At 46.1% G+C, this 115,343-nt stretch carries 89 protein-coding genes and 1 pseudogene (1 of these 90 running past the window's edge); 54 read left to right on the plus strand and 36 right to left on the minus strand.

Going from position 1 to position 115,343, the window contains the following annotated elements:
- Window positions 1-3,497 (minus strand): annotated as a pseudogene (locus tag ACT6R0_RS12725) (hypothetical protein); the annotation flags it as partial.
- A gap of 284 nt (window positions 3,498-3,781) precedes the next feature.
- Between ACT6R0_RS12725 and folE the strand changes: the two are divergent.
- The 4 genes from folE to lgt all read left to right on the plus strand — a co-directional run bounded on the left by folE (window position 3,782) and on the right by lgt (window position 7,240).
- Entirely contained in the window at window positions 3,782-4,453 is a 672-nt protein-coding gene (gene folE / locus ACT6R0_RS12730) for a GTP cyclohydrolase I FolE (RefSeq protein ID WP_444654513.1), read from the plus strand.
- A 43-nt stretch (window positions 4,454-4,496) separates the two neighbouring features.
- Window positions 4,497-5,978: a cysteine--tRNA ligase gene (gene cysS / locus ACT6R0_RS12735; RefSeq protein ID WP_444654512.1), complete on the plus strand. Its 1,482-nt coding sequence runs from the start codon at window positions 4,497-4,499 to the stop codon at window positions 5,976-5,978.
- Window positions 5,979-5,980: 2 nt separating this feature from the next.
- Window positions 5,981-6,232: a membrane protein insertion efficiency factor YidD gene (gene yidD, locus ACT6R0_RS12740; RefSeq protein WP_444654511.1), complete on the plus strand. Its 252-nt coding sequence runs from the start codon at window positions 5,981-5,983 to the stop codon at window positions 6,230-6,232.
- Window positions 6,233-6,295: 63 nt separating this feature from the next.
- Window positions 6,296-7,240: a prolipoprotein diacylglyceryl transferase gene (gene lgt, locus ACT6R0_RS12745; protein ID WP_444654510.1), complete on the plus strand. Its 945-nt coding sequence runs from the start codon at window positions 6,296-6,298 to the stop codon at window positions 7,238-7,240.
- 238 nt (window positions 7,241-7,478) lie between these two features.
- Here the strand turns inward: lgt and ACT6R0_RS12750 are convergent, their stop codons facing one another.
- From ACT6R0_RS12750 to secDF, 4 genes are all read right to left on the minus strand, one after another.
- Entirely contained in the window at window positions 7,479-8,381 is a 903-nt protein-coding gene (locus ACT6R0_RS12750; protein ID WP_444654508.1) for an energy transducer TonB, read from the minus strand.
- Window positions 8,382-8,384: 3 nt separating this feature from the next.
- On the minus strand, window positions 8,385-8,792 hold the full coding sequence (locus ACT6R0_RS12755; protein WP_444654507.1) for an ExbD/TolR family protein: 408 nt from the start codon (window positions 8,790-8,792) through the stop codon (window positions 8,385-8,387).
- Window positions 8,789-9,493, minus strand: coding sequence for a MotA/TolQ/ExbB proton channel family protein (locus tag ACT6R0_RS12760; protein WP_444654506.1), 705 nt, complete (start codon window positions 9,491-9,493; stop codon window positions 8,789-8,791). Before ACT6R0_RS12760 ends, ACT6R0_RS12755 begins: the two co-directional genes overlap by 4 nt.
- 142 nt (window positions 9,494-9,635) lie before the next feature.
- Window positions 9,636-12,605 (minus strand): protein translocase subunit SecDF, encoded by a 2,970-nt coding sequence (secDF, locus tag ACT6R0_RS12765; RefSeq protein ID WP_444654505.1) that lies wholly within the window; start codon window positions 12,603-12,605, stop codon window positions 9,636-9,638.
- A gap of 174 nt (window positions 12,606-12,779) precedes the next feature.
- On the opposite strand from secDF, the gene ACT6R0_RS12770 reads away from it, so the two are divergent.
- Window positions 12,780-13,157 (plus strand): hypothetical protein, encoded by a 378-nt coding sequence (locus ACT6R0_RS12770; protein WP_444654504.1) that lies wholly within the window; start codon window positions 12,780-12,782, stop codon window positions 13,155-13,157.
- A gap of 66 nt (window positions 13,158-13,223) precedes the next feature.
- On the opposite strand, the gene mdh is transcribed toward ACT6R0_RS12770, so the two are convergent.
- Genes mdh through gyrB form a run of 3 tightly spaced genes read right to left on the minus strand, consistent with a single transcriptional unit; the run spans window position 13,224 to window position 17,129 of the window.
- The gene (gene mdh, locus ACT6R0_RS12775) at window positions 13,224-14,159 is read right to left on the minus strand and encodes a malate dehydrogenase (RefSeq protein ID WP_444654503.1); all 936 of its coding nucleotides are present in this window, start codon (window positions 14,157-14,159) and stop codon (window positions 13,224-13,226) included.
- Window positions 14,156-15,208, minus strand: a complete 1,053-nt coding sequence (locus ACT6R0_RS12780; protein WP_444654502.1) for a DUF6588 family protein — start codon at window positions 15,206-15,208, stop codon at window positions 14,156-14,158. Before ACT6R0_RS12780 ends, mdh begins: the two co-directional genes overlap by 4 nt.
- Window positions 15,189-17,129, minus strand: a complete 1,941-nt coding sequence (gene gyrB, locus ACT6R0_RS12785; RefSeq protein ID WP_444654501.1) for a DNA topoisomerase (ATP-hydrolyzing) subunit B — start codon at window positions 17,127-17,129, stop codon at window positions 15,189-15,191. The genes ACT6R0_RS12780 and gyrB overlap by 20 nt, the downstream gene beginning before the upstream one ends.
- A 195-nt stretch (window positions 17,130-17,324) precedes the next feature.
- Here gyrB and ACT6R0_RS12790 point away from each other — a divergent pair, with 195 nt between their 5' ends.
- Window positions 17,325-17,690, plus strand: a complete 366-nt coding sequence (locus ACT6R0_RS12790) for a hypothetical protein (protein WP_444654500.1) — start codon at window positions 17,325-17,327, stop codon at window positions 17,688-17,690.
- Window positions 17,691-17,693: 3 nt separating this feature from the next.
- On the plus strand, window positions 17,694-18,767 hold the full coding sequence (locus tag ACT6R0_RS12795) for an ankyrin repeat domain-containing protein (protein ID WP_444654499.1): 1,074 nt from the start codon (window positions 17,694-17,696) through the stop codon (window positions 18,765-18,767).
- Window positions 18,768-18,782: 15 nt separating this feature from the next.
- On the opposite strand, the gene ACT6R0_RS12800 is transcribed toward ACT6R0_RS12795, so the two are convergent.
- The 5 genes from ACT6R0_RS12800 to ACT6R0_RS12820 form a co-directional block, all read right to left on the minus strand.
- The gene (locus tag ACT6R0_RS12800; protein ID WP_444654498.1) at window positions 18,783-20,300 is read right to left on the minus strand and encodes a tetratricopeptide repeat protein; all 1,518 of its coding nucleotides are present in this window, start codon (window positions 20,298-20,300) and stop codon (window positions 18,783-18,785) included.
- Window positions 20,301-20,411: 111 nt separating this feature from the next.
- Entirely contained in the window at window positions 20,412-22,028 is a 1,617-nt protein-coding gene (gene asnB, locus ACT6R0_RS12805; protein ID WP_444654496.1) for an asparagine synthase B, read from the minus strand.
- A gap of 665 nt (window positions 22,029-22,693) precedes the next feature.
- Window positions 22,694-23,146 (minus strand): hypothetical protein, encoded by a 453-nt coding sequence (locus ACT6R0_RS12810; RefSeq protein WP_444654494.1) that lies wholly within the window; start codon window positions 23,144-23,146, stop codon window positions 22,694-22,696.
- 81 nt (window positions 23,147-23,227) lie between these two features.
- Window positions 23,228-24,961 carry a TonB-dependent receptor gene (locus ACT6R0_RS12815; RefSeq protein WP_444654493.1) on the minus strand — a complete coding sequence of 578 codons (1,734 nt, stop codon included), beginning with the start codon at window positions 24,959-24,961 and terminating at the stop codon, window positions 23,228-23,230.
- A gap of 8 nt (window positions 24,962-24,969) precedes the next feature.
- Window positions 24,970-27,984 carry a tetratricopeptide repeat protein gene (locus tag ACT6R0_RS12820; protein ID WP_444654491.1) on the minus strand — a complete coding sequence of 1,005 codons (3,015 nt, stop codon included), beginning with the start codon at window positions 27,982-27,984 and terminating at the stop codon, window positions 24,970-24,972.
- A 267-nt stretch (window positions 27,985-28,251) separates the two neighbouring features.
- Here ACT6R0_RS12820 and ACT6R0_RS12825 point away from each other — a divergent pair, with 267 nt between their 5' ends.
- On the plus strand, window positions 28,252-28,935 hold the full coding sequence (locus tag ACT6R0_RS12825; RefSeq protein ID WP_444654490.1) for a cell division ATP-binding protein FtsE: 684 nt from the start codon (window positions 28,252-28,254) through the stop codon (window positions 28,933-28,935).
- An 84-nt stretch (window positions 28,936-29,019) separates the two neighbouring features.
- Here the strand turns inward: ACT6R0_RS12825 and ACT6R0_RS12830 are convergent, their stop codons facing one another.
- On the minus strand, window positions 29,020-29,838 hold the full coding sequence (locus ACT6R0_RS12830) for a 2OG-Fe(II) oxygenase (protein ID WP_444654489.1): 819 nt from the start codon (window positions 29,836-29,838) through the stop codon (window positions 29,020-29,022).
- A gap of 88 nt (window positions 29,839-29,926) precedes the next feature.
- Between ACT6R0_RS12830 and ACT6R0_RS12835 the strand changes: the two genes are divergently transcribed.
- Window positions 29,927-30,805, plus strand: a complete 879-nt coding sequence (locus ACT6R0_RS12835) for a glycosyltransferase family 2 protein (protein WP_444654488.1) — start codon at window positions 29,927-29,929, stop codon at window positions 30,803-30,805.
- 6 nt (window positions 30,806-30,811) lie between these two features.
- Window positions 30,812-31,735, plus strand: coding sequence for a glycosyltransferase family 2 protein (locus tag ACT6R0_RS12840; RefSeq protein WP_444654487.1), 924 nt, complete (start codon window positions 30,812-30,814; stop codon window positions 31,733-31,735).
- Here the strand turns inward: ACT6R0_RS12840 and ACT6R0_RS12845 are convergent.
- Window positions 31,725-32,126 (minus strand): sugar 3,4-ketoisomerase, encoded by a 402-nt coding sequence (locus ACT6R0_RS12845; protein WP_444654486.1) that lies wholly within the window; start codon window positions 32,124-32,126, stop codon window positions 31,725-31,727. The two genes, ACT6R0_RS12840 and ACT6R0_RS12845, sit on opposite strands and share 11 nt — an antisense overlap.
- Window positions 32,107-33,231: a glycosyltransferase gene (locus tag ACT6R0_RS12850; protein WP_444654484.1), complete on the minus strand. Its 1,125-nt coding sequence runs from the start codon at window positions 33,229-33,231 to the stop codon at window positions 32,107-32,109. The genes ACT6R0_RS12845 and ACT6R0_RS12850 overlap by 20 nt, the downstream gene beginning before the upstream one ends.
- 40 nt (window positions 33,232-33,271) lie before the next feature.
- On the opposite strand from ACT6R0_RS12850, the gene ACT6R0_RS12855 reads away from it, so the two are divergent.
- Window positions 33,272-34,414, plus strand: coding sequence for a glycosyltransferase family protein (locus tag ACT6R0_RS12855; protein ID WP_444654483.1), 1,143 nt, complete (start codon window positions 33,272-33,274; stop codon window positions 34,412-34,414).
- Here ACT6R0_RS12855 and ACT6R0_RS12860 read toward each other — a convergent pair.
- Genes ACT6R0_RS12860 through ACT6R0_RS12885 form a run of 6 tightly spaced genes read right to left on the minus strand, consistent with a single transcriptional unit; the run spans window position 34,406 to window position 41,132 of the window.
- Complete coding sequence (locus ACT6R0_RS12860) at window positions 34,406-35,677, minus strand: O-antigen translocase (protein WP_444654481.1); 1,272 nt, start codon at window positions 35,675-35,677, stop codon at window positions 34,406-34,408. The two genes, ACT6R0_RS12855 and ACT6R0_RS12860, sit on opposite strands and share 9 nt — an antisense overlap.
- Before the next feature lie 12 nt (window positions 35,678-35,689).
- Window positions 35,690-36,631, minus strand: coding sequence for a GNAT family N-acetyltransferase (locus tag ACT6R0_RS12865; RefSeq protein WP_444654480.1), 942 nt, complete (start codon window positions 36,629-36,631; stop codon window positions 35,690-35,692).
- 2 nt (window positions 36,632-36,633) lie between these two features.
- Window positions 36,634-38,091, minus strand: coding sequence for a sulfatase-like hydrolase/transferase (locus tag ACT6R0_RS12870; RefSeq protein ID WP_444654479.1), 1,458 nt, complete (start codon window positions 38,089-38,091; stop codon window positions 36,634-36,636).
- Window positions 38,092-38,094: 3 nt separating this feature from the next.
- Entirely contained in the window at window positions 38,095-39,567 is a 1,473-nt protein-coding gene (locus tag ACT6R0_RS12875; protein WP_444654478.1) for a sulfatase-like hydrolase/transferase, read from the minus strand.
- Between the two features lies 1 nt (window position 39,568).
- Complete coding sequence (locus ACT6R0_RS12880) at window positions 39,569-40,951, minus strand: class I SAM-dependent methyltransferase (RefSeq protein ID WP_444654476.1); 1,383 nt, start codon at window positions 40,949-40,951, stop codon at window positions 39,569-39,571.
- On the minus strand, window positions 40,932-41,132 hold the full coding sequence (locus ACT6R0_RS12885; RefSeq protein ID WP_444654474.1) for a hypothetical protein: 201 nt from the start codon (window positions 41,130-41,132) through the stop codon (window positions 40,932-40,934). The genes ACT6R0_RS12880 and ACT6R0_RS12885 overlap by 20 nt, the downstream gene beginning before the upstream one ends.
- Window positions 41,133-41,291: 159 nt before the next feature.
- Here ACT6R0_RS12885 and ACT6R0_RS12890 point away from each other — a divergent pair, with 159 nt between their 5' ends.
- The 5 genes from ACT6R0_RS12890 to ACT6R0_RS12910 all read left to right on the plus strand — a co-directional run bounded on the left by ACT6R0_RS12890 (window position 41,292) and on the right by ACT6R0_RS12910 (window position 47,727).
- A complete protein-coding gene (locus tag ACT6R0_RS12890) occupies window positions 41,292-44,963 on the plus strand; it encodes a CARDB domain-containing protein (protein ID WP_444654473.1) in 3,672 nt (1,223 codons plus the stop codon).
- 74 nt (window positions 44,964-45,037) lie between these two features.
- Entirely contained in the window at window positions 45,038-45,391 is a 354-nt protein-coding gene (locus ACT6R0_RS12895) for a hypothetical protein (RefSeq protein WP_444654471.1), read from the plus strand.
- A 9-nt stretch (window positions 45,392-45,400) separates the two neighbouring features.
- Window positions 45,401-45,910: a hypothetical protein gene (locus ACT6R0_RS12900; RefSeq protein ID WP_444654470.1), complete on the plus strand. Its 510-nt coding sequence runs from the start codon at window positions 45,401-45,403 to the stop codon at window positions 45,908-45,910.
- Between the two features lie 30 nt (window positions 45,911-45,940).
- Window positions 45,941-46,771 (plus strand): helix-turn-helix domain-containing protein, encoded by an 831-nt coding sequence (locus tag ACT6R0_RS12905; protein WP_444654469.1) that lies wholly within the window; start codon window positions 45,941-45,943, stop codon window positions 46,769-46,771.
- 83 nt (window positions 46,772-46,854) lie between these two features.
- Window positions 46,855-47,727 carry a T9SS type A sorting domain-containing protein gene (locus ACT6R0_RS12910; RefSeq protein ID WP_444654468.1) on the plus strand — a complete coding sequence of 291 codons (873 nt, stop codon included), beginning with the start codon at window positions 46,855-46,857 and terminating at the stop codon, window positions 47,725-47,727.
- 63 nt (window positions 47,728-47,790) lie between these two features.
- On the opposite strand, the gene ACT6R0_RS12915 is transcribed toward ACT6R0_RS12910, so the two are convergent.
- Window positions 47,791-49,944, minus strand: coding sequence for a TonB-dependent receptor (locus tag ACT6R0_RS12915; protein WP_444654466.1), 2,154 nt, complete (start codon window positions 49,942-49,944; stop codon window positions 47,791-47,793).
- A 167-nt stretch (window positions 49,945-50,111) separates the two neighbouring features.
- Here ACT6R0_RS12915 and ACT6R0_RS12920 point away from each other — a divergent pair, with 167 nt between their 5' ends.
- The 15 genes from ACT6R0_RS12920 (at window position 50,112) to ACT6R0_RS12990 (ending at window position 73,409) form a co-directional block, all read left to right on the plus strand.
- Entirely contained in the window at window positions 50,112-51,329 is a 1,218-nt protein-coding gene (locus tag ACT6R0_RS12920) for a hypothetical protein (RefSeq protein WP_444654465.1), read from the plus strand.
- A gap of 77 nt (window positions 51,330-51,406) precedes the next feature.
- Window positions 51,407-52,678: a chloride channel protein gene (locus ACT6R0_RS12925; protein WP_444654464.1), complete on the plus strand. Its 1,272-nt coding sequence runs from the start codon at window positions 51,407-51,409 to the stop codon at window positions 52,676-52,678.
- A 1-nt stretch (window position 52,679) separates the two neighbouring features.
- Window positions 52,680-53,273, plus strand: coding sequence for an HPP family protein (locus tag ACT6R0_RS12930; RefSeq protein WP_444654463.1), 594 nt, complete (start codon window positions 52,680-52,682; stop codon window positions 53,271-53,273).
- Between the two features lie 57 nt (window positions 53,274-53,330).
- A complete protein-coding gene (locus tag ACT6R0_RS12935; RefSeq protein WP_444654461.1) occupies window positions 53,331-53,705 on the plus strand; it encodes a VOC family protein in 375 nt (124 codons plus the stop codon).
- On the plus strand, window positions 53,705-54,106 hold the full coding sequence (gene gloA2 / locus ACT6R0_RS12940; protein WP_444654520.1) for an SMU1112c/YaeR family gloxylase I-like metalloprotein: 402 nt from the start codon (window positions 53,705-53,707) through the stop codon (window positions 54,104-54,106). Before ACT6R0_RS12935 ends, gloA2 begins: the two co-directional genes overlap by 1 nt.
- A 135-nt stretch (window positions 54,107-54,241) precedes the next feature.
- Complete coding sequence (locus ACT6R0_RS12945) at window positions 54,242-54,787, plus strand: IS1096 element passenger TnpR family protein (RefSeq protein ID WP_444654459.1); 546 nt, start codon at window positions 54,242-54,244, stop codon at window positions 54,785-54,787.
- Window positions 54,788-54,911: 124 nt separating this feature from the next.
- Window positions 54,912-55,970 (plus strand): nucleoid-associated protein, encoded by a 1,059-nt coding sequence (locus ACT6R0_RS12950; RefSeq protein WP_444654457.1) that lies wholly within the window; start codon window positions 54,912-54,914, stop codon window positions 55,968-55,970.
- Between the two features lie 235 nt (window positions 55,971-56,205).
- The gene (locus tag ACT6R0_RS12955) at window positions 56,206-58,065 is read left to right on the plus strand and encodes a hypothetical protein (protein WP_444654455.1); all 1,860 of its coding nucleotides are present in this window, start codon (window positions 56,206-56,208) and stop codon (window positions 58,063-58,065) included.
- A gap of 165 nt (window positions 58,066-58,230) precedes the next feature.
- On the plus strand, window positions 58,231-59,136 hold the full coding sequence (locus ACT6R0_RS12960) for an ABC transporter ATP-binding protein (RefSeq protein ID WP_444654453.1): 906 nt from the start codon (window positions 58,231-58,233) through the stop codon (window positions 59,134-59,136).
- Between the two features lie 7 nt (window positions 59,137-59,143).
- Entirely contained in the window at window positions 59,144-59,980 is an 837-nt protein-coding gene (locus tag ACT6R0_RS12965; protein WP_444654451.1) for an ABC transporter permease, read from the plus strand.
- Between the two features lie 19 nt (window positions 59,981-59,999).
- Window positions 60,000-62,303, plus strand: coding sequence for a choice-of-anchor L domain-containing protein (locus ACT6R0_RS12970; protein WP_444654449.1), 2,304 nt, complete (start codon window positions 60,000-60,002; stop codon window positions 62,301-62,303).
- A 32-nt stretch (window positions 62,304-62,335) separates the two neighbouring features.
- On the plus strand, window positions 62,336-64,657 hold the full coding sequence (locus ACT6R0_RS12975) for a choice-of-anchor L domain-containing protein (RefSeq protein ID WP_444667402.1): 2,322 nt from the start codon (window positions 62,336-62,338) through the stop codon (window positions 64,655-64,657).
- Window positions 64,658-64,946: 289 nt separating this feature from the next.
- Entirely contained in the window at window positions 64,947-66,551 is a 1,605-nt protein-coding gene (locus tag ACT6R0_RS12980; RefSeq protein WP_444654445.1) for a T9SS type B sorting domain-containing protein, read from the plus strand.
- A 39-nt stretch (window positions 66,552-66,590) separates the two neighbouring features.
- The gene (locus tag ACT6R0_RS12985) at window positions 66,591-70,016 is read left to right on the plus strand and encodes a T9SS type B sorting domain-containing protein (RefSeq protein WP_444654444.1); all 3,426 of its coding nucleotides are present in this window, start codon (window positions 66,591-66,593) and stop codon (window positions 70,014-70,016) included.
- A 33-nt stretch (window positions 70,017-70,049) separates the two neighbouring features.
- Window positions 70,050-73,409, plus strand: coding sequence for a T9SS type B sorting domain-containing protein (locus tag ACT6R0_RS12990; protein WP_444654442.1), 3,360 nt, complete (start codon window positions 70,050-70,052; stop codon window positions 73,407-73,409).
- A 116-nt stretch (window positions 73,410-73,525) separates the two neighbouring features.
- Here the strand turns inward: ACT6R0_RS12990 and ACT6R0_RS12995 are convergent, their stop codons facing one another.
- On the minus strand, window positions 73,526-74,266 hold the full coding sequence (locus ACT6R0_RS12995; protein WP_444654441.1) for an RDD family protein: 741 nt from the start codon (window positions 74,264-74,266) through the stop codon (window positions 73,526-73,528).
- A 20-nt stretch (window positions 74,267-74,286) separates the two neighbouring features.
- Between ACT6R0_RS12995 and ACT6R0_RS13000 the strand changes: the two genes are divergently transcribed.
- The 18 genes from ACT6R0_RS13000 to ACT6R0_RS13085 all read left to right on the plus strand — a co-directional run bounded on the left by ACT6R0_RS13000 (window position 74,287) and on the right by ACT6R0_RS13085 (window position 95,046).
- Window positions 74,287-75,282 (plus strand): stage II sporulation protein M, encoded by a 996-nt coding sequence (locus ACT6R0_RS13000; protein WP_444654440.1) that lies wholly within the window; start codon window positions 74,287-74,289, stop codon window positions 75,280-75,282.
- 10 nt (window positions 75,283-75,292) lie between these two features.
- Entirely contained in the window at window positions 75,293-76,036 is a 744-nt protein-coding gene (locus ACT6R0_RS13005; RefSeq protein ID WP_444654438.1) for a DUF4129 domain-containing protein, read from the plus strand.
- Between the two features lie 2 nt (window positions 76,037-76,038).
- A complete protein-coding gene (locus tag ACT6R0_RS13010) occupies window positions 76,039-77,214 on the plus strand; it encodes a DUF4350 domain-containing protein (protein WP_444654437.1) in 1,176 nt (391 codons plus the stop codon).
- Window positions 77,211-78,272, plus strand: coding sequence for an AAA family ATPase (locus ACT6R0_RS13015; RefSeq protein ID WP_444654435.1), 1,062 nt, complete (start codon window positions 77,211-77,213; stop codon window positions 78,270-78,272). Before ACT6R0_RS13010 ends, ACT6R0_RS13015 begins: the two co-directional genes overlap by 4 nt.
- Window positions 78,272-79,603: a DUF58 domain-containing protein gene (locus tag ACT6R0_RS13020; RefSeq protein ID WP_444654433.1), complete on the plus strand. Its 1,332-nt coding sequence runs from the start codon at window positions 78,272-78,274 to the stop codon at window positions 79,601-79,603. Before ACT6R0_RS13015 ends, ACT6R0_RS13020 begins: the two co-directional genes overlap by 1 nt.
- Before the next feature lie 11 nt (window positions 79,604-79,614).
- Window positions 79,615-80,526, plus strand: coding sequence for a hypothetical protein (locus ACT6R0_RS13025; RefSeq protein ID WP_444654432.1), 912 nt, complete (start codon window positions 79,615-79,617; stop codon window positions 80,524-80,526).
- Between the two features lie 28 nt (window positions 80,527-80,554).
- A complete protein-coding gene (locus ACT6R0_RS13030) occupies window positions 80,555-81,343 on the plus strand; it encodes a TrmH family RNA methyltransferase (RefSeq protein ID WP_444654430.1) in 789 nt (262 codons plus the stop codon).
- Between the two features lie 46 nt (window positions 81,344-81,389).
- A complete protein-coding gene (locus tag ACT6R0_RS13035) occupies window positions 81,390-81,914 on the plus strand; it encodes a hypothetical protein (protein ID WP_444654429.1) in 525 nt (174 codons plus the stop codon).
- The gene (locus tag ACT6R0_RS13040) at window positions 81,914-82,465 is read left to right on the plus strand and encodes a cupin domain-containing protein (RefSeq protein ID WP_444654427.1); all 552 of its coding nucleotides are present in this window, start codon (window positions 81,914-81,916) and stop codon (window positions 82,463-82,465) included. The genes ACT6R0_RS13035 and ACT6R0_RS13040 overlap by 1 nt, the downstream gene beginning before the upstream one ends.
- Before the next feature lie 220 nt (window positions 82,466-82,685).
- The gene (locus tag ACT6R0_RS13045) at window positions 82,686-84,908 is read left to right on the plus strand and encodes a RelA/SpoT family protein (RefSeq protein WP_444654426.1); all 2,223 of its coding nucleotides are present in this window, start codon (window positions 82,686-82,688) and stop codon (window positions 84,906-84,908) included.
- 2 nt (window positions 84,909-84,910) lie between these two features.
- On the plus strand, window positions 84,911-85,291 hold the full coding sequence (locus ACT6R0_RS13050) for a hypothetical protein (protein ID WP_444654424.1): 381 nt from the start codon (window positions 84,911-84,913) through the stop codon (window positions 85,289-85,291).
- 68 nt (window positions 85,292-85,359) lie between these two features.
- The gene (locus tag ACT6R0_RS13055; protein WP_444654423.1) at window positions 85,360-85,851 is read left to right on the plus strand and encodes a Fur family transcriptional regulator; all 492 of its coding nucleotides are present in this window, start codon (window positions 85,360-85,362) and stop codon (window positions 85,849-85,851) included.
- A gap of 62 nt (window positions 85,852-85,913) precedes the next feature.
- Entirely contained in the window at window positions 85,914-87,185 is a 1,272-nt protein-coding gene (locus ACT6R0_RS13060) for an adenylosuccinate synthase (RefSeq protein ID WP_444654422.1), read from the plus strand.
- Between the two features lie 143 nt (window positions 87,186-87,328).
- Entirely contained in the window at window positions 87,329-89,065 is a 1,737-nt protein-coding gene (locus tag ACT6R0_RS13065; protein WP_444654421.1) for an OstA-like protein, read from the plus strand.
- 24 nt (window positions 89,066-89,089) lie between these two features.
- A complete protein-coding gene (locus ACT6R0_RS13070; RefSeq protein WP_444654419.1) occupies window positions 89,090-90,277 on the plus strand; it encodes an aspartate aminotransferase family protein in 1,188 nt (395 codons plus the stop codon).
- Between the two features lie 107 nt (window positions 90,278-90,384).
- Window positions 90,385-91,785 (plus strand): tetratricopeptide repeat protein, encoded by a 1,401-nt coding sequence (locus ACT6R0_RS13075; RefSeq protein ID WP_444654418.1) that lies wholly within the window; start codon window positions 90,385-90,387, stop codon window positions 91,783-91,785.
- 199 nt (window positions 91,786-91,984) lie between these two features.
- The gene (locus ACT6R0_RS13080) at window positions 91,985-92,731 is read left to right on the plus strand and encodes a shikimate dehydrogenase family protein (protein WP_444654519.1); all 747 of its coding nucleotides are present in this window, start codon (window positions 91,985-91,987) and stop codon (window positions 92,729-92,731) included.
- A gap of 143 nt (window positions 92,732-92,874) precedes the next feature.
- Window positions 92,875-95,046 (plus strand): DUF349 domain-containing protein, encoded by a 2,172-nt coding sequence (locus ACT6R0_RS13085; RefSeq protein WP_444654417.1) that lies wholly within the window; start codon window positions 92,875-92,877, stop codon window positions 95,044-95,046.
- A 211-nt stretch (window positions 95,047-95,257) separates the two neighbouring features.
- Here the strand turns inward: ACT6R0_RS13085 and ACT6R0_RS13090 are convergent, their stop codons facing one another.
- The 5 genes from ACT6R0_RS13090 to def form a co-directional block, all read right to left on the minus strand.
- Window positions 95,258-98,521 carry an Ig-like domain-containing protein gene (locus ACT6R0_RS13090; protein WP_444654416.1) on the minus strand — a complete coding sequence of 1,088 codons (3,264 nt, stop codon included), beginning with the start codon at window positions 98,519-98,521 and terminating at the stop codon, window positions 95,258-95,260.
- A 252-nt stretch (window positions 98,522-98,773) separates the two neighbouring features.
- The gene (locus ACT6R0_RS13095; RefSeq protein ID WP_444654414.1) at window positions 98,774-99,889 is read right to left on the minus strand and encodes a hypothetical protein; all 1,116 of its coding nucleotides are present in this window, start codon (window positions 99,887-99,889) and stop codon (window positions 98,774-98,776) included.
- 7 nt (window positions 99,890-99,896) lie between these two features.
- A complete protein-coding gene (mazG, locus tag ACT6R0_RS13100) occupies window positions 99,897-100,670 on the minus strand; it encodes a nucleoside triphosphate pyrophosphohydrolase (RefSeq protein WP_444654412.1) in 774 nt (257 codons plus the stop codon).
- Between the two features lie 133 nt (window positions 100,671-100,803).
- Window positions 100,804-101,250 (minus strand): DUF5606 family protein, encoded by a 447-nt coding sequence (locus ACT6R0_RS13105; protein WP_444654411.1) that lies wholly within the window; start codon window positions 101,248-101,250, stop codon window positions 100,804-100,806.
- Between the two features lie 55 nt (window positions 101,251-101,305).
- Complete coding sequence (def, locus tag ACT6R0_RS13110; protein WP_444654409.1) at window positions 101,306-101,893, minus strand: peptide deformylase; 588 nt, start codon at window positions 101,891-101,893, stop codon at window positions 101,306-101,308.
- 269 nt (window positions 101,894-102,162) lie between these two features.
- Between def and ACT6R0_RS13115 the strand changes: the two genes are divergently transcribed.
- Window positions 102,163-104,379: an FUSC family membrane protein gene (locus ACT6R0_RS13115; RefSeq protein ID WP_444654408.1), complete on the plus strand. Its 2,217-nt coding sequence runs from the start codon at window positions 102,163-102,165 to the stop codon at window positions 104,377-104,379.
- 88 nt (window positions 104,380-104,467) lie between these two features.
- Here the strand turns inward: ACT6R0_RS13115 and ACT6R0_RS13120 are convergent, their stop codons facing one another.
- The 3 genes from ACT6R0_RS13120 to ACT6R0_RS13130 all read right to left on the minus strand — a co-directional run bounded on the left by ACT6R0_RS13120 (window position 104,468) and on the right by ACT6R0_RS13130 (window position 107,328).
- Entirely contained in the window at window positions 104,468-105,964 is a 1,497-nt protein-coding gene (locus tag ACT6R0_RS13120; RefSeq protein ID WP_444654407.1) for a malate:quinone oxidoreductase, read from the minus strand.
- A 107-nt stretch (window positions 105,965-106,071) separates the two neighbouring features.
- Window positions 106,072-106,491, minus strand: a complete 420-nt coding sequence (ruvX, locus tag ACT6R0_RS13125; protein WP_444654518.1) for a Holliday junction resolvase RuvX — start codon at window positions 106,489-106,491, stop codon at window positions 106,072-106,074.
- Between the two features lie 90 nt (window positions 106,492-106,581).
- Complete coding sequence (locus ACT6R0_RS13130) at window positions 106,582-107,328, minus strand: class I SAM-dependent methyltransferase (RefSeq protein WP_444654405.1); 747 nt, start codon at window positions 107,326-107,328, stop codon at window positions 106,582-106,584.
- Window positions 107,329-107,465: 137 nt separating this feature from the next.
- On the opposite strand from ACT6R0_RS13130, the gene ACT6R0_RS13135 reads away from it, so the two are divergent.
- Window positions 107,466-108,281 (plus strand): 2,3,4,5-tetrahydropyridine-2,6-dicarboxylate N-succinyltransferase, encoded by an 816-nt coding sequence (locus tag ACT6R0_RS13135; RefSeq protein ID WP_444654404.1) that lies wholly within the window; start codon window positions 107,466-107,468, stop codon window positions 108,279-108,281.
- Between the two features lie 9 nt (window positions 108,282-108,290).
- The gene (locus ACT6R0_RS13140; protein ID WP_444654402.1) at window positions 108,291-110,126 is read left to right on the plus strand and encodes a glycosyltransferase family 9 protein; all 1,836 of its coding nucleotides are present in this window, start codon (window positions 108,291-108,293) and stop codon (window positions 110,124-110,126) included.
- 122 nt (window positions 110,127-110,248) lie between these two features.
- Here ACT6R0_RS13140 and ACT6R0_RS13145 read toward each other — a convergent pair whose 3' ends face one another.
- Together ACT6R0_RS13145 and ACT6R0_RS13150 are read right to left on the minus strand one after the other, a co-directional pair.
- Window positions 110,249-111,079 (minus strand): glycosyltransferase family 2 protein, encoded by an 831-nt coding sequence (locus ACT6R0_RS13145; protein WP_444654400.1) that lies wholly within the window; start codon window positions 111,077-111,079, stop codon window positions 110,249-110,251.
- 72 nt (window positions 111,080-111,151) lie between these two features.
- The gene (locus tag ACT6R0_RS13150; RefSeq protein WP_444654399.1) at window positions 111,152-111,925 is read right to left on the minus strand and encodes a lipopolysaccharide kinase InaA family protein; all 774 of its coding nucleotides are present in this window, start codon (window positions 111,923-111,925) and stop codon (window positions 111,152-111,154) included.
- A 237-nt stretch (window positions 111,926-112,162) separates the two neighbouring features.
- Between ACT6R0_RS13150 and ACT6R0_RS13155 the strand changes: the two genes are divergently transcribed.
- Window positions 112,163-113,065, plus strand: a complete 903-nt coding sequence (locus ACT6R0_RS13155) for a glycosyltransferase (RefSeq protein WP_444654398.1) — start codon at window positions 112,163-112,165, stop codon at window positions 113,063-113,065.
- A gap of 41 nt (window positions 113,066-113,106) precedes the next feature.
- Here ACT6R0_RS13155 and ACT6R0_RS13160 read toward each other — a convergent pair whose 3' ends face one another.
- Together ACT6R0_RS13160 and ACT6R0_RS13165 are read right to left on the minus strand one after the other, a co-directional pair.
- Window positions 113,107-113,985: an ATP-grasp fold amidoligase family protein gene (locus ACT6R0_RS13160; RefSeq protein WP_444654397.1), complete on the minus strand. Its 879-nt coding sequence runs from the start codon at window positions 113,983-113,985 to the stop codon at window positions 113,107-113,109.
- Between the two features lie 2 nt (window positions 113,986-113,987).
- Window positions 113,988-115,097 (minus strand): glycosyltransferase family 4 protein, encoded by a 1,110-nt coding sequence (locus tag ACT6R0_RS13165; RefSeq protein ID WP_444654396.1) that lies wholly within the window; start codon window positions 115,095-115,097, stop codon window positions 113,988-113,990.
- Window positions 115,098-115,224: 127 nt separating this feature from the next.
- Between ACT6R0_RS13165 and ACT6R0_RS13170 the strand changes: the two genes are divergently transcribed.
- Window positions 115,225-115,343 carry the 5' end (the start) of a DegT/DnrJ/EryC1/StrS family aminotransferase gene (locus ACT6R0_RS13170; protein ID WP_444654395.1) on the plus strand. 985 nt of this gene lie beyond the right edge of the window, so only the first 119 of its 1,104 coding nucleotides appear in the window; its start codon is at window positions 115,225-115,227; its stop codon lies off the right edge, out of view.

The raw sequence follows: 115,343 nt of genomic DNA on the forward strand, positions 1-115,343 counted from the left end.
TCACCGGGATCATTGTAGTCGCAAAGCGTGTACGGAACAGGGGCATTGGCGACCGGAAGCGGGTTAACGATGAGCTCCAACGGCATTACATCGTAACATCCTGTAGCGTTATTGGTCACCCTGGCATATACAAATCCGCTTGGGCTGTTGTAGCTGGCAGGGGTAGTTATGCGGCCTACGTTAGTTCCTGTGGCAGCATCATCAGCAGTCAGGTAGAACGCTATACTGAACGCTGCAGGGTCCATGGTCCCAAGTATCTCTTCTTCTTTGGTAGTAAGATCAAAGTTAGCGGTACCATCCGTATCGCTGCTTCCGTTATCACAAAGCACATAAGGCTCAGGCTCTATGGCTACAGGTACAGGACGAACGATCAACTGCAGTTCAACGATGTCAAAACAGTCCGTCTGGTCAGACTCTACCCTTATATAGAGAGTCTGTACACCATTGGTAGTATAAGCCTGAACGTTCGTATACGCGGATGTGTTCTGTATCGTATTATTCGTCGCATTGTAAAATGCGTCGTTGTACGTTTCAAAAGGTAGGGCGGTAACAGTATTGCCAAGTGAAGCCTCTATCGCTGCAAGGGCAGGATCAAGGTCGAATGTGGTAACATTGTCATTATTGAAGTCACACTCTTCTATCGGGGCAAGGTCAGGGGCTATCGGTGCAGGAAGCACTTCGAGATCGGCAGTAGTAATAACAACACACTCGGTGTTCACATTCTCCACCCTGGCATAGATCGTAGTATTAGGAGAGAGGTATGGCGTAGGAAGATAGTTATTATCTGTCGGGTTTTGTGCCGCATCAAGCGTTGCGAAATAAGCCACAGTATAACCTGAAGCACCATTGGTAACAACAGTATCTATCTGGTCAAGGTCAAAAAGCCCCTGCCCCGGCTCTTCCTCACATGCGTAGAAAGGTTCCATGTCAGTATTCACCACAGGAAGCGGGTTTACTACCAGTTCAAAAGAAGTTACACTATAACAGCCCAGAGTGCTTTCCAGCCTTACCCACACCGTAGCGGTACCGCTTTGGTGGTTGGCTTCATCTGTAAACGCATCCTCATCATCATTGGCATTATCCTGAGTAGCATAATATTTTACGGTGATATCAGGATCGGTAGTTGCTTCGGAGGTCCTCGTAGTCAGGTCAAAGTACTCCACTCCATCGGGGGAATTATTGTCATCACAAACAACATAGTCGCTTATCGTGCCAAAGGCAGGCTTAGGCTGAACCGTCAGCTGCAATGGCTCTATAGAATAACAATCGGTCGTGCTTGTTGCATTGATAGCCCTGATGTATACCACTGCTGTTGCTGACTGATATGTTTCAGGAGTTTCAATTGGATCGAGGTTAAATTGTGCGTTCGTTTCAGTGGTATGGTAAGAAACCAGAACACCGTTCGCACCATTTACCACCTCTGTACCTGCAGGCGTAATGTCAAATACTGCTATGCCATCAAAGTCATCATCGCACTCTTTTATTTCAGTAGCAGGCACAAGCTCAGGCCTGTTGTCAATTTTTACCTGGAATTGGTATTGATCGCTACAAAGCACAGTATCGCCAGAACCTGTTTCGGCATAGATGTACAGCATTGTAGTCTCGGTTATCTCAGTACCCGGAGCAAGTATAGTACCTGTACCGTCGGGACCTGTGTAATACTGGCCTTCTGTCAACGGATCAAGGAAATAGCTTTCACAAGCCTCAACCCATGTTGGCTCATCCACTTCAGGAAGCTCGTTTATCGTTACCGTGAACGTCTCCTGATCTGTACAGTTATTTGGCGTTGTACCCGACTCTGCGTATACATATACGGTCTGAGAGTCAGTAAGTAACTGGCCTGCGCTCATTGGGGTACCTGTACCATTAGGGCCTGTAAAATAATTACCCACTGTAAGTTGCGGAAGAGTATAACCCTCATCGCTACATGCAAAAGCATTTGCAGGAGCAACCACAACAGGGGTTGGCGTAATTTCAAATGTCATGGACGAAACCGCGTGACAATCTTCGTTATTCACATTGGTTACACGTATATATACTATCTGCCCATCTGCTGCAGGGAAAGCTGTAGGATTATTTACAAGCTGGGTATTGCCTGTAGCACCACCAAGTGTGTTATGGTATGATACCACAAAATTATTCGGGTCCAGTCCCATCAGCGCGTCACCATCAAAGTTGGTAAGATCGAACACTTCTGTACCATCATTATTAAGGTCACACACCTGCGGTGTAGGGGGAGTGCCGGCAACAGGCTGTTCACTTGCTTCGATAACAAATGATGTAGTAGCTTTACATCCTGTAAAATAATCCTCAACCCTTACAAATATTGTCTGAGGATCACCATTGGTAGTGATTTGTTCAGGTTGCGGATCAAACCCTTCATCGGCATCGAGCTGTGTATTATGAAAAGTCACGGTATACTGGTCCGGATCCAGTCCATTCAGTATAACCTCATTATTCTGTGTCAGATCGAATGTATATGGCGGCGGGCCATCGGTACAAAGGATGATATCATCCGGGTCACCAAGCTCCATAGGATCAGACACCATAACCGTTACAGGAGACTCCTTAATAACAGTAGTACCATCACACCTTAAATAAGTAGCCCTTGCAATGTAAGTCGTAGTTTCCATTGGACATACCTGCGTTGTAGTCGAGTTTGAATATATCGAACCATCAGTATTAACCCACTGGAACGTTACGATCGATGGCCCGCTTGGAGTAAAGCGCCATGCCTCATTAGTGGCAGACCATGCTCCTGTATTTCGTCCCGGAGGCGTAACCGCCTGCGTACCGGCCGAGTTTTGTATACCTATAAGACCCGCACCACTCTGCCATGACGTACAAGGCACCCTACGCTGCACATATACCTCGATAACGTTAGTAGTTTCATATAGTACGATCTGCGATGTCTGCGCACCTACGGTAGCATTGCTTGTACAGTTATACTGGGCAACTTGTGAAAAGTTAACTACAAGTGTCCTGCACGGGTACTCACCCAGCAACTGGTAGTTAATATTTGGATTTGCAAAGGCATTATCTACAGACGGATCAATATCCTGATAAACGCCATAAATAGCATTTTTAATAGGAAAACCTGTATTTGGGATCGTTGCGGTATAAGCCCATGGACAAGTACCTCCCAAACCGGTATCAAAAGAGATAACACCGTTCGAACCGATATTTACCTGGCTATAGTTAGCCCCGTAAAAACAAAAGTTGAAAGGAAGCGTAATGTTGCCCGACCAAACGTCATCGGTATTCACAGAAACCTGTGTACCGCCCACAAAAGGATAAGGGGGTGCATAAGCAACAGAGCCGACCGAATAGGAATTGGTCGCACCTGTGTTAAAATAGGTAGCACTAATGTTACCACAATCTCCGGGCTCACAAAGAGGAGCGATACCACTGGCTTGTACTTGCGGACAACCCGGCGCTTGGGCGAATGTGTTAATACCGAAAATGCTGAGTAGGAGTAGGATTAGGTATTTATTCATCATAGTAATTTTGAAATGCGAAATTTACATAAATTTGATTCAAAAAAAACACAAAAAGGGTTATTTTTTTATATACAACATCTGTGTTTTCATTTACCCTAAGTAAAAATTGAAAAAAGTTCATTTTTAACAAAACCAACATTATATGTGATTTTTTATCGAACCCGTATGCGCTTCCTTGTAAAGGAGATCGATTGAAAAACCATTGTTCGTACCTTTCATTCGATCAACTTTTATAATTATCTTTGCCTGCTGAATTTACACCGTATTAATATAAATATATAATGATCCATAACGACGACAGCAAAGACGAATTAGGAGACAACCATATTGCGTCTAGCGCGCAAACACCTCTCAGGGCCGACGCTTTTGACATTAACGATGACGAAAAAATAGCTTCCATTAAAAAAGATGTGGAAAGCATACTGCTTACCCTGGGCCTTGACCTTACTGACGACAGCCTTAAAGGCACACCCAACCGTGTAGCCAAGATGTTCGTAAAGGAAATTTTTGGCGGACTGAACCCTGCTAAAAAACCAAGTTCTTCTACTTTTGAAAATCATTACAAATACGGCGAAATGCTGGTAGAGAAAAACATTACCGTATACTCTACCTGCGAGCACCACCTGCTCCCCATAGTTGGCAGGGCCCACGTAGCCTACATTTCGAACGGCACCGTAGTGGGACTATCTAAAATGAACCGCATTGTCGATTACTTCGCCAAAAGGCCACAGGTACAGGAAAGGCTTACCATGCAGATCGTACAGGAGCTTAAGAAAGTCCTTGGCACCGAGGATGTAGCGTGCGTGATCGATGCAAAGCACCTGTGCGTAAACTCAAGAGGCATCCGCGACATAGAGAGCAGCACCGTGACCTCCGAATTCGGAGGGAGGTTCAAGGAAGACAATGTCAGGAGGGAATTCCTTGATTACATTAAGCTCGACACCCAATTTTAACGACTATATATACACCTATATATACTACCCAATTTTTCAGGATATGCAGCTATACCAAAACCAGTCATTAAAGATCTACAATACCCTTAGTGGTGACAAGGAAGTTTTCACCCCCCTTCACGAAGGGAACGTGGGAATGTATGTGTGCGGGCCAACCGTATACAGCAATGTGCACCTTGGCAATTGCAGGACCTTTATATCGTTCGACCTGGTTTTCCGCTACCTGAAGCACCTTGGATACAAAGTCCGTTATGTGCGCAACATTACCGACGTAGGCCACATGGAAGACGATGGCGACGAGGGCGAGGACAAGATCGCAAAAAAGGCAAGGTTGGAAAAGCTGGAACCAATGGAGATCGTACAGCAATACTCTGTAGATTTCCACCAGATCATGGAGCTTTTCAACGCATTGCCACCAAGCATCGAACCGACCGCTACGGGACACATTATCGAGCAGATAGAAACTATCCGACAGATATTCGATAACGGATATGCCTACGAGTCAAGCGGATCGGTATACTTTGATGTGGTAAAATATAACGAAAGCCATGATTACGGCATACTAAGCGGCAGGAACCTTGACGACATGCTGTCCAACTCGCGCGAGCTGGCGGGACAGGAACAGAAAAGGAACCCGGCCGACTTTGCCCTTTGGAAAAAAGCCGGACCCGAGCACATCATGCGCTGGCCTTCGCCGTGGGGCGATGGTTTCCCAGGATGGCATTTGGAGTGTACCTCGATGAGCACAAAATACTTGGGCGATAAATTCGACATACACGGGGGCGGCATGGACCTGAAGTTCCCGCACCACGAGTGCGAGATCGCGCAAAACGAAGCCTGCAAAGGCAGCACGCCGGTAAACTACTGGCTGCATGCCAACATGCTTACCCTCAACGGTAAGAAAATGGCTAAATCTACAGGAAATAACATCCTGCCAAGAGAACTATTCTCGGGCAATAATAATAAGCTTGAAAAAGCATTCACTCCATCGGTAGTACGTTTCTTCATGATGCAGGCACATTACAGGAGTATCCTAGATTTTTCGAATGATGCTATCGTGGCCGCCGAGAAAGGCTACAACCGCCTTATGGAAGCTTTGGATACGCTTCAGGGCATTGCGCCATCGACCAATTCGTCTTTGGACATTGGGGCCTGGAAACAGCTGTGCTATGACGCAATGAACGACGACTTTAACAGCCCGATACTTATATCGTACCTGTTCGAGGCCGTGCGCTATATCAACTTATTGAAGGAGGGCAAAGAAACCCTTACCAGTGCCGACATTGACGATCTGTCCAAGACCCTGCACGCTTTTATATATGATGTGCTTGGACTAAAAAGCGAGACAGATGCCGACAGCAGTAACGATAAGCTGGAAGGTGTTGTGAACATGCTCATAGGGATGCGCAATGAAGCAAGGGCCAACAAGGACTTTGGGCTTTCCGATCAAATAAGGAACCGTCTTGGCGACCTTGGCATCGAACTGAAGGACTCTAAAGAAGGCACTACCTTTTCAATAAACTGATCGTGACAGCCCGGCAGGTCATTACGTTACCATTTGTACTACTGATACGGTTGTACCAGGCAGCCATATCCCCATTACTGCCATCGGCATGCCGCTATACCCCTACCTGCTCACAATATACCATAGAGGCGCTGCAAAAGCGGGGCCTTATCATAGGCAGCTGGCTTGCCGTAAAGCGTATTGTAAGCTGTAACCCCTGGGGAGGTCGCGGCTATGACCCGGTACCGGAAAAAGGATGCAGCCACAAACATTAGCATGGTTTTCCTTGCAAATGACCTTCAAATATTTAATTTTACATCAATCAATAAAAATTGCAAATGGTACAAAGTTTAAGCATTGTATGGAACTCTCCTGAAGGGTTCCACCTTGGACCGATAATGCTGCGTTATTACAGCCTTGGGTTCGTGATCGCTTTCGGCCTCGGGTGGCTCATCATGAAAAAGATATTCGAGCGTGAAGGCGAATCGATGGAAAAGCTCGATAAGCTGTTCATCACCACACTTGTCGCTACGCTTCTTGGCGCACGGCTGGGGCAGGTTTTCTTTTACGACTGGCCCTATTTCCGCGAACATCCTGAAGAGATACTACTCCCTTTCAAATTCAGGCCGGAGTTTGAGTTTACCGGCTTTGCAGGACTCGCCAGTCACGGTGCCGCAATAGCTATAATCCTTGCCATGATATATTACAGCCGTAAGGTTATCCACAGGCCATTGCTTTGGGTACTCGACAGGGTCGTGATACCGGTAACCAGCGGCGGTATTTTTGTACGCTTAGGCAACTTCTTCAACAGCGAGATATTGGGTGATGTAACCTCTCCCGACTCACCTACTGCCGTAAAATTCATCCGCGGTGAAGAATGGTTGAATAAGTCGCATGTAATGGAACGCACCGGCATTAAGGATTATGATAAAGCGTATGAAGCCATTGAGCAAAACCCTCAGTTCGCAGATACACTCGCAAAAATACCCTACAGGCACCCTGCACAATTGTATGAAGCATTCCTTTACATCTTTGTATTCCTTATCATCTTCTATATGTATTGGAAGACAGATGCCCGCAAAAAACATGGCCTTATCTTTGGTGTATTCCTTGTATTGTTGTGGAGCGTACGCTTTGTAGTAGAATTTGTCAAGGAAAGCCAAGGCGGATTCGAAAAGCAAATAGCTTCCACACTCTCCACAGGCCAATGGCTAAGCATACCTTTTATCCTTGTTGGTTTCTGGCTGATATTCACAGCCAGGAACAGGCAGGAAACTTTATAAGACACTAACTAACCGCCCCAACAAGGGCGGTTTTTTTATTCTTTTTAGATAGATATTACCAAATCTTAGTTTTTTGGGCGTGCCGCTCCACTGCGTTTCGCGTCGGGCCATCCGCTATATCCTCCGGTAAAGCTAAGGGGATGCCGCTTCTGTCCCTCACGCGAAGGTAGCGAGACAATTTTCGTTACCATAAAATGCAACAAACAAAAATTCCGGTCGAAACCGGAATCTATATTTATTAATCTGTTAGCTTAAAGTTATACTTTATCGTGCCTCTTTGCCTGGCCGCACCTGTTGGCGATGCCTCCCATGTTGTCTGCATGGCTGCTGTTTTTGCCTGGTCCAAGAGGCATTTTGCTGAGTTGGTCGTTCCCCTGATACCCGGCGTGGCCGATATTACTTTTCCGTTACCGTCAACAAATATCTCCACAGCAACGATTCCTTCTTCATTACAGGTATATCGCGGCTTCGGCTTAGACAAAGGCTTTCTTCCGCCAAGGTCATAATCCCCTACCCCGGTCCCGCGTCCGGCGCCGCTTCCGCCGCCACTACCGCTTCCGGAACCCGGCCCGGTACCTGTACCGTCACCAGAACCCTGTCCACCGCCACGGCCGCCTCCACTACCACCGTCACCCGTGTAGGCCCCGGAGCTGACATCCCCGTTCCTGCTACCCTGATTGCCCGAACGCCCGGTATTCCCATCTCCGGTGTTATTACTGTTCAGCAATGCGTCAAGTGCCGAATTGGTAGGTTGCTTGGGCTTTACAGGTTCTTTAGTTTCTATCTTGGCATTTTGCATCCGTGGGTCTTTTTTCTCCACAGGTTTGGTATTGGCTACCGCTTCCGAATCGTCGGAATCACTGCCTACGACCTCTTCTGCCGGCGCGCTCGTTACAGGCTGTGCTTTTACCTTGCTGGCCGCCTCAAGCAGCTCGCTCCGGAAGTTGGCCCCCACCCCATCATCGCTGTTGCCAAAGTTCAGGGTAACGCCGCCCCCGCCGCCGCCGCCGTCGAGCATGACCGTAAGCGGGTCGGGATACGTTACCGTATAGGTAAAGAAAACAAGCGGCAGGAACAGGCTCAGGAATATGATGCCTGTGATGAGTGCCGACTGCTTTTCTTCTTTCGTTATCTTTTCCATAGTCTACTGTTTAGATACAGCGATCACAAATTTAAGCTTCAGGCGTTCTCCCACCTGCAGCAGGTCTACCATGTCCTGCGCCAGGCAATTGTAAGGGAAACGCACGATCACCGTATTGTCGCCTGTCTTCTGTACCTGCTCGGCAAGCTTGCTTTCCAGCTCTTCGTAAGTTACCGGCACTTTATCAATGAAATATTGCTTTGTCTCGTCTTCCATGACCAATACCGAAACGCTTGTATGCGCCTTATCGGTCGTCGCCGTGGTGCGTGCCTTGGGCAGCATCAGCTTGATAACGTTAGGGTTTGCAAGTGTAGAAATGATCAGGAAGAACAACAGCAAAAAGAACATGATATCGCTAAGCGCCGACGCCGCGATCTCTGCATGGAAGCGTTTATTTCTCCTTATCCTCATTTTCCTGTCGTGATTAGGTTAACGAACTGTATTACCTGCCTTTGTACACGAAGGGCAAAACCATCGATCACCATATTGAAATAGTGATAGCCTGAGTATGCCACAACACCCACGATAAGCCCCAAACCGGAACTGATCATCTTTTCGTAAAGGCCTTCAGAGATACTGCCTATCGAAATGTCAGCTGTTTCAGAGATCTGATAGAATATCTTGATAACTCCCGCAATCGTACCAATGAACCCAAGGATAGGAGCGATACCGGCCGCAAGGCCAAGCCATCCGAGCTTCCTTTCCATCAACCCGAGCTCTACATTGGTCGTCTTTTCCATCATGCCTTCTATCTCGCTTACCGGCCTGCCAAGCATACCGATACCACTCTCAATTATGTTGCCTTCCGCAGTACCTGCCCTTGCAGCGGTCATTTGGGCGGCCTCGACCTTACCTGAACTCACCTGGTGACGCACATCGCTCATAAGCGATTCACTGTGCTTCATTACTTTTTTATAGTACATTGCCCTTTCTATAATAACATACAGGGTAAAAAAGAACAACAGCAAAATAGGTATTACCATAACCCCGCCTTTCATGACGAGCGATAAATAGTTTACGGATATTTCCTGTGATTCGACAATTGGGGCGGCAGCCTCCTGGGCAGCAGCGGGGATGGTGTCCTGTAGTGCTAAGAAAATGAAATTTGTCATACCTCGTTCGGGGTTTCTTTAAAATCGCTTTGTTTTACTTATAATTGATAACGAATATAGGGCTTTTTGAGTATGCAAAAAAACAAATAAAAAAAAACCTGCCTATGGGTATAGGCAGGTTTAGCATATATTTTAAGATGTCTTATTTTACTTTCTCTGCTACGACCACTTCGTCGTTGTGCTCATGCTCGATCCTGTCTTTGTCTTTAGCGGAAACGCTGTCAACAAGTACCGGTGTCGCGATGAACAATGATGAGTATGTACCAACGATGATACCCACAAGCATCGCGAAGATGAACCCACGGATAGAGTCACCACCAAAGATGAACATGATCAATAGTACCAATATCATTGTTAATGAGGTGTTGATAGTCCTTGACATGGTCGTGTTAACCGAAGCGTTCACGATGTCGGCAAACTTACCTTTGGTCTTACCTGCAAGGAATTCCCTCACCCTGTCGAATACGATAACCGTATCGTTCATCGAATAACCAATAACTGTAAGGATAGCCGCGATGAAGTGCTGGTCCATTTCCATGTGGAAAGGCATGAACTTGTAGCATAGCGAGTAGATACCCAACACGAAGATAACGTCGTGCGCCACAGCAGCGATAGCACCAAGTGAATACTGCCACTTCCTGAAGCTCACCATCAGGTAGATGAACACGATGGCCATTGATCCCAATACAGCCCAAATAGAGTTGGCTTTAATATCGTCCGCTACTACAGCACTTACTTTTGAAGCCTGCATGATACCATACTGCTTACCTGTATAGCTCGAAGCGAACTTTTCATAATCCAGGTTCGTGTAATGCTTCTTAAGGCCTGCATAAAGTTTTTGGTTAACTTCCGTATCAGCCTCTACTGTGTTCTCAGCTACTTTATATTTTGTAGTGATCCTTAGCTGCGACGCATTACCAAATACTTTCGCGTCTACATACTCACCTTCAAATTGCTTTTCAAGCTCTTCTTTGATCTCGTCAACATTTACAGGCTTTTCAAATTTCACCTGGAACGTACGTCCACCAACAAAGTCAATACCCTGGTCAAGGCCATTTACATAGAATGAAATACAGCTTACTACAACTACAAGAGAAGAGAAGATGTAAGTGAATTTCTTAGCTCCAAGGAAATTATAATGGAAATTAGTGAACCAGTTCTTAGACATTCCTGTTACAAAGTTCACAACGTTCCCTTTCTTAATATCGTTGTCAAGGAATAGCCTTGCAATGAATATCGATGTGAATAGCGATGTGAATATACCAATAAGTAGTGTAGTAGCAAAACCTTTAACCGGTCCTGTACCGAAGATCAAAAGCACCAGACCTGTAAGGATGTGTGTTACGTTAGCATCGGTGATCGATGACATTGCACCCCTCCAGCTATAAGATATCTTAACAGCTTCGTCAAGCGTCCTGCCGGCCCTTAATTCTTCCTTGGCACGTTCATAAATAATGATGTTAGCATCTACCGCAGTACCCATCGTAAGAACGATACCGGCGATACCAGGAAGCGTAAGCACTGCACCAAAGCTGGCAAGTACACCAAAAAGGAACAACAAGTTCACGATGAGGGCAACGTTAGCATACCAACCTGCCTTACCATAATATACAACCATCCAAAGTGATACAAGCAATAAACCTACAATAGACGACATGATACCGTTATCGATAGCTTCCTGGCCCAATGATGGGCCTACGATCTCAGATTGTACGATATCTGCCTTTGCAGGAAGTTTACCGGCCCTAAGGATGTTCGCTAAGTCTTTCGATTCTGTTACGTCAAACGACCCTGTGATCTGTGAGTTACCTCCGGAGATCGGCCCTGTAGTTACACCCGGTGCGGAATATACAACGTTATCAAGAACAATGGCAATAAAGCCTTGTTGAGTATAAGCCTTGCCTGTCATTTCTTCCCACTTCATAGCACCCCTTGGGCTCATCTGCATTTCCACTGATGGGCGGTTCTGCTGGTCAAATGCCGCATTAGCACCTGTAATTACGTTACCGCCAAGAGGCGCAACATTGCCTTTATTACCTTTAAGGGCATAAAGCTCAAGGATGCCTTTTGCACCGGCAGCTTCTTTACCCCATGCGAAACGGGCAAAACGCTGATCGCCTGTAAGCAATGAACGGATATCGTTCCTTTTCAGGTAAGCGTTGATTGAAGCAGTATCTTTTGTAGATGCATAACCAAGGACAGGGCCGCCGTTCTGGTTAGGCATAAGTTTATCAAATAGTGGGTTGTTGCCTTTTTTGGCAGCATTTAGCGAATCTTTGCCACCCAATAGCTTCTCAATAGAATCGTTTTGTGTAGTTTTCGTTTCAGTAGTTTCAACCTTTTTTTCCGTAGCCATCAATGCCTGGTTCGCCCCCATAAGGAAGCCCTGCATTTCGCCTACTTTATAAGCTTCCCAAAATTCAAGCTGCGCTGTACTTGAAACAAGTTTCTTTACACGGTCAATATCCTTTGCGCCCGGAAGCTCAAGCATGATACGTCCTGATTCACCTATTTTCTGGATGTTTGGCTGAACTACGCCAAATTTATCGATACGCTCGGTAAGTACGCCAAATGCGCTATCAATAGCTTCGGCCACTTTTTTCCTCAATACAGCTTTGACCTGAGCATCGGTCATGTTCGTGTTTACCGCCTGATCCATGACCCTGTTGGTAAACAGTTCCGGAGAAGCAAGCTTTACAGAACCGTTTGAAACTTTATCAAAAGCAATAAAAAATGCATCAAGGTAATCCTGGTTGCCTTCCCTGTTTTTGGTAGCCTCATCAAGAGCCTTATTCAAAACCGGGTTGGTAGAATTGTTCGCAAGGCCCTGGATGATCTCCTTTACAGATATTTCCAGCATTACGTTGATACCACCCTCAAGGTCAAGCCCCTTGTTTATCTGCTTGTCACTTACTTCTTTGTAAGTGTAGCCAAGATAAACTACGGAGTCCTTCATTCGTTCGAGGTAAGCCACTTCTTTATCAGTATCGCCTTTGGCAAAAGCCTTGGCATCATCCTGGATGCCGTGCGATACATACGTAAAGGTGAGCTGGTAAATACACACTAACGCAAATACGATTGCGAAAAATTTAATAAGTCCCTTATTCTGCATTATTACTTAAATTAAAATATTCCAATTTTTAAAAACGAGCAAATATATAATTTACGGTTTGATAAACCAACTTATTTCCTAACATTATCATAAAAAACGAAATCCGCAGTAAATCCACTATTTTAAGGGTTTGCACTAAAAATTATTTTGTAGATTTGGTAAAACAGCTACGTCATGAACAGACTTTTTATCCTTTCCGCAATTGTTTTAGCCACCTTTCAGCTACAGGCACAGGAAGCCAATTTGCCATCCAGCCTATCCATAGCCGCGAAAGAGGGCATGCAGAAGATAGAGGAGCAAAAACTGCACGACATTGCCTTTTATGCCAAACAAAATACCCCGCAACAGGATGCTTCGGCAGCTTCCCAAAGTAGTAGCGGTAATTTTTACCAGGTGTACATAAGGGATGAGGATAACCGCAATTACAATAATTACCATGACAATAATACCGACCCGATAATCACTTCCATGCCGTCGCCCGGACCTAACCTCGACTACTATTTTGTAGACCCGTGCAGCAATGGTAATTATGACAGGGTCGTGAAGCAGTGATCTTTACGCTAAACTAACAAAAAAGCCGCTCATAGCGGCTTTTAAGTTTATGTATAATAAAGGTTGTTATGCCAGTACTGACTTCAGGTCACCGTTCATAGCCCTTACCGCATCGGCGCTCTTGGCGAACAATGCTTTTTCGTTATCGTCCAGTTTGATGTCGATGATCTCTTCAAGGCCATTCTTGCCGATGATACAAGGCACACCCATGCAGATATCCTCTTGTCCGTACTCGCCTTCAAGGAATACCGAGCACGCGATCATTTTCTTCTGGTCTTTAAGGATACTGTCCACAAGATACGCTACCGATGCTCCCGGCGCGTACCATGCCGATGTACCCAACAGTCCTGTAAGCGTTGCACCACCCACCATTGTGTCGGCAGCAACTTTATCAAGCACCTCCTGAGAAAGGAAATTCGACACAGGGCTACCGTTATACGAAGCAAGCCTTGTAAGCGGTATCATAGTCGTATCGCCATGCCCGCCTATGACCATGCCCTGAACGTCGTTAGACGGCCTGTCAAGCGCTTTTGAAAGGTAATATTTAAAACGTGAGCTATCCAGCGCGCCGCCCATACCAATGATGCGGTTCTTAGGCAGGCCGGTAGCTTTCAGGGTTAGGTATGTCATTGTATCCATTGGGTTTGACACCACTACGATGATGGTATCAGGCGAATGCTTCAACACGTTCTCAGCAACCGATTTAACGATGCCCGCATTGATACCGATAAGCTCTTCACGGGTCATGCCCGGCTTCCTCGGAATGCCCGATGTAATAACAACTACATCGCTGCCTGCTGTTTTAGAATAATCATTGGTCACGCCGCTCACTTTGGTATTAAAACCTGTAGTGGTAGCGCACTGCATGATATCCATAGCCTTGCCTTCAGCAAAACCTTCTTTAATGTCAAGCAAAACCACTTCGCTGGCAATTCCCCTGTAGGAGATAACATCGGCACACGTAGCGCCCACATTACCGGCGCCAACTATTGTTACTTTCATAATTCTTGTGTTTGTTGTTTGTTGTTAAAAGTATATTGTAAAGATATGTTAGTATTTACAAATTTACCAAAAGCAAGTATAGTTTGTACGTTAAAATTACCAATAGTATAACGCAAAGACGCTTCTCCTATATAATTCACCTTGGTTTTATAGATCTCTTCAAGCCTCTTGTTAAGTATTTTCTGGAAAGGGAGCAGATCTTCTATAGTACCCTTGGGACCGCTCACATTATATTTAATGTCGCTGGTATTAACAATGAATCCGCCCATTGCCTCCCATCTTCCAAACTCTTTCGAGCCATTCATCTGAAATTGCCAGGTATCTACATGGCCGGTAATTTCATCAATGCCAAGTGTTCCGTAATCGGTTTTTACGTCAAGGAAATTGAACGAGACTTCCTCGTTCGAATACCCTGCCATGACCGACAGATGGATATTATTCTCCTTAAGCCCTTTAAAATAACGGCTGAACGTATGCTTAAGCCCCACCCCATATACCTGGTAGTTGCTCTTTTTAAGTTTTACACGCGTTGAATATTTGGCGATCAACTCGGTATCATACCAAAGCCCTATACTTCCCTGCAAATAGGGATATGCCACCGTTTGCATATCGATGCCTTCCGGTGTCTCCAGCCTTACCGGGCTGTCCCCAAGCGTTCCAACGAGGTATACCTGCTGGTCACTGCCCAACGAGGTCGGCACAGTAGCCTCAGTACCTTCCTCTAATTGGAAAAAGGAAAAATCACTATTCTGTATCTTAAAGGTCCTGTCGCGCTGCGGCGTAAAGAATACATTGGCATGCAGGCCAAAAGTCACCTCAAACAATCCCTTGGCTTTAGGACTGTTCACCCATCCGGATGATGACTGGTATACAGCCGCATCTGTAGCCGGGGTTACGTACTTGTCAGAAAAAAATAAGGCATCGTCTAACAGATGCCCTATTTGTGTTAATGCAATTTCGGTATCCGTCTGCGCAACTGCCCTGCCCGAAAACAGGAGAGCGATAGCAGACATACCTATGAAAAGCGGCTTACGCGTCGATCTTGGCATAAGCAGCGTTCTTTTCAATGAATTCCCTTCTTGGCGGAACCTCGTCACCCATAAGCATCGAGAATATCCTGTCGGCTTCGGCAAGGCTGTCAATGTTTACCTGGCGCAGTGTGCGGTGGTCCGGATCAAGTGTGGTTTCCCAAAGCTGCTCAGCGTTCATCTCACCAAGGCCTTTATAACGCTGCACTGTAGATCCGCCTCCCATCTTCTCACTTGCTACATCACGCTGTATATCTGTCCATGCATATTCCTTTTTGTTGCCTTTTTTCACCATGTAAAGCGGTGGCGTGGCAATATACACGTGGCCATTCTCGATAAGCTCTTTCATGAATCGGAAGAAGAACGTAAGGATAAGTGTCGCAATGTGCGAACCATCAACGTCGGCATCACACATGATCACTACTTTGTGATAACGCAGCTTTTCCAGGTTAAGCGCCTTGCTGTCCTCAGCTGTACCAATGGTCACCCCAAGCGCGGTGAATATGTTACGTATCTCTTCGTTCTCAAACACTTTGTGGTGCATGGCTTTTTCCACGTTAAGGATCTTACCCCTTAGCGGCAATATCGCCTGGAAGGCCCTGTCGCGCCCCTGCTTGGCCGTACCACCTGCAGAGTCACCCTCTACAAGGAATATCTCACATTTTACAGGATCCTGCTCAGAGCAATCAGAAAGCTTACCCGGAAGTCCGCCACCACCCATTACGGTTTTGCGCTGCACCATTTCGCGGGCTTTTTTGGCCGCGTGGCGCGCCTGTGCCGCAAGGATAACCTTTTGCACTATGGTACGGGCATCGTTAGGGTTCTCTTCAAGGTAATTTTCAAGCATTTCGCTTACTGCCTGGCTCACAGGCGCCACTACCTCGCGGTTACCCAGCTTGGTCTTGGTCTGCCCTTCAAATTGCGGCTCCTGTACTTTCACCGATATGATCGCGGTAAGCCCCTCGCGGAAGTCGTCACCAGAGATCTCGAACTTCAGCTTTTCAAGAAGGCCGGAGTTGTCAGCATATTTTTTAAGCGTATTGGTCAACCCGCGGCGGAAGCCAGAAAGGTGCGTACCTCCCTCGTGGGTGTTGATATTGTTTACGTACGAAAAAATATTTTCTGTATAACTCGTATTATAGATAAGCGCCACCTCGACCGGTACTTCGCCTTTGTCGCTCTCCATACTTATTACATGCGAAACGATCGGTTCACGGTTAGCGTCAAGGAAGCGGATATATTCTTTAAGCCCTTCATCTGAATGGAAAACTTCAGAAACGAACTCACCTTTATCGTTCTTTTCCCTTTTGTCGGTAAGCGTTATGGTTATCCCTTTATTAAGAAAAGACAACTCGCGCATACGTGCGGCAAGAGTATCGTAAGAAAATTCGATAGTCTGTGTAAAAATAGATGGGTCAGGATAAAAAGTCTGGGTAGTACCTCTTTTTCCTGTTTCTCCTATTTGCTTAACAGGATAGAGCGACTTACCCTTTTCATATTCCTGCTCGTATATTTTACCTTCCCTGAAAACGGTAGAACGCATATGGTTAGACAGCGCATTTACTACCGACACACCCACACCATGCAGTCCACCTGAAACTTTATAAGAATCTTTATCAAACTTACCGCCGGCGCCGATCTTGGTCATTACCACTTCAAGTGCGGAAACACCCTCTTTTTTATGTATGTCTACGGGAATACCGCGGCCGTTATCTTCAACGGTTATTGAGCCATCTTCATTGATCGCGACACCAATGGTATCACAATGCCCGCCCATCGCCTCATCTATCGAGTTATCTACAACTTCATAAACAAGGTGGTGCAAACCACGTACACCTACATCCCCTATGTACATTGAAGGGCGCATCCTTACGTGCTCCATCCCCTCAAGGGCCTGAATACTATCTGCCGAATAATTGTTTTTCTTTATTTCTTCACTCATAAGATTTGGCTCTTAAACAGATTTTAGGTTTAACGAACAAATATAAGTAAACAGCAGGGATTATGCCACAAAACGGGTAGTTTTGGGAACTAAGTTATTAACAATTTATTAAAACTTCCCTACCCATAACAATACCGTAAAACTTAAGCCATCTAATTAAAAATTAAGTATTATTGCATATAAAACCTTACGATCATGATGGGAAGCATTATCGCCTACATTCCGGAACTCCCGGAATACAGAGCAGACCTTTTTGAAAGGATAATGGACAACGAAGAATTTGAAAAGATCGAGCTGGACTACCTGACAAGCCTCGATTTCGCGATCATCAATACCATTGCCGGCACTAAATGGGAAAGCAAACACAATCCCGTGGTATATGATGAAGAGGGCGGGCTGGTGATGGTGCATCTCACAAAAGAAGGCCTTGAGTCAGTTATTGCATTCGAGGGCGAACTTGATAATGTGGATAAGGAAACCCAGCAGGCAGATATTGCACTGATAAAGGCATTCGCCGAAAAGCACGAATCAGACAATTTATACGAGGTGGTAACATTTTAAGATATGGCTAAAAAAAGAAAAACATTACCAAAAGACTTTGCCGAGATCCTGAAGAGAGGAGATATAGAGGAGATCATCGCGGTATTTGACAAATGCGAGCTGGATGCCTACGGTGGTTATGGCAAGCAGACAGCATTGGGCTTTACCGAGTGCCCACCTGAGTTTGACAGATGGCTGGTTGAGCACGGTGCCGACATTGAAATGACTAATGAGTATGGCAAGACCCCGCTACAGCTGCGCGCATACTTTAGGATCGCAAACATAGTAAGCCTGCTTGAACTTGGCGCGAAAGTAAATGCCAATAATAAAAATGGCACTGCCCTGCATTGTGCGGCACAGGGCAATGCCGCGGAAAATGTAAAGATCCTGTTAAGCTATGGCGCGGATGTCGATGCTTTGGCACCCTATCCTTTTATTTATAGTGGTGGGGCTGATTCGACTCCACTGGAGTACAACCTGTTCTTTTGCAGCAATATTGACATAATAAACACACTTGAAACTGCCAAAATTTTACTGGATGCCGGTGCCGTGAAAACTGAAAGGATGAAAGGACTGGTCACCAAAATAGGGACACAGTTCGAACACGCCCGCCCCGGCTTCAATAAAGATTCCGTGCAGCAATACAGCGATGCGCTAGATGAGTTCTATACACTGTTTGATGTGACACCGGTACCAAGGCGTGTATTGCACGATGGCAAATCGAAAATAACGATCAAAGCCGATACCTGGCAAAAGCAATTTAATGAGTTATGGGAATTACTTATCCCGTCAATGGGGGCAGCACAGACCCTACAGGGTGAAGTGATCCGCATTGCCGGGCGTATTTCGGACGAGCTGGGACGAAACGGCGGCATCAACTGGGACGACGACTATAAAATAATGGCTGATACTTTTTTAGAGTTCGTACAGCATAGAGAACCCTTAACACCTGAAGAAATTAATGAAGCTTCCTTGGTCATCAAAGAAGTGAAGCGTAAAAATGATAATAATACTGACCGGTTAGCCGAACTTGCTGTAAAATGGGTGCTCAATAATCCTATGCCGGTAACCACACCCGAAGTGAAGTACGACCGGTAACAGATAATCATACCATCAGTTCTTAACAACATATTTTTCCAGCATCGCTTCACAATCACATTCATACCCGTCAAGATATGATCTGTGCTCGTTGTATACCGCATAGGCGCCATCCGGTGAGCCGTTCAGCAACTGTGTAGCGGCCACCATGGTCAGCGCCTTGCATACTTCATCCTGGTCGCTTATCTGAGCCATGGCACGTTGCAAATATTTTTCTGCCGAAATCGTATAATTGCGCTTGAAGCTTATGTACGCCAGCATGCTGTTGGCCGCGAAGCTGTCCTCGGCCTCCAGCGCCAGCAGTGCATGGCTTTCTGCCTCTGCCAGTTTGCCCTGCTCTATAAATAATCCGGCAATACCCAAATGGGCATCTTTGCGAATACCGGTATTCACACTCTTGAGGGCAGCCTCCTTTGACAGCATAGTTATGGCTTTACCATGATCCTTTGTCATGTAGTAAATACCGGCCATGTTGTCGTATATCTCGGCGGTATTGAACCGGAAGCCCTCCTTATCTTTAGGGAAAGCCAGCAGTGCTTTTTCAAAATAACTTATAGCTTCAGGGAATTTCTTTTGCGCGTAGCTAAGGATCCCCAGGCTGAAGTATACTCCATAAGCGTTAACGTTCTTTTCCTTCAGTGACCTTTTAAAGAACTCTTCCTTTGCCGCCATGTAGGCCATATCATCTTTCGTTGGCGTAAATACCCCGCCGGGTTCCAGCCCTTGCGAATATTTAAAAATGCCGTTGAATATTCCCAGCATTTGTTTGGCACGGACAAGCTTCAGGTCTTTCGTATCAAGGTATTTATCAAAAGCATCAAAGTCGATCATCTTCGCAATGTCCTGCTGCAGGAACTTGTCCGATGCGGCTTCTTCCATACCGGCGAATGCAGCCGACACGCCATACATCTCAATTACGCCAAGCATGAGATAGCTGAAGTCCTTCATCTTGTTGTCCTTGTCATTAAGCGCATCTATGACCACGGATCTGGCCTTAACATAATCACCCTTACCCGCAAGCAGCAACGGGTACAATACTAACGAAAGTGAATCTGACTTATTGATGGCAACCGCCCGTTCCATGTCGGCTACACCTTCCTGGCCCAGGTTCATTTTTATAACAGCCCTGAACGAGTAAAAACTTGCCGAATCTTTAGCCTTTGGCAGCAGCTTATGGCTTTCGAGCGCCTTTGTAAAATAATCCCGCGCATTGGTAGCGTCGCCCTTATTTTGATAATAACCGGCAATGTTATTATAAATAACAGCGTTGTCAGGATGCTGCCTCAAAAGCTTTTGCTGCTCCTCAAGATAGCCGGGCTGGTAGCTCTTATCAACAGGAATGTCCTTATACGCCTGAAGGTGGTTGCTGGATACGTTAAAGCTGATATTCGGCAGGAAATAAAAGAGCGAGTCGGCACTTTTAATGATCTCCTTTTGCTGTGCTTCGCCAAGATCGCCTTTGAACTTATAGGCTGTCTGGGCAAATGCATTGGATGCAAAAAAGATAAACAAGAAGGCAAAAAGCTTTTTCATGCAAAGTGATTATTTGTTCGAAATATAAGAATTAAAATCAAACAAAAAACGCCCCGGCTCGTCGGGGCGTTTTTCTACAAACAAACAAACTAAATTCCAAAAAACCTGAAATTATGCTTCTGCCTTCACTTGGGCAATTGCGGTATCGGCGTTTACGTGCGCCGCGTTGGCCCTTCCGCTCGGGTCTGTATTTTCCTGCCACTTAGGTATCCATTTCCTAACCGTTTGCGCCGCGCTCACCTGCGGGAAATGTTTGTGGAAAACGGACCTGTAATAATAGGCCTCCTTCGTAACAGGTGTATTATAAGGGAAACGCTGTTCGGCAGTTTCCAGTTCTTCATCGGTAACCTGCGCAGCGCAGTATTCTATCAGCGTGTCGATCCAGCTGTAGCCTACACCATCGCTAAACTGCTCCTTCTGCCTCCACAGTACTTCATCGGGCAGGTAAGGCTGCTCCTGTGTGTCAAAGGCTTTTCGCAGAATGTATTTTTCAACATTATCATACGTTTTTGGCTGCTTGTCCTCAGGGTTGATCTTGACGGCCAGTTCCAAAAACTGCTTGTCCAAAAACGGTACGCGTGCCTCAAGTCCGTGCGCCATGGTGCTCTTATCAGCCCTTAGTAGGTCGGCGGTAAACAGCTTCTGTACCCTCTCAATGGTTTCTTTCTGGAAGGCCGCTGCCGACGGTGCGTTCCTGAAGTACAGGTAGCCCCCGAATATCTCATCGGCACCCTCACCTGAAAGTACAACCTTCACACCCATATCGGTAATGGCTTTAGAAAGGAAATACATCGGCGTACTGGCCCTTATCGAGGTCACATCGTAGGTTTCGAGGTGCCATATCAACTTATCCAATACCTCAATGCCCTGTTCGATCGTAAAATGTATCTCATGGTGTTCGGTGCCCAAAAACTCAGCTACCTTACGTGCCGCAAAGGCATCAGGCGCCATGGCATCAAGCCCTATGGAAAACGAACGCAGCTCCTGCCCTCTCTCTTTCATAAGCCTTGCCGCGATAGATGATATTAGCGATGAGTCAAGCCCACCCGAAAGCAGTACGCCTACAGGTACGTCGCTCATCAGCCTTTTTTCGACAGCTTGTGTCAGCGTTTCACGGATGGCTGCATGGTTAACGGCTTCAACTGCTTTTGCCGGATCTTCCCACTGCGGCCTGTAGTATTTTACAAAACCCGTCTGTGGTGTATAGTAATGTCCCGGAGGAAAGGTCGAGAATGTTTGGCACTGGTCGGCGATCGACTTCATTTCAGAGGAGAAGTATATCCGGCCCCGTTCATCAAGGCCATAATACAGAGGCTTTATGCCAAGTGGGTCACGCCCTGCGATGTAGTCATCACCATCGATCACTACAAAGGCGAACATACCATCCAGCAGGTTGCAGAGATCATAGCCATACTCCTCATACAGATGTACTATAACCTCAGAATCTGAGGTAGTCCTGAACGTATGGTGCTTCAGCACAGTGTCCCTCAGTTCCTGGTGGTTGTATATCTCACCATTATGCACCATCCATGCGCTTTTGGAGCCCTGAATAGGCTGCCTGCCGGTATGGAGGTCAATTATCGAAAGGCGCTCGTGGCTCAGTACATGTCCCTTTTCGGTCACATGAAGGTCACTTTCGTCCGGGCCGCGGTGCGACATCCTTTTTGAAAGCTGCTTAACCAATGCCTCGTCTTTTCCTTTTCCGATAATTGCTAAAATTCCACACATACTTTGTCCTGTTTTGAATTGGCGGCCAAATAACTTTATCAGTTATGTTCGGCAAGACAAATTTGGAATATTAGTTTTAATTGTAAAACACATAAAGCATTTTAACTTTCATATTAAAACTTAAAGCCATCAAATAGCAATGAATAGTAATTTCGAAAACGATTTTTACCAGAAAGAGGTTACAGATCATAAAAAAAACCATTAGTCGTAGAGATGTCAAAATTTTGGATAGTTGGTATAATGCAGCAAATATTTATCTTTCTTTTTTGAAAGTACCAAATATTTATAGGATAATGCTTTAGAACTCGGCAGCTCAAAAGTCTCTTTACCAATTTTTAAAGTAACCCCTCCCACATTATCGGCTACTGCAAAATTACATCCTCCGGAAAAGGTTTCAGGCTCACAATATTCTAAGTAATCATCATAAATTACTTCTATCAGGTGCCTTAAATAGATTTTCTCACCTTTTAAAGATAAATCAAAAATTATATAGAGTTTAAAAGCATTATCTTCATAATGCCTAATGAACCGTGTAAGATTATCTTCACGTTTTCTATCTTCAATTATCTTATACGATTTACTATCTTATACTACCTTAAAAGAACTACAGGAATAAAGCATTATTCTGATTAAGCCTGACATGATGATATTGATAACCCTTCTTTTCATATCAAAACCTCTATTATATACTTCGTCGTACTCACTTCAAATTCATCACCTTGTCCCATCCCCATCATTTTCATGCCTAACGGCGACTGCGGCGATAACGCTATTACCGTGACGCCATCTACGTTTATTTTGGGCAGTGCGGCGCTTACAAATAAATGCATGTTATTTGCTTTTACCAAACTGCCCATAACAACTTTTGCTGATGTGGCTTCCGGGTTTATTTTGTCGAGTACAGCCCTTTGGTCAATGAATTCTTTCAGCTTGTGGTTGAGTTTTTCCTGCTCCAAATGCATCATGGAGAGCGCCGTTTCGTGCTTATCCCCAGCCGAGCCTTTGGCATCATTGGAGGCATCTTCAGTAAGCGCGGCGATCATGTCTCGAAAAGCATCGATGCGGTCGTCTACCTGTTGTTTGTAGTAAGCGAGTACTTTTTGTTTGAGAAAATTCAAAATTGAAGGATTTAAAAACTGAAAGATCTAAAGATCGCCATACACGATCTTTAAATCTTTCAATTTCAAATTTTTAGATGATCAAAAATTAAACTTATACGATGCCCCGATCAGGAACTGGAATCCCTGTACCGGGTAGTTTACCCAGCGCTGGTAATCCTGGCCCGTGATGTTGTTCAGCTTCAGGAAGCCGGTAAGGCGCTCGTTGTATTTGTAGCCCAGGTGTGCGTTCAGGTCGAAAAAGCTCTCCAGGGTAACGGTTTCAAGATCGCCTGAGGTAACCATAACAACATCTTTCCTTTCGCCTGTAAAAAAGATGTTCGTCCCTGCATACCATTTCGGCATAATGTCTACATCAAGGCTTGCCCCCACTTTCATCTGCGGCATATTAAACGCTTCTTCCAAATCATCAGTTGAATAGCTGTAGTACGTTCCGTTGATGCCAAAATGTATTTTTTGCGAGAAGTCGGCCTTCAGTTCCCCGAAGAAGCTGATCGTCTGCAGCCTGTCGTATACCAACCCGAAAGAGTTGCCATAAGAGTAACCTTCATCATCACCCAACGAAGTAAGCAAGGCATTGTTCACGAAAAACGCCCTGTTATCCTCATTCATATACGACCCGCGGATATTGTATGCTACAGTACTTGCCAACTTGCCTTTGAGCCCGACATAAATGTCATACTGCTGGTCGGTTGGCGCAACTGCAAGTGTAGGTGACACGAACGGATTCTGGCTCACGAAGTCGGCATACGAGTTCTGGCGCAGCGTCCCCTCTGCCCCGGCATAGGCTACCATAAGGTCGCCTACCACTTTATACGACGCTTTTACCTGCGGGTAAACGAAGATCTTGTTATCAGTCTCCTCGTTCATTTTGCCCATGCTGTAAAAGATTCCCGCACCCAGTTGTACTGAGAGGTCTTCTTTTTGGTACAAAAGGCTCGGCTGTATGCCAAGGTTGAAATGGCTGTAGCTCATATCGCCCATGTCATTGATGTCTTTTTCAAAAGTACCACCCACATAATCAGCTACGAGATCTACCTTGATCTTTTCATCCATAATAGGAATGTCAAGCGAAGGTGTCAGGAAGAAGCGGTTCTCTGCCGATCCGTACGCATCCCAAAAACGTTTGTATTGCGCTGATGCATCGTGGAAATAGCTGTCCTTTGTCTGTATCTTACCGCCAATGTAGAATGTGTGGTAGGTCTGCTGCGGGTCGACTTCCGCAATGGTTTCCGGCGCAATATCAGTGAACTCCAGCGGAAGTCCGTACCAGTTGTACACTTGGTTTTGGTAGCCCAGATCCGTGCTCCAGTTGTAGCCCTGCTGGCGGCTGCCATAGGTCAGGTCCAAAGCGGTATTGTAATAATTGTCGTCAACCTTTGCGGCATCTATGCCACCCTGCGATGAAAGGTGGCGAAGCATTCCGCCCATATAGTCGGTATCGCTCACATTCTCCGTCACGAATAATTCGGCATTTATAGTACCATAATTACCTATGCCCAGCGTAGCGTAGTTGTTGTAATATTTCTCCCTGGCTTCCTTATCTACCGTAGCCGCCTTTCCCTTGTCCGGTGCAAACGTCGATGCGACCGGGAAAGAAAAGATATTATACTTTATCTCTTCCTTCTGCTTTTCCTGCTCGTCCTCGATAACAGGGGTTTCCTTAACCTTAAAAGCGTCTGATATGGTTGGGGTATACGGTTTTACTACGTTCACCACCTCGGTACCTATATTCTCGTCCTTCTTTTGTGCGAAGGCCTGCTGTGCTCCTGCGAATGCTATCGCTATGGCTATATATCTCAATTTCGTCTTCATGGCTTGCATTAGTTTTGGATGGATGAGTTACGTTTCGCTTCTTCGCCTTTGATGATGTCAAGTTCCGCCTGAGCCTCCTGGATCACTTCCGGATAGGCCGTAAAGTTCTTGATCACGCTCTCTAGGATATAGGTCGCCTGGTAGCTGTCCTTCAGGCCGTAATAGTTTTTAGCCATTACGACAAGGCCTTTCGCGCCAAAGTATTTGTAACCCGAATAGTCTTTGGACAGCTTCTGCACCACAGTGTTCGAAGCATCAAATTTTCCTTCCTTATTTTTAAAGTAGGCATCATAGTACATTGCCTCTGCGGCAAGCTCGCCTTTGGCAATGGTAAGCAGTTTGGCATAGGCCGCTTTGGCCTTTACCTCATCATTTGTCTTTATCGCCGAACGCGCCACTATGATCTGGGCATCGCTCTTCACCCTGTCTTCGGTCTTGCTGTTCGCCAGTACCTTATCGGCATATACCACTGCATTGGCATAGTCCTTCCCTTCATAATACCCTTTCATCAGGTTGGATTGGGCAAAGGTTACGTTCTGCGGGAAGTCGGCCTCAGCCTCCAGCCTTTTCAATACCGGTATCGCTTTGGCATAATCATTTTTCTTCAGGTATATTTCCGAAAGCCTTGCCAGTGCCTGCTCTGTGAATTCGCTCCTGGACTTGGCGATCACAAACTCATAGTGCGGAATGGCATTCGTCTCCAGACCGTCAGCATAGTATGACTGCGCCAGGTAGAAATTCGCCTTTAGCGATGAGATACCGTTCGGGAATTTCGATACATAGCTGCTCAGTGTTGAGATAGCCTGCTTGGTATTGTTCTGAAGGTATTGCTTTTCAGCAGCTTCAAATGCGGTATTGTCCAGATCGGCATCGCTGATATCTACAAACGTCAGCGTTTTCACCCAGGCAGCATATTCATCGGTACGGCCGCTGTCAACATAGATCAGGCGTGCCGTCTCAACCGCTTCCATGGCTTCGGGCGTGTTCGGGAACTCGGCAACTACCTTTTTGAATTTTGCAAGCGCCTGGTCGTCCTTCTCGGCGTTATAGTAAATGAGCGCCTGGCGCATGATGGCCTTGCTCACATAGGTACTTGTCTTATACTCCGCGATAAGCCTGTCGTAGGTCTGGATGGCTTTATCGGTCTGTTTTTCGGTTACGTAAGTGTTACCTAACTCGTAAAGTGCATCATCGGCATATTTCGACTTTGGATACGCCTGTGCGAATTTGGTCAGGTCTTCGATCTTCTTTTCGTTCCTGCCTACAAAACCGTAGCTGATTCCTTTTTGGAACAACGCATAATCCGCATCGATGCCTTTCATGTCAATTGCCTTGTTGTAGGCCTCCATTGCAGGCCAGTATTTTCCGGTCACAAAGTTGCTGTCGCCCATACGAAGCAATGCATCGTTAAGCCGCACCTTGTCATCTTTGGCTACAGCCACATAATCGGCAAAATGCTTTGCAGCCTGCTCATATTCCTTCTGCTTAAAGTAAGCATAGGCAATGTTGTAATGGATATTCTTAAATTCAGGGGTAGTCTTTGCCTCACCCATGCCTAAAAACTGCTTGTAGCTGATGAGCGCCTCGTTGAACTGCTCAAGATTATATTCGGTTTCAGCTTTCCAGAATGTCGCACGCGCCGTGATCCTTGGTGTCCTTTGCTCCGCTAATGACTTTTTGAACAGCGCCAGTGCCTCCTGGTGCTTGCCGTCTGTCGCGAGTTCCATGCCACGATAAAAGGTTACCTTTTGGTAGGCCGCCCTGTTCTCCGGCGACTTGTTCTTCTCCAGCAGCACTAAGGCTTCTGTATAGTTTTTCGATGTGATGTACGAATCGATCAGCAGGTTCTGTATTTCCTGCTTGAATGGTGTTGCCGGGTACTTCTCAAGGAAATTACCCAACACTTCCGGCACACTTTGGTATGGGTTGCCTATCTCGTAGCTCAGCTTGGCATAATTCAGCCAGGCATCCTCCTGTATCTTTGGCTCAAAAGCCATTTCTGATGCATTTTTGAACGCGTTGAGCGCCTGCTGTTTCTTACCGGTCTTCAGGTAGCTTTCGCCAAGGTGGTAATAAGCATTTTGTGCCACGGCATCGTTACCGCCTATGATCTTGTTGAACTCGGTTATCGCGTTCTCATAGTTGCCCTGCTTGTAATACGCATAACCCAGTTGGTAAAAGTCGGTATTGCTCCACTTGCCTTTTTTACCACGGTAATTCTTAAGGTGCGGGATGGCCTTATCATACTGCCCAAGGTTAAAATAGCTTTCGCCAATGATCTTGGAAAGCTCCGACTTTTCGTTGGCATCGCTCTTTGGCAATTGCGGCACGCCCAGATCAATAGCCTTTTGGAACTGCCCTTCCTTGAATGCCATGTCAGCCTGGAAGTACGACATCTTTTCGCTGTACTTCTCCTTGTCCTCCACCTGCTCAAAGTACTGGCTGGCTTTTTTATAATCATCACCTTCATAAGCCATAAAGCCCAGGTAGTATTTTGCCTGCGAACCGTATTCTTTAGAGTCTTTGACTTTCAAAAGATATTTATCTGCATTCTTTTTATCGCCTGCGCTAAAATAGCTGTAGCCCTTCTGGAAGTTGTAGCGGTCGCGGTCGGTTTCGCCGAGGCTGCCCTCGTCCACCTTATCATACCACTCCAATGACTGCTTGTAGCGGCCCTGGCGGAAATGGTTGCCCGCGACCTCTATATATGCCTGGTTCTGCCTGGTGCTCGTAGGATGATCTTCAATGAAGTCCTCCATCAACTCGTCGGCATTCTTCTGGTTGAGCTTTATGGCGCTCGAGGCAATATAGTATGCACAATCTGCCTGGATGTCCATCTCCTGATTGCTGCTTTTTGTCTTTTCAAAAAGTATCTGTGCAGCCTGGTACTGCTTGTCGTTATAAAGCGCCACAGCTTTCTCATAATCCTTTAGCTCGTGGGTGTAGATGGCCGACTGCTGTGCCGAGAGCGTGAGCCCGTACAGCGGCACCAAAAACGGGAGGGACCTTTTAAGTATGCGCATAGTTCGTGTTTTTAGTGATCAATTGCTTTGTTATATTTAACGGACCTTCACAGGGATTTAGTATAATGCCCAGATCCCCCATTGTGGGAGTCCGCAACGCCAAACTTACGAATATACCTACGCTGCCTCAAAGGCTTTAATTTATTATTAACTGCTATTTATTAACAATTGCCTGTGGATAAACCAAATAAGCCGGAAGCGAAAAAAATAAAATTTTGTATACCGCCGTTATCTTAGTACTTTTACCAAAACAAACTCGCACACACTATGTCGCAGGCCGTACTTTCGCTAGAGAACGTAAATATCTTCCAGGAGGGCAATGCCATCCTTACCAACATTAACCTTGAGGTGAACCATGGTGAATTCCTTTACATCATCGGGAAGACCGGATCGGGGAAGAGCAGCTTCATGAAGACACTGTATGCCGACCTTAAACTGAAGGAGGGCGAAGGGACATTCGTAGAGTACGACCTTAAAAAGCTGCGCGAGAAGGACATTCCTTACCTGCGCCGGAAGATAGGCATTGTATTCCAGGATTTTAAATTGCTGCCGGACCGCACCGTGTTCGATAACCTGCACTTTGTATTAAGGGCTACCGGTTGGAACGAGCGTGAGGAGATGAAGGTAAAGATCGATGAGGTACTGGACAAAGTAGGCATGAAACATTCGTCCAATAAAATGCCGCACCAGCTATCGGGCGGTGAACAGCAGCGTGTTGCCGTAGCCCGTGCCCTGCTTAATGATCCGGAAGTGATACTTGCCGATGAACCCACGGGAAACCTCGACCCGCAAACCAGCGTGGAGGTAATGAACCTGCTTCGCGAGATCAACCAGAATGGCAAGACCATTATCATGGCTACGCACGATTATGCATTGCTGATGAAGTTCCCTTCCAAAACACTTAAATGCGACGAGGGGACGTTGTTTGAAGTGGTGCAAAGGACGGTATAGTTAGATTTTTGGATACTTGGATTGTTAGATAGTAGACGCTATAAAATGATAAACCCTGCCGGTTCAATTGGCAGGGTTTATCATTTATTCTTCCTTCTTATAAACATGAGGATTTTCCCGTACGCCTTTTTTAAAAATTTTCCTAAGCCCCATCCTTACTGCGGCATCTAGTTGCAGGATAGCATCAGTAAGTCTGTTTTCCGGCCTGCCGCGGAAAGATGTTACGTGAAAAGTGTCGGTAGCCAGTAGCGGCTCTTTGGAGAAGTAGTAATTGGACACACAGCATCGCAGCCCTTCGTAGGTCACGGGGGAAACAGAATGAAGCGACTTGTTATGGGTAGCCATTACGGCAAGGCGGTTGAATTTGCTGTGTATAGTGACCTGCTTTTCGCGCATACCATTGGGCCACAGTTCGAGGTTGCCGCCATAGGCTTGGTCCCAGTTAGGCGTAACATAGTATAAAAGATTGAGCACCCTCCATCGTTCACGGTCTTTATCATGGGAATTATCAAGATGAGGATTAAGGAACTGTTTGTGCCCCATTGCCGAAATGCCGCCCGCGTATAAGTTATCGTCGGGCATGATGCCATTTAACCCACATATTTCTGAAACAACGTCCACAATGCGCTTATCCTGAAATGCGTAGATGATCTCCTCGAGCAACGGGTCGTATTTGTTCATTTGGGCAGCTACAAATTTATCTTCCCTGATGCTTTTTTTATGCACCATTTCGTCAGCTTTGGGGAAGGCGCGGTAAATTTCCATAGCCAAATTTTCAGGAAGCAGATCATCGAGAAAAAAGTAGCCTATGGCATCCTTGCTTTTTACATATTGCTCTTTCAGAGATTCTTTGTTTTCAGTGATTTTGTTATAAACAAGGTCGGCGTAGGATTTCCTGTCCATGATCGTTTAATGTTTTATCTTCCAAAGATAAGCCATAGCTATGTAAAATATGTTGACCCTCCCTGCGTTTTTATTACATTTGCATCCTATGCTTTCGGTACTCATCCCCACATATAATTATGACATTACGGCTTTGGTAAACGCTGTTCATCGCCAATGCACCGGGGCCGGCGTTGCATTTGAGATCATAGTAATTGACGACCGCTCGCAACCTGCCTACACAGCACGTAACCGAAACATTTCGGCATTGATGCACTGTACTTATATAGAAAGCGGCACAAATTTGGGCCGTACGCTGTCGCGGAAAAAACTTGCTGAGACGGCCAGATATGAAACGTTACTGTTCCTTGATGCTGATGTTGTTCCTGTTAAGAATGACTTTATTGTTAAATATCTGCCTTTTTTTGGATATAACGGGATAGTGTTTGGCGGTTATTCGTACAGGTCTGATGATTTCAGTCAACATAACGTACTTCGCCACAAATATGGCACCTATCGGGAGGAAAAAATTGCCTCTGAAAGAAGCAAAACTCCTTATAGCACAATATTTTCAGGCAATATACTGGTCAATAAAAACATTTTTTTAGATAACAATTATCCCGATGGTGCCAATTTGTATGGCATGGATAATTTCTTTGCTTACAGTCTCTACAAAAATAATGTTGCTGTTAACCATATCGACAATCCTATCTACCATTTGGGGCTCGAAAGCAATGAAGTTTTTTTTGAAAAATGCCTGGAATCGGTACGAAACAGGAAAAAGCTGCTTGCCGAAGCGCAAGGCATTGAGGAGATCAATTCGTTACTGAAGCACTATAAAAAGCTCAAAGGCCTTGGCCTTGCACCACTCACAGGCCTCTTTTTCAAAATGGTTGAGCCGTTCCTGAAGAAAATGATCCTGAAGAAAGACCCCAACCTTTTTTGCCTTGATATCTACAGGTTGGGTTATATTTGTGCTATAAAGTAATCCCTGATGCCCTACTTTTCTGTCGTAATACCGCTGTACAATAAACGCAACTACATTACCGCAACGCTTAACAGCGTATTGGGGCAGACTTTCACTGACTTTGAAATAATTGTAGTAGACGATGCATCTACCGATGACAGCCTCGCTATTGCGCAACAAATAGAGGACAGCAGGATACATTTCGTGAGCCACGAAAAGAATAAAGGGCTATCGGCATCACGCAATACCGGTATACGCAACGCACAGGCCGAATATATCGCTTTCCTCGATGCCGATGACATCTGGCAGCCCCAATTTCTTGAAACGATACATGGCCTGATCCAAAAGTATCCGGAAGCAGGATTGTTTTCAACCAAGTATGACGAACAGCATCCTGGCAATGTTGTCATTCAACATCATTTTCCAATAAAAAATGGGATAGTCACTGATTTTTTTGAGAAAGAGCGCAGGCAGCATATTTATTGTTATTCAAGCCTGTGTATAAAAAAAAATGTTTTTGATTTAGCAGGTTATTTCGATGAATCCATTACTATGGGAGAAGACGTTGACTTTAATGTACGGGCTAATCTTGAATATCAACTAGCTTATGACAACGTGGCTATGGCAAGGATAATAATGAATTCCGAAAACCAAATTACACACTCGTCAATGAAGGACAAAATTATCATTGACCATGATAAATATGAGCGTGAAAATCCCGGTAATCAACCCCTGAAAAAATACCTCGACTTTCATCGTTATACTATGGCTAAGCGCTATAAAATGGCCGGTGATGATGCAACTGCTAAAAAGCTGATAATCGCTATCGACACATCCAACCTCAATTGGAAACAACGGCTGCTGCTGGCTGCACCTGCTTTTATACTTCGCCACATAAAAGCAATAAAAAAAACACTGGCAAAGAAAGGACTTAACCCGACTACTTATTGATTTTTACATACTCAAGGAACGACTCATAATCTCTAATGTAATCTTCTTCCTCGTATACTTCCGACGCTATTACCATGCACACCGCACCTGATGAGAAATTTTCAAGTTCACGCCATATATTGCTGGTAATGAGCAATGCTTTGTCTGGCTTGTTAAGTGTTATGATCTGCTTTCCCGTGCCATCTTTAAGCACCACGTCGAAACTCCCGGAAAGGGCTACCAGCAGCTGCTGTAATTTCTTGTGCGCGTGCCCTCCCCTTTTGGCCGAGCTTGGCACATCGTAGAGGTAGTACACCCTTTTGATGTCAAAAGGAACCACGTCATTTTCGATCACGCCGATATTCCCGTTGGCATTCTTTATCTTTGGTATGTCAATAATTTGAATATCCATTTGCTTTTATTTTAAGATAATCCAGCCAGGCCTGCCCTACATTTTCCAACGAGAACTTTTCAATGCTTCCCGCAGCATTTGCCTTGCATCGGGCATATAATGCATTATCATCATACATCCTGTTGATGCCCCTTGTCAGTTCCGCAAAGTCCTGGTCTTTTATGAGGAGCCCATTCCTTCCATCTTCGACAATTTCCGACGGGCCCGTAAAGCAATCGAATGCTACGACCGGAGTGCCGCATGCCAACGATTCCAACACCACATTCGGCATTCCTTCAAACCTGCTCGAAAGGACAAAGAATAAGGCATCGCGCATGTAAACATACGGATTTTCCTGATAGCCTTTAAAAACAATTTTATCCTGCAGCCCAAGCCAATCCGCAAGTTTCTGAAGCTTAGCGAACAGCACACCCTGCCCAAGGATCATAAGCCGCACATTGTTCGACGGCAATTCAGAAACCGCGTAGGCCTCAATGAGCTTATCAAACTGCTTCACATTATCATCGCTCAGCCTTCCGGCTGCGATAATGTAGCGGAATGCTTCTGTGGGCGGGCTTTCATGTAACCTGGCGGCTATGTATTCCGCGTCGATAGGATTATAGATGGTGGCCACATTCTTCAGTCCGTGGCACTTCTCAATATGCCGCTTCATCTTATCATTAAGGGCAACAACACCATAGCTTTTCCCGTAAATAGCCCTTGTAAGCCAGGATCGCCGCGGCATGTACCAATCGATATTGGAACTGCGTACAGTATAGATAGTAGGAACTGTAAAAACGAATTTTGATATGAGCCAATCCTGTAATGGCTTACGGCGCATCCTGAAATCGATGATATAGTCAAACCTATGTCTCTTCACGTAGCTTCTCAGGATCCGGAGCCTCCTGAATTTGTTAGTAAAACCGTTGGCATCATCTTTTTCCTTCCCCAGGTTCAGCAATTCGCCTGCATAACTGTAAGCGATCACATCCTGCACTATGATATTATGCACTTCGATCCCCATGCCTGCAAAGTATCGCGACAAAGCTGCATGTGCCCTTTCGGCGCCACCGTGCGCGAGCATGTCGCCTACAAGGCATATTTTGGCGGAATGGGTTTGTGCCATTGGTGTTTATTGGTTACTTTCGGGACAAATATAATCATTCATGAGGATCTTACTGGTAGGCGAATACAGCAGGCTGCACAATTCCCTGAAAGAAGGGCTTACCGCATTGGGCCATGAAGTCATACTGGTGGGTGATGGCGATGGCTTCAAGCAGCTCCCCACAGATCACTCCATAGAGCCGCTGTTCTCAAAAAACAAGATCGTAAACATACCCCGGCAGGCACTATTCAGGATATTTAAATATGACCTTGCGAAGCTGGAACGCGGTTTGCGGTTCTATTTCCTCTTAAAAAAGCTCAAAGGATATGATGTGGTACAGCTCATCAATGAAGCCCCTGTTAAAACCACACCCGGATTCGAAAAAAGACTGTTAGCAAGGCTTTTTAAGCAGAATAAAAAAACATTTCTCCTGTCCTGCGGGATCGATCACATATCGGTAAGATACATGCTCGATGATAAACTAAGATATTCGCTGATGGATCCGTACCATGCCGACAATAGCAACGCGCCACATTACCGCTATATTTTTGATTATCTTTCCAAAAGCCATAAAAAGCTGCACGACTTTGTATTTGCGAATATCTCCGGTGTCATAGCCAGCGACATGGATTACTATCTCCCGCTTGAAGGACATCCTAAATTCCTGGGGCTTGTTCCAAACCCTATCAACATTGAAAAGCTGGACTACATAAAACCCGAAATTACCGATAAAGTGATCATTTTTCTGGGTATCAACCGCGGCACTTATGTAAAGAAAGGTATTCCTTTCTTCGAGAAAGCGCTAGAGATCATTAACCAAAAATATGGCCGGAAGATAGAAATTGTAGTGGCTGAAAATGTTCCGTACAGCCAATATATCAACCTTTATAATAAAGCCCACATCCTGCTCGACCAGGTATATGCCTACGACCAGGGATTTAATGCACTTGAGGCAATGGCCAAAGGCAAGGCGGTGTTTACCGGTGCCGAAAAAGAATTCAATAACTATTACGGCCTTACCGAAAAAGTAGCCGTTAACGCGCTGCCGAATGTAAATTCTATCGCAGCAGAGTTATCTTCGCTCATAGAAAATCCTGCGGAAATTATTGCCATGGGCAAAAGGGCAAGGGCGTTCATAGAGCGGGAGCATTCGCACCTTCTTGTGGCCGGGAAATATTTGGAGAAGTGGGGAATGTCAGAATAGTTTTTTCCTTGAATACAAGGCTAGAACTAACAGGTATATTGCGTATGTAAACATATGAGCCATTACAGCCCCCTCACTCCCATATATCCCTATTAAATAATTACCTGAAACATACATTACAACAAATGACATGATCTCGGTCATTATGAATATGCGGGTTTGCTTTTTGGCAAGTATTTCGTACCCCAGTATTAGTGAGCAGGCCTTAAAAAAGTCGCCCAAAAGCTGCCAGATGAAAAGATCATCCATTGGAAGGAATTCATCTGATAGTATCAAGTTGATGATGAATGTTCGCAACAGGTAAACGAGTATCAGCCCAAAGGCAAATACCGGGATTATGCCTTTATAATAAGCACGAAACACAGCCTTTGTTTCTATAGTATTTTTTGCCTGCGAAAGCTTTGGAAGAAAGTACAACGTTAGTAATGTACTGACAAACAAAAAGTAAAAAGACGATATCCGGTTAATGCCCTCCCAAAATCCGGCTTCATCCTCGCTGAAGGTAACCATCAGCTTACTGCGGAGCGATATATAGACCAGCGAACTGCAAACAGCCGTGACAAGCGCCATGGTACTGTAGGAGCACAGGCCTTTGAGCAGCGTGGTATCAAAATATTTCCAGCGAAGGAACGGGAAGCGCGGAAAAGTTCTGTAGAGCAGATAAAACGAAAAGAGGAACATTAGCGCGGGATATAGTATAAGTCCCAAAAAGGCACCCGCGATGCCGAGCTTCCAGATAAGCAACGCCGAAAGCAATACGCCGGTAACATTGCCCCATATCGTAATCCCTATTACTTTTTTGTACCGGCCAAGGCCATTTAATACCGCCATGAAAACAAGATTGCCTGTATACCACGGCAGCGAAAATGCCAGCACTTTAAATACCCAGGCATACTCACCTGTTTTGAACACCCAGGCATCCCAATATGCTGATAAAAAAAACAATAGCCCGCTGATCAGCAATATCGCAAAAAGTATCGAAATGAAAACAGTTGCCAGCGTACGGTACAGTTTTTCCTCATCGGCGCTGTTCTCTGCCGTGTATTTTATGATGCCGTTCTGGAAGCCCAGGGTAGAGAAGGTATCGAGCGATGTAAGGAAATTGCGCAGGTTGCCCAGCAGTCCCATACCGGCCGGCCCTATGAATTCGGCAGTCATTTTGGAGGCAAGGAAACCTCCCGCCATACGCACTAAGACGCTTACGGAATTTAGCGAGGTTACTTTGAATAAATTGGTTTTGAATATGTTTTTTATAAGATCCAAGTTTATACCCAATTATAGTTTTAGCGAATAATGATCATGTGAATATACTCTGCATCCCAGTTCTTCTTTTTGTTTGAGCAAACCTCTGTTAAACACTTTCCCTTGCTGCTCATTTACGGTGCCCATGTCGAAATAATCAACCTCATCCCTGTACTTTTGTATCAGGTATATGAACAGATGATCAAGTGCCCTCATCTTTTCGCCGCTGTCAGTTGTTGCGCCATATTGGGATTTTACCACATTGCCGAAATGAAATAAGGTTATGCCTGCCAAAATCGTCCCTTCATAATAAATATTGTATTGAAGGATATTATCGGGAAACCTGTCATGCAGCGATTGTATCTCCTCTTTGGTATGTACAGGCTTTACGCCATGCCTTTCACCCAGCCTGGGTATCAATACCTCATCCCAAAAGCCGCTAAATTCATTTTCCTGTCTTATTTTAAATCCATAAGCCGAAAACTTCCTGAAATTCTTCATCTTGCTTTTTGAAATGGCTAGCGGCAGCGAATGATCAATGGCGAGGTTCATATCGCGACGATAAAGCGAAGCGCCTTTTTTGAATAGAACATAATCGATTTCGTTAGCGGGCTCTTTATGATAAATGGAAATGACCTGCTTTATGTAAAGTCCTGAAATGCGTTGCTCTTTCAGCCAATCTTCTATAGATCCGAAAATACTTTCTACCTTTTCAACCCCAATGCTCCCCTGGAGGATAAGTCCTCCATAAGTAAGCCCTTGGTGGGAATGCACTTCATTCCCCACCCTATTGGCTGGAAATACCGCTATGAGCTTATGCCCTTCAAAAACCAATAGTGAAAGATCCTCAAAACGGTCACTGTGGTATTCCATAAAATCCCTATGGAACAGGAAGGTACCATTCTTGGACTTCGCTATGAGATCATTCCATTGTGTAAAATCTGCCGGTTCGTATTTTTTTATGGTATATTCCATGACTAATGCTTTTCCCTTACTACCTTCCCATTTGCATCAATGACCGTGTGTACCGAATTGTTAAAGCTACCCCAATGTATATTATAGCTTTCATCTTTTTCCAGATGTTCAAGATACGAAGTATTTTCACTCAGGGCAGAAAATAAAACGCGGAACACATTTACAGATGACCGCAACCGCAGGTCATATACATCATGTGTCACGCCATTCCAGCGTATTGCGGCCATATTGCCAAAAGCAGAACGGATAAGTTCTTCCCTATTTGTGGTATGAAATTCTGTTATATCTTTAGTACCTACCCACCCGCCATGGTCAGAAAGAATAATGATAACGGCATTTTTATCCTTGGATTCGATAAGGGCAATGGCTTTTTTAAGCCAGTTATTAGCTTCCTGCGTCTTTTCAAGATACTCTTTCCTTTCTGCTTCTATACCTGTCCCGTCAAAATGAATATGGTGAGGCAATACTTTTTCAACAAAAACGAATTTCGGCCTGGAAATTTCCTCGTTAACAGCAAACTCAAGGTCGCCAAAAACCTCTCTTTCCAGTTTTCCACCATTGGTTGATAATGGAATGTCGGTTTTTTTTATATTATAATAGTCATAAATGCCATCACTTAAATTCTGCTGAAAATACTCGTCTTCTGCTAAAAAATAGGTCCTGTATCCATTATTTTTGAAGATCCTTACAGCACTGTTATCTAAAATAACCTTTCGGGCGCGCGGCATTTCTATGGCAGGGAACATTACAGCATCAAAATAATGGTGCTTCATAGCAAACATAGAAGCATTAGAGGTGAGGCTTGCCGGGTAATTGCTCCTAAAATCTTCATACACTTTAAATCCGTTATTTTCGAGCCAGCCATAAAAATCATTGGTATAAGAATAGGGAGGCTTTTCCATTGTTGACTTTCCTGCATATCCGTCGGGCTGTATCATGTATATGTTAGGCTTATGCCTGAATTTTGCTTTGGCAATATCATCAGGCAAATCTACCCAATGCATAGGTCTCATATCTTCATACACATGCACGGCAACCTTAAAAAGCGGCATCAGAGCCATGAAAACGATCAATGCCAGCAGTCGCTTATAGTGTTTATGCAATTTTAAGGACAGGAGCACCAAAATTATGAGGAGCGCCAATAAAACCTTTTTTTTAAACGTAAAAAACATGGCATACGAGAGCATCGACGCCATAACCATGACAGGCAGCACGAACAGCAAATGTGCCTTGTACGGCTTCAGTTTTTCTATAGTGCTGAAAAATACAAAAGCAATACCCACGGCGGCCATTGCAGTAACTACATAGCAAAGAAAGAAAAAACCGGCATGCTGCCAGGAATTGACAGATGTATAATTGTTGCTGTAAAAGAACAGGAACGGATACAATCCGCTAATGAAACCTGCCAGCAAGGGTATATGCCGCGTACTATCCAAAAATTTATTAAACCTGTCTCTCATTATTTATGGCTTTTCAAATACAGTGTTCCCTTTATCATCAATGTACCTATATACTCCTGCAGGATTATGAAGCTTTATATAACTGCCATTCTCTTCTGTATGCTGGAGATACTTTTTATCTTTTGCTAAAAAAGAAAATAAGGTTCGGAACAGGTTAACCCCCGATCGAAGCCCGCTATCATATTTTATATATTCTGGATTTCCCCATTTTATCGCAAGCTGGGCACCAAATATGGACTTTACAAGCCCGGGGTCAGTAATTTTCGTTGTACTGTCAGCAGTACATGAAAGCCCAGTGTAGCCACCATGATCGGCCCCGATAATGATAATGGCATGGGCGTCATTACGATTTATAAAACTTATAACCTGTTCAAGCCACTTATTTGCCGAACGTACACCCTGCATATAGATCTTTTTTTCGCCTTCAATGCCTGTTGAATTTCCTTTGGAATTGGTGATATGAGTAGGCTGGAATTTTTCGATGAAATAAAAATTTCCTGACACCGTGTTTTTTGCCACTTGTGTTTTAAGGTCGGTAAAAATGTCCCTGTCGGTATCCAGGCCGTCTTTAATGTAAGGAAGCTCATTATTGGTTATATTGCAATAATCATAACCCCCTTGCGGACGGTTCATTACCAAATAGGCCTTTTCAGTTATAAAAGATGTTTTGTAACCATTGTTTTTGAATATCCTCAGCACAGGATTGCTTTCTGTAATGATCCTGCGCGCGCCGTAGGCTTCAACATCCATCGCAATGTAATGGTGCTTCATGGCAAAGGTCGCTGAATTGGAAAGCAGGGTAGACACATAATTTGAACGGTAGTCATCATAAAGTGTGAAACCTGTTGCTTTCAGGAAACGAACATATTCATCATTATCAAAAAGGCAATTAGGGTTTTCCCTGAAGTTACGGAAGCTGGTGTAACCATCGGGTTGAATGTAATAAACATTGGGTTTGGTCAAAAAATGTACTGACTCAATATCATCCGGCAGCTTTTTCCATTCATCAGAAGCCACAATGCTTTTATAAGCTACGCCGGCAAGGGGCTTTATATTGAAAACACACATTATCAGCAGCAGGGGTATAAACGCTTTGTAATAATTTTTCAGCCATATCGACAGTATTGCCACACCAAATGCAATAACTGAAAATAAAATAAACGGAAAAGTATCATTTATAAGCTGAAGAAAGAAAAATACAAAAAAAAGCGCTGTACCCGTAAATAAGAAATGCCTTCTGTACGCGAATAATTTTAAAATTCCCATTACTTTTTGCACGATAAAAAGTGTAGCCGCAGGGAGTAGCAAATAGTACCCGGTAAAAAACAACAGTTGCTGCCACGAATTGGCAAGGGCAAAGTTTTTGGAATAGTAAAACAGCATCATGTAAAGCCCAACAGCAAAACCGGCCAGCAATGGTGTATCCTTATCCGATCCTATGAAAGCCAAAAGCCTGTTGCGCAGTTTATCAAGCATGCTACTTTCTTTTTAGGAGATACATTGTCCTTTCAGTATTAGGTATCTGCTCCTTTTCGATAACATCGAAAAATACGGTATAATCCTTTTCAAAATTCTCTTTGTTATAGTAGTCAAAATGGTTCAGGAACTCCATTTTGCTCTTCAACAGGAAATCTACCCAGGAGTCACCCCTGTCCGGGAACTCGATGATGATGTAAGGCGTAAGCGAAGCGAACATCTCGGCCGACATAGCAAATGGCACATTTCCCGAAAGCGATATATGGTGGATCAGCGCCAATGCCAATGACACATCGTAATCGTTCTTCCTGATGCGTTCCTGGAGTGACGAACGCTCGGCGTTATTAAATCCAATGCCCGGCGCGGGGTTCAGCAGGTCGCTGACCAACGGCACGATATTGGTTTCTTTATTTTTGAGGACCTGGAGGTAGTTATGGTTCACCGCATTCGGATCGATGTCGGCTACCAAAAGCTCATCCGCAATATCCTTCAGTTCACGTGAAAAAGTACCATCATTGCCACCAAGGTCTACCGCTTTTTTTGCATTTACAGACTGGTACCATTTACGCACCAGCTTCTTTTTATACTCAAAAGCCTCAGCGTCATAATTGGTAATCGAATAGTAATCCTTCCATTCGGTATTCTCCTTTAGTTCCAGCCCGTTGATATAGCTGTATAAAGAGTCGAGTATCTTTTCCTGCGCCTGTTTCGAAAGGTGTATTGCCTTGCTCTTGCCCGGAGCTTCGTTGCTGAATTTGGCATCATACTTTGCCGTCAGGAAAATGTTGGTATACAGCAGTGGGTTGAGCTTTGCTGAAAAAGGCAGGAGCTTTGCCGCCTTTTCCAACGGTATGCCGTCGATGTATTGCTGGAGAAGTTTCAACATGTCGTTGCCGTAGTATTTAGCCAGGGCCAACGGCGCCAAAAAATGAGTAAGGAACTGTTTGTAAGCCCTCCAGGGTTCGCCCTCGTTGTATTTATCAAACGAAAGGCTGTCTACAAAAACAGGTTTCCCTTTATGGAAAGTGATATTGAAGGCAGTAGCGTCTTTAAGCGTATAGCCGTTTTGCAGGCAGTATTTCTGCAATTTGAGCGTATGGAGCGCCGCATGCTTATACTGGCTGAAACTCCACTCATACGGATAGGAAAAAAAAGGGACAACCTCAGGCTTTAAAAGTATCGCGTCACCGGAAGCGGAAACCTCCTGATGCCGGACCAGCAGCCGTGCATCAAACATTTTTTTGTAAAAGCCGCTTTCTTTAAGCGAATTGTATTGCTCAAAATAAATGGGATCCACCTGCCGTAAAAGCTCACCATCCTTAACCAGCATAAATCCCGAAGGATCCCTGAAGGATGAGGCATGCCTATTTGCTGTCTGCGTCATCTTTTTTCTCTTCAATGTCGATATCGCCCATCAGTCCGTCATCGTGCTTTTTCCCGAAAAAAGACTGTATGCCGTACTTGATCCTCTTATAGAAAAGAAGCACTCCCGCGCCAACAGCGGCTACGGCCTGCGCTACAAGTGCGCCGGTGCCGGGGTCAAAGTATAATGGTAGTATGCTCATAACATTTTTTTTGTAAGGGGTAAAAGTAGAAAAATTATCGGTTGCCCCTGAACATTGGGCGTTTTTATAAATGGAAATTATTAATAGGTGTTGTTTTAGTTAAAAAGTTTGCCTTTAGCAAATAATTGTTAATTTTAAGCAAAAAAAAGAGAAATTGCCGTGAAACAAAAATTACTAACCTTACTATTAGCGTTAATAGTGTATAGTTCGTTTGGACAGAACATCGGACTGTACCAACAGTTCAATGGCCGGTATGACTTTACTTTTGTAGGCAATACGCTCAATCCTGCTGAGAACAATCCCACCCCTGCCTGTACCATAAATACCTCATCATCGGCTACTCTAAACCTCAATTCCGGCGACAACATCATTGGGGCTTATCTTTATTGGGCAGGGTCCGGAACGGGTGATCTCGATATAAAGCTCAACGGGCAACCCATAACCCAGCAGCGAACCTTTCCGCTTAATGCAGTAAATACCGACGGAAATACCAGAGCCTTTTTCAGTGCCTTTGCCGATGTGACCGCGCAGGTACAGGCGACGGGCAACGGTACCTATACCGTATCCGACCTGGACCTTACCGCTTGGATATCAGACCCGCTATATTGTACCAACAAGACCAACTTTGGCGGATGGGCCATCATTGTTTTTTACGAAAACCCTGCCCTGCCGCTCAACCAGCTTAACCTGTATGACGGTATGCAGTATGTGCCTACCTCTATTAACATAACATTGCCCAGCCTTAACGTTATAGATAACATTGGTGCAAAAATTGGCTTCCTGGCATGGGAGGGCGATTCATCGCTTGCCGTGAATGAGACCCTTACCATCAACGGCAACATACTGAGCAATGCCCTAAACCCTCCCAATAATGCATTTAATGGCACCAATAGTGTTACAGGCTCTACTACGTTATACAACATGGACCTTGACATTTATGACATCCAGAACAATATTGCCATTGGCGACCAGTCGGCTGAGATCGCTTTGACATCAGGGCAGGATTTTGTAATGGTCAACGCAATTGTAACCAAGCTGAACAGCCAACTGCCCGATGCGACCGTTGTAGTCGACGATGTCGCTAAAACCTGTGGCTCACGCGTTATCAACGTAGATTATACCGTAAGGAATGTGAACAGTACCGACCCGCTGCCGGCAGGAACAACTGTTGGATTTTACATTAACGGCAGCCTCGTGGCAACAGCAGTGACCACTACCGAATTGCCTATTGGCGGAAGCGAAAGCGGTACCATAAACATTACAGTGCCCAATAGCGTGCCGCCCGATTTTGAGCTGATGCTTATAGTAGACCACAACAGCAGCGTTACCGAAACCGATGAAACCAATAACAGCTTTACTGTAAACGAGTCGCTTTGGGTCATCCCCACACCAGATCCTGCCGACATTACCATTTGCGAAGACCCTTCCGCTCCCGGTACAGGCGTGGTGGATTTTTCGGAATATCAACAATCGCTAAAGGAGAACCCAACGGATGTGGTGACTTTTTTCCCGACTTTACTGGCCGCGCAAAACAATACGGGCAACATCACCAACCTTACTTCGTACCCTATTACCACATCGCCTACAGAAATATGGGTACGTGTGCAGACTGCCGAAGGATGCGTAGGCTATGGCTCGTTCCTTGTTTTTGTCGACGACTGCCAGTTTCCCGATGCCCGAGTGGTTATCGATAACATAATACGATCCTGCGACTCCAGGACCATTACCGTGCAATTTACAGTTACCAACATCAACAGTGTCGACATACTTCCTATGGGGACTACTATAGCCATCTATGCCAACAACATCTTTTTGGGAGTGACCACCACAACCGCCGACATTCCCGTTGGGGGAAGCCAACCCGGCACGATCACGGTAACGATCCCCGCGGCTATACCGCTCAGCTTTAATCTTACACTGCGCGTAGACCATAACAACCAGGTCGACGAGATCAATGAGAACAACAATACTGATATCGAGTCCGTAACACTTTGGACATCTCCGGTTTTGCCAATGATACCCAACATTACCGGCTGCGAGACCTTCAACGGGTCGGGAGTGGGCGAATTTGATTTTTCGGCCTACCTGCAATCGCTTAAGGATAACCCTACCGATGTGGTCACCTTCCACCCTACACAAAATGATGCCATTAATAACACAGCAGGAATAGATAACCCTGAAGCCTATATCGCCGCGCACAATACCGAGATCTTTGTTCGCCTTACCGATGCGAACGGATGTTTTGACACCGGCTCGTTCCGCCTGCTTATCATCGATTGTTATTTTCCTGACGGAGTGATACAAGTGACCAATATTGCCCAAACCTGCGACTCACGGTCAATTACGGTAAACTATACCGTGGGCAACCCTAATAGTTTCGACCTATTGCCTGGGGGTACGCAGGTAGCTATTTATGCAAATACAACTTTGCTTGCAACTACCGTAACAACAGCCAATATCCCTATTGACGGTACTGAAAATGGTACGATCACCCTCAACATCCCAGGTTCTATACCGCTCAGCTTCAACCTTATTTTAGTGGTCGACGATAACGGTACCGGAACAGGCGCTGTGGTAGAGATCATCGAGACCAACAACTCGTATACCCGTCCGGTGAACCTTTGGGTATCGCCCATATTACTGGAACCGGCAGACATTACCGCCTGTGAGACGTTCAACAACTCAGGCGTAGGGCAATTTGATTTTTCAGCCTACCTTACCAGCCTGAAAAATAACCCTGCCGATGTGGTTACCTTCCATACTTCGCAGGACGATGCCAACAACGGCGACAACGACATCCAGGCTCCTGATGCCTATATATCAACAGGATTAGCGCAGGAAATATATGTGCGCCTTGAGGACGTAAACGGTTGTTTTGACACCGCATCGTTCACGCTAACAGCGGTAGACTGCTACTTCCCCGATGCTACCGTAACTATAGACGATATTTACAAGCAGTGCAACTCGCGCATTCTCCATGTGCATTATACGGTGCACAACACGGGCAGTGCTGACATACTGCCTGCGGGCACACCGGTAAGCATTTACGTGAATGGCCAATTCCTGGATTATACCGAAACGCTTGAAGATATTGCCATTGGCGAAAGCGAAAGCAATTTCATCCTGCTCACGATCCCGATAGGGATACCGTTGGACTTCGACCTGACCTTTGTTGTCGATGATACCGGCGACGGCACCGGTACTATCGTGGAGGCCAATGAAACCAACAACAGCTTTACGCAGCCTACCAACCTGGTGTTATCGCCTGTAATGCAACAACCTGCTGACATCGAACTGTGTGACAAAGGCTTTGGGCTGGCAACGTTCGACTTTTCATCGTATGCCGAAACGCTGAAAAACTACCCCGATGAAACGGTAACCTTCTACCTTACCCAGCAGAACGCCGATCAGGACATCGACCGCATTTACAATACCACGCAGTTCGTGACGACTGAGAACCCGCAGCGCATTTACGTACGACTGTTCAACGGTACCTGCCATACCACGGCTTCGTTCCTTCTGAAGACCAAAAAATGCCCGCCCATCACCTACAATTACGTAACCCCGAATGATGACGGCTATAACGACAAATTCTTCGTGGAGGGGCTTAGAAATGTGTTCCTTAACTTTAAAATGACCATCTACAACCGATGGGGCAATCTGGTCTGGACCGGCGACCACAACAAAGAAGATTGGAATGCCATTGCCACCGAGGAAAAAGTAGGTCCCGAAGGCACGACCGTTCCCGTAGGTACCTACTATTTCGTTCTGGAACTCAACGAGCCCGGCTTCCCGGAACCTATTGTGGGCTGGGTGTATGTGACTAAGTGATCTTAATTTCAGATCCCGGAGTGCAGATCTCAGATAGAACTGCACTCGTACCTAAATAAATTATGGTAAAAAAAATGACATTGCTATTTGCAATATTAACGCTGACAGGATGCAGCAAACCCTACAACCCCGATGCCCTGTCGGGCAGCTGGAAGATGCGCGATCTTGCCCCTTTTCCGGGGGAAGAATTTAGTGAGAAAACTACTTTCTTTAAAAACGACTCAGTACTGACCGAGATGTTCGTGGACGGAAAGCGCATAGAACATTATTCAGGCACTTACAAGTTGGACCGCATTGGCAGGAAACTCTCGGTAAGTATTATCATGCCTGAAAGTTCCGCCGTGTTTGAAAGCGAAATTATAAAACTTACAGATGAAGAGCTCATTCTGGTAACGGAAAAAAAAGAGATCGTCTTTATAAGGCCTTAATTATTTAAAATGAAACAATACTACATCTTAGCCTTACTTATCGTTCTAACTGCCTGCTCGAAAAAAGAAACTACCGATGCCCCATTCGATGCATTCGTATATTCCTTTACCGACAGCCAGAACAACTTCTCCATAAAATTCACATCAGGTGACACCGTGTACATGCAGAAGCGGCAAGGCTTATTAAAGAAGAACTTTTATGCTTTAGCAACGGCATCTGACAAGGACAGTATTATTGCGCTAACGGGCAAAGTTGACTTTACGGCCTATGAAAAGAGCCCTGAAGCCCCAAAAGCGAAAGATGGGGTCGCCATTAAATTTTATACTATCAAAGACGGGAAGGAACGATCGGTCTATGCCTTTAGCGTAAGTAACTCCGAAAAGCTGTTCCCGCTTGCTGTGAAGTTTACCGAATTTGCAAAGCGTTTTAATTTCGAGCCTATTGATAAAAATGTGGATTTCGGTGATCTTCAATATATAGAATTGCCAATTTCTCCGCCATCCGGAACTGTAAATTAGGGAAAAACCTCATACAGCTGTTATCACTTCATGAAGCCCGAAGGAATACACATCAATAACATCCCGCTGCCTCATCCCGGCAGGCTGCTGGTCATTGAGCCTTTGGACTACCCCAACCCCTACGACTATCATCGGCCGCACCGCCACGATTACTTTGAGATCATACTGGTGAACGGTGGTACCGGCACCCAGCAGATCGACTTTACGCAGTACGACATTTCGCCCGGAAGGCTTTATACGGTTTACCCGGGGCAGGTACACCTGATGGAACGGCAGTCGGCTACGGGGCTGCTCATCCAGTTCCGTAAGGACATCTTTGAGTACATCCACCCCATGAAGCACTACATGCTGTACTTTCGCGACCCGGCCTTTGTTCCCGATGCCGAAACCTTTGCGCACCTGTACAGCATCACCAAACGCATGATGGCATTGCTGCAGCAGGAGGAACTTTCGGCGCTTTCCATTCATAAAGCCTATAGCTACCTGCAGATCATCCTCATCACGCTGACCGAGCTGAGGGAGGAACACAATGGGCCGCACACCAGCAATACCGCATCGCAATTCCTTTCGCTGCTGCCGCAAAATATTCGCAGCCGTAAAAAAGTATCCGAATACTGCGACATCCTGGGCTGCTCTGCCGATAAACTTAACCTTGCCTGTAAAACGTCGCTCGGCAAAACCGCGCTGGAGCTCATCCACGAAGAGGTATTGCTGGAAATACGCCGCCTTATAGCACTCGGCAGCCTTTCTTTAAAAGAAATAGCGTTCGAGCTGAACTTCGACAGCCAGGCCAATTTCAGTGGGTTCATCAAGACGCGAACCGGCTTCACCCCATCTGAACTACAGGCGTCCATACTGTAGATCCATAAGCCTTTACGGTTTTTTCATAACCGGTATCTCATTAGCCGGATGTAATTTTACGGTCAACCATAAAATATCACGCTATGAAAAAACTTTTACAGCTTACAATGCTTTCGCTGCCCTTTTTGGCGAATGCCCAATTGCAGAACAGCAGTTTCGAGAACTGGCAAAACCCGATAACGGATATGCCCAACAAACCCGTGGGCTGGATACGCACTAACGGTGACCCCATGAGCGAAGAGTTTGATTTTCCGTTTCAAAACCTGCCCATAACTACTTCGCAGCACGGGGAGTATGCACTGAGGCTTTCTGTTTGGTATGGGTTTGATAAAGACATGGCGGTACAGACGGTCCCGATCACTTCGCGTCCGGAAGCATTAACCGGCTACTATACTTATACCGACGAGCTTATTTTCAGCAATACCATAGGGTATATAAATGATGAAGCCGAAATAGCCGTTTACCTCACAAAGTGGAATGCCGCTCTTTCCCAAAATGATACTATCGGGACAGGCCGTATATTGCTTGGAGCGGTAAACAATTATACAGCATTCCATTGTCCTGTAACCTATACGTCTGATGCAATTCCTGATACAGTGAGGATCGTGCTTAACCCTTCGGCTAACGTTAGGGTACCTGGACCGGTCCAATTCATGGCAGCCGACCTCAACGTATCATCCATACTAACCATTGACAACCTCGTGCTTGTTGAAACAATGGGTGATGAAAACTTTGAAAACAATACCATAAAAGTATACCCTAACCCTGCCAGCGACATTATTAGTATTTCCGGTTTCGACGGCCATGCGGAACTGTTCGATGCTACGGGTAAAAAGATTCTTTCGCAGCATTATGGCAATGCCCCCATAAACATCAGCGGCCTGCAGCAGGGCATTTACCTGCTGAGGCTCGATGATGGCAAGGAGGTTACCGCTTCAAAAATAATAAAGCAATAATTCCCAAAAAACTAACTCAAATTATTGTTGCCTGCGCAGGATGTAAAAGTCCTGCGTTTTTTATTACAGCTTATCCAACTGGTTCGCTTTCTTATCATTGCTGATGGTCCAGAAGAAGCCTACGAAGATGAACCTGTCCGCTGCCTGCCTCACGGCCTGCCTGGCGTACATGCCGTTGGCACCCGGATTGTTAGCATAGGTGTAACCAAACACATTGTCTGTTCCCAATACATTGGATACCGACAGGTAGAGTATCTTTTGGTCGGTTACCAGGTAGGCCCAGCTCAGGCTAAGGTTGTTGTAGCTTTTGGTCTTGCCGTTCATGAATGCGGCTTCGTTCGGGTTGTCATACGGCCTGCCCGAGTTGAAGGTATGTGTCACCCCTAGCTGTGACCTGAGGCCGGTAATGAAATACTTGCCTACGATTGAAAAGTTATGATCGGCTACATAACCCGGTGTCACGCTGGTCTCGTAATTCCTGTAATTCCTTTTAGTGTCAATGTAAGAGTAAGAGATCCAGTACTCCATGAATTTGATCGTTTTATTATCCCTCCACAGCAGGTCAAGCCCCCTGGCATAGCCATTACCTTTATTGCTGAACTGCGTATCGAACTGCACATTTTGCGTATCAAATTTCACGAGGTTGTCATATTCTTTATGATACAGCTCTGCACGAAAGGTACGCCCCTCGGCATTGTACATATAGTTGAAGATATAGTGCGCCGTTTTCTCAAAGTCAAAGTCACGGAAATACTTTAAATAGTCGGCTTTAGGCGTTTGGTAAAAATCGCCATAAGCAAGCGAGAACTGGCTTTTGTTGCTCACTTTATAAGCCAGTGCAGTACGCGGCTCGAATGTTGTTTTACCAAGGATCGATGCATGCGAGCTCCTTACTCCTGCCTTTAGCGCAAAATTTTTGGACAGGGTAAGATCGACCTCGGCATAACCGGCACTAATTGAATTATTGTAGCCGCTGTTGAATGCAAAACCATCGGGCTGGCTGTAATCTTCATTAAGATCGGTAATGAAGTGATCGCCCCCAAAAGTAAGCCTCACCCTGTTGCTGAATTTCTTGCTCAGCTTCATCTTCATGTGCGAGCTGTGTTCGCCATTGGTCACTTCGTTCGCGCCAAGCATAATACCATTGTGGCTGTATCCGTAGGCAAGACCTGTATGTATCGTCCATTGCGTACCGAACATTCCTTTGTAGGATGCATTGGTGTAAAAATTATCATTCTTCATATCTACACGCACAGGCGCAGGCATATTGATATCTTCCTGGTCGATGCTAAAGGTGGCATGGTCAAAAGCCGCATATACCTTGAGCATACCGCTTTCGAACTTGTAACGGTATACCGTTTCGCCTGCAAGCGAACGGTAAGGCTTGTTCCAGCTTACATTTTGCGGCACAGCCCATTGGTATGGCGCCAGATCGGTGTAAGCGGCGTTAAAGCTAAGTGAGCTCTTTTCCCATTTTTGTGTATTGCCAAGGCCAAGGCCAACGGTCATCAAGGCAATGTCGGTTTGTTCCTGTGCAGGCTCTTCGATGGTATTCAGCAACAGCACGCTAGATAGCGCCTCGCCAAATTCTGCCGAATACCCTCCTGTGGAAAATGTCATCCCGCTGAAGAGGAAGGGTGAGAAACGACCGCGTGTGGGGATGTTATTGGCTGTTGCTCCATACGGCTGTGCCACACGGATACCGTCGACAAAGGTTTGGGTTTCGTCGCTTTCGCCTCCCCGAACGAAAAGCCTTCCGCTCTCCCCTACCGTTTGTGTACCAGGCAATGTATTGAGAGCGCCTACGATATCGCCTGCCGCACCCGCTGTAGTCACGATGTCCAAAGGTTTCAAAGCATTTATCTTGCTGGTATCGCCTGCGCTGAACGTTCCGGCAGAAATTATAACCGTATCCAGCGTATTTACATTATCTTTCATTGCAAATGTCTTAGGCTGGTAAGCTTCTACCACGATGTCAACCCTTAACTCTTCCATGGTAAGATATGTAATGACCAGCACCTGGGCACCGGTTTCGGCAGTCTCGAAAGAGAAGGTCCCCTCTTCAGAGGTAGTGGCGCCATCATAAGTTCCGTCAATGTAAATATTGGCTGCCGCTACAGGCTGTCCCTTTTCGTTAACTACTGTACCCGAAATTTTGGTTTGCGCCTGAAGCGCCAGTCCGGCTAAAAGAAATAAGAATGTAATTATCGGTTTCATCGCTTGGTTGGTTTGATGGGTCAAAGTTGCGGTGGAAAAACCGGTATTCATAAAAAAGCTTACCGAATTGCAGTTTTTGGGGGATGAGTTGTTGCAAAGAAAAACTTGTAAGGCAGTACCAAACTATCCTGAAAACATTTATTTTCGCAGGAACCAATAAACACAAAATGAAACAGCTTTTATCTCTCCTTGCCTTATTTGCCTTGACTGCAGCCTTTGCTCAAAATACATTCCAGCCCGGATATTTTATCGACAACAATGGCAACAGGACCGAATGCCTGATAAGGAATATCGCATGGAAGGATTCGCCCGTAGACTTTGAGTATAAAACAGGCGAAGCAGCGCCAACGCAAATAGGCCTGATAAAAGATGTTTCGGAATTTAGTGTTGCCAATGCTTATAAATTTGAGAGGTTTACAGGCGATGTGGACCTTTCGTCGAATGACATTGGATACATGAGCCTGAAGAAAGAGCCGGAATGGATCAAAGGGACCATATTCCTTAAAGTTTTGGTAGAAGGGGACGCAACGCTATATGAATATACAAAAGGGAACATTGTACGTTTTTTTGTTACGGCAAATGGCACAACGCAGCAACTTGTCTATAAACCTTATAAAGTGCATCCCTCTATTGGTTACAACAACACTTTTCGCGGACAGTTGTATGAGATCATGAGAATGAAGCTGAACGACCAAAAACGCTTTACCAACCTGAGGTATGATAAGGATGCATTGACAAAATTATTTTTGGAATATAATGGCCAACAGGAAGATCAGGCTACAGACTATACCGTCAACCAAAATAAAACGCAATTCAATGTAAAAATCACCGCTGGCGGGAATATGGCCAGTGCCAGCATTAAGCGGGAATTTTCCAATGGGGAAAATACTATGGCATTTGACGGTAAGGCCATTTTTGCCGCCGGGCTTGAGGCAGAACTCATTTTCCCTTTTAACAACAGGAAATGGTCACTCTTCGCTAACCCAAATTACCAAAGCTATAAAAACACCGGCACAACAGCATTTGCGCCATTGACGCAGCATTGGGAGATCAGCTATAGCTTTATAGAGATACCCATTGGCATAAGGCATTACATGTACCTTAATGACAGATCCAGGATCTTTATCAATGCAGCCTACGCAACGGTTCTGACCGTAGGTGATAATTCGGCCAGCTTTAATTATGATGGCGGACACGCGCCTGATGTCTTGTTGAAAGCCGAACCTTCGAAAGCCTCAAATTTTGTGATCGGTGGCGGTTTCAGCTATGACAGGTATAGCCTCGAGGTGCGCTACAATGCAAAAAGGGAGATTATTGTGAACAGGTCGTATTGGGGATCGGAATATTCTTCGATCGGGGTAATAGCGGCTTACAGGATATTTTAACATCATATTTAGCATCACTTTCCTTAAAATAAGGGATTTGGATACTACCTTTGCGATATTCACTTTTATGTATCGCAATGTCTAGCTATTCCATCAGAAAATTCTATTCTGTACTCAAATACCAAAAACTTATCATAGCGTCGCTCGTTATCGGCTTCCTTGCTGCCTTCCTGGCGGTGTCGCTCAAGAAGATGACCGACCATTACGAAGAGGCGCTGTTCGCCCAGTCGCAAAACAACATGGTATATATCCTGCTGTTCCCTCTTTTCGGGCTGTCGCTCATTTATATCCTGAGGCGGTACCTGTTTAAAAACAAGGAGAACAAAGGAATAAAGGAAGTATTTGAAAGCACCGCCACGGGCAAAGGGCTTCCATCGTATAAGATACCATCACATTTCATCAACGGGCTCATTACCGTGAGCTTTGGCGGAAGCACCGGTATTGAGGTATCTACCGTGGTATCGTCAGCGGCGATCGGTTCCCTGGCACAGGAAAAAGAAAAATTCCTCAAAAAATACAGATCCGAACTGGTTTGCGCCGGTGTTACAGCAGGCATTACGGCACTGTTTTGCACACCATTTGCCGGGCTGCTTTTTGCTTATGAAGTGATATCTAAAAAAGTCAGTAAAGTGTTTTTGCTTACCAACCTGCTGGCCGCTGCCATAGCCTATGCCTTCATATTGGTTATAAACGAAAAGCCGCTGTTCGCCATCAACATTACACAATGGCATATCAATGCTGCACCGTGGTTCGTGCTGTTGGGAGTGCTCTGTGGGCTAAACGCGGTTTATATGACCAAATGCGTAATGTTCTTTAAAAAGCAGTCGCAAAAAATTGCAAGCCACTATTACCGCATTCTTGCCGGGGCGGCCATTATCAGCGGCCTGATCTTCATACTCCCCCAACTGTACGGCGACGGCTACCATGCCATCCGCGAAAGTATACGCACGGCAAATACAGCGGTACTGACACTTTCCGGTACCCTTATCTTTTTGGGCATATTGCTTTTAAAGCCGGTCATTACATCGGTTACACTCTCAGCAGGCGGCGATGGCGGGGTGTTTGCACCCAGCTTATTCATAGGGGCATTCCTGGGACTTTTCACGGCAGCTGCCCTCAACACCTGGTTTGACGCTGGCGTTATCCCCATCAACTTTATGGTAATAGGCATGGCTGCCATGCTTAGCGCAAGCATTCATGCGCCATTTACGGCGCTGTTCCTCATCTGTGGACTGGTAGGCGATTACACGCTCTTCCTGCCGGTGCTCATTGTGTGCCTTATTTCTAAATACACGGCGCAGGCCATTTATCCATATACGGTTTACAGCCTTTCGGCCAATAAGCAATAACATGCCGGTACAAAAAATAAAGCGCACTTACCGCAAGGCACGGTACGTTGTTTACAAAGAAACGCTAGTAGACTTTAAAGAGCATTTTTGGGCATTCCTGGGATCGTTCGCAGGGCTGGGTGCCATTGCTTTTATCCAGTATAAAGCACTTCCGGAGCAGGATGTCATTTTCCTCATCGGCTCGTTCGGTGCATCGTGCGTATTGGTTTATGGTGTGATCCAAAGCCCTTTAGCACAGCCTAGAAATCTCATTGGCGGCCACGTAATATCAGCATTAATTGGGGTAACCATCCAAAAGCTGGTGCCTGACATCGTTTGGATCGCCGCCCCACTGGCCGTTTCATTATCCATTATCGCAATGCAGATCACCAAAACCCTCCACCCTCCCGGCGGGGCAACGGCACTTATCGCTGTTACAGCATCGCCCGAGATAAAGGCCATGGGTTATCTGTACGTGCTGACACCTGTACTTGCCGGCGCGATGATACTTTTGGCGGCCGCGCTTATCTTTAACAACATGACGAAGAACAGGCAGTACCCATCGGCGTATGCTGTACATAAGTTTAAGAGGTTCAGGAAGTCGATAAAATTTTAGGCATTGCGAAACGATCGACATGCGGTATATGTTGTATTTTTATCAAAACAACAAGCCATGAAAATACCATCCAATTATCTTCCTGTAATGCCTTACCTTATATTGGATAAGGCGATAGAATTTCTTGAATATGCTAAAAAAGTGTTCAATGCTACTGAGCAGATGATCGTTCCGGGCGATGGGGGGCGAGGCATTATGCACGGCGAAATAAAGATCCACGAAGCAGTGATCATGTTTGCCGGAAGTACCGGAAACTGGCAGCAAAAAACCGCGGGGATGTTCCTTTTTGTTGAAGATCTTGAGCGTGTTTATAATGCCGCCATCGAACAGGGAGGCACATCGCTGCAAAAGCCGGAGAAAAAAGATTACGGCTATTCGGCAGGGTTTGAAGATCCCTTCGGCAACCAGTGGTGGATAACGCAGGGCGAATGATGCTCAGGATTTCTGCCATACACCATATCGCCATCATCTGCTCAGACTATGAGGTTTCCAAAGATTTTTACACCCGCATACTGGGCTTTGCCATCATTGCCGAAAATTACCGTGAGGAGCGGCGATCCTATAAGCTGGACCTCGCCCTTAACGGTATTTATTCGATAGAGCTTTTCTCATTCCCCGATCCGCCCAAAAGGACATCGCGACCGGAGGCTGCGGGATTGAGGCATCTGGCATTTGCAGTGCCCGACATGGACAGTACTGTCGCTTACCTCGATCAAAACAACATTGTAAGTGAACCTGTGCGCATTGATGAATTTACCGGCAGGAGGTTTACCTTCATCAGTGATCCCGATGGACTGCCTATAGAGTTCTATGAGGAAGAAGATCACAACTAAAAAATCACAGATCACAAACTTCTCTACCTCATAAGTTTCGAATTCAAAAGTTGGTATTTGGAGCTTATTTGAAATTTGCAATTTGAAATTTGGAGTTTTTAATCTTACCTTTGGACCTTATAAAAACTGAAAGCTATGGTTTATAAATTTAGGGTAATACTGGACACGGAAGAGGATATTTTCAGGGACATTGCCATACTTGACGAAGATACGCTGGAAGACCTGCACAATGCCATTGTGAACGCATTTGGCTTTGACGGGCTGGAGATCGCTTCATTCTATACGTGTGATGACGAATGGACTCAGGATGAGGAGATACCCTTGTTTGACACCGGTGATACCCCGGGCGAGCAAAAGACGATGGCCGACTATATATTGGGCAGCACGCTGGATGAAGAGAACAACAAGATAATATACGTTTACGACTTCCTTAATATGTGGACATTCTTTGTTGAACTTGCCGCAATTGAGGAACCTGAGGCCGGTATCGCCTATCCAGACCTGTTATTTTCGCATGGCGAAATGCCTGCCAACGCACCCGATATGGCTTTTGGGGCCGACGGGGCTGAAGATGACCTTTATGGGGAATTTGACGATGACTACGATGAGGAGGACCTTGATATGTTCGACGATGACTACAACGTAGGCGGCAGGGAATTTGATGACCAGAATTGGAACTAAGCCGAAGGCTTATCTATACCTTAAATTTTTACAAAACAATATAATGACTGAGGTTCTTGGGTTTGGTTCTATCGCTAAAACCTAAGGACCTCAGCCACTAAGAACTAAGCACACTTTTCAAAAAATGATCAACCTGTTCAACACACACATTGAGAGCCTGTCGGTACACCGCGTAGGCAACAAGAGCCGCAACGAGGCCCTATTTTTATCAGAACAGCCTTATGGGCTAAATGACGAGATCGTTCCGCTGCTTAAGGAATATTTCTTCAAACCGTTCCGCGATAAGGAAGAGAACTATTTCCAGTTCGCGCACGATGTGCATTTGGACTACCACGATATGTACAATTTCGCATCGGAAGTTTTTGCGAACCCTTCCACGGCCCATGAAGTTTCTAAAAAGATAACGAAACACCTGTTCGAGCAGTCGAACCATCCGCATATTAAGAATGGAGAGGTATATGTGGCCTATTTTACCCACCTAACCATTGATAACAATCCTGTAGATGCCATAGGTATTTTTAAGAGTGAGATAAAGACCGACTTCCTGCAATTCGAGGAAAGGGGGAGCAACCTGGAGATCATGCTGCAGCAGGGGATCAACCTGAACAAGCTTGACAAAGGCTGTATCATCTTTAACTATAAAAAAGAAGAAGGCTACAAGATCCTGACCATCGACAGCAACCGCTATGACGCGCGTTACTGGCTGGAGCATTTCCTTTCTGTGGACGCATTCCAGGACGAGAACTTCATCACTAAGAAATACCTTAAATTCTGCCAGGACTTTGCCAAAGACGTAGTACTTCCTGCCGAGGATAAAAAAGAAGAGGTGATGTTCATGAACCGTTCGGTAAATTACTTTGCCAAGAACGATGATTTTGAAGAGACGAGCTTCCTGAACGAGGTACTGGACAACCCCGACCTCATACCTGAATTTAAAAACTACAAAGAAGAAAAAGCGCCTAAGTACAGTATTGAGGACGTTACCTCATTCCCTATTGCCAATGCCGCAGTGAGCGATGCCCGCAGGAAGATGAAGAATGTGATAAACCTGGATACTAACATCCAGATAAAGCTTGACTTCATCAATCCGGAGAGCGCGGAAAAATTCGTGGAAAAAGGCTGGGACGAGGAAAAGCAGATGTACTATTACCTTGTGTATTTTAATAAAGAGCAGAAAGCTTAATTTGTTTATTTGTTGATGGGTTTAATTGTTGATAGCTTACATACTTAATTGTATGTGATCTTAGTCTCTAGATCTAATGCATCAGGAGATCAGCAAATAAACCCATCACCAAATAAACTTCTCCCTAATTTCTATTGCTGTTAAATCCTTCGTAAAATAGCGGTGTTACGCTTATTTTAGGTTTTTGTTAGGTTTATATTTCCTAATTTTCCACCAATATTTCGCTTTAACAGGAATGGCCTTAAAATTTAAACTGCTGCTGCTGCTCGCATTCATCGCCGTTGCCCCTGTGGCGGCGCAGATCCCTGTACAAAAAGACACGGTGAAGGAAAAGCAGGACCAAATGTACAAAAAGCTGGAGGACTTTTCGAAACGAAAAAAGTTTACAAAATTCGTACATAAACTCATTTTTAAGCCCGTTAAAAAACAGCAGCTTTCACAGCGCCGCAGGAAAACCAAGGACAAAGCCCCGGAAATGACTGTTAATTACAGTAGGTATGAAGGCAAGATCGTGCGCAACATAAACGTCGAAACATACGACCCGTTTGGATACTCCATCAACGACACCACGCAAAAGCCCGATGCCTGGCTGGAAAAATTCGGCAATGGCATACACCTTAAAACCAAATTACTTACCGTAAAGAACCTGCTGCTATTTAAACGCAACCAGCCTATGGACTCCCTGCTCGTACAGGAATCAGAGCGCCTTATCCGTAGCCAGCGGTATGTGCGCAGGGTCGTGATACGCCCCGTTGCCGTACCCGGCAGCAAGGATTCGGTAGATGTAGATATCCGGGTGCTGGACTCCTGGAGCCTTATCCCTAACGGTTCGGCTTCAAGCTCGAGCACGTCGATGGAGCTTACCGAACGTAACTTCTTTGGGCTTGGGCACGAATTCCGCAATGAATTCGATAAACGGTTCGATAATGGCGAAACAGGCTATCTGGCAAGGTACACGATACCCAATATCATGAATACCTACATCAATACCACGATAAACTACCAAATATGGAAGAGTGATAACTCTTTGAAAAGCATAGGTGTGCAGCGCAACTTTTTTTCGGCATATACAAAGTGGGCGGGCGGTGTATATTTTGAATCGCGGCTCGTGCGGGATTCCCTGCCCGATGCCAACCAGGAATGGTCGATGCAAAACTACCGGTCAGACGCGCAGGATTACTGGGCGGGCTATTCCTGGAAAATATATAAAGGCGACACCGAAGAGGAGCGAACTACAAGGCTGGTTACCACCGGGCGGTTCTTCAACCAGCATTATAAAGAACACCCCTCGGTAGCGTTCGACTCTATTGGCTACTACTCAGGCGAAAAGCTGTACCTGGCGAGCGTAGGTATCACGTCACGAAAATTCGTGCAGGATAAATTCCTTTTCAATTACGATATCGTAGAAGATATCCCAATAGGTAAAGTGTACTCCCTAACAGCCGGTATGCAGGACAAGAACCGGGAGCGGCGCATGTACGTTGGCGGACGCTATGCGTTTGGTAACTATTACGACTGGGGGTTCCTCAGTGCCAATGTGGAATTGGGATCCTTCTTTCACGAAAATCGTACCGACCAGACTACCCTGCGTATTGAGGGCCTGTATTTTACAGACATTAAGGACTGGGGGCGATGGCAGTTTCGCCACTTCATAAAGCCGGTGATCGTGCTTGGCGACAACCGTTTTCCCATCATTACCGACCAGTTGAACCTAAACGGCGATAGCGGTATCCTGGGCTTTAACAGCCGTACGCTACTGGGCACGAAAAAAGCGATGCTAACATTACAGACACAAGGCTACTCCCCGTGGAACCTGTTCGGTTTCCGCCTTAACCCGTTTGCCAATGTAACCCTTGGTGTCATTGGCGATGAGCAGAACAAACTTTACGAAAGCAAGGTATATAGCAAGGTAGGGCTCGGGCTGCTTATTGTAAATGACTACCTCGTATTCAACAGCTTCCAAATATCGTTTGCCTACTTCCCAAGCATACCGGGCGAAGGGGACAGCCTCTTCAAAAGCAATACCTTCAAGAACACCGATATTGCCCTGCCGGATTTCCAGGTCGGCAAGCCCGTGGTCGTACCTTACCAGTAATTTGATGGTTGATATTAATTATTGACTATTGATGGTTATGGTTGATGAATTTATTATCTGTTATCTATAATCTATTATTCCCTCATCTAAAAATCTTTTTCCACATTTCCGGTAACAAAACATTTACCTGTTCGTCATACTTGTACAACCGATAAATCAATTATTTTGGAAACCATTTTAACCATCAATAACCTTGACAAAAGGTTTGGTAAGGTACACGCGGTAAACAATGTGTCCTTTGAGATTAAAAAAGGGAATGTATATGGCATACTTGGCCCGAACGGCAGTGGAAAATCGACCACGCTGGGCATCATCCTCAATGTAGTGAACAAAACTTCCGGCTCTTACAGCTGGTTCGGGGGGCAGCTCAAAACCCACGAGGCCCTGAAGAAGGTAGGCGCTATTATAGAACGCCCCAACTTTTATCCTTACATGTCGGCCTACGACAACCTGAAGCTGGTATGCAAGATCAAAGGCACGCCTTATGATAAGATAGAGGAAAAGCTAACGTTGGTCGGTCTTTGGGAAAGGAAGGACAGCAAGTTCAAAACTTTTTCATTAGGTATGAAACAGCGCCTTGCCATCGCCTCTGCCCTGCTAAACGACCCGGAAATACTGATACTCGACGAACCTACGAACGGCCTGGACCCCCAGGGTATCCGCCAGATACGCGACATCATTAAGCTGATAGCATCAAAGGGCACTACGATCCTCCTGGCATCGCACCTGTTGGACGAAGTAGAAAAAGTATGCAGCCATGTAGTAGTGTTGCGCCACGGCGTGATGCTGTATGCCGGCACCGTGCATGGTATGCTCAGCAACGAGGGCTTCTTCGAGCTACAGGCCGATAACCATGCTGAACTTCTCAGGCTGATGCATGATCATCCGTCGGTAGAAAAAGTTGAAGACAACGAAGGGAGGCTTACTGCTTACCTTTCCGCACCATTGGAAGCTGCCGAGCTCAATCGCTACCTGTTCGACAAAGGGATAACATTGAGCCATCTTGTAAAAAGGACCCATACACTCGAAGAGCAGTTCCTGCAGCTAACCGCTAACCAACCATCAAACTAACCGTACCATGAAACGCCTTTTATCAATAGAGTTCCAAAAATTGTGGAGCAACCGTGCCAGCAGGATACTTATACTTTCTTACTTTATCCTTTTGTCTTTCATAGCACTTATCGCATCGATCAAATTCACGCTCTTTGGCGTAGAATTCCATTTGGCCAATATGGGGATATTCAACTTCCCCTATATCTGGCACCTAAATACGTTCATTGCCGCTTTGGGTAAAATGTTCCTGGCGGTAGTCATTGTTTCTATGATGGCCAATGAATATACCTACGGCACATTGAAGCAAAACCTTATCGACGGCCTTAGTAAGGAAGAATTCATACGATCGAAATTCCTTATGGTATTTGCTTTTTCGCTTGCCTCAACGGTTTTCGTATTCCTGATGTCGCTTATGCTGGGCTACGGGTTCTCATCGTATGATGAAGCGTCGATAGTTTTCAGCGAGCTGGAATATGTTGCCGGTTTCTTCCTCAAGCTTATGGCCTTCTTCTCCTTCTGCCTTTTTGTTGGGATATTGATAAAAAGGTCGGCATTTGCACTTGGATTTGTTGCGGTATGGTACCTTTTGGAAAAATTGGCACAACTCCTTACCGGTATTTCGACAGGTGAATTCGATTCGGAACATACATGGGTACAGTTCCTCCCGATGGAATCGATGAGCAACCTGCTATGGGAGCCTATGTCAAGGCTAAGCGCCTACAAAACACTCGAGGCTCAGGTTTCCGGTAATGCGACTTATGACATCTATGGCATCCATTGGTACGAATACGTTGTTGTTGCCGCCTGGACCGTATTCTTTATGTTAATGTCGTACAGAATTTTGAAAAAGAGGGATTTGTAATAGTATCTTTGCCGGTGCTATGGTGAAACGATCCGCATACTTATTCGCATTACTTTTTGGTGCCACTTTGGCATCGGCACAAAACATACAGGTTAACGATAATTATACCGAACAGCAGCTGGCCGACGCGCTTGTAAGCAATTCCTGCGCGCAGGTTACCAATGTGGTAGTGAACGGCTGGGCTGGCGGCGCCGGCGGGCCAAGCTTTGGCTATTTCACGGCAGGGGCATCTTCCTTTCCGTTCGCCAATGGCATCATCCTGAGTACCGGCTTTGCGGCATCGGCACCGGGACCGAACAACTCATTGCTTAGTGAAGGTAATACTTCATGGGGTGGCGACCAGGACCTGGAACAGGCGCTGGGTGTAAGCAGCACTATCAATGCCACAGTGCTTGAGTTCGACTTTACGCCTTTTACCAGCCACATCAGCTTTGACTATATTTTTGCGTCCGAGCAATACCTTACCAGCATCAACTCGCCAAACCAGTGCAATTATACCGATGGCTTTGCCTTTTTACTGAAAAAGGCGAACACTACCGACCCTTATATCAACCTTGCTGTAGTGCCGGGTACCAACATACCGGTAAAAGTGAATACAGTACGCGGTACAGGCGTATGCCCTGCGGCAAATGAGCAATACTTTGACCAATTCAACCCTGCCAATGCCCCGGTAAACTTCAACGGCCAGACTGTGATCCTGACCGCTGAGTCGGATGTTGTAGCCGGCCAGACCTACCACATAAAATTGGTAATTGCCGACCAGGGGAATAACCTGTACGATTCGGCCATATTCCTTGGCGGAGGAAGCTTTAATGCTACACTTGACATTGGCGCCGACAGGCTACTGGCCACGAACAATCCGTTGTGCAGTGGGGAGAGTTTTATACTTGATGCTAACATTAATGGCGCGACCGGCTGGCAATGGTCCAGGAACGGTAACCCCATAGCAGGAGCTACAAATGCGACTTATAATGTTGTTCACGATGGCAGCGCTGCCGATGATTACGGCGTGGAAGTAAACTTTGGCCCGACCTGCATAACGACAGGTGAGATAAGGCTTGAATATGCCCCGGCGCTGACTTTTGGCAACTTTACTTTCGTGCAGTGCGACGATGATAACAATGGGCTGACAATATACAACCTTGAACAGGCTGCCCAGCTGATAACTGCCGGCAACCCGGACCTGACAGCCGAAGTGTATTACCTTTCCGGCGACCTTACCAGCCCGATCGCGAACTATACCGCTTTTCAAAACACGGCAGTGGGCCAGGATATATACATACTGTTGCGCAACCGATACGATTGCACCGGTGTTGCTACAGTAAAGCTGGCAGTTTCAAACAATACTGTAACCAACCCTACAGCTCTCGAAGAGTGCGATACCGATGGTACAGATGACGGGTTCTTCCACTTTGACCTGACCACGGCTGAAGCAGAAATACTGGCAGCCCTGCCACCGGGACTCCAGGTAAAATTTTACCCCACTTACAATGATGTGCTAACCTTTGCCAATCCGGTTGCCGATCCAACGAATTTTAGCAATACCATTGCCGAAGACCAAACTATATACGCCCGCATCAACAGCGGCAGCGATTGTTACGGCATTGCCGAAGTACGCCTTATCGTGCATTCCTTCGGGCAGGGCTTTGCCGATGAAGAAGTCGTGCTGTGTGAGAATTACTCTAATGTTACCCTTGATCCAGGAGCGTACGACTCCTACAGCTGGGATACAGATCCCGTACAAACAACACGAAGCATTACTGTTGACGGACCGGGTAATTATACCGTAACCGTAACAAATCCTTTTGGATGCGAAGGCAGCAAGACATTTACCGTCATCCCATCAGGGCGGGCAACAGGGGCCGAATATGACATAAGGGAATTTACGGGCAATGACAATAGCATTACCATTCTGCCGGAAGGCATTGGCACATATGAATATTCCATTAACGGGACCGACTGGCAGGAAAGCCCCGTTTTTCGCCATTTAGGTTCAGGCGAGTATGTCATTTTTATACGGGATGCTAATGGGTGTGGCCCGCTTTTCATAGACAGTGTTTTCATACTCGACTACCCTGTATTCTTTACCCCGAACGGCGATGGCATCAACGATACCTGGAGGATACCGTACAGCATCAAGCGCCCGGGCATTTTCGTAACCGTATTTGACCGCTATGGCAAGATCATTACAGGCTTTAAAGGCTATGAAATGGGATGGGACGGTACATATAATGGCACTCCCCTGCCCTCTACCGACTATTGGTTCGTGATCGAGCTTGAGAACGGCAAAAAAGTGAGGGGCCATTTTTCGATGTTGCGATAAATTTCTTACTTTGGCCCAAAATTGCTGATAGTTTGAGAATTACAAATACACGTTTGACGGGAATGTTTAACTGTGCCTTTATTTTTTTAATGGCATCGGCTGCTTACGCGCAAAACCCCATACAGATCGTAAACACGATGACCAAAGAGGAACTGGTGAACGCTTTGGTAGATAATGACTGCGCGCAGGTGAGCAATGTTTCCATTACAGGATCAGACGGCACACTTGAGCGTAGCTATGCCTATTTTACGGCCGACAGTAATTTCCCCTTCGGCAGCGGTATCATTTTAAGTACCGGATATGCCATATCGGCACCCGGGCCAAACGACAGCATATTGAGCGACGGCTTTAATAACTGGGGTGGCGACCAAGACCTGCAGCAGCAGTTAGGTATCACCGGGACGCTAAATGCTACGATAATGGAATTCGACTTTATCCCGTCGACCAACCACATCAGCTTTGATTATATTTTTGCATCCGAAGAGTATACAGGGTGGCCCGATCAGGGAGCCTGCAATTACAGCGATGGGTTTGCCTTCCTGCTCCGGGAGGCGGGCAGCACAGGGGCGTATCAAAACCTTGCAGTAATACCCGGAACTGACACACCCGTACAGGTAACCACCGTACGTGGCAACGGAACCGCATGCCCACCGGCCAATGCCGAATATTTTGATGCCTTTAACGGAGTGGACCACCCTACCAACTTCAACGGGCAAACCGTAGTGCTTACCGCACAGGCTAATGTAACTGCCGGGACACTATACCACATAAAGCTTGTAATTGCCGACCAGGGTGATGCATTGTATGATGCTGCCGTTTTCCTGAAGGCCAACAGCTTTGGGAGCGCTGTAGACCTGGGTGATGACAGGATCGTGGCCAACGGCACTGCCCTTTGCGATGGTACAACATTGCAGCTTAATGCCACCATCCCTGACGCGACAGGCTACCAATGGTATAATTCGGGAACACCAATAAACGGGGCAACCAATGCCTTCTACACCGTAACCGCGCCGGGTATATACAGCGTTGAGGCGCAGATCACACCAACATGTGCTGCCCGTGGCGAAATAACAATAGAATATGATCCTCCCATTGATCTGGATCCCTATCTGTGGAACCAGTGTGATGATGATAATGACGGGCTTTCGGCCTATTACCTTTTCCGCATAGGCGGCGAACTGGTTAACAACCATGAAGGATTGAGCGTAGTATCATGGCACCTTACCACCGACGAAGCACGTGACGGGATCAATGACCTATTGGGCACAGCGCTTACCGTACCTTTTTATAATACCACAGCCGATCAGGTGATCTATGCCCGTGTAAAGAACGAGGGTGGGTGTATTGCGATTATTCCCGTAACGCTTTCGATGCCACCCTTTACTATTTTTGATCCTGCACCTATAGAAGTGTGCGATACAAACAATGATGGGATCTACAACTTTAACTTTACCCAGCTTTCGGAAGACATACAAGACCAGGTCCCTCCGGGTACAGGGGTGTTATTCTTCAAAAGCTACGAAGATGCCCTGGGCTACCAGTTTCCCATAATGCCTATATCTTCCTATAGCAATACCACCCCCGGTGACCAGACTATTTACATCGGGCTGCACAACCAGATCGGGTGCTATGCCATCATGGGCCTGCAGCTTATAGTACATACTTTTGGCGATGAATTTGCTGATGAAGAGGTGATACTTTGTGAAGGCAGTACGCTGGCACTGGATGCGGGGAGCGGCTACAGCTCCTACATCTGGAACACCAGCCCTGCGCAGGATACGCAAACCATCACTATAGATGCCACCGGCACCTATACCGTAACCGTGACCGACAGCAACGGTTGCGAGGGCAGCAAGACCTTTACCATTGTACTGTCTGCCCCGGCGGAAAGCGTGGATTTTGACATTAACGACTTTAGTGGGAATGATAACTCCGTTACGATAAATGCTTCGGGCATTGGGAATTATGAATACTCGATGGATAACATCATCTATCAGGAAAGCAATGTGTTTAACCACCTGCCCGGCGGTGAGAACACATTCTACATAAGGGATAGCAACGGCTGCCTGCCTGTTTTCTTCAAAACATTATACCTACTCGACTACCCTACTTTTTTTACCCCGAACGGCGACGGCATCAACGACACGTGGAGGATCCCGTACAGCTACTTCCGCCCTACGATAGAGGTTTCGGTATTTGACCGTTACGGGAAGTTCATTACTAAATTCAGGGGCAACCAGGAAGGGTGGGACGGCACGCACAACGGCACCCCGCTGCCCGCAACCGATTACTGGTTTGTGATCGAGCTGGAAAACGGAGAGAAAATCAGGGGGCATTTAGCGATGGTGAGGTAGTTGCATTGCCCCAATCTAAACCACTCCGCAAAACCCGCAAACACACACCAAACCCCTCCCCTTAGCCCCGGCCGCAGCGGCATCCTGCCGAGGCACGCAGGCAGATATAGCGCAGGACGGGACAAGGTGTAGCAATAAGCGCTATGCCGGCCGCTCCTGAAATTATTCTCGATGAAACCGTGGCATTACTAACCGTAAAGCATTACTTAATAATTTATCCTAATAAATCAGTCCGCTTTTTATGGCATTAAGGGAATGTAAATTATATTTACGAAAAATTTGCCATGCTATGAAATTCATTTTTACCTGTTTATCCCTATTATGCCTGCTTACAGCCCGCGCCCAGAACGATTGCACGGATGCGCTTGTAGTGTGCGGCAACATGGGCTACGAGGGGCTTACCGCCACGGGCTTCGGTATACAGGAACTCAACAACTCCAATACCTGCCAGAGCTTTGAGAACAACAGCATCTGGCTCGAACTGCGCATAAAGACAGGCGGAACCCTCGGCTTTACCATTACGCCCGATAATACCGCGATAGATGTGGACTTCGACTTTTTTATTTTTGGCCCGAACGTGACCTGCGGGAACATTGGGCAGGCGATACGCTGCTCTACTACCAATCCGCAATTCGCGGGTTCCCCCAGCAACCTTACCGGCATGAGTGAAACGGAAACCGACACCGCCGAAGGCCCTGGCGAATTGGGCAACAACTTTGTACAATGGCTTACCGTGCACGATGGCGAAAGCTACTTTTTGGTAATTGACAGGCCGGTGGGCTTCAGCGATTTTTCGATCCAGTGGACGGGGACGGCGCAATTCCACGATACGCCACAGTTCACCAATCCCAATGGGATCTCGCTTAACCTTGAGCAATGCGACGATGATGCCGTAGATGATAAAATTTCCCTCTTTGACCTCACTACCCACCAGGCTATGCTGATCGCGAGCCAGGCAGATGTTGTACTGGAGTTTTTTGAGAATGAAAATGACGTAATTACGGGCACTAACGCGATCACGAACCCATCGGCGTATGCCAACCAAAACATCGTGCAAACCATTTACGCACGGATGACAAACACCGTGACCGGATGCTTTAGCAACAGGGAATTCACCATTGAGATTATCAACCCCATTGTAGCCGGGGACGCGGAAGACCTGTTCCTGTGTGATTTTAATGAAGATGGCAAACCTGAGTTTAACCTTGCCCAGAATGATGATAATGTAAAGGATGGCAATGCCAACATGATGGTAACTTATTACCGCTCTCAGGCCGATGCCGATAGCAAAACCGATCCGATAGGGCCGCTCTATAACAACCAAACTCCGTTGACAGCCGAAACGATATGGGCACGGCTGGAGAACATAAGCGGTTGTTATGGGCATGATACGACCTCATTTACCATCAACATCATTCCGCTCCCTGATATTGTTTATGAGCTGGACATTGTGGATTTCAGGGATAGCAGGAACTCTATAACTATTGAAATGCCTGATGCGGAAGATTATGAATTTGCGATAGATGGCGGGGAGTTTAGCGATAATTTAGTATTTGAGGGATTAACTACCGGGCCGCACCGCATACACATAAGGGCAAAAACCGGCTGCAAGACGATATATGAAGATGTAGTGATACTGGATTATCCAAAATTCTTTTCGCCCAATGGTGACGGCATACGCGATAGCTGGCGCATTCCGTACCTGGCAATGCACCCGGAAGCGCAGGTAACGATATTTGACCGCTACGGAAAGCTGGTAGGCAATTTTGCCAGCGGTGATGCGGGCTGGGACGGGAATTCTAACGGAAAAGCTTTGCCGTCAACCGATTACTGGTTCGTGCTTGAATTGGAGAATGGAAGAAAAATTCGTGGTCATTTTGCAATGCTACGATAGTTTTCCATAAATTTATAAAAAAATTAACATCCTAATGCTGTGAAAATTACCTTCAGGATATGCCTTTTGGCGGTCGTCCTGTTCCCTTTCGTACCCTCTTTTGCCCAGACGGACTGTCCGGATGCGATAATGGTATGCGGGAACGCCAATTATTCGGGGCTCGATGCCACGGGTATTGGGGTGCAGGAAATTAACTTCGCCAACGCATGTTCCAGCCAGGAACACAATAGCCTGTGGCTTAAAATACAGATAAAGGACGGCGGCACGCTCGGTTTTGTCCTTTCACCAGAAAGCGATGACCTGGTTGTGGATTTTGATTTTTGGATGTATGGACCCAATGTGACCTGCGGGGCGCTGGGCACAGCCATTCGCTGCTCTACTACTAACCCCGGTGCGGCAGGGCTCAACTTTAACCATACGGGCATGAACGAGACCGAAACCGATGTCTCCGAAGGGCCGGGGCCTAACGGCAATGCCTACATACAGTGGCTGGATGTCGAGGATGATGATATTTACTACCTCATCATAGACCGCCCACACGGCGAGGCCAACTTTTCGATGGTATGGACCGGGACGGCGACCTTCCATAATATTCCTGAATTCCTGAACCCGGACAATATCGCACTTGAGATCATGGAATGTGATGACGATGGTGTTACCGATGGTAAGACCACATTTGACCTTACCCAATTCGAAGCCATGTTCATAGGCCCGCAAACCGATGTTGAAGTAACCTACCATCTGGAGAACAATGGCATGATCACTGGCGAGGACGCTTTGGAAAACCCGCAGGCATATTTCAATTCTGCCAGTCCGCAGACCATTTATATGCGAATGACCAATCCGGTTACGGGATGCTACAGCACCGAAACACTGGTTATTTCAGTAAATACAAGCTTTCCTCCCGGGGTGCCGGCCAACATAGCGCTTTGCGATACAGCCGGCAACGGCTTCAGGGAATTCAACCTTGCCCAGACAGCAGGGCCAATAAGCAATGGCTTCGAAAATACAGAGGTGATCTACTATGCCTCGCTCGAAAACGCACAAAACGAAGTATCGCCCCTGCCGGACATCTATCAAAACCAGGCTCCTTTTGTGCTGGAAACGGTATGGGCGCGGGTAGAGACTACAAGCGGGTGCTACCGTTTTGCCATTGTGCCTTTTACCATTGTGGTAAACCCGCAGCCTGAGCTGATGCATACCGATGATCTTCCGGAAGGCATGCCGCTCCAAATCATTGAATGTGATGATGACGGGATATATGATAATGCGACGAATTTTGACCTGACCGTTTATGAAGCGATGCTGATAGGTACACAGATGGGAGTCGCCATCAGCTATCATAAAAACACGGATAACATAGAAATTGGGAGCGACCCTATAAATAACCCTTTGAATTTCATCAATACATCCAACCCGCAAACCCTGTATGTCCGTTTGGTTAATACCACTACCGGCTGCTATGTATTTGAAACGCTTACGCTAATCATTGATCACTCGCTGCCTGTAGGCGAACCCGAAGACCTGGAGCTTTGCGATACCGATGGCAACGGCTTTGAGCAATTTGACCTTTCGCTTAACGATGAGGCGCTGTCCAATGATGACCCCACCTATGCCGTTACCTATTATGCATCGGAAGACAATGCAGAAAATAAGCAGTCGCCGCTGGAAAATCCTCATCAGAATGCCGAAGCCAACACAGTGCAAACCATTTGGGCACGGGTTGAGACTACAACCGGGTGCTATCGCTATGGTATTGAGTCGTTCAGCATCAATGTATATCCGATGCCGCAAATGCTGCGCAACCCCGATCTTCCGCCGAATACCCCTCTTGAAATAGTGGAATGCGACGACGATGGCACCGATGACGGCTTTACAGCATTTGACCTGACCGCATTCGAAGCAATGCTCATTGGCACACAAACAGGTGTGGCCCTGACCTACTATACCGATTACAATAATGCACTGAACGGTGTTGATGACATAGACAACCCCGAAGCATTTGTAAACACTTCGAGTCCGCAGACGATTTTCATGCGCATGACCTATACCGCCAGTGGATGTTTTACTACCGAACAACTCTTGATCAGGACAGATCTGAATTATAATGCCGGTATGGGCGGTCCGCTTTCGCTATGCGACGATAACGGGAATGGCTTAATGATTTTTAATCTCGCGCAAAATGACTTTTTGATAAACAATGGGGATACTAATACCGTTGTTACCTATTATTCCTCTGCCGAAAATGCACAGGACGAAACGAGCCCACTCCCTGCAATGTACCAGAACCAGCAGGCCTATGGTCCTGAGATCATTTGGGCACGGGTGGAGACAACAGGTGCCTGCTACCGTTTTGGCATTACGTCTTTTGCCATTGCGGTAAACCCTGTGCCGCAAATGCTTCGTGACGGAGAACACCCAACAGGCACTCCTTTGGTAATTGAACAATGTGACGATGACGGCCTGCACGATGGCATTGTAGCATTCGACCTGACTGTTTATGAAACCATGCTGATTGGCGATCAGTCGGGTGTTGCTATAACCTATCACACCAATGCGGGCGATGCCGGGACCGGGGATAATCCGGTACCTTTGCCAACTGCTTTTCCAAACACTGCCAATCCGCAAACAGTATACCTGAGAATGACGAACGCAGTTACAGGATGTTTTTCGACAGAAAGCGTTACCGTACAACTTAATTACAGCCTGCCGGTAGGCGAACCCGAACCGTTGACCTTATGTGATATGGAAGGTGACGGCATTGCGAACTTTGACCTGACAGAGAACGATGCTTTTATAAAAGACGGCAATACCAACAGTACCGTAACCTACTATGCCACCCAGAACGATGCCGAAAACAGTCTGGATCCGCTTCCCGGCATTTACCAGAACCAGCATCCCTACCTCACACAGACCATTTGGGCCAGGCTGGAAAACATTACCGGCTGCTATGGCTATGGCATAACCTCATTTACTATTGGAGTACTGCCGCTGCCGGAAATTAATTATACTGTTGATATAACTGACTTTACGCCTTTTGACAATAGCATTACCGTACACATGGCCAACAGCGCTGAGTTTGAATTTTCGATGGACGGAAGGACATTCTCTGACGTGACATTTTTTGACGGGCTGGTTCCCGGGGTATACACGCTTTATATCAGGTCTAAAGACGGCTGCAGCAGCGTGACCGAACGGATACCAATACTCAACTATCCTAAATTCTTTACGCCGAACGGCGACGGCATCAACGAAGTATGGAATGTAGCATTCATTTATTTCTTTCCCGATGCGATCGTGAACATCTTTGACCGGTACGGAAAGCTCATCAAAAGCTACCGTGGCAAGGAACTTGGATGGGACGGCACCTACAACGGTGAAAGGCTGCCATCTACAGACTATTGGTTCGAGATCAACTTTGCCGGTGGCCGAATAATTAAAGGGCACTTTGCCATGGTTCGTTAAAATTAAATACTTTTGAAGGTTCAATGCCCTGTTATGAATAAAATTATTTCCCTTTATTTACTCTTTTTTTCACTGAACGCTTTTTCCCAAAAAGAGGCCAGCAACTGGTATTTCGGCAGGTTCGCCGGCATACATTTCCTGGATGATGGCAGTGTTGCCGCGCTCTCTAATGGGCTTATGGACACCAATGAAGGATGCAGCGTGATATCGGACGCCGATGGCAACCTCTTATTTTATACCGATGGCCGCAATGTATGGGACCGCAACCACGTGAAAATGCCAAACGGCAACTACAATATGGGTACCGGCCTGATGGGCGACCCTTCAAGCACACAATCGGGAATAATCGTTCCTAAAAAAGGCGACCCAAATATCTACTACATTTTTACAGTAGACGAACCGCACCATGAAAATGCGGCAGTATATCCGGCACAATTTAACGGGATCTATTCGGATACCCAACTGGGAGTTCCCGAGACAGATGATGGCTTTAACAATGGCCTCAATTATTCAGTGGTCGACCTTTCCGTAACAGGTCCTAATGGGAGTATCGGGGACATTGTTACAAGGAATGTGCATTTGGTCACCTATGATGCCACTAACCCCGAAGAAGCAAAATACAAATGCTCGGAAAAGATCACTGCTGTGAAAAACAATACCGGGACAGGATTTTGGGTTGTGACGCAGTTTATCGATAAATTTTATTCCTTCTTTATAGATGAGAATGGCGTGAACACAACGCCTGTGGTAAGCCAGGTAGCTCCGGTCGTAAATACCGGCGGGTATAGGAGAAATGCTATTGGCTACCTGAAAGCTTCGCCGAATGGAAAAAAACTGGCCATAGCCCACAACCAACGTGGTAATGCAACGGGAGGTATGGCACAGAATGGTGCGGTATACCTTTACAATTTTAACAACGCCATCGGAGCAATATCCGATCCGGTCGTTTTGAGCGACAACACAATCCCTTACGGACTTGAATTTTCGGCACAATCAAAGAAATTGTATGTGGCTTATGATACTAACCCTGCCGGATTTGGCGGACTTCACCAGTATAACCTTGACGCTGCCGACATTCCCGGCTCGGATACTTTCATAACAGCTAACTCAAGCACGGCCAGCGCGCTTCAACTGGGGCCCAACGGCAAGATATACATTTCTGTGAACGGGGGCTCTTCGCTGGATATCATCCACCTGCCCGATGAGATCGGTGTTTCCTGTGACTTTGAGCCCGGCGGTGTGAATTTGGGCGTTAACAGGATAGCGATCTTCGGGCTGCCGCCCTTCATAACTTCATTGTTTTCGGCAAACATACTGGCAGAAAATACTTGCCTGGGCGATACCACACAATTCTCGCTGAATTCATTAGGCGATTTCCAAACTGTATCATGGGACTTTGGCGACAGCTCTGTATTTTCTTCCGAACTCGCACCGGGACATGTTTATGCCGCTCCGGGCGTATATAATGTTGTTGCTACCATCACCAACTTCGACGATGTATATACTATCGTAGAGGAAGTAACCATCTATGCCATACCGGTTGCCAACACAGCTCCTGCCCTGAATGAATGTGACCCAGAGAATGACGGTTTCGAAGTGTTCAACCTTTCGGTAAACAACGCTTCGGTACTTGGAGGGCAGAACACGGCAACATTTGAGGTCAGATATTTTGCTTCTCAGCAAGCCGCCGATGCAAACACCGATGCGCTGAATGCTGCTGCTTACACCAATACCTCGAGTCCGCAAACCATATATGCACGCGTCCACCAACGGGCGAACACAAAGTGTTACAGTACTACCTCTTTTGATATAAGCGTAACATCCTCCCCTGTAATGAATGCTGCCAAATTTGCCATTTGCGATGACAATGCCGATGGCGACGATACCAATGGCAAGGCACGATTTGACATGGCTGCCGTAACCACAGCGTTAGTACAGAACAGTACACTATACACCACTACCTATTATGCTTCTGAGGCAAATGCTAACGGGCCTGTAAGCCCATTGCCTGCCTTATTTAACAACACTACAAGGGATGAGCAGATAGTATATGCACGTGTTGTACACAACACATTTGCAAGTTGCGTTACTGTGCTGCCTGTTACCCTTACGGTAGATCCGTTGCCGGATGCCATAACAACCGCAGAACTGGTACAATGCCTGAACCCGGAAGGCGTAAACCTGTTTAACCTTACACAGGCCAATACTGAGATAACAGGTGGCGATACAGGGCTATCGGTGAGCTACTACCCAACGGTTACTGATGCTGAAGACGGCACGAACGAAATTACAGGGCCTTACACCAATACAGCGAACCCGCAGGTGATCGCGGCACGGGTCATTATCACAGATACTGGCTGCTTCCGTATATTGCCCCTTACATTAAGGGTTACTACCGATATTTTACCTGCCATGCAACTGGAGCGCTGTGATAACGATGGAGCCGAAGATGGCTTTGCCGAATTTGACCTCGCACTGGCGGGTGTTGGCACAGGTGCGGATAATGTAGTATATTACCCGTCGGCAACAGATGCATTGCTCGAGCAGAATGCGATACCCGAACTATTTACTAACACAGCTGCCAATACACAGACGGTATATGCACGTGTGGAAAACAACAACGATTGTACCTCGCTTCAGCCGATCGGGCTTATCATTCGCCCGCTCCCTGACATTGACATTGACGATACGGCCATAGTATGCCTGAACACCCGTGATCTTATCCCGATAAGTGCGGGGGTGCTTGCCAACATCAACAACTATACTTTTACATGGTCTACCGGTGAGACCACACATACAATATTTGTGAACCAGCCCGGTACCTACACTGTAGAAGTTACCAACATTACAAATGTTTCTGCCTGCTCCAAAGTCCGCACGGTGACCGTTGTGCCCAGCGACCTCGCTGTACTTGACGAAATTGTGGTGGAAGACCTGCGCCAGGACAACACCATCACTATATATGTATATCCAGGCAATAATGTGAATACCACCTACCTGTACAGTCTTGACTCGCCAAATGGGCCATGGCAGGAATCGAACTTTTTTGACAATGTGAGTTCGGGTATTCACGTGGTGTATGTATATGATACTAACGGATGTGGCGTGAAACCGTATGGCGTATCGGTACTGGCAGTGCCCAAGTTCTTTACACCTAACGGCGACGGCATCAATGATACATGGAATATCATTGGTGTAAATGCCTTATACTATGAAACCAGCAAGATCTACATTTTTGACCGCTACGGGAAACTCCTTGCCGATGTAGATCCAAAAGGCGAAGGATGGGACGGCACATACAACGGCTACCCGCTCCCTTCTACCGATTACTGGTATGTAGTAGCGCTTGACGACGGCAGGACAGTTAAGGGACATTTCTCGATGATCCGTTGATGATTTCAGATTTCAGACTGTAGATCTCATATCGAGCTTCACTCCAAAGTAAGCGCTCAACTCCATAGTTTAAGCGGCAGGAGTGTTGCTAAATCTGAAATCTACATTCTGAATGATTACATACTCCTCGTATAAAAATTATAATCATTCAGTACCGTATCTACAAATGCCGTGGCATTGGCAGAAACTGATCTTATGCCCGTAACATCCTCAATTTTTGTTTGAAGCCTTGCGATCATGGCAAAATCAGTGGCGCGAAGGCTTGACTCGTAGGTTTCTTTTATGATACGTACATCATTATCCGTAAGCTTTATTACCAAAGGATATACCGGCACATAAGAATCGTTTATTTCTTTTAGTATTGTTTGGTCAATGCTTATGTTATTCTTTAACGAAATGACCGCGGTCCCGGCAGCCATGTCGCCAATGCGCTGGTTCTTTTTGCTTATGGACATCGCTATAAGGCCAATAATGATCAATGGCGGCGTAGTCTCTATAAGCCCGAAAAGCCACCGCATGAGGTATTCGCCAAAGCCGGCCTGGTAACCATCGATCTTTATAACGCGGATCTTCATAATACGCTTACCCGGTGTCTGGCCGTCCATGAAGGTTTCGAAAAGCAGCTTGTATAAGAATACAGGAAGTGAGAAAAATGTCTGTATGGCAATGTACGACCACGTATCCATTGCGTTGACGCGGTCGCTGAACCCGGTAGCATCAAAAACTTTATCGAGTACAAAATAGTAGGCGATCCATATCACAAGATCAAGCAGATAGGCGAGTACTCGGTCGCCCTCGGAAGCTGCTTTAAAATTAATATCTACATTTTGCGTAGTTGTTATTGAAAGTTCTGACATATTTTATATTTTAGCTACGTATGAGAGAGGTTGCTTTTATAAAACAAAATAAAGAAAAATGGCTTGAATTTGAGCAGGCTATTTTTGGTAAAGCTAAAAAAAATCCGGACGACCTGGCAAGCCTGTATATCCAACTGGTGAACGACTTGTCATACGCCCGCACCTACTACCCTAAAAGCAAGACGGTTGTATACCTTAACCACCTCGCCTCCATCACTTACCAAAAGATATACAAAACTAAGCGCGAGGACACTAACAGGCTGGTACATTTTTTTAAGACCGAAGTTCCGCTTATCGTATACCAAAACAGGCGGTATGTACTATATGCCTTCCTGTTCTTTTTTACCTTTACAGCGATCGGTGTGATCTCGGCAGTGCATGATGAAAGCTTCCCGAGGCTCATTTTGGGCGATGACTATGTAAACCAAACGCTTGAGAACATAGATAATGGCAACCCCGTAGCCGTGTACAAAAGTGGCAGCAACTGGGGAAGTGCTTTCGGCATTACCTTCAATAATCTAAGGGTGGGCCTTATGTCGTTCATACTTGGATTATTCGGAGGGCTGGGTACTATTTATGTACTTTTCGAGAACTGCATAATGCTGGGCTCCTTTCAATACTTTTTCTATGAGCAGGGCGTTTTTTGGGCCAGCGTACGCGGCATCTGGATCCACGGATCGATGGAAATATTCGCCATGATCATTGAAGCCGCTGCAGGACTGATCTTTGGGGCGGGCATACTGTTCCCCAAAACATATTCGAGGGTACGATCGCTAAAGATAGCCTTTAAGAACGGCCTGAAGATTGTGGTGAGCACCATGCCGTTTACCATAGCGGCAGGATTGCTTGAGGGTTTTGTGACCCGGTATTCGCCCGATATGCCCAGGGTACTGAACATACTTATCATCCTGGTAACACTATCGGCCATTGCCTGGTATTACCTTGTGTATCCATTTATAGTCAACCGAAAATCAAACCAAACCCATATCGCTCCCGAAGCGGCCCTCGCAGCCTAATAGCATTACCTTGAATAAGATCCTCATATACATCTTCCTGATTTGCGCCCCGTTTACCGTTGCTACTGCCACGGTACAGGACAGCATTGTATTTAAGGAGGTCAAAGCATTGCCTGTAAATGAGGTAAAGCATAAGGAACGCAATTTCAAGGAAGGGTTCAAAGACGATTATACCGGTTCGGAGTATCAATATGAGCCGAAGGTCGAGCAAAACAAAACAGCTTTAGACCGTTTCTTTGAATGGGTTGCCATGTGGTTGGAACGTTTGTTCGCCCCGTCGCCCAATAGCGGAAAAATGTCGGCCATGGGTATTTTTGGACGCGTAGTGGCCTTTCTTCTTTTGGGCGTGGCAGTGTACTTTATTGCCCGGGCAATACTCAACAAGCAGGGCTACTGGATATTTGGAAGGGCATCAAAAAAGATAAATGCATACGATGTAGACGATGAAGACCTTAACGAGATGGACTTTGCGTCGCTCATTAGCGAAACGCGGCAATCAGGCAATTACAGGCTGGCCGTGCGCTACTATTACCTGTGGCTGCTAAAAAAATTATCAGCCCGAGAAGTGATACAGCTGCACCGCGATAAGACCAACAGCGACTATTTATATGAAATACGCGACAAAGGCCTGAAGGACGAGTTCAGGTACCTTTCGTATGTATATGACCACAGCTGGTATGGCGAGTTTTCGCTGGACGAGGCTGCTTTTGAAAAAGCGGAAAGGGCTTTCCGTAAAACAATAAACGTACTATAGGGATGAACAGGAAGACAATTTGGATAATAGCTTTGCCTGTCGGGATCATCATATTGATCACCGTAATGATATCGCTGTTGCCCAAAAAGCCCGACTGGAGACCAACCTACAACCCTAAAGACAAGATCCCGTTGGGGCTTTATGTGCTCGACAAGGAATCGCCTGACTTGTTCAAAGGGCAGGAAATAAAGAAATTCGCCATTACCGCCTATGAGTTTTTCGACGATAAATTTGACTATGATAAAAAAACGTATAAAGTAAAAGGCACATACCTCGACATTAAGGACGAGAATAATATTGACGAGCAGTCGGCAATGGAACTGCTGTATTTTGCCGAACACGGCAACACAGTGTTCTTAGGTATGCAAACCTTCCCGCAGGTATTGCTGGACACGCTCAACCTTAAGCTGGGCCGCAGCATTTATTTGCAGGATTCGGTCAAGATCGACCTGCAACGCACCGGCAGTCACTACTGGTACGGCAAGGCTATGGGGAACATCGTGTTCGACTCTATTGAAAGATCACAGGCTACGGTTCTCGGCTACCAGGAAACACCGGATGGCAAGAGGCCGAACTTTATACGCGTGGGCTTTGGTGACGGCCAATTCATCTTCCACACTCAGCCTGCCGTATTCAGCAACTACCATTTACTAAAGAAAGACCACTATAAGTATGCCGAAGAAGCACTATCCTACATACCCGAAGGCACTATTTACTGGCATTCCGGATTCAGGAATATCTCCTCGAGCAAGCTGCGTTACATTAAGGACCAGCCGGCACTATATGCAGCTATGTGGCTGGGCATCATTGGCATTATCATATTCATTTTCTTTAATGCAAAAAGGAAGCAGCGCATTATACATGAGATCACTCCGCTAAGGAACACCACCATCGATTTCACCAAGACCATCGGGAACCTATACTACCAGGAGGGCGACCACCATACTATCATAGAAAAGAAGATCATATATTTCCTGGAGCACATCAGGAACGAATACCTCATAGACACCTATACGCTGGATGACGATCTGGTAGAAAAACTGCACTTGAAGACGGGCAAGCCGATCGAGGACATACAGAAAGCGATAGATCTGATAAAAAAGTACAGGCACCAGTTTCAAAGCACCGAAGCTGATGTGATAGAGATCAATAAAGCAATTGAAAAATTAAGGTTATGACAGAAGAATTCAACAACAGCACCGAAGGGATAAACCTGGACAAAGGCGTACAGGTGAACGATGCCAGCACAGCACCGGAAACAGACAGCATTAACTTCACCTCGAGGATCGACCTTGGCGGGCTGCAGCAGAGTATTGATGCGGTAAAGGCCGAGATCAGCTCGGTTATCGTGGGGCAGCACAAAATGATCGACCAGCTGCTGGTAGCCATACTTTCTAATGGCCACGTGTTGCTTGAAGGTGTACCCGGAGTTGCGAAGACCATCACGGCCAAGCTTCTGGCAAAAACCCTTACTCTCGATTTCAGCCGCATACAGTTTACGCCCGACCTCATGCCGTCGGATATATTGGGCACATCGGTATACGACATGTCTGCTTCAAAATTCAACTTTAAAAAGGGTCCGATATTCTCCAACTTCGTACTGATCGATGAGATCAACCGTGCTCCTGCCAAAACGCAGGCAGCGCTTTTTGAAGTAATGGAGGAGCGCCAGATAACCATCGAAGGCACAACACACGCCATGGAGGCGCCGTTCCTTGTCATAGCCACACAAAATCCTATTGAGCAGGAAGGTACCTACCGCCTGCCCGAGGCGCAGCTTGACCGTTTCCTCTTCAAGATCGTGATCGACTATCCTAAGCTGGATGAGGAAGTTGCCATATTGCAGCGTGAGAATGCATTGCACGACAGGCCCAAGCTGGAAAACATTAAAAAAATACTGTCGCAGGCCGACATCCTGAAATACCAGGGCATTGTGAAGCATATAGTGATCGAGCCGCAACTGATACAGTACATTGCCAAGATCGTGACCAATACCCGCGAAAATGCGTTCCTTTACCTGGGCGCGTCGCCAAGGGCATCGATCGCTATATTAAATGCCGCCAAGGGCTTTGCCGCGCTAAGAGGCAGGGATTTTGTTACGCCTGAGGACATTAAGGACTCTGCCATTCCGGTGCTGCGCCACAGGGTCATGGTGGCTCCAGAGCGTGAAATGGAAGGACTGACCAGTGAGCAGATCATCAAGCAGATCGTAGACACCGTAGAAATACCGCGTTAATGAAGTGGTTTAACCGCATATACCTCAACAATTTCTTTTTCTATGTGCTCATGGGGCTCGTGGTATGCTTTGTAATGGCCTACGTTTACCCCATGCTCTATAATATTGTGTGGATAGCGGTATATGCGTTCATCGGGTTTACCCTTATTGACCTCCTGCTGCTGTTCGCATCCAACCAGCGCTTTGCCGGGACAAGGGTGCTTACGGAAAAATTATCCAACGGAGATGAAAACCCTGTTGTGATACGGTTAGAAAGCGGCTACTCTTTCCCCGCATCACTGCGCATTATTGATGAGGTCCCAGTACAATTCCAAATACGGGACTTCAGCGTACACCGTACTATAAATGCCGGCGGAAGCGACAGCTTTGAATATTTCCTGAGGCCAACGCAGCGCGGTGAATACCACTTTGGCAGCCTCAACGTGTATGTATCCTCTCCCCTGCGTCTGGTGTCTCGAAGGTTTATTTTTGAGTCGGGGCAAATGGTACCCACCTACCCTTCATACATTCAATTGCGCAAATATGACCTGATGGCCTTTTCTAACAGGCTTTTTGAATACGGCCTGAAGAAGATACGCCGTATAGGCCACACCATGGAATTCGAGCAGATAAAGGAATATGTAGGCGGCGATGACATCCGCACCATCAACTGGAAGGCAACCGCCAAAAAGAATCAATTGATGGTGAACCAGTTCCAGGACGAGCGCTCGCAAAACGTATATATGGCCATAGACAAAGGCCGCATGATGAAAATGCCTTTCAACGGGCTGAGCTTGGTGGATTATGCCATCAACTCGACACTGGTGCTATCCAACATCATCCTGAAAAAAGGCGATAAGGCAGGGATGTTTACCTTCTCGAAAGTTGTGGAGAACCGCGTGGCTGCCGACAGGCGCTCCCTGCAAATGCAACGCATCATGGAGACGCTGTATAATGTGAACACCAACTTTTTTGAGAGCGACTTCGGCAGGCTGTATGCCGACATAAAAAAGAACATTACACAGCGCAGCCTCGTTATCCTTTACACGAACTTTGAAACGCTAGATGGCCTGAAGCGCCAGCTGCCCTACCTTAAAGGTATTGCCAAAAGCCACCTGCTGGTAGTGGTTTTCTTTGAGAACGTAGAGCTTGAAGAGCTGATGCATAAAAAAGCGGGCAATATCCAGGAAATTTATGACCAGGTGATCGCCGAGAAGTTTGCGTTTGAAAAAAGGCTCATTGTGAACGAACTGAAGAAGTACGGCATCTATTCGGTACTTACCAAGCCTGAAGACCTTACTGTGGAGAGCATCAACAATTACCTTGAGATAAAGGCAAGGGGGATCCTGTAAAAAACATTATCATGAAATATCTTGCGTTATTGCTTTTTGGAATTCTTTTGGTTTCCTGCAAGAAGGAAGCTTCGCAGGATAATGCAGTAACAGTTAGTATTGACACTGCTTTTGCTGAAGTCGAAACACCTGTTGCCGATAACCGTCAAACGTCAGACCTTGAAAAACTTGTTGCTGAATTTTCAAGGCTGAGGGACGAAACAAGATTAAAATTATCTTCCCTTAAGCCTGAAGAAGCCAGTGCGCTTTTTGATGCATATGAAACGAAGAACAACGAAATAATTGGCCGACTGAACATTTTAGAAGGGAAATTGCTGGAAGATTTTCACGCCCACTTTTATGACCGGAATGGTGACCCCGCAAAACTACATGACACCATACAGTATAAAAAAGACTTGCTGGGAAAGGCCGGGCTGGAATTTTGGCATATCGGCGAAGGCATGGGCGAGATCCGGGCGAAAAACGACTATTACCTGAAGATGTTCAGGGACCATGTAACGCCTGACTACAAACGATTCCTCATGCTACAGTCTGCAGATGATTCTGACTTATGGAGTGCCGATGCAGGGATCGCCATAACCTGGGAGCAGTTGTCGCAACGCGTCATCAACTGGGAAAATTTCGTACTAAAGTATCCTGAGAGCAAACTGTATGCAAGGGCAGCTGCCAATTATCACATGTACAGGTATAGTTACCTTTTCGGGCAGGATAATACACCTACCTACGAACATGAGGGTAACACGCTTTATCCGGAAATCGTGGATGAGTATAACCGCTTTATAAAAAAACATCCGACCAGCCCTACAGCTAAGATCGTAAAGCAAATGCTGGACAATAGCGGCAACATCGGTTTTAAAAGCATTCGTGAACAGGAGAATGCGGAATTCCAGAAGGCTTATGATGGATTTTATGGTGAGGAATAATATCTTTGCCTAAATTTTTGATCAGATCTTGAAACAAATTACCAGCGCCCAGAACCCACTTATAAAAAACCTTGTGCAATTGCAGGAAAAAGCAAAGGCACGCAGGCAAAGCGGCACGTTCCTTATTGAAGGGCAGCGTGAGATAGAATTGGCGCGAAAGGGCGGCTACGAGATCGAAACAGCGCTGTTCGTGGAAGGCATGGTTACCGAAACTGAAGTGAAAAGCCTTGCGGGCAGGCAAACGGAACTTATTGAAATAAGCCGTGAAGTATACCAAAAGCTGGCTTATCGCGATACGACAGAAGGGATAATTGCCATTGCTAAAACTAAAAGCCTGAAGCTGGAAGACCTTAAATTGGGCGACAATCCGCTGGTACTGGTAATGGAAGCGACTGAAAAACCAGGTAACATAGGCGCGATGCTGCGTACTGCCGATGCCGCCAAACTGGATGCCGTGATCATTGCCGACCCCAAAAGCGACCTGTATAACCCTAACATCGTGCGGAGTAGTGTAGGATGCCTGTTTACCAACAACATAGCCGCCGGGACGACGGAAGAGGTGATCGCTTTCCTGAGGTCAAAAAATATCAATATTTACTGTGCCACACTACAGGACTCAGCACCGTATCATACGCAGGACTATACAGCCCCATCGGCATTAGTGGTTGGTACTGAAGCGACAGGACTGACGGACGAATGGCGGATGGCATCTACAAAAAATATCATCATACCCATGCAGGGCGCCATCGACTCGATGAATGTTTCGGTAGCGGCGGCCATACTCATCTTTGAAGCCAAAAGGCAAAGGGGTTTCTAAAATATTATGTATCTTTCGGCGTTTACTAATAGCCAAGATCACTCCAATGAAAGCCCTGAATATACTATTGCTTTTACTGTCATTACCACTTTTTTCACAGGACATCGAAACGCTGTCGTGGGATGAAGCCATGATCAATGACAGGATAAAAATGACCATTTCTAAAGCCGATTTTGACAAACGCTATAAAAAGGCCGACAGCATTACAGCGCCGAAGGCCGGGGAGATATGCGGCCGTGAGGAAGAGGCGACCGTAAAAATGGTATATCACAAAGGCGCGAGATATGAACTGGACAATGGAGTCATGAACTTCCGCAGTGTGGATCTCACCAAAAACCGCAACACTTATTTTTCGATCAAAAATGACTGGTTTGACCGTACAACTACCCTGAAAAGCTTTAGCAAGACCTATCCCGGCGCGGCTGCCTACATTGAGGATGTCGAAGGCGAGGAAGGCGAGCTGCTGGAAATGATAACACTGCTGCCTGATACCGCCGAAGATTATGAATGGCGCTTTTACTTTAAGGACGATAAGCTCAAATCTATTGAGTGTTATTTTCCCTGCGACTGATGGGTGGGACCAAAACATACTACAATCCCCTAAACGGCGAGTTTGCCCGCATAGTAGCGTCTTCTGAAGACACAAACGGAGAATACTCCCTCCTTGAAGTAAGCCTTTCACCCGGCGGCGGCAACCCGCTGCATTATCATACCCGATTTACCGAAGAGTTCTTTGCCGTTAAGGGCAAGCTTGGCCTGCAATACGAAAGATCCACCGTATACTTGGGAACCGGCGAGCAGCAACTCATACCCATTGGCATTCCACATCGATTTTTTAATGACAGCCCCGAAGAGATCATTTTCAGGGTGATGCTGCGACCGGGCCAGCCCGGTTTCGAGAATTTCCTGAAAGCGATGTTCGGGTTGGTAATTGACGGGATGACCATTACCAGGAACCAGGTCCCTAAGAACATTTACCACATTGCGGTGATGCACAATTGGGGTGACACGCACCTTGCATCGCTGCCATTCAGGATATTTTCGCCCCTGGTACGGATACTTTACAGGCGTGCAGTAAAATTGGGGATCGAAAGGGAATTGCTCGAAAGGTATTGCGGATAATTTCTATTTATCGTGCAAGGTTCTGAAAACCTTGCAGGTCGCTACCTGAAGCTGCGTGAGGGGTAGAGGCGATATCCTGCGGAGGGACGAAGCAGATAAAGCCGATGACCCGACGCGGAACGCAGTGGAGCGGCACGCCTAAAAAATCTTGATCCATATTCCGTTCCCCATTGCAAATCATCAAAATATTTACTATATTTAAGGCTATTGTTACCCTATTATGACAGAAACAGACATAGAACTTGAAAACAAGGCTATCGCCAAGGAATATAAAGAACTGCTGCGCATCAGTTACCAAACGCTTTCGGAAGATGATAAAAAGCTGATACGAAAGGCATTTGATGTTGCGGTTGACGCGCACAAGGACCAACGGAGGAAATCGGGTGAAGCCTATATCTTCCATCCCATTGCCGTAGCCAAGATCGTGGCTTCGGAGATCGGGCTTGGTGCTACATCCATTGCCTCGGCGCTGCTGCACGATGTGGTGGAGGATACGGACATTACCGTAGAAGACATCTCAAAAATGTTTAACCCAAAGATCGCGCAGATCGTTGAGGGTCTTACCAAAATAGCGCAGGTAAAGACCGACCAGGAAATATCGATGCAGGCGGAGAATTTCCGCAAGATGCTGCTGACACTGAACGACGATGTGCGCGTGATCCTGATAAAGATCGCCGACAGGCTGCACAACATGCAGACGATGGGATCGATGGCAGATTACAAGCAGGCAAAGATCGCATCGGAAACGCTGTATATTTACGCCCCCCTCGCCCACCGTTTGGGGTTGTACAACATCAAATCCCAACTCGAAGACCTTGGCCTGAAATATACCGAGCCTGCGGTGTACAACGACATCGTGAGCCGCATGAAGGAAAGTAAGGAAGAGCAGGACGCTTATATCAAATCGATATCGGACGTGCTGAAAGCCTCACTTGATGCTGAAGGCATAGAATACACCATTAAAGGACGGCCGAAGTCGATCTACTCCATCCGCCGCAAAATGCTGGCACAAGGTGTGACCTTTGACGAAGTATATGATAAATTCGCACTTCGCATCATTTACAAATCGAACAGCCAGCACGATGAGAAGTTCCTCGCATGGAAGATATACTCCATAGTGACCGACCATTACCGACCGAGCCCGAGCAGGCTGCGGGACTGGATATCATCGCCAAAATCGACCGGATATGAGGCGCTGCACATTACCGTAATGGGACCGAAAGGCCGATGGGTAGAGATACAGGTGCGTAGCGAACGCATGGATGAGGTGGCCGAAAAAGGCTATGCTGCCCACTACAAATACAAGCAGGGCGGCGCGAACGAAGAGCATGGGCTCGAGACATGGCTCAATTTATTGAAGGAAGCACTTGAAAATTCGGCGGCGAATGCAGTGGATTTCGTGGAAGACTTTAAGCTGAACCTCTATGCTAAGGAGATCTATGTGTTTACCCCCAAGGGCGAGATCAAGTCACTACCTAAGGGCGCGACATCGCTTGACTTTGCCTTCAGCATCCATTCCGAGGTGGGGATACGCACGCGCGGAACCAGGGTAAATGGCAAGCTGGTCCCCCTGAACCATGTACTTAACAGCGGTGATCAGGTGGAGGTGATCACCTCGCAAAACCAGAAGCCCAACTCGCACTGGCTGGATTATGTGACAACCGCCCGCGCCAAGAACAAGATAAAGAACGTACTGAACGAGGATACCAAGAAGATCGCCGAAGACGGTAAGGAACTCCTTACCCGCAAGATGCGCCACCTGAAGATCACGCTGAATGAGACTACCGTAAACGAACTGGTTTCCTTCTTTAAGCTGAAAACCAGCCTAGACCTGTTTTACCGTGTTGGGGTGGGCACAATCGAGAACCAGCAATTGAAAGACTTTGCCTCGCTGAAAAGCAACACGTTCATGAACTTCTTTAAAGGTAAGATGAAGCGCTCACCCAACCTGCCACAGGAACAGGTCCAAAAAGAAGAGATCAGCCGAAATTATGACCTGCTTGTGTTTGGAAAAAACGAAGACAAGCTGGATTATAAGCTGGCCAACTGCTGTAACCCTATCCCTGGAGATGATGTATTTGGATTCGTTACAATAAACGAAGGCATTAAAGTACACAAACGGGACTGCCCTAACGCTATCAGGCTGCAGAGTAACTATGCCTATCGCATCATCCAGGCGAAGTGGATCGACTCGTCGCAGGAGGAGTTCAAGGCTACATTGAAGATCACGGGTATGGACTCACTCGGCTTAACTAACGAGCTTACCAAAGTGATTTCGAACATTATGAGCGTAAACATCCAAAGCATATCTCTTAGCGGGAATGCGGGGATATTCAACGGGCAGCTAACGGTGGTGGTGCAGAACAATACTATATTGAAAAAGCTGATCGAAAATATTAAAAAGATAGACGGGATAGATAAGGTGACGAGGATCTATAACTAAACATGGAAAAACTACTCTTGCTCTTCATCCTGACAATAGCCAACTTTGGCTTCAGCCAGGAAATTGAAGTAAATGAAAAGAACCTCAGCAAAAAATGGGTGTTCAGTGATATTATTAACGACAGCACTGAAGAAAAAAAGGCCGAAACACGTGAAATGCTGGAAGGGATGGTATTATCATTCCGCGAAGATAAAACCTATACATTTGATTTTATCGCAAGCCGGGAAGGCACCTGGAAGCTGAATACTGAAAGGAAAATAATTACCGTGAAGGAAAGTGGTAAAGTAAAAACAAATACCTGGACGGTTCACTCTCTTACTAAAGATCAATTCGTAGCCTCCCGGAATGATTCTGCACAACAAATTGTTTTTAAAGCAGGATAGCATCATTTCTGCAGAACCTTTCCACTTCCCGAAAATTAGATTATCTTTGCAGTTATTGACACAACATCATGGAAAATAATAAAAACCAGGACATTGTAAAAAATGTCTTTACCAAATTCCTTGAGGATAAAGGCCACAGGAAAACGCCTGAGCGCTACGCCATCCTACAGGAGATATACAACAGCCAGGAGCATTTCGACATTGAGTCGCTGTACATAAAGATGAAGAACAAGAACTATCGTGTGAGCCGTGCTACGCTTTACAACACGATAGAATTGCTATTGGATTGCGGCCTGGTACGCAGGCATCAGTTCGGGCAGAACCAGAGCCATTACGAGAAATCGTACTTTGACAAGCAGCACGATCACATCATCATGACCGATACGGGCGAGGTGATCGAGTTTTGCGACCCGCGCATCCAGTCGATCAAAAAAACCATAGAGGAGATCTTTGGTATTGAAATTCATAACCATTCTTTATACCTTTACGGCCACCGAAAGGCCCCTGCGCCCGAAGTGATCACCGATGCGGAAGTTGCAGCGGCTACAAACCAACCCTAACGGATTGGTTTTATTTTTTTACCGAATAAACAATAACTACAACATAACTAACAACTAACAGAATGACAGTAGATTTGCTGCTTGGACTACAATGGGGCGACGAAGGCAAGGGAAAGATCGTTGACGTGCTTACATCCAAATACGATATCATCGCACGTTTCCAGGGCGGCCCGAACGCAGGGCACACTTTGGAATTTGACGGCATTAAGCACGTATTGAGAACGATACCATCGGGTATTTTCCACCAAAATTCCATTAACATCATAGGCAATGGCGTGGTAATGGACCCCGTGGTTTTCCAGAAAGAACTGGAAGGCCTGGAGAAATTCAATATCGACATTCAATCAAGGCTTTTTATCTCGCGCAAAGCCCACCTGATACTGCCGACACACCGCCTGCTGGATGCGGCATCTGAAACATCAAAAGGCAAGGCTAAGATAGGCTCGACGCTGAAAGGTATTGGCCCGACTTATATGGACAAGACCGGCAGGAACGGCATCCGTGTAGGCGACATTGAGCTTGCCGATTTCAAAGAACGCTACCGTACACTTGCCGACAAGCACCAGGCGATGATCAACTTCTATGACGTAGCACTGGAATATGACCTTGAGGAACTGGAGACAGAATTCTTTGCCGCGGTTGAGGAACTAAAAAAACTGAAATTTATTGACAGCGAGGAATACCTGAACAAGGCAATGAAGGAAGGTAAAACGATACTTGCCGAGGGCGCGCAGGGTTCGTTGCTGGACATTGATTTTGGCACCTACCCATTCGTAACATCGTCCAACACCACCGCTGCAGGCGCCTGTACAGGGCTTGGCATTGCGCCGAATAAGGTTAATGATGTCTTCGGGATATTTAAAGCTTACACTACACGCGTAGGAAGCGGCCCTTTCCCTACTGAACTTTTTGATGAGGACGGCGCTACCATGGCACGCGTGGGCAACGAATTCGGGTCGGTGACCGGGCGCGCGAGGCGTTGCGGATGGCTGGACCTTGTGGCGCTGAAATATGCGGTGCAGGTAAATGGTGTTACACAATTGTACATGATGAAAGGCGACGTGCTTTCGGGGTTTGACACACTGAAAGTATGCACGGCTTATGAATATAAAGGCCAAAAGATAGATCACCTGCCGTACAACATTGAGCCGGAGAACGTATCTCCCCTGTTTGTTGAGATGAAGGGATGGGCGGCAGACCTTACCGGAATGACCACCTATGATGAGCTGCCTGCAGAACTGAAAGCGTACATCGAATTTATCGAGAAAGAGCTTGAGGTGCCTATAAAGGTAGTTTCTGTTGGACCTGACAGGACACAGACGATCATGAAGTAACAGAGAAATATAATCATATGAGGCCCGGCAATTTTATTTGTCGGGCTTTTTGTTTTTACGCAATGAAATAATAACTCCGGCGTTTTATTACGGCACAGCTATTGTTATATTATTTGCGTAAATTTGCCTCAAAATCCCAGACATTGAAAAAACTGTTTTTCTTTATCATAAGCCTCACTTTACTGGTTGGTACATCGATGTTCGCACAGCAAAAAAAGCAGATCATCGTTGAGAACTCTGATTTTACGGAAAGGAACGAGAATGAAGTGCCCGGCGCTGTTGTACTTACAGGCAACGTGCAGATATTTCATGACGGTGTAAGGATAACCTGCAACAAGGCCTACCATTTTACCGATGAGAATTACATAAAGCTTTTTGGCAACGTAAAAATGAACCAGGGCGATTCACTGTTCATGGATAGCCGTTATGCCGAATATAACGGTGACAGGAAATTTGCCTATGCCACCGGAGGTGTGGTGATGCGCTCGCCTGAAATGACCCTTACCACCGACACCATAAACCTGGACCGTTCCATTCAACAAGCGTATTATAACAGTTACGGTACCATCGTCAACAAGGAAAATACGCTGAGAAGCAAATCGGGGCGCTACATCATCGGGCAGAAAAAATATGAGTTCAGGACGGCTGTAACGCTTACTAACCCAAAATATGTATTGAAGTCGAACAACCTGGATTATTATACCAACTCCGGCCACTCATATGTTTTTGGGCCAAGTACCATTACCAGCAAAGACGATTTCATTTATACCGAAAAAGGATTTTATGATACTCGGAAACGACTGGCAAAGCTCTACACCAACTCCTACATAAAATACGACACGCAGATAATACGGGGTGATGAGATGTTTTATGACCAAAACAAAGAATTTGCCACTGCTACCAATAACGTGAGCGTTACTGATACCGTTAACAAGTTTAAAGGCACGGGGCATTACGCAGAAGTATACCGTGCGAAAGACTCGACCATGCTGACAAAACGTGCGCTTGTGGCGACGGTAGTGGAGAACGATACGCTTTACACACACGCAAAGCGAATGATCATTACCGGGAAGAAAGGCCAGAGAGTAGTCCGTGGGTACAATAATGCACGTTTTTACAAGATCGACATGAACGGCAAGTGCGATTCGATACATTCTAACGAGGCAACGGGGCTGACACAGCTGATACGCAGGCCGGTAATTTTTAATGGGCAGAACCAGATCACCGGCGATGTGATCCACCTGATATCGAATGCGGCGACTGAAAAGCTGGATTCGATCAAAGTCCTCAACAATGCCTTTATCATCCAAAAGGATACGCTGGGCAAAGGCTACAACCAGTTGAAGGGCGCAAACCTTTATGGTAAGTTTAAAGACAATAAGCTTTCGGAAGTCGACCTGATAAAGAACACCGAGAAGATATATTACATGTATGATGATGACGATGCGCTGGTAGGTATCGATAAAGGCCTGAGCAGCAAGATACACCTTGACATTGAGAATAACGAGATAGTAGCGGTAACATCGTATACCAATATTGAGAGTGACTCCTATCCTGACTCGGAACTGCCTGAAAACGTGCGGAAACTGCGTGGGTTTGAATGGCGGGGCGAGGAGATCATTAAAAGCAAAGATGATATATTTCCGCCGGAAGAGCAGGAAATACATGACAAGATAGTCGAGAAAAGCGATAAGGACAAAGAAAAGGAAGATACCCCTTTACAGCCATTGCCGGAAACGCTGAACTATGACAAGAACAACCCATTGCCAAAGCCGGCGGCCCAAAAAACCGAACCACCTGCCACGGCGCCGCAAAAGAAACCGGTTATGCCTGCTGAGAAAACTACAGGCCTGAAGCCAAAGCCAAAAAAGAAGCCGTAAGGCACATTACAGATCACAAGGACCATGATTGAAGATTTTTATAAATATCAGGCGCAGACCTCCCCTTACCCGTTGGGAATGGAAGTTTCTCACGCCAAAGGAAGCTATATATATGATACTAAAGGCAAAGCCTACCTCGACTTTGTTGCAGGGGTTTCTGCGGCAAGCCTCGGCCATCAGCATGAACGGGTGAACAAGGCCATAATCGATCAGCTGAACAAATATTCGCACGTGATGGTGTATGGCGAATATGCCCAGCACCCGGCAACGGAATTCTGCCGGATTTTGGCAGAACACATGCCCGAAAAGCTGAGCAAGACCTACCTGGTGAATTCGGGCACGGAGGCCACCGAGGGCGCACTGAAGCTGGCACGCAGGGTAACCGGAAGGAGCCAGCTTATATCATGCTTTAAAGCTTACCACGGCAACACAATGGGATCAATGAGCGTAATGGGCTTTGAGGAGCGAAAGCAGATCTTCCGCCCGCTGATCCCGGATGTGGATTTCATTACCTTTAACAATGAAGAGGACCTGCAAAAGATAACCACTAAAACTGCGGGCATTATTCTCGAAACGATACAGGGCGGTGCGGGCTTCATACAGCCGGAGAACGATTTCCTTAAAAAAGTGAGGCAACGCTGCGACGAAGTGGGCGCACTGATGATACTGGATGAGATACAGCCGGGCTTTGGCCGTACGGGAAAGCTGTTCGGTTTCCAGAATTATGATGTGGTGCCGGATGTTGTTGTGATGGGCAAAGGCATGGGCGGCGGTATGCCTGTTGGGGCATTTACAGCCTCTGCAGGGATGATGGACCTGCTAAGCCACGACCCGAAACTGGGGCATATAACAACATTTGGAGGTCATCCTGTGATCGCGGCGGCCTGTTTGGCAACTTTGCAGGAAATAACCGAAACTGACATAATGGCGCAGGCACTCGAAAAAGAAAAGCTGTTCCGCAAGCTGCTCGTTCATCCGTTGATAAAAGAGGTGCGTGGAGAAGGGCTAATGCTTGCTGCTATGACCGAAAGCGCCGCTATAACTGATAAAGTGATATTGCGCTGCCAGGAAAAAGGGCTTATTTTATTTTGGCTGCTGTTTGAAGTAACAGCGATACGGATCACTCCGCCGCTAACCATATCGGAAGAAGAAATAATTAAGGGCTGTGGCATTATTATTGAAGTTATGAATGAAATAGCTGCTGAACAATAAATTTTGACAATTGTTTGTTAATTAAATTGTTCAAAAGAAAACATAATAAATTCCTTTTTTGCAGAACTATTCGTAACTTTAAAAAGGATATTTTAAACTATAGGAGCATGAATTTGAGCCACGAAGAAGAAGATCACAGTTTATCCTTATCAAAGTTTGAATCGATGTTGAAGACCAACAAAGTATTCTTCTTTGACTCCGAAGAGTTTGAGGACATCATTCTTCACTACCTTGACTCCGGAAAAATAAATTTAGCTAAAAAGGCCTTAAAACTCGGCTTGGAACAGCATCCCAAGTCCACAGGCTTAAAATTAGTACAGGTTGAAATTTTAGTTTTTGATGACAAGCTCGAACTCGCAGAGCGCTTATTGAACGATCTATATGCCATTGAGCCTACTAATGAGGAAATATACATCCAGAAGGCCAACATTTACAGTAAAAGGGACGATCATGAAAAAGCAGTTGAGCTACTGCAGGTAGCCCTGAAATATACCGATGATTATGCCGATGTATATTCGCTTATAGGTATGGAGTATCTTTTTATGGACAACCTCGAGCTGGCAAGGGATAACTTCATTAAATGCCTTGAGGAAGATACCGAAGACCATTCGGCATTATATAATGTTGTATACTGCTTCGATTTTTTGGACCAAAATCTTGAAGCCATTGATTTCCTTAACGGCTTTATAGATAAGAACCCTTACAGTGAGGTAGCGTGGCACCAGTTGGGCAGGCAGTATTATGCCATCAAGGAGTATGAGCAGGCATTGCGCGCATTTGATTATGCGACCCTGATAGATGACAGCTTTCTGGGAGCTTTCCTTGAGAAGGCCAAGACACTGGAAAGGCTGAAACGTCATGAGGATGCTATTGAGTGCTACAACATCACGATGGAACTGGACGACCCTACCTCCTACGCATTATTACGCGTGGGTAAATGCTATGAGCGCCTGGGCAACCATGAAAAGGCATTAAAGTTTTACCTGAGGACAGTGCACGAAGACCCGCTATTGGATAAGGCATGGATCGCGATCACCGACTTTTACATCCGCAGGAAGAATTTCCAAAAAGCGCTGTATTACGTGAATAAAGCTAACGGTATTGATAACGAGAACAAGCTGTACTGGAAACGCTATGCCGTTATCAACAGGGCGCTGGGCTTTCATGAAGAAGCCGAAGAAGGCTATCGCAAGGCAGTAGAGTTTGGCGATTACCAGCTTGACACATGGCTTTTTTGGACCGACAGCCTTATAACCCTTGGCGAATATGATACCGCCATCATTACATTGCTGCAGGCGTGCGAATATTTCCCTGAGGAGTTTGAGATCGAGTACCGCCTTGCCGGATTATACTTCATGCAGCAGGAGTCGGACAAGGCCATTTTCCACCTGAGCAACGGGTTAAGGCTGAACTTCAAGAACAATACGCTTATTGAAGAATTCTTCCCGTCGATCTGGTATTCGGATGTCGTTCAGGATGAGATAGCAAAACATAAAAAAAGAAAATAACGCATTTAGTTTATGTATTATCCCGGCATCGGCTAACGCCCTGCCGGTTTTTTTATAACCATTAAAGAGGTGCATTTCTTATATTCCGGAGTAAAGCCCTGTCAAAAAATTATTTAAAAGATAACATTTGTATTTTGTCAGTAACCGGAGTAATAGGCGATCTTTATGTCTTTAAAATTAACTGGACCAAACTGTGAAGATCAAAGCAAAAATATACGGACTCGTGGGCCGGAACATAAGCTACTCCTTTTCTGCAGGGTATTTCAATAAGAAATTTTCAGAAAAGGAAAAACTGAAGAATTGTGTTTATACCAATTTTGACATTAAGTACATTAGCGAGCTGCCGGAAATAGTAAAAAACACCCCAAAGCTCAAGGGTCTTAATGTGACCATTCCCTACAAAGAAGAGGTAATACCGCTGCTGGATTCGCTTTCAGGTACCGCAAAGATAATCGGTGCTGTAAATACCGTCAAAATATCCAGGGACGGAAAGCTGAAAGGATATAATACCGACCATTATGGTTTCCGGAAAGCATTGGAGCCGCTACTTAACACCGATCATACAAAAGCGCTGATATTAGGTACGGGAGGGGCATCGAAAGCAGTTGCCTATGCACTTCGGAAAATGAAGATCGAATATGACTTCGTTTCACGCAATGGCGATGAAACGATATTTTCATATGAAGACCTGGACAATGAGATCTTCAGCGAGTACACGATCATCATCAATACCACGCCACTGGGCACATTCCCGGGGATAGAGTCATGCCCGGCGTTGGACTACACCCTTTTTACCAAGAGACATATAGCCTTCGACCTCGTGTACAACCCTACTGTCACCAAATTCCTGCGCCTTGCCAAAGAGAATGGAGCCACTACGGAGAATGGTTATGCGATGCTGGTATTTCAGGCGGAAAAGGCCTGGAAGATATGGAATGAGAAGTAATTGTATCCTGATCATTAAGAACTTCATACTGATCTTTTAAAATCATTATATAAAAGGTCATAAATTGATGTTTTTCTTTGAATATTAAACTGGCTTTAGTATCTTTCGGCTGTAAACTTGTTAAACCCTAAGCATTTTATACAATGTTAGAAGAAAAGAATGATAACCTGCACAACGCAGATGGAGAGGAGCTTAATGAAATGAATGGCACGCTCGACAAAGGCATGATACCCGAAGACGGCTCGGCTGATGGTAATGATATCCCTGTAGTTCACGAGACCGAAGGACAATTGCCATTCGCGCCAAAAGAAGTTTTGGATGCTGCTAAAGTAGCCGATGAGCCGGAAGAAGAAGTGATCACTGAATCAGCCGATAATGAAGATGACATTGATGCGGGAATTCCTGCTGAGGATACAAGTGCCGAAACTACTGAACCTGACAATGAAAGTGTTACCCCTGAGCTAGTTGCCGAAGCTGATACTATTGATGAAGTTGCCGCTGAAACTGCCGCGCCGCTCTCGGCTGTGGAATCCATTTCGCAAAGTAATGCCGAGGAAGGCGAGGACGACTCAGCAGGCAAGCACGATATCCCTATGAAGGATTATGATGCTATGAGCATGGAGCAGCTTCACGATGAACTAGAAGGTACCGTTGCCCATGAAAAAGTGATGGCCGTAAAAGAGCACGTAGAGGAGATAAGGAAGGCTTTTTATTCTAAATACAATCATTTAATTGAAGAAAAGAAGGACGAGCACAGCCATGAAAATAATGGCGACACCTCGGAATTTGAATATCATTTCCCCCTAAAGGGCAAATTCGACGCCCTGTTCAATCAATACAGGGACAGGAAAAGTGCCCAATTCAAAAAAATGCAGGGCGACCTGAAAGGCAACCTTGAGAACAGGCTTACCATCATCGAGGAACTGAAGAACCTTGCCGATGGGGGTGAAAATATGAAAGATGCGCTTAAGCATATCAACGAGCTTAGAGAGCGCTGGAAAAATGCCGGGCCGATACCGCGTGACAAGTACAACCACGTTTGGAACAACTTCCACTTCCACATAGAGCGTTTTTATGACCACCTGCACCTTGACAGGGAGGCACGCGACATGGACTTTAAGCACAACCTTGAGCAAAAGCAAAAGATCGTTGCCCGTGTTGAGGAACTGGTTAAGGAAGAAGATATCAACAAAGCCTTCCGTGAATTGCAGGGGCTGCACAAAATGTGGAAAGAAGAAATAGGGCCTGTATCGCGCGAACACCGTGAGGAGATATGGAACCGTTTCAGCGAGCTAACCAAGCAGCTTCATGACAAGCGTGAGGCACTTCAGGTCAAAAGCCGCGAATTGGAAGAGCAGAACCTTGCGGCCAAGAGAGATATAATAGCGCAAATAGATGCCATTGCTGCCGAAAAAATATCGGCACACAATGCATGGCAGGGACAAATAGACCGTATCGAGGCATTGAGGGAGCAATTCTTCAAGGCTGGTAAAGTGCCTATCGAGGTGAACGAAGATACCTGGGCGGCCTTCAAGAACGCGGTAAGGAACTTCAACTCGGTTAAGAACTCTTTCTATAAAGACATTAAAAAAGACCAGCAGGACAATCTGAACCGTAAGCTGGCACTGGTAGAAAAAGCCAATTCGCTAAAAGAAAGCGAGGATTTTGAAACCACGACCCAGGTAATGAAGCAAATACAGGAAGAATGGAAAACCATTGGACATGTGCCACGGAAGTATTCAGATTCTGTATGGAAAGACTTCAAAGGGGCTTGTAACCACTATTTCGACAGGCTTCACGCAAACCGCAACGAGGCCAATAAGGATGAGATCGAGGCTTTCGACAAGAAAAAGGAATACCTGGACAGCATGAAGGATTTTGAGCTGACAGGCGACCACAAGACCGATCTGGATGCCATCAAAAAACATATTGAGAACTGGAAAGCGATGGGCCGTGTTCCACAGGCCAGGAGGCACATTGAGGGTAAATTCAATAAGATACTTGATGTACTGTTTGAAAAGCTGAGCCTGTCTAAGAAAGAAACTGACATGGTGCGATTTACCAACCGTCTCGAGCAAATGTCTGAAGGTGACGACAGCCGCAGGCTGGAAAATGAGCAACTGTTCATAATGCGCAAGATCGATGAGATACAGGCTGAGATATTCCAGTTGGAAAACAATATACAATTCTTCTCTAATGCCAAAGGGGACAATCCACTGGTAAAAGAGGTGCGCAAGAACATTGATCGCCACAAAGAAGACCTTGCCAGCTGGAAGGACAAGCTAAAGCAGATAAGAAGAATGAAAAGTGAATAAATAATGAGATCCCGCTCCGGCGGGATCTTTTTTGCCATGAGACGGCGTTAAAGGTTGAAAATAACCATTGCATTAATGAAAACGGTATTTAAGTGCGGCAATAGCAGTAGCGCTGCACGCACAGAAGTTTGCAAAGGGGGATATTCAATACAAAATAAAAAATCCCCAAAGGCATTACACCTTTGGGGACCACACATGTAGCGGAAACTAACTATTGCTTCGCTATCTTTAAGGCTGCTGAGCCTTTTTCTGTATACACATTAAGGATGTAGGTACCCTGCTGCAATTCGGAAAGGTTAACTTTCAATTCGTTGCCGCCGCCTGCTGTAGCAAGAACAGTTTGCCCGATCAGGTTAGTTACGGTTATCCTGTTTATTACATTATCATTGGAAATGGTAAGTATGTCTGTTGCAGGATTAGGATAAACCATAAGGTTCTTCAACTCAAATCCCGGCGCGGAAAGCACTTCGTTCACTTCTACAGCGAACAGCTCGCTTTCGCAGCCATCGATCCATTGTGAGCAGTAATAGGTAGCACCATCCTCCAGCACTGTATTTGGTGTTATGACTTCATAAGTCGTTCCGTCTAAAGCATACCATGTTACAGTAGCGCCGGCTTCAGTATTTACTTCGAGCGATGCTATAGTCTCTCCTGCCGTGAAATCCTGTAAAGGCGATCCGTCCGGTGTATCCGGCGTTGCGTGCATCAGGGCAGTATATGGAACTGCGGGGCTTTCACACTCTTCCATGTGTTGCGATACATAGTATGTTGTGCCATTTACAAGAGGAGTTGATGTGGGTAGTGCACTACCCCCTACTGAAGCACTCCAGGTAACTTCAGCACCTTCATTGTGATCAACTTCTATGTCTGCTAAAGTAGCCCCGGAGCAAAACTCCTGGTCAAGTAGTATCATCGGCTCGTCGAGCTCAATTATAGTAACAATAATAGGGATCCTGTCACTTTCGCAGCCACTGATAGTCTGCGATACATAATATGTACCGCTCGTAAATACATAACTGCCGGCCAGCTCAGTACCGCCAGTTTCATTGGCATATACATTGAACATATCTAAACCGCCTGTAGCATCATTTACAGTAATGCCATAACAACCCATAGCTTCATTCTCGATGTCCGGAACAGGTGTAACAGTAATAGTTACATCCACGCTTTCCCTTTGGCTTTCGCACCCATTAAGCGATTGAGATACATAGTAAGTACCTTCTGTAAGAGGGGTCGAACCAGCCAATGCCGTACCACCATTAGCTACATTATACCAGTTGATCTGCGCTGTTGGCACACCCGAAGCCGTAAGTCCTGCAACTGTACCACTTACACAGAATACCTGATCGGCAGCGGTTGGTGCAGCCAATATTGTTATTGTAACAGCAACCGGTGTGCGGGCACTTTCGCACCCTGACACTGTTTGCGATACATAATAAGTTGCAGCAGTAAGTGTTGCCGTGCCTTGCAGTTCGCTTCCGCCTGTAGCACCTGCATACCAGTTAAGTTCTGCTCCGGCACTACCTGAAGCAGTGAGGTTAGCTACCGTTGCACCCGGACAGAAGCTTTGCGCCGATGCTGTAGGCGCCGCAACTGTATTGATCGTAACCGCAACTGCGGTCCTGGCACTTTCACATCCTGACACGGTTTGCGAAACATAATAAGTTGTCGCAGTAAGTACTGCTGTTCCGGCAAGTTCTGTTCCACCTGTCGCTCCCGCATACCAGTTGAACTCAGCTCCCGCGACCCCATTAACGATAAGGTTAGCTACCGTAGAGCCCGGGCAGAAGCTTTGTGCTGTTGCCGTTGGTACCGCTGTAGTATTGATCGTAACCACAACCGGGGTCCTGGCACTTTCGCAACCTGACACTACTTGCGATACATAATAGGTAGTAGCAGTTAGCACTGTTGTGCCCGTTAAAGCTGTACCTCCCGTTGAAGCTGCATACCAGTTAAAAGTAGCACCGGCCGCACCTGTTGCAGTTAGGCTGCTCAGAGTGCTGCCCTGGCAAAATGCCTGCGCAGAAGCCGTTGGTACTGCAGGAGGCGTACAGTTGAGTGGCGCATAAGTTACTGTAACGGTCCAGCTGTTATTATTAACCTTATTATAGCCGGTAGTACATCCCGAACCACCATAAGTGCGCCATGCCCTCAATTCGAATTGCACTGCGCCTGTCGCGCCATTAGCAAATGTAAGCCCCGTACGGTTATAGGCCATAGTGCCCCCGTTGCCAGTACCTGAAGATACTCCCGCCTCGCCCGTGTTGGTGGTCAGGCAGCGCAAAACGGAGCGCTGCTCGCTCATCCAGCCATTGGAAGCCGTGGTCATGGTGTATGAAGTGGCAACCGAAGCTATTTGGTATCCCGCCGGTACATTAATAGTAAGGGTGCCGGGACAAGTAGTAGCTGTAGTAGTTGTTGGTTCATCAACGACATAAAGTGTAGAGATATCGCCTGAAGTATAGGTCCCCGAAATTTGACCGGGCGTGAAAGTGACCATTACCCACGGGCCGTTATCGGTATCGCCGCAATGCGACCTTACCCAGGCATAATGCTGGAGGCCCGTATTGAGCGAGGACAGTGAGACCGTATTTATCCCCGGACCCACATTGCCGCTTGGTACCGTGCTTGCTGTAGGCGGGGTATTGCTGGTTGAATAATAGTAATCATAACCTCCTGATGGTACTATAATTGCCGGTGTCCAGGACAATGTTGCCGCATCGGCAGTTGCAACAGCTGTGAGGCTTCCGGGCGAAGGGCATGCGCCTGTAAGTTCGGCGGTTGCTGCAAAAACGTTGACTATTCCTGCCGCAGATGATGTTTTTGTAAACTGGATGCCTGTAACGGTCTTTAACTGGTTTTCCGGAAGGATGTTTAGCACCAACTGGTAGAGCCTCGGGTTGTTCTCGGGATTTTCAAGTGCACTGGTAGTACGGAGAACACGACCAAATCCCCACGCGGCTATGGGCTGCGCATTGCTGTTGAACCAATCGGGTACAAACACGTCTGGAATTACCTGAGTTGAAGCATCAGAAAAGTGTACTGTAGCTGATACGGTAGCATCGCCGCTTCCCGTTGTTGCTATTACATACAGCCGTGATGCTATTACAGCGTTGGAAAATGAAATCGTACCCGTACCATTTTGCGCGCTCACCTGTAAGGCGTTGTTACCTGTCAAAGAGCCAAGCTGGTAGGTAATGGCATTGTTTACCATAGAGGTAATCAGCCCACTTGCCGGAAGCGCATAGGCCGGTGGAGCAGCCGCTGTAGGCTGGAAATTGTTGGCCATGAAGTTATAATTGGCAGCATCGACCGCCGCGGTGGTTGAACTTAACGCCGAACCGGATCCGTTGGCGATCACATCGGCAGAGAAACCGGATGCTACCTGAAGGTGTTCATACGTTTGGGCTTCTGCCAGACCTGTCCATAAAACCGCACCAAACAGAGCAAATGATCGTAGTAATTTTTTTTTCATGCAGGTATTTTTTAATTGGTTGATTATAATTTGAAGGTAGCTATTAACTAACCAATTAACAAAACAGTCATGAATTTTACATATAATTAATAAAATTCCTGTTTTTGATGAATATAACTTATATCGTATCAAGTTAACCAACGCAATTATGTAAATATGTTAAAATTACGTTACAAAATACTGGAAACCAGCAACAAAAAAACCTCCTGTATTAATAGGAGGCTTGTGTTTTCACAAAATGGCAAACGATTGTTATTTACCCACTGGAACAGCTATTTCCTTAACTACTACAGAGGGTTCTCGAACTATCTTTTTTCCGTAGCGGGGTGTGATAGTCTTATCTGTATATTTTTCGTCTTTGTATTTGATATGCTCAATGATCACTGACACTTTTACATTTACATCAACGGGCTGCATAAGGTTATCATTCGCAAGTGCGATATTGAACTTGCCCTGGAGCTTATCGGCATCAGTAACACGCTTATAACCCGCAATGCCTTTGCCATTATCAAATGACCTGTAAGCTTTCTCTTCAAGGAACAGCTTATAATTCTGGTCATTTACCAATGCATACTCCACATCCTCCCCATTTACAGGCAGCATCAGGTTGGTTATCGCTCCGGCTGCTATTCCACCCAAAGGCGAAGTAAAATAGGATACTGCCCCTTGCACCGCACCGGTAATGAGTTTGCGGTTCTGCTTCCAGAATTCGTTGCTCTCCTCGCCTACACCCACCCAATAGGCCCAGGCAACTACTTTTTTGGTCTCGTCTTTACTTACTGTATTTGCCGGAAGTGAAAAGCTGAGGCCCGACCTTGTTCCCTTAAAACTGCTCTTGGCGTTAACCCGCTGGCTTTTGTCGAATACCATTTCCTCATACTTTTTTTCAGAAGCGATGACACGACGGGTTTTCTGTCTATGCAGTGTGTCGTAGCCCACGACAACGTCTTTTGTAACTGATGTCCACAACGTGTCCTGCACCTTTATCCATTTTACCGCTGTATTGAAGTTCTTAGTTTCCGATCGCTTCGGCACACGCTGTATGGTTACACGGCAGTTCCGCTTGCCTTTTGTGGTATTCACAAACTTAAACACGTATACCGAATTGCCCTGAACGGTAAATTCCTTTTTCTCTTCTTTTACGTTTTGGCCTTTATACTTCAGGGCGGCAGGATATTCGGTTACCGCAGCTTCGCTTATGGCGCTGCCATCAGCTTCTATGGTAAAGATGATCCTGTCGCCATCGGCAAAACCATACATGAGTTCTTCGGTTGCTCCGGGATTAAGTTTTATCTGCAGGTCGGCAACGGGTATCTTTTGCGCGAATGCTGTAAATGTACACAACAGCATCAATAGGACTTTATTCATCTGGGCTCTATAACTTTTTAGCTTCATTCCAAAACACATCCATCTCGGCCAGGGTCATGTCGGCGAGTGATCTCCCCATCTCACCTGCCTTGCTTTCAAGATATGTAAAGCGCTTGATGAACTTTTTGTTGGTACGTTCCAACGCATCTTCGGGGTTAATGTTGAGGAAACGCGCATAGTTGATCATTGAGAACAGTACATCGCCAAACTCCGACTCGATCTTTTCGGCATCCCCATTTTCTACCTCATCCTTAAACTCCTGAAGTTCTTCCTGCACTTTTTCCCACACCTGCTCAGGCTCTTCCCAGTCAAAGCCAACTCCCTTTGCTTTGTCCTGTATGCGGCTTGCCTTTACCAGTGCCGGCAGGCTTTTCGGCACGCCCTCTAACACCGACTTCTTGCCTTCCTTCAGCTTCAGCTTTTCCCAGTTTTGCTTTACCTGTTCTTCGTCCTCCACAACCACATCGCCGTAAATGTGCGGGTGGCGGTGGATGAGCTTGTCGCAAATCTCATTGGCTACATCGGCAATGTCAAAATCGCCGGTCTCGCTGCCAATTTTTGCATAAAAAACAATGTGCAGCAGTATGTCGCCCAGCTCTTTCTTTATCTCCTGCAGGTCGTTGTCCAGGATGGCATCGCCCAGCTCGTAGGTTTCCTCAATGGTGAGGTGGCGGAGGCTTTGCAGTGTCTGCTTTTTGTCCCACGGGCACTTGTCGCGGAGATTGTCCATTATGTCAAGAAGCCTGTTAAAGGCATCGAGCTGTTGCTGGCGTGTGTTCATGGTAAGAATTTTGGGTAAAATTACAAATAGCTACCGAAATATATTCCCTCCGGGAAATCAAAAAACTCAAAATAAAAAATCCTGCCTTTTGTTTCCAAAAAGCAGGATGAATTAATTATATAAGTAAGATGAATTATTCTTCAGCTTTTACCTCTTCGGCAGGTGCAGCTTCCGCTTGTGCCGGGGCAGCAGGCTTTTCTTTGCTTACCAGGCCTTTTGCCTGAAGCATGTTGTACCAGTTAAGGATCTTTTTGATGTCAGATGCGTAAACCCTGTCCTCATCAAATTCAGGAAGCACCTCACGGAAATACGTCTCCAGTTTGGCATTGTCTTCTTTATGCGAAAGCGCGGGGCCGTTGTCCTCTTTTTCGGCAATGGCACGGAACACTTCAGAAAGCTTGATCTCGCCGTCATAAGTATACACAGATATTTCAGAAAGAAGACTTACGTTGCTCCTCATACCCACGGTCATTTTCTTACCGTCGATCAGCGATTCGGCTACAAAGCCTGTACGCGTTTGCACTTTCAATTCGTATAGTCCCGGCTTGCCTGATATGGCTAATATTTTTTCAACACTCATTGTTCATTTTTTTAAGGATGGCAAATATGCGATCTTTGGTTTTAAAAACAAAAAATTACCTGCCTTTTTTGGCAATAAATTTCATTTTATAGTCGGGCCTCGTCTTGCCTTCCATAATGTTCTGCAACTTTTTCTGTATCAAACGTTTTTTTAGCGATGATATTTTATCGGTAAACAAAACGCCCTCAATATGGTCATACTCATGCTGTATAACCCTGGCTATCAAACCATCATACACATCGGTGTGCTTGTTAAAGTCTTCATCATAGTATTCGATGGTGATCCTTTCGTGGCGGTACACGTCCTCGCGCACCTCCGGGATACTAAGGCAGCCTTCGTTAAAACCCCATTCCTCGCCTTCTTCCTTCAGCATTACAGGGTTGATGAACGTTTTTTTAAAGCCCGCCAATTGTTCCTGCTCTTCTTTCGAAAGGTCTTCATCGTCACTAAAAGGCTTTGTATCTACAATGAACAAACGTATGGCAAGGCCTACCTGCGGTGCCGCAAGGCCTACACCGTATGCGTTATACATCGTCTCATACATGTCGGCAATGATCTGTTTCAGGTTCGGCATATCTTTAGCGATCTCTTCCCCCTTCTTCCTCAGCACCGGGTCGCCGTATCCTACAATAGGTAATATCATATCAAATATCTTTTAAAATAAGGCAATACGCAATTTTCCAAACGGCAAAAGTAATAAAAATAACAAGATAATTTAACCACGAATTACACTAATTCCGCAAATTCAATTCGCTGGTTTTTGACCCCTTCTTCCGGTTTTAGGTTTTCTTGGGAATTCATGACATTGATGGCTAAAGATCAACACTTAAATGCTAAAGTTTTGTGAGAATTCACTTCATGCCTTATCGAATGATTTAGCCATTCAGTACCTTTGCAGCACAGGCGATTTTTATGTTCGAAAAGATACGGGAATTTACCGACAGTACTAATTTTACACGGGCCGTAACCGTTACGGTAGCCGCGGTGCTGCCTGTGCTCATACTCGCGCAGTTCGGGCATTTCGAGACAGGGTTTGCCATGGCTATAGGGGCATTCCTAACCTACCCTGCTGACATTCCCAGCAACCTCCTGCACCGTGCAAAAGGGCTTCTTACAGCTTCGGTGATCGTAACAGGCTGTATGCTTGTAGTTAACCTGCTGCATCCTTATCCTTGGGTATTCTACCCGGTACTGACGGTGCTTGTCTTTTTTCTTTCCATGATCTCGGTATACGGTCAGCGCGCCACCATGGTCTCATTCTCGGGGCTGCTCGCACTGGCCCTTGCCTCGGGGCATATCCATACCGGATGGGACATAATGGTATATGTTGGGTTGGTTTTATCCGGTGGTTTATTTTACACGCTGGTTTCAGTAACGTTCAATTACCTCAGTCCGCACCGCTACACCGAATTGCAGATCGCCGAATGCATGAAGCTAACGGCAAAATACATGAAGCTGCGCGGCGACCTGTGGAATGCCGATGCCGACAGGGCTGCCATAGTAGAAGAACAGCTGAAATTACAGGTCGATATCAATACTACGCATGAGAACCTGCGCGAAATACTGATACGCAACCGCAGCAATGCCGGAAACTCCAACCGCAGCCGGAAAATGTTACTGGTATTCATTTCGCTAATGGAGGTTTTGGAACTTGCGTTATCTACGTCATTCGACCACAGCAAGCTTCACGATAAATTCAGCGGGCATAAAAAAGTGCTCAACACCTACCAGAACCTGGCTTATAACCTGGCTTCGACATTAAAGCGCATATCAAAAAGCATCAGCAAGCGCAAAAAATACATCTTGAAACATAACCTTACCGCCGACGCGGAAGCCCTTATAAAGGCTATTGCCGAATATGAGAAGGAGCTCGGAAAGGAAGCGGCATCCGAAGGTGTATGGACACTGAGCAACATGCTGCACTACGCCGAAAAGCAGATCGAAAAGATACGCATCATTGAGCGTACTTTTACCAATAAGATAGATCTCAAAGACCTGAAAGGGCGTGACAGGGATCTGGAAAAATTCCTAACGCCCGAATATTATCCCCTGCATACCTTAAAGGAGAACTTAGGCTTTTCGTCAACCATCTTCCGCCATTCACTGCGGCTGACCATTACAATTGCCATTGGCTTCATTATCGGGCTGGTCTTTAATTTTGAGAATACCTATTGGATATTGCTAACCATAGTGGTGATCATGCGTCCCGGTTACGGGCTTACCAAGCAGCGCTCCTTCCAAAGGATCGTAGGCACTATCACAGGAGGCATCATCGCGTTCGCCTTTCTCTCTATCGTGCACCATACCATCATCATTGGCACGCTGGCCATTGTGTGCATGATACTCGGCTTCGCGTTTACTGCCATCAACTACCGCATCGGGGCAACGTTCGTAACCATATACGTTGTATTTGTGTATGGTATGCTCAACCCTAACATTGCAGATGTGATCCAATACCGCATTGTAGATACCGCCGTGGGGGCAGCACTGGCATTTTTGGCGAACTACTTCCTGTGGCCCGCATGGGAGTTCATGAACCTGCCCGGGTTCATTAAAAGATCCATCGAAGCCAACCGCAACTACCTTGAGGAAATCTCCAGCTACTACAACCGCAAAGGCATAGCGACAACATCCTACCGCCTGGCAAGGAAGAACGCCTTTATCGAGCTAGGCAACCTGATGTCGTCGTACCAACGGATGTCTCAGGAGCCCAAATCAAAGCAAAAGCAACAGCAACAGGTGTATAAGCTGGCTGTGCTCAACCATACCCTTTTGTCATCGCTGGCCTCGTTAGGGACCTATATCCAGTCGCATAAAACATCCAAGGCTTCTGAGGCTTTTAATGTTGTGGTAAGTACCGTGATAAGGAACCTCGACCATGCGATCTCACTGTTAAGCATTGGCATACAGGCCGGCGAGGCACAGTTGGCAGAAAATGAGGAACTCGCCATGCGCTTTACCGAGCTGAAGAACATTCGTGCGCGTGAGCTACGCGAAGAACATTTGACGGAAGAAGAGGAATTCCGGCTTAAAATGGAAGAAGCCCAATTAGTTATTGAGCAACTGGTATGGCTCAACAGCCTTTCGGAAAAGATCGTAAAGGCCACGCGGCAATTGGAGTTAAAGTAGATTTACAAGATCGAAATGCAAGTATACGCTAATGACAAAAAAGATCCCGGAGAAAATCTCCGGGATCTTATATTTAAAGCCATACTTATTACTCCGCCAATCCCAGCACTTCGGCGCTATGGTGCCTAACCGCGTTCAGGGCGCTCGGGTTGTTGTTAAGCGACTGCCCGTAGGATGGGATCATGTCGCGCAGCCTGTTTTGCCATTCGGGGCTTTTCATTTGTTCAGGGAAGCAGCGCTCCATCAGCTCCAGCATGATGGATACGGCGGTCGATGCACCCGGCGAAGCACCCAGCAATACCGACAGTGAGCCATCTGCACTCGTGATAACCTCGGTACCGAATTCCAGTTTGCCGCCTTCCTTTTCATCCTTTTTGATCACCTGTACGCGCTGGCCCGCGACCTCCAGCTTCCAGTCCTCCATTTTCGCATCCGGAAGATATTCTTTCAGCGCTTCCAAACGATCTTCGGGACTTTGCATCACCTGGTCGATAAGGTACTTTGTCAAGGACATATTATGATAGCCTGCTGCCAGCATAGGCCCGATGTTATTGAATTGTATGGATGTCGGCAGATCGAAATATGAGCCATTCTTGAGGAACTTTGTACTAAAGCCCGCATATGGCCCGAACAATAATTCCTTTTTGCCGTTGATCATGCGCGTATCGATATGCGGTACCGACATTGGCGGTGCCCCCACCGATGCCTTACCATATACTTTGGCGTGGTGCTTCTCGATAACCTCAGGATTAATGCACTTTAACCACTGCCCGCTTACCGGAAATCCACCATAGCCTTTACCTTCGGGAATGTCGGCCTTTTCCAACAGGTGCAGCGAACCGCCACCCGCACCAATGAAGATGAACTTGCTGTACAGCCTGAACTTCTCCCCTGTCTGCAGGTTCTTTATCTTCAGTTTCCACTTGGGCGCTTTCGCCGAACGGCGCATGTCCTTTACCTCGTGGCTGAAGTGCAGGTTGACACCCGGCTGGCTGCTTAGCCAAGCGAACATGTCGCGGGTAAGCTCGCCAAAGTTCACATCGGTGCCGATTGACATATTTGTAGCCGCGATCGGTTCATTTGGGTCGCGCCCTTCCATTACCAGCGGCATCCACTGCCCGATAACGGCAGGATCTTCGCTATATTCCATTCCACTAAAGATCGGGAATTTTTGCAGGGCTTCATGGCGCTTTTTTAGGTATTCTACATTGTCGGCACCCCATACAAAGCTCATGTGGGGAATTGTTTTCACGAATTCTTCAGGGTTGCTTATCAGGCCCCTCTCAACAAGGTGTGCCCAGAATTGCTTAGACTCTTCGAATGATTCGGCAATTTTTACGGCCTTTGAAGTATCGATGCTGCCATCGGGCCTTTCGGGCGTGTAATTGAGCTCGCAAAAAGCAGAATGGCCCGTACCTGCATTGTTCCAGGCATCGCTGCTTTCGGCGGCTGCCACATCGAGCCTTTCGTAAATATCGATTGTAATTTCGGGCATGAGCTCCTTAAGGAACATGCCAAGTGTGGCGCTCATGATTCCTGCGCCTATAAGAACCACATCGGGTTCGTGCTTTATCGTTGCTGACATTTCGGGGTGTAAATTTGTATGTACAAATTTAGTTTCATTCCTCTTAAATTTTTCTTAATAGGAGCTGAAATGTATTGGTAATTAAATTTTTACCGAAAGTGAAGGAATTAGCGAAAATTTTTTCGTGATAAATAATCCTGTAGTAAAATTGTTGCCGAAATCTCATCAATGAGGGCCTTATCCTGACGTTGTTTTTTCTTCAGTCCGCTGTCTATCATTGTCTGGAAAGCCATTTTGCTGGTGAAGCGCTCATCCACCTGATCCAGCGGCATATCGGGGAACGTTTCCTTAAATTTTACGATGAATGCCTCGATCAACGGAGCGCTCTGCGATGGCTGCCCGTTCATTTGCTTTGGCTCCCCGATGAGTACCCGCTCTACCTTTTCTTTTGCAAAATAATTACGAAGGAAATCAATAGCCGTACCCGACTCAATAGTGGTAAGCCCGGAGGCTATAAGCTGCATTTCATCGGTTACTGCTATGCCGGTTCGTTTCAGGCCGTAGTCAATCGAGAGTATTCTCATAATTATTTCAGATTGTAGATTGTAGATTGTAGATTTCAGATTGAGCTTCACTCTTGCCGTCAATACTTAGGTTATGAGTGGCAAATCTGAAATCTACAATCTGAAATCTGAAATTTTTCCCATTCGCAAAAGTAACGGAAATTCTGCTTTGCCGTCGTTTTTATCCCACGATTCTTTTAGTTCATCACGGATAAGGTCTACAGGGTGCGTACCGTTCTTCCTTATATAATGCTGTACGGCCGACCAGGATTCAATGTAGCCCAGCAGGTGCTCAAACGACCAGGTAAAGGTTTCGGAAAACTGTTTCGTTTTAATTTCCTGAAACGGGAACGGTATGGTTTGGTAATTTTCATCAACATACCTGCGCTCGGGATCCCAATAGTCGCCCAGGATATCTTCGTGCAGGTGATGGATGAGACGGTCGCTTTCGGGATTGGTAGAGAAAAGCCCATAGCCTGTTACCACGAACAGCCCGTCAGGTTTCAGGATGCGGTATACCTCTTTATAAAAAGCTTCAAAATCGAACCAGTGAATGGCCTGCGCCACGGTAATGAGGTCGAACATTTTATCACCAAACGACGTTTGCTCTGCCCTTTCCATCTTATAAATGATGTTATCTGCAGGAATGGCATTATCCAATTGCTTTTGGCTTATGTCGGTTGCATAGACCGTATTAAAATGCTTTGCCAGCTTTACCGCAACCTGCCCATTGCCGGTAGCAACATCCAAGGCTATCTCTTTATCTTTTACGAAAGAAGCTATGTGATCAATGAATTCCTGTGAGTAATTGGGGCGGTAAGCGGCATAGGTTTTGGCCTGTGCGGAGAAGTTATCTTTCATTATCCGATATTTACGATAAAGATAAAAAATATAACAAAATGAGGCTTCGCATTGAAAAATATTTGTACTTTGTCCCAAGAAATTGAAACGGCTTTATAACTCTGTATTGTTATCTTTGCCGAAAATCAGCAAACACCATGAACGCCCTTCAACCCATTATAGAAAAGGCCTGGGAAGACCGAAGCCTCCTCCAGAATGAAGAAACCACCAATGCCATACGCGAAGTTATCGAGCTGTTAGACACAGGCAAACTGCGCGTTGCCGAACCTGTAGAAGGCGGCTGGCAGGTTAATGAATGGGTGAAAAAAGCAGTGGTGATGTACTTCCCTATCCAAAAGATGGAAACCCTTGAGGCCGGCATATTCGAATACCACGATAAGATGCCGCTGAAGCGCAACTATGCCGAAAAAGGCATCCGTGTTGTGCCGAATGCTGTGGCACGCCACGGGGCATATATTTCATCGGGCGTGATCCTGATGCCAAGCTATGTGAATATCGGTGCTTATGTTGACGAAGGCACTATGGTAGATACCTGGGCCACTGTGGGCAGCTGCGCGCAGATCGGCAGGAACGTACATCTTAGCGGTGGCGTAGGCATAGGCGGTGTACTGGAACCGCTTCAGGCAGCTCCGGTGATCATTGAGGATGGCGCGTTCATCGGCTCCCGCTGCATTGTGGTAGAAGGCGTGCGCGTTGAGACCGAAGCCGTGCTTGGCGCCAATGTGTGCCTTACCGCTTCGACCAAGATCATCGACGTGACCGGCGATACCCCTGTAGAAATGAAAGGCGTTGTACCTGCCCGCAGCGTAGTGATACCGGGCAGCTATACCAAAAAATTTGCCGCAGGCGAATACCAGGTACCGTGCGCCCTCATCATTGGCAAGCGCAAGCAGTCTACCGACCTGAAAACATCTCTTAATAACGCTCTAAGGGAATATGATGTAGCGGTTTAACCATTGCTTATGAGTGAACTCAACACAAGAATATCTGCCCTTGCGATCGTCTTTAACGAAGAGCACAACATAAGGGAGTACCTGCAAAACATGTCGTTTGCCGACGAGATCGTTGTTGTGGACTCCTTCAGTACCGACCGTACACCCCAGATCATAAAAGAAGAATTCCCCCATGTGCGCTTTTACCAGCGCGTGTTCGACGATTTCTCCTCACAGCGCAACTACACAATAGGCCTGGCCGAAAACGACTGGGTAATGTTTTTTGATGCTGATGAGCGCATAACTGAAAAAGGCATTGCCGAGATCATTTCGGCAGTGAACAGCAAACCCGAAGAGGTGGCATTTTGGGTTAAGCGCATCTTTTATTATGAAGGCAGGCCTTTAATTAACAATAGCCTGAATGAAGACAGGACGGCAAGGGTTTTTCGTAGATCGATGTGCCGTTACAGTGACAAGCTGGTACACGAGCAGCTAAGCATCAACGGGAAAAGCCGGGTCCTCAAGCATGCCATCCACCATTACTCCTTTAAGGATAAAGAGGACTTTTTACAAAAGCGGCTGCAATACTCCAAGCTGAAGGCCAAGGAATTCTACAAAGACGGGATAAGGCCTAATGTTTTCCACTTTACTGTGCGTCCTGCTTTCCGATTTTTCAAATATTACGTACTGAAATTCGGCTTTGTCAATGGCAGGAGGGGTTATGAGATAGCCTCGATACTGGGCCATCATGTATACATGCGCTATGTATACCTGAAGGAGATGTATGCCGCCGAAGGCAAAAAGGTGCTGGTCATACAGCAAAAGATGATCGGCGACGTGCTGGCCAGCAGTGTGATATGCAATATCCTGAAGGAAAGCTGCCCCGACTCGCGCGTGGACTATATGGTACATGATTTTACCCGCCCGGTCATCGACAATAACCCGAACATTGATAATATCGTTGTTTTTAAAGAAGAATACCGCAAGAGCCGGATCGCACTGTTCAAATTTGCATGGCGCATCCGAAAGGCAAAATACGATGCCGTGATCGATGCGTACAACAAATGGGAAAGCGGTATCATAACCCTGTTCTCCGGAGCAGAGACCCGCATAGGTTTCAAAAAATGGTATACCTCCTTCTTTTATGACAAAACGATACAGCCCGACTGGAAAGCGCCGAATTCGGCACTGGTACACCGCATGCAGCTGGCTGAAGCGCTTACAAATGAAAAGCATCCGGTAGTATATCCTAAAATATACCTTACCGAAACCGAGGTCAGCAATGCCAAAAAGCTGTTGGCTGAAAGCCTCGACACATCACTGCCTGTGATAATGATCAGTGTGATGGGAAGCGACGATATAAAGAGCCTTCCTGCACATGAAATGGCTGCTGTACTCGATCTTATCGTTGCTGACAGCAATGTACAGCTGCTCTTTAACTACTTGCCAAAACAAACAGATAAAGCCACAGAGATATACAACCTTTGCCGTCCCGGAACGCAGCAGAAAATATTATTCGACCTGTATACAAAAAGCCTGCGCGAGTTCATTGCAGTGCTTTCTCAGTGCGATGCATTAGCAGGCAATGAAGGCGGAGCGGTAAACATGGCCAAGGCGTTGGGTGTGCCTACCTTTACCATTTTCTCACCGTGGATCAACAAAGGATCGTGGAGCATGCTTACGGATAACGAAACACACATTGCAGTACACCTGCAGGATTTTTACCCTGAAATATACGGCGACAGACATCCTAAGGAATTCAAAGAGAGGTCCCTTGAGCTCTACCAAAAGCTGAAATTGAATTTATTTAAGGATCAGTTGCTGCGTTTCCTGAAGACAAACATCAAACAGAAGGTTAGGGCATAAAAAGGTCAGCCACCAATTACATAGATCGTATCAATTTTCAGGCGGGGATCAGCCGCAACCGTAGAATTAGTGGAATTTATGCAATTCGTGGCAAAAATATCGTACAGCCTTTACAAGCAGTATCACTCCACAGTAATACCCGGCTCTTTCACAATGCCATAAGGTGTCCACTTAATCTTTTTTTCCTTTACCTCTTTTCGGATGGCCAGGTTAGCTGCCAGTGATTCGGGGGTTTTATAGCCGCGTGCGTGGTCCAGATGCAGGCATACGGCCTTGTGGCGTATCTGCTTGCCTTTTACGCCGATGTTTTCCAGGCGTTCGCCGAACTCACGGTCCGGGCCGCCGTATTTCATCCTTTCATCATAGCCGTTAATGGCGATCATGTCTTCACGGAAACCTGACGAATTACAATTATTAAAAGATGGCGTTGTCGTTGTAACGGTATCGAGCACGGCACCCAGAACAGGGCCGGCAGTTAGTTTTAGGGTTTGCGAAAAGCCCAGCTTGTCCTGCTTTTTCAGCCAGTCCACATCAAAGCAATTCTCATTCAGAATATCTTCTTTAGTAATGGCCTCGCTTGCTTTCATGGTAAGCTTGCAGTACCCTCCGGAAAGAAATTTTCCTTTCTCGGCAAACTTGGCGTGCACTTCCACAAAATCTTTGCGCGGTATGCAGTCGCCATCGGTCATGATGATATACTCGTTGGCAGCCTCCATAATGGCAATATTCAGTATCTCCTGCCTGCGGTAGCCTTTGTCCTCGTGCCACAGGTGGCGCACAGGAACAGGATAGTTGGCAGCATGACGGTCGATAAGCTCTTTTGTTGAAGGGCGTGAACCGTCATCGGCAATAATAAGCTCAAAATCTTTGTAGGTCTGGTTGCTGTAGCCGATAAGGACATTCTCCAGCCATTTTTCTGCATTATATGTACTTACTATAACTGATATTTTCATTTTTTTCTGAGGTTCTTAGTTGCTGTGGCTTTTCATTAATAATGCAAGTACCTTTCGCAGCCGCAAAGATAGTTAATTTGTTTTTTTTCGCAGGCCCAGCTTTTCCTTGATGCGGCGCTTGCGGTGAAAACGGTTGCTGAAATACTGCGTGTACTTTACCATCAGCGAAAGCACCTCATCATAAGGCCTGCCGTACAGCTTAGCATATTCATCGCACATTACCTCTACCAGGCGCATTTCGGGAGTAAGTTTCGCCATATTGACCACGCGCTGTTTCAGCGTCATTTTACTGCTGTGGAAATTCATCCGGTTCAGGTCGACAAGGAAAAACCCGTACTTTTCATGACCTGTTTTTTTGATCAGCGTATTACCGGGCGTATGGTCGAGGAACTCTATACCCAGCTCGTGCAGCTTAAATGTAAATTGCGTGAACTGGCGCAGAATGATCTCGTGTTCCGGATAATCGGGTATCTCGATCAGCTGTCGGAAGGTAAGGTCGGCCTCAAGCTGCTCGCTCATGTAGTAGCTGTCCTTTAGTGAAAACGGCCCTTTGTTCTCAAAATAGGCTATGGGCTGTGGTGTGCCGATGCCTTTTTCCAATAGCCTGTTGGCGAACTCGTACGAGCGTTGCGCTTTTCCTTTTCGGAAAAAGCGGTATACCAACTTGTTAAGGATATTCGGGACTTTGAAGGACTTAACGTTAACCGTCATGTCTCCAAGCGGGAACAGCTTGATCTTGTTGCGCTTGCCTGCAATGAAAAGAACACCTTCAGTCTCAAAATTCTCAACAATATGGACTATTTCTTTTGACTGCGAAAGGAATTCAGGATGGACGGCATTCATCATCGGCAATTGCAAATTTTGTACAAAAGTAACCATTTTGCATTTTACACTTCAAATAATTGCGCTATTTTTACCGAAATTAAGCATCACATCTCATATATGACAACCACATAGAAACATAGGATCCATTGTTTTTTTTAGCTGACCGGAGGTAACATATTTCCACATAGGTGAAGCTACGCTTCATACTTTGTGTACTTAAACATCCCTTTTCAAGGCTTTTAAAACCTATATGTCTATGTGGTTAGAATAAATCAGATAGTAATTATCAACCTAAGCCGCACTATGTTCAGCCATTACCTCATCACCCGCTTTAACCTGAAAAACCCAAAGTGGGACGTTACAAAAAACAACGAGACCCTCCTTACCGATGAGTGGCTGGAGCACAGGCTGTGGCTGTTCGAGAACTTTTGCTTTCCCTCTGTCGCGGCACAGGTAAATAAAAACTTCCAGTGGCTCATCTATTTCGACGTGACCACACCCGAAACCTACAGGCAAAAAATCGCATCCATCATTGGCAATCAGCCAAATATAAGGCTGTTTTACATCGAGGGCATGCCGGCTTTTTACCCCGAGATACAAAAACTCATCACCGCCGAAACGGTTGGAAAACCCTATCTCATTACTTCCCGCATTGATAACGACGACTGCATCCGGAATACCTTTATCGACGAGGTGCAAAAGCAGTTCGACAGTCAGGATTACCTTGCCATCGACGTTATAAAAGGCTATTCGTTGCAAATAAAGCCTGTGATCATGCTTGGCAAGAAAGAACATATCTTCAACCCGTTCATCAGCCTGATCGAGAAGAACGACAACCCTACCACCGTGTGGGCCAACGACCATAACCACTGGAAAAAAGAAACTCGCGTAAAACAGGTGAACAACAAAAGGCTATGGATGTCAATCATCCATGAGAAGAACAAGGTGAATGAGTTCGACGGCTATGGCAATATCACATGGGGCGATGTGAAAAATGACTTCATCGTGTCCCAATCGATGCAAGCGACCATAAGCAGCGGTATCCTGCCCCACTCTGCCTGGTGGTGGACCAGCTTTAAGAACGGGCTTTACGTGAACTGGGTGTTATTCAACAAAATGCTGAAAAAGGCATTAGGTATTTACAGGTTGAAAGGGAAGTAGTTATTTCCCTCTCTAACCGTAAAGAATATATTATTTCAAATTTATCTTCGTGGCAATTTTATCAGATCGCCCATTTCCTTGTTCAGCCTTTCCACACCAAGGCGCTTAATGCCTCCTGTAGGGAAAAAGGTCATTTCGCCAAACAGGGTTTTACCACTAACAGAATACAGGTCGACCCGCACAAAAATAAAACCTTGAGAGAGCTTTACCGCCACATCCCTCATCTCATCGAAATTAGAAGGTTTTGGTATATCGGTCACTAAAAAGCTCTTGGTGATATTCTCCGGCCATACTTTTTCCCAATCCATGGTATAATAGCATTTCTTATCGGTACCATTCTCTTCGACCTTCACCAAAACATATTCCGGCCTCCCGTTAAAACAATAGAATTTATAATCGATGATAGAGCCGTCGGCCAGTCCGCTCAGGTATTTTTCGGCAAGTATGCGGGGTTGGATGTCCTTGTATATGCGTTCCCTGCTTTTTTTATAGTAATTATCGGCTAGCCATTTGTTCAACTGTTTTTTGGCTTTGCGCCAGTCAAGCCTGCTTTTCTTTTTTACAACAATATTGGTGCCCGAGGCGTGGGTACACTTAAGCACAAAACTCTCCGGCAGGTCATTAAGTTCTATTTCTTCCGGATGCTCGTAAACGCCATAGATCTCATTAAGCACGCCCTCTCCTACCTTGTCCTTCACATATTTGCGCACTTCATACTTGTCCGCAAAATCTTTGTAGGCTTCGGTATAATAAAACAGCTTTAGCCACTGTATCTTTTCGGTAAACTCCTTCGGGTCCTCTATATCCAGCTTTCGCTCATTTTTGAGATAGTACTGGGCCTTAAGATACTTCACGTCGTTATTTGAGCCTTTAAGAAAATCGACATAAAAGCGGTAAAATTTCCTTTTGAAAAAGTTCATGGTTATTTTTTGGAGGCGGTTAATACTTCGTTGAGCTCGTTGAACATTTTTTTGGCGATAACTTCCTTCGTAAAATTATTCTTCAGGAATTCGTAGCCACTATCTGTAAATTTCTTTTGTAATGCATCATTATAGAGCAGTTCCTGCACCTTGTCCGCAAATGAAGCAGGGTTGCCTACTTCGGCCATTAGCCCTGTCTCTCCCGGAATAAGCACTTCACCTATGCCGCCTGCATTGTTGGCAACGATAGGCACACGGCATGCGTAGGATTCCAGCAACACACCGCCCGTAGGCTCGTTGTTGGAGGTGAATAGGAACAGGTCGAACTCTGGGAGCACCTGCGGAATGTCCTTTCGGAAACCTGCCCAGATAATGTCATCATAGACCCCGAGTTCCTGCGCCAGGGCCTTGACTTCGGATTCCTGCGGACCGTCGCCAATAATGATGTAAGCCGCCTTAATACCTCGGCTTTTCAGTTCAGACACTGTACGCACCCAGGTAAATAGGTCCTTCATGGCGGTAAAGGCCGCAATGTTCCCTATGATCTTCAGGTCCTGCGGAATGTTGAACTCTTTTCGCAAGATCCCGGTATCAATGTGCTGGAACTTATTAATGTCGGTCACGCTGCCCACTACACAAAGCTTGCTGTGGTCTTTCACGGCATATTTTAGCACTTCGACCACCGGCTGCGATACGCAGATGATCTTTTTGATGCCTTTGTAATTATATTTCCATTTGCGGAGGAAGTTGGTATCCACTCTCTTGATAAGCGTACGGCACAGCACAAGTGGGATCTTCAGTCCATATAATAACGATGACAAAACAGCCAGTGTATGCGACTCGCTGTTGTGGATAAATACGATATCAGCCCTATTTTCGTCGGCTATTTTTTTCAGCGCTTTTGCAAATTTGAGGTCGTACTCGCCGGTGTAGTCCAATGCGATAACCTGCATATTCTTGCTCAAGGCCACTTTATGTATCTCGGAATCCCTCACGCACACGATCCATTGGTCCTCTACATAGCCAAGATCACGGAACGCCTCATACAAATAGATGATCTTTTGCTCGTGCCCGCGCCAGCCTTTGGATGCCGTAACCTGTAGTAACCTCATACATCGTTTTTAGTTGCGCAAATGTAGTGAAATCAGTCTGCCTGAAATACAACAAAAAGCAAAGGAATTGTTTTTTAATGGCGTTGTCTATAAAGTTTCTATATTTTTGTTTTGTAAATTCAGTAAAATGGTAAAGTTCCTCGACCTGCAAAAAGTAAACCTCCTGCACCAACAGGAGACCGAAGCCCGGCTGCTAAAGGTTTTCCGGAGCGGATGGTACCTTTTGGGCGACGAGGTAAAGCAGTT

The sequence above is a fragment of the Flavobacterium sp. genome, from assembly GCF_052437795.1.
In the GTDB taxonomy this organism is placed as follows: Bacteria; Bacteroidota; Bacteroidia; order Flavobacteriales; family Flavobacteriaceae; genus Flavobacterium.

Excerpts from the sequence above, each read along its gene's own strand:
- ACT6R0_RS12990 (WP_444654442.1), top strand. The coding sequence starts at position 70,050 with ATGAATAAAATTATTTCCCTTTATTTACTCTTTTTTTCACTGAACGCT.
- ACT6R0_RS13055 (WP_444654423.1), top strand. The coding sequence starts at position 85,360 with ATGGAAAATAATAAAAACCAGGACATTGTAAAAAATGTCTTTACCAAA.
- ACT6R0_RS12955 (WP_444654455.1), top strand. The coding sequence starts at position 56,206 with ATGGCCTTAAAATTTAAACTGCTGCTGCTGCTCGCATTCATCGCCGTT.
- ACT6R0_RS13095 (WP_444654414.1), bottom strand. The coding sequence starts at position 99,889 with ATGAATAAAGTCCTATTGATGCTGTTGTGTACATTTACAGCATTCGCG.
- ACT6R0_RS13075 (WP_444654418.1), top strand. The coding sequence starts at position 90,385 with ATGAATTTGAGCCACGAAGAAGAAGATCACAGTTTATCCTTATCAAAG.
- ACT6R0_RS12925 (WP_444654464.1), top strand. The coding sequence starts at position 51,407 with ATGTCTAGCTATTCCATCAGAAAATTCTATTCTGTACTCAAATACCAA.
- ACT6R0_RS12895 (WP_444654471.1), top strand. The coding sequence starts at position 45,038 with ATGACATTGCTATTTGCAATATTAACGCTGACAGGATGCAGCAAACCC.
- mdh (WP_444654503.1), bottom strand. The coding sequence starts at position 14,159 with ATGAAAGTAACAATAGTTGGCGCCGGTAATGTGGGCGCTACGTGTGCC.
- cysS (WP_444654512.1), top strand. The coding sequence starts at position 4,497 with ATGCAGCTATACCAAAACCAGTCATTAAAGATCTACAATACCCTTAGT.
- ACT6R0_RS12755 (WP_444654507.1), bottom strand. The coding sequence starts at position 8,792 with ATGAGGATAAGGAGAAATAAACGCTTCCATGCAGAGATCGCGGCGTCG.
- ACT6R0_RS13040 (WP_444654427.1), top strand. The coding sequence starts at position 81,914 with ATGGGTGGGACCAAAACATACTACAATCCCCTAAACGGCGAGTTTGCC.
- ACT6R0_RS12900 (WP_444654470.1), top strand. The coding sequence starts at position 45,401 with ATGAAACAATACTACATCTTAGCCTTACTTATCGTTCTAACTGCCTGC.
- ACT6R0_RS13165 (WP_444654396.1), bottom strand. The coding sequence starts at position 115,097 with ATGAGGTTACTACAGGTTACGGCATCCAAAGGCTGGCGCGGGCACGAG.
- ACT6R0_RS13160 (WP_444654397.1), bottom strand. The coding sequence starts at position 113,985 with ATGAACTTTTTCAAAAGGAAATTTTACCGCTTTTATGTCGATTTTCTT.
- ACT6R0_RS12830 (WP_444654489.1), bottom strand. The coding sequence starts at position 29,838 with ATGGACAGGAAATCCTACGCCGACCTTGTTTATAACAAAATCACTGAA.
- ACT6R0_RS12910 (WP_444654468.1), top strand. The coding sequence starts at position 46,855 with ATGAAAAAACTTTTACAGCTTACAATGCTTTCGCTGCCCTTTTTGGCG.
- ACT6R0_RS12905 (WP_444654469.1), top strand. The coding sequence starts at position 45,941 with ATGAAGCCCGAAGGAATACACATCAATAACATCCCGCTGCCTCATCCC.
- ACT6R0_RS12760 (WP_444654506.1), bottom strand. The coding sequence starts at position 9,493 with ATGACAAATTTCATTTTCTTAGCACTACAGGACACCATCCCCGCTGCT.
- gyrB (WP_444654501.1), bottom strand. The coding sequence starts at position 17,129 with ATGAGTGAAGAAATAAAGAAAAACAATTATTCGGCAGATAGTATTCAG.
- ACT6R0_RS12750 (WP_444654508.1), bottom strand. The coding sequence starts at position 8,381 with ATGGAAAAGATAACGAAAGAAGAAAAGCAGTCGGCACTCATCACAGGC.
- ACT6R0_RS12945 (WP_444654459.1), top strand. The coding sequence starts at position 54,242 with ATGGTTTATAAATTTAGGGTAATACTGGACACGGAAGAGGATATTTTC.
- ACT6R0_RS12825 (WP_444654490.1), top strand. The coding sequence starts at position 28,252 with ATGTCGCAGGCCGTACTTTCGCTAGAGAACGTAAATATCTTCCAGGAG.
- ACT6R0_RS13070 (WP_444654419.1), top strand. The coding sequence starts at position 89,090 with ATGATTGAAGATTTTTATAAATATCAGGCGCAGACCTCCCCTTACCCG.
- ACT6R0_RS12935 (WP_444654461.1), top strand. The coding sequence starts at position 53,331 with ATGAAAATACCATCCAATTATCTTCCTGTAATGCCTTACCTTATATTG.
- ACT6R0_RS13035 (WP_444654429.1), top strand. The coding sequence starts at position 81,390 with ATGAAAGCCCTGAATATACTATTGCTTTTACTGTCATTACCACTTTTT.
- ACT6R0_RS12950 (WP_444654457.1), top strand. The coding sequence starts at position 54,912 with ATGATCAACCTGTTCAACACACACATTGAGAGCCTGTCGGTACACCGC.
- lgt (WP_444654510.1), top strand. The coding sequence starts at position 6,296 with ATGGTACAAAGTTTAAGCATTGTATGGAACTCTCCTGAAGGGTTCCAC.
- ACT6R0_RS12875 (WP_444654478.1), bottom strand. The coding sequence starts at position 39,567 with ATGCTTGATAAACTGCGCAACAGGCTTTTGGCTTTCATAGGATCGGAT.
- ACT6R0_RS12850 (WP_444654484.1), bottom strand. The coding sequence starts at position 33,231 with ATGGCACAAACCCATTCCGCCAAAATATGCCTTGTAGGCGACATGCTC.
- gloA2 (WP_444654520.1), top strand. The coding sequence starts at position 53,705 with ATGCTCAGGATTTCTGCCATACACCATATCGCCATCATCTGCTCAGAC.
- ACT6R0_RS13060 (WP_444654422.1), top strand. The coding sequence starts at position 85,914 with ATGACAGTAGATTTGCTGCTTGGACTACAATGGGGCGACGAAGGCAAG.
- asnB (WP_444654496.1), bottom strand. The coding sequence starts at position 22,028 with ATGTGTGGAATTTTAGCAATTATCGGAAAAGGAAAAGACGAGGCATTG.
- ACT6R0_RS13150 (WP_444654399.1), bottom strand. The coding sequence starts at position 111,925 with ATGATGAATGCCGTCCATCCTGAATTCCTTTCGCAGTCAAAAGAAATA.
- ACT6R0_RS13120 (WP_444654407.1), bottom strand. The coding sequence starts at position 105,964 with ATGTCAGCAACGATAAAGCACGAACCCGATGTGGTTCTTATAGGCGCA.
- ACT6R0_RS13115 (WP_444654408.1), top strand. The coding sequence starts at position 102,163 with ATGTTCGAAAAGATACGGGAATTTACCGACAGTACTAATTTTACACGG.
- ACT6R0_RS12800 (WP_444654498.1), bottom strand. The coding sequence starts at position 20,300 with ATGAAAAAGCTTTTTGCCTTCTTGTTTATCTTTTTTGCATCCAATGCA.
- ACT6R0_RS12980 (WP_444654445.1), top strand. The coding sequence starts at position 64,947 with ATGAAATTCATTTTTACCTGTTTATCCCTATTATGCCTGCTTACAGCC.
- ACT6R0_RS13015 (WP_444654435.1), top strand. The coding sequence starts at position 77,211 with ATGACAGAAGAATTCAACAACAGCACCGAAGGGATAAACCTGGACAAA.
- ACT6R0_RS13045 (WP_444654426.1), top strand. The coding sequence starts at position 82,686 with ATGACAGAAACAGACATAGAACTTGAAAACAAGGCTATCGCCAAGGAA.
- ACT6R0_RS12845 (WP_444654486.1), bottom strand. The coding sequence starts at position 32,126 with ATGGATATTCAAATTATTGACATACCAAAGATAAAGAATGCCAACGGG.
- secDF (WP_444654505.1), bottom strand. The coding sequence starts at position 12,605 with ATGCAGAATAAGGGACTTATTAAATTTTTCGCAATCGTATTTGCGTTA.
- ACT6R0_RS12780 (WP_444654502.1), bottom strand. The coding sequence starts at position 15,208 with ATGCCAAGATCGACGCGTAAGCCGCTTTTCATAGGTATGTCTGCTATC.
- ACT6R0_RS13025 (WP_444654432.1), top strand. The coding sequence starts at position 79,615 with ATGAAATATCTTGCGTTATTGCTTTTTGGAATTCTTTTGGTTTCCTGC.
- ACT6R0_RS12870 (WP_444654479.1), bottom strand. The coding sequence starts at position 38,091 with ATGAGAGACAGGTTTAATAAATTTTTGGATAGTACGCGGCATATACCC.
- mazG (WP_444654412.1), bottom strand. The coding sequence starts at position 100,670 with ATGAACACACGCCAGCAACAGCTCGATGCCTTTAACAGGCTTCTTGAC.
- ACT6R0_RS13140 (WP_444654402.1), top strand. The coding sequence starts at position 108,291 with ATGAGTGAACTCAACACAAGAATATCTGCCCTTGCGATCGTCTTTAAC.
- ACT6R0_RS12915 (WP_444654466.1), bottom strand. The coding sequence starts at position 49,944 with ATGAAACCGATAATTACATTCTTATTTCTTTTAGCCGGACTGGCGCTT.
- ACT6R0_RS13145 (WP_444654400.1), bottom strand. The coding sequence starts at position 111,079 with ATGAAAATATCAGTTATAGTAAGTACATATAATGCAGAAAAATGGCTG.
- ACT6R0_RS13130 (WP_444654405.1), bottom strand. The coding sequence starts at position 107,328 with ATGAAAGATAACTTCTCCGCACAGGCCAAAACCTATGCCGCTTACCGC.
- ACT6R0_RS13020 (WP_444654433.1), top strand. The coding sequence starts at position 78,272 with ATGAAGTGGTTTAACCGCATATACCTCAACAATTTCTTTTTCTATGTG.
- ACT6R0_RS12855 (WP_444654483.1), top strand. The coding sequence starts at position 33,272 with ATGAGGATCTTACTGGTAGGCGAATACAGCAGGCTGCACAATTCCCTG.
- ACT6R0_RS12865 (WP_444654480.1), bottom strand. The coding sequence starts at position 36,631 with ATGGAATATACCATAAAAAAATACGAACCGGCAGATTTTACACAATGG.
- ACT6R0_RS12995 (WP_444654441.1), bottom strand. The coding sequence starts at position 74,266 with ATGTCAGAACTTTCAATAACAACTACGCAAAATGTAGATATTAATTTT.
- ACT6R0_RS13000 (WP_444654440.1), top strand. The coding sequence starts at position 74,287 with ATGAGAGAGGTTGCTTTTATAAAACAAAATAAAGAAAAATGGCTTGAA.
- ACT6R0_RS13085 (WP_444654417.1), top strand. The coding sequence starts at position 92,875 with ATGTTAGAAGAAAAGAATGATAACCTGCACAACGCAGATGGAGAGGAG.
- ACT6R0_RS12885 (WP_444654474.1), bottom strand. The coding sequence starts at position 41,132 with ATGAGCATACTACCATTATACTTTGACCCCGGCACCGGCGCACTTGTA.
- ACT6R0_RS12815 (WP_444654493.1), bottom strand. The coding sequence starts at position 24,961 with ATGAAGACGAAATTGAGATATATAGCCATAGCGATAGCATTCGCAGGA.
- ACT6R0_RS13090 (WP_444654416.1), bottom strand. The coding sequence starts at position 98,521 with ATGAAAAAAAAATTACTACGATCATTTGCTCTGTTTGGTGCGGTTTTA.
- folE (WP_444654513.1), top strand. The coding sequence starts at position 3,782 with ATGATCCATAACGACGACAGCAAAGACGAATTAGGAGACAACCATATT.
- ACT6R0_RS12835 (WP_444654488.1), top strand. The coding sequence starts at position 29,927 with ATGCTTTCGGTACTCATCCCCACATATAATTATGACATTACGGCTTTG.
- ACT6R0_RS12770 (WP_444654504.1), top strand. The coding sequence starts at position 12,780 with ATGAACAGACTTTTTATCCTTTCCGCAATTGTTTTAGCCACCTTTCAG.
- ACT6R0_RS13010 (WP_444654437.1), top strand. The coding sequence starts at position 76,039 with ATGAACAGGAAGACAATTTGGATAATAGCTTTGCCTGTCGGGATCATC.
- ACT6R0_RS12920 (WP_444654465.1), top strand. The coding sequence starts at position 50,112 with ATGAAACAGCTTTTATCTCTCCTTGCCTTATTTGCCTTGACTGCAGCC.
- ACT6R0_RS12820 (WP_444654491.1), bottom strand. The coding sequence starts at position 27,984 with ATGCGCATACTTAAAAGGTCCCTCCCGTTTTTGGTGCCGCTGTACGGG.
- ACT6R0_RS13135 (WP_444654404.1), top strand. The coding sequence starts at position 107,466 with ATGAACGCCCTTCAACCCATTATAGAAAAGGCCTGGGAAGACCGAAGC.
- ACT6R0_RS13105 (WP_444654411.1), bottom strand. The coding sequence starts at position 101,250 with ATGAGTGTTGAAAAAATATTAGCCATATCAGGCAAGCCGGGACTATAC.
- ACT6R0_RS12880 (WP_444654476.1), bottom strand. The coding sequence starts at position 40,951 with ATGACGCAGACAGCAAATAGGCATGCCTCATCCTTCAGGGATCCTTCG.
- def (WP_444654409.1), bottom strand. The coding sequence starts at position 101,893 with ATGATATTACCTATTGTAGGATACGGCGACCCGGTGCTGAGGAAGAAG.
- ACT6R0_RS12965 (WP_444654451.1), top strand. The coding sequence starts at position 59,144 with ATGAAACGCCTTTTATCAATAGAGTTCCAAAAATTGTGGAGCAACCGT.
- ACT6R0_RS12790 (WP_444654500.1), top strand. The coding sequence starts at position 17,325 with ATGATGGGAAGCATTATCGCCTACATTCCGGAACTCCCGGAATACAGA.
- ACT6R0_RS12840 (WP_444654487.1), top strand. The coding sequence starts at position 30,812 with ATGCCCTACTTTTCTGTCGTAATACCGCTGTACAATAAACGCAACTAC.
- ACT6R0_RS12970 (WP_444654449.1), top strand. The coding sequence starts at position 60,000 with ATGGTGAAACGATCCGCATACTTATTCGCATTACTTTTTGGTGCCACT.
- ACT6R0_RS12795 (WP_444654499.1), top strand. The coding sequence starts at position 17,694 with ATGGCTAAAAAAAGAAAAACATTACCAAAAGACTTTGCCGAGATCCTG.
- ACT6R0_RS12930 (WP_444654463.1), top strand. The coding sequence starts at position 52,680 with ATGCCGGTACAAAAAATAAAGCGCACTTACCGCAAGGCACGGTACGTT.
- ACT6R0_RS13050 (WP_444654424.1), top strand. The coding sequence starts at position 84,911 with ATGGAAAAACTACTCTTGCTCTTCATCCTGACAATAGCCAACTTTGGC.